The following is a 99,268-nucleotide window of genomic DNA, read 5'->3' as shown; positions in this document are numbered from 1 at the left end:
CACCAATCTGACCACACTGTCTCTCGACAGCAATAGAATTACCGACTTCAGCTTCCTCGGCTCTCTCACCAATCTGACCAGACTGAATCTCTGGGGCAATCAAATTACCGACATCAGCTTCCTCGGCTCGCTCACCAATCTGACAAGACTGTCTCTCGGCGGCAATCAAATTACCGACATCAGCTTCCTTGGCTCGTTCACTAATCTGACCGCACTGAATCTGTGCAACAATCAAATTACCGACATCAGCTCTCTCGGCTCGCTCACTAATCTGACAACACTGTATCTGGGCAGCAATCAAATTACCGACATCAGCTCTCTCGGCTCGCTCATCAATCTGATTAGACTCGATCTCAGCGAGAATCAAATTAGCGACAATCAAATTACCGACATCAGCGCCTTGCGAGCCCTCACCAATCTGACAACACTGAATCTCGACCACAATCAAATTACCGCTATGTGCGTGTTAGGCCTCCTCGCACAGAAACATCTTACTCTCTCGACTACGCCAATTGATGCTCAAAAAGCCACAGAAGCAGTCAAAGTTGCCTACGCCGCTATTGGCCTAGAAGAACCCTCCGTTATGGTTTGCAGCAGTCCCCGCGACGCTTTTCTCCAAATCTTCAACTTGCCCAAAGGCGACCATTCACCAAACTGCTCAGACGAATGGGACAGCAATAGATTGGGGGAAAAGCTAGATTGGAAATTGATATCCATGTCCCCATCGATTGTGGGAGAATTTGCAAGTCCGGGCGTGTGGGAGTATGAGATCGATCGCATGACAATCGAGCCCGAAGCAGACAGCACACTGAGTTCGCTAATAAGGGAATTGGTTCGCAGCTATCCGCGATTGGAACGAACGATGGGGAATGTTTTGCCCGCTAATTTGTTATCCCTGAGATTCCTTGAAACCCCCACCACTTTGTTTAAAGAAATCTATTTAACTGAATGGTATATCTCTTCATTAGGCATCAATCTTTCCCAAAAGGCACAAGAAATACATCACTGCCAAAACCTGATTTTCGAGCATTGCGGTTGGATATTTCCCTTTGAAAAGATTTGCGCGGTGTGCGATCGCCCCCGCCACCTGCGCTTTGACAGTCAAAACCGCTTGCACGCCGAAGGAGAACCTGCCATTGAGTTTGCGGATGGATGGAATTTTTACTATTATCACGGCGTCAAATTGCCTGAAGAATACGGCAAATTCCACCCAAATCAATGGCAATCCCAATGGCTTTTAACAGAAGAGAATGCCGAACTTCGGCGAGTGTTAATTCAAGGTATTGGTTACGATCGCATTTGTCAAGAGTTGGAAGCCAAACAAATAGATAGTTGGCAGGAATATGCACTATTACAAATAGATAATGCCGATGTCGAGCCGATTTGTTTGTTAAAAATGACTTGTCCGAGTACGGGATTCATTCACGCTTTGAGAGTTCCACCTAACCTAACATCCGCGAGGGAGGCAATCCGCTGGGTAAATTGGGATATTGATCCAGAGGAATTTTCTGTGCAGACTTGATATAATTGTGACGATGGATATCTAGAAGTAGTCAGCTACAGGGGACAAGGATTTCCCAGCTCGATCGCAGCGTTGCTGCTGCTATTTTTTGCTCAGAATACTTCGCCTCTGTTTCCCGTCGGAGTAATGACTTGTATCGATCGCGCTGACTTAGCGAATGTGGGGTCAAATCCTCGATTACGGCTGGCACTTAATTTTGCCAACAGTCGCCCTGGGCCTTACTGGTTTTGCTGGGAAGCAAAGATTGATGCGCGGACAATTGTTAGACGTGCTGCGTCCAGATTACATCCGAACAGCACGGGCTCGCAGGTTTGGCGGACGATCGAGTAATTTACATTCATGCTTTGCGGAATGCTGTTAATCCGTTGATTACGCTATTGGGGAGGCAAGCTAGTTTGTTGAGCGGTGCGTTTATTGCCGAATTTTTCTTTAATTGGCCGGGTTTGGGAAAGCTGACTCTGGAGGCGGTGAACAATCAAGATTTGTATTTAGTAATGGCGAGTTTGATGATGGGTGCGGCGATGTTGATTGTTGGGAATTTGTTGGCGGATTTGCTGCTGAAAGCTGTCGCTCCTCGGATTAAGCTGGAAGATTTGAAATAGTAGACTTAATTCAGTAATATGAGGTACGCAAGAGCGATTTGTAATAGTCAACAGTCAACAGTCAACAGTCAACTGTATTCCCATTACCCATTCCCCATTCCCGATGCCCCATTCCCCATCTAGGAGTGTTTTATGTCAGAAAAACAACCAAACGAGCCAATAAGTTTTAGCCGCTTTGCCGACTGGTGCCGGCATATTGACAGTCTGTCCAAAGAGGCAAGGTACACAGTTAAAGTGCTGTTAAAAAAGGCGGGCACTGATGACCCTGAAGCAGCGGAGCAGATACTTTCAAGCCTGACAGAACTGAATCTCTACAGCAATCGAATTACCGACATCAGCAATCAAATTACCGACATCAGCATCCTCGGCTCGCTCACCAATCTGACAACACTGAATCTCTACCACAATCAAATTACCGACATCAGCGCCTTGCGTAAGCTCACCAATCTGACAACACTGAATCTCGGCGACAATGAAATTAGCGACATCAGCTCTCTCGGTTCGCTCACCAATCTGACCACAGTGGATCTCAACGACAATAAAATTACCGACATCAGCATCCTCGGCTCGCTCACCAATCTGACCACACTGTCTCTCCGCAGCAATAAAATTACCGACATCAGCATCCTCGGCTCGCTCACCAATCTGACCACACTCAATCTGTGCAGCAATAAAATTACCGACATCAGCATCCTCGGCTCGCTCACCAATCTGACAGAACTGTATCTCGCCGCCAATCAAATTACCGACTTCAGCATCCTCGGCTCGCTCACCAATCTGACCACACTCAATCTCAACTACAATCAAATTACCGACATCAACTTCCTCGGCTCGCTCACCAATCTGACCACACTGGAGCTCGACAGCAATCAAATTACCGATATCAGCGCCTTGCGAGCGCTCACCAATCTGACAACACTGCATCTCATCTTCAATCCAATTACCGATATTTGCGTGTTAGGCGAACTCCCACAGAAACGTCTTACTCTCTCGACTACGCCAATTGATGCTCAAAAAGCCACAGAAGCAGTCAAAGTTGCCTATGCAGCTATTGGCCTAGAAGAACCCTCCGTTATGGTTTGCAGCAGTCCCCAGGACGCTTATCTCCAAATCTTCAACTTGCTCAAACGCGACCATTCACCAAACTTGTCAAACGAAGGGCATGGGAATATATTGGGGAAAAAGCTAGACAGGAAATGGATGTCTATGTCCCCATCGATTGTGAGAGACTTTACAAGTCCGGCGGTGTGGAACTATCAGTTCAATGGCATGGAGATCGAGTCCGAAGCAGACAGCACACTGAGTTCGCTAATGAGCGAATTGGTTGAGGAATATGAGCGATGGGAAGGAACGATGGACAAGGTTTTTTCCGCTCATTTGTTTGAGCTGAACTACCCTGAAACCCCCACGAGTTTGTTTAAAGAAATCTATTTGACCCAATGGTATATTTCTTCATTAGGCATCAATCTTTCCCAAAAGGCACAAGAAATACATCACTGCCAAAAGCTGCTTTTCGAGCATTGCGGTTTTATATTTCCCTTTGAAAAAATTTGCTTTGTGTGCGATCGCCCCCGGCACCTGCGCTTTGACAGTCAAAACCGCTTTCACGCGGAAGGAGAACCTGCGATCGAGTTTGCGGATGGATGGAATTTTTACTATTATCACGGTGTCGAATTGCCTGAAAAATACGGCTGCCTCCACCCAAATCAATGGCAATCCGAATGGCTTTTAAGAGAAGACAATGCCGAACTTCGGCGAGTGTTAATTCAAGGAATTGGTTACGCTCGCCTTTGTGAAGAATTGTTAGCGACAAAAATAGATATTTGGCAGGAATATGCACTATTACAAATATATAATAATGCCGAAGCAGAGCCGATTATTTTGTTAAAAATGACTTGTCCAAGTACGGGATTCATTCACGCTTTGAGAGTGCCGCCTGACCTGACATCAGCGAGGGAGGCAATTCGCTGGGTAAATTGGGATATCGATCCAGAAGAATTTTCCGTGCAGACTTGATATAATTGCGGCGATGGAGTTCTCTAAGTAGTCAGCTACACGGGACAAGGATTTCCCAGCTCGATCTCCGCAAAGCTGCTGCTATTTTTTGCTCAGAATACGAAGCCTCTGTTTTCCGTCGGAGGAATGACTTGTATCGATCGCGCAGACTTACCGAATGTGGGGTCAAATCCTCGATTACGGCTGGCACTTAATTTTGCCAACAGTCGCCCTGGGCCTTACGGGTTTTGCGGGTTTGCAAAGATTGATGCGCGGACAATTTTTGGACGTGCTGCGTCAAGATTATATCCGAACAGCGCGGGCTCGCCTGTTTGCCGGACGATCGAGTAATTTACATTCATGCTTTACCGAATGTGGGGTGAAATCCTCGATTACGGCTGGCACTTAATTTTGCCAACAGTCGCTTTGAGCCTTACTGGTTTTGCTGGGAAGCAAAGATTGATGCGGGGACAATTGTTGGACGTGCTGCGTCAAGATTATATCCGAACAGCACGGGTTCGCCGGGAAGCCGGACGATCGAGTAATTTACATTCATGCTTTGCGGAATGCTGTTAATCCGTTGATTACGCTATTGGGTTTTGAGGCAAGCTAGTTTGTTGAGCGGTGCGTTTATTGCCGAATATTTCTTTAATTGGCCGGGTTTGGGAAAGCTGACTCTGGATGCGGTGACAAATCAAGATTTGTATTTAGTGATGATGGGTGCGACCATATTGATTGTGGGGAATTTGTTGGCGGATTTGCTGCTGAAAGCTGTCGCTGCTCGGATTAAGCTGGAAGATTTGAAATAGTAGACTTAATTCAGTAATATGAGGTACGCAAGGGCGATTTGTAATAGTCAACAGTCAACAGTCAACAGTCAACAGTCAACAGTCAACAGTCAACAGTATTCCCATTACCCATGCCCTATGCCCCATGCCCCCTGACCCATCTCGGAGTGTTTTATGTCAGAAAAACAACCAAACGAGCCAATGATTTTTAGCCGCTTTGCCGACTGTTGCCGGCATATTTATAGTCTTTCAGAAGAGGCAAGGCACACAGTTAAGGTGTTGTTAAAAAAGGCTGGCACTGATGACCCTGAAGCAGCGGAGCAGATACTTTCAAGCATGACAGAACTGGATCTCAACTACTATCGAATTACCGACATCAGCGTCCTCGCCTCGCTCACCAATCTGACCACACTGGATCTGAGCAACAATCTAATTAGCGACATCAGCGTCCTCGCCTCGCTCACCAATCTGACCACACTGGATCTGAGCAACAATCTAATTAGCGACATCAGCGTCCTCGGCTCGCTCACCAATCTGACCACACTGTCTCTCCACTGCAATCGACGAATTACCGACATCAGCGTCCTCGGCTCGCTCACCAATCTGACCACACTGGATCTCCGCTTCAATCTAATTAGCGACATCAGCTTCCTCGGCTCGCTCACCAATCTGACCACACTGGATCTCCGCTTAAATCAAATTACCGACTTCAGCGTCCTCGGCTCGCTCACCAATCTGACCACACTGTCTCTCAACAGCAATGAAATTACCGACATCAGCTTCCTCGGCTCGCTCACCAATCTGACCACACTGGATCTCCGCTTAAATCAAATTACCGACATCAGCATCCTCGGCTCGCTCACCAATCTGACCACACTGTCTCTCAACAGCAATGAAATTACCGACTTCAGCTTTATCGGCTCGCTCACCAATCTGACCACACTGTCTCTTAACAGCAATCAAATTACCGACATCAGCTTCCTCGGCTCGCTCACCAATCTGACCACACTCTCGCTCAGTGGCAATCAAATTACCGACATCAGCTTCCTCGGCTCGCTCACCAATCTGACAAAACTGAATCTCAGCAACAATCAAATTACCGACTTCAGCTTTCTCGGCTCGCTAACCAATCTGACCACACTGGATCTCCGCTTCAATCAAATTACCGACTTCAGCTTCCTCGGCTCGCTAACCAATCTGACCACACTGAGTCTCTGGGGCAATCAAATTACCGACATCAGCATCCTCGGCTCGCTCACCAATCTGACCACACTCTCGCTCAGTGACAATCAAATTACCGACATCAGCATCCTCGGCTCGCTCACAAATCTGACCACACTCTCGCTCAGTGGCAATCAAATTACCGACATCAGCTCTCTCGGCTCGCTCACCAATCTGACCACACTGTCTCTTGACAACAATCAAATTACCGACATCAGCTCGCTCGGCTCGCTCACCAATCTGACCACACTGTCTCTTGACAACAATCAAATTAACGACATCAGCTCGCTCGGCTCGCTCACAAATCTGACAACACTGTCTCTTGACAACAATGAAATTACCGACATCAGCTTCCTCGGCTCGCTCACCAATCTGACAGCACTGTTTCTCAGCACCAATGGAATTACCGACATCAGCTCTCTCGGCTCGCTCATCAATCTGACCACACTCGAGCTGTGCGACAATCAAATTACCGACATCAGCGCCTTGCGTAAGCTCACCAATCTGACAGGAGTGAATCTCTACAACATTCAAATTACCGGTCTGTGCGTGTTAGGCCTCCTCGCGCAGAAACGTCTTACTCTCTCGACTAGGCCAATTGATGCTCAAAAAGCCACAGAAGCAGTCAAAGTTGCCTACGCCGCTATTGACTTAGAAGAACCTGAAGTTATTATTTGCAGCAGTCCCCGCGACGCTTATCTCCAAATCTTCAACTTACCCAAAGGCGACCATTCACCAAACTGCTCAGACGAATGGGACAGCAATAGATTGGGGGAAAAGCTAGATTGGAAATGGATCTCCGTGTCCCCATCGATTGTGGGAGAATTTGCCAGTCCGGCGGTGTGGGAGTATGAGCTCCGTAGCATGACGATCGAGTTTGAAGCCGACAGCATACTGAGTTCGCTAATGTACCAATTCGTTGACGAATATGAGCGCTTTCAACGGACTAGGCGTAGTGTTTTTAGCGATCATTTTTTATCTCGGAAATACCATGAAACCCCCACTAATTTGTTTAAAAAAATCTATTTAACTGAATTATATATCTCTTCATTAGGCGTCAATATTTCCCAAAAAGCTCAAGAAATACATCACTGCCAAAAGCAGCTTTTCGAGCATTGCGGTTGGATATTTCCCTTTGAAAAAATTTGCGCGGTGTGCGATCGCCCCCGCCACCTGCGCTTTGACAGTCAAAACCGCTTGCACGCCCAAGGAGAACCTGCCATTGAGTTTGCGGATGGATGGAATTTTTACTATTATCACGGTGTCAGATTGCCTGAAAATTACGGCAAACTTCACCCCAATCAATGGCAATCTCAATGGCTTTTAGCAGAAGAGAATGCCGAACTTCGGCGAGTGTTAATTCAAGGAATTGGTTACGATCGAATTTGTCAAGAGTTGCAAGCAAAACAAATAGATAGTTGGCAGGAATATGCACTATTACAAATAGATAACGCCGATGTCGAGCCGATTTGTTTGTTAAAAATGACTTGTCCGAGTACGGGATTCATTCACGCTTTGAGAGTTCCACCTAACCTGACATCAGCGAGGGAGGCAATTCGCTGGGTAAATTGGGATATTGATCCAGAGGAATTTTCCGTGCAGACTTAATCTATAACAACTCTCAATCATTCATGAAGATTTGTAGACGTAGTGTCCCCGTGCCTACCCCGATTGGGGCAATTTACGCACTGGCGATCGGAAACGGTTTTTTTTTGGGAATACTTAGTTATAGCACCCAAAAGCGACAAAAACCCGGTTTCTTTGGTGTTGATGCGGAATATCCTTTCCGGTAGATTAGCGATTTGTCGTCGAGGGGGCAGGTTTATGAGATTGTCGGTTTTCGGCAATTATTGTCGGTGAACCTGCCCCTACAAGACATGGCGTTTGTAATAACGGATCGGATCTATCTGAGATATTGCAGCATTCTCCATTAGCTGTAGGGGCGGGTTCGCCAGTAGGCTTAAACGTTTGCAGACAGGTTAAATAAACCCGCCCTCCCCCACGAATAATCCCCTCAAATCACTCGGACTCGATATAACTCCTATTATTCCCAGAAATGCACCTATAAAATTTCATTCACCCTCCAAACATGGCAAAACAACTAGCAATAGAAACTCGCGGGCTGACGAAACAATTCGATCGCCATATAGCCGTCAATGACATCGATTTGCAAGTAGCAGCAGGCGAAGTATGCGGACTGATAGGCCCCAACGGTGCCGGCAAAACTACTTTGCTGCGGATGTTGGCGGCGGCTGAGGAACCGACTATAGGGGAAATTTACATCAACGGCGATAGGTTATTGCGCGATCGATCGCACCCAATTCTCAAACAGCGCATCGGCTTTCTTCCCGACGACTTTCCCCTCTACGACGACTTGACTGTTTGGGATTATTTAGACTATTTTGCCCGACTCTACAACCTCCAGCAACCGCGCCGCCGAGAGCGAATCAACTCCGTGTTAGAACTCGTGCAACTAACCAACAAGCGCAACAGCTTAATTTCCACCCTTTCGCGGGGGATGAAACAGCGCCTGAGTTTGGGGAGAACTATTATCCACGAACCGCTATTGTTGTTGTTAGATGAACCCGTTTCTGGCTTAGATCCGATCGCCCGAATGCAGTTCCGCGAAATTATCAAAGTTTTGCAAGAAGCCGGCATGACCGTAGTCATATCATCTCACGTTCTCAGCGACTTAGCCGAACTTTGTAGCTGGGTGGGTATCATGGAACTCGGATATCTGGTCGAAAGCGCACCTTTACAAGAACTTTACAAACGCCTCAGCCGCCAGCAAATTTTTATGTCGGTTTTAGGAAATAAATTAGAAGCGCTAACATCGGCATTAAAAAACTTTCCGTGGGTGGAAAATTGGGCAATAATCCCGGAAACTCAACAGGTGTGCGTAGATTTTTCAGGAAGCCCGGAAGATGCCGCAAATTTATTACGCGAACTCGTCGCCGCCAACATTCCCCTAACCGAATTCCACTGCACTCAAGAAGACTTAGAAACCATCTTCCTCAAGATGGGACACCAGCAAGCATCCTAAGAAAGCTCATTTCCTGTTTCCCAGAATAAACAGTGAGTTATAACTGAGTGATTAACCATGCTCAATAAGCCTTTTATTGGCGGGAACTCCTGCCAAACCCACCATCAAACTCACTCTTTGTGGAACGGGCATCTTGCCCGTTATTGAGAATAGTTTAACAGTGAGTTATAACTGAGTCGTCACCCATTCCTAATCACCAATAACCAATGACACTCCACTTACTAGACAAAATAGGCAACTGGAATCCCCAGTTATTTCGAGAAATCAAAGGCCGCTTGAATACTGGCAATATGGCGATCGCCTCTGCCCTTTCCCTAAGCGCTCAACTGCTGCTGTTCATGTATTTCAGCGCCCAGATACCCCTTCCCCCTCCTAATGGGGAGTACACTTACCCCATCTATCACAGATTTTGCATTTTCAAAAATGCCAATTCCTATGAGAAACAGTGCGTCAGAGATGCCTTGGGCAACTTTGCCATTGACTGGCCGCAGTGGTGGCTAGAGATATTCATTTGGCTGAGCATATTGAGCGTGTTAGCTTTATTAGTAGCAGGGACTTATATGCTTGTCAGCGACTTAGACAAGGAGGAACGCCGCGGCACGCTCAACTTTATTCGCCTCAGTCCCCAGTCAGCAAAAACAATTTTTCTCGGCAAAATTCTCGGCGTCCCAATTTTACTGTATCTAGCAGCAATTCTGACAGTACCGCTGCACCTGTACAGTGGATTAGCTGCTCAAATACCCTTGAATGAAATTTTATGTTTCTACACAGCGGTTGCAGCTAGCTGTGCTTTATTTTACAGTGCTGCGATGCTATTTGGATTGACAACCAGTTGGTTGGGAGGATTTCAACCTTGGTTGGCTAGCGCTACGGCTTTTGTTGTGTTTGGGATTTCTTGGCTCCCGCTCACGCGAGCTGCTGGGGATGTCGTACATTTTTTGTCTCCCCTGGCTATCCTGAGATATCAGCTTTTTCTAGTTGATAAAACTGATTTCGATTCTTTAGTTGAAAATTTAGACAAGTTGCAATGGTTTTACTCGCCAGTGGGTACAAATATTGCGAGTGGCATTGCTTTGTCTCTCTTGGTTTGTGGTACAGGAACCTACTGGATGTGGCAGGGATGGCAGCGCCGCTTTCCCAATCCCAGCGCTACAGTTTTGAGCAAGCGGCAAAGTTATTTGCTAGTTATCTGCTGTCAGGTAATATTTTTAGGGTTTGCACTCCAATCAGACCCCCCAAACGACGGTAATCTCATCTGTTTACTTATCTTGAATTTGGTGATGTTCTTAGCTTTAATTGCAGCTTTAACATCTGACAGACAATCATTGTACGATTGGGCAAGGTATCGGAAACAAATCGTTCCCAGCAATCAGAAGCTGTGGCGACGCTACCCACTACTCGATTTAATTTGGAGCGATAAAAGTCCGGCTGTAGTTGCGATCGCGATCAATTTCCTCAGCTCAGTAATAATTTTAACACCTTGGGCGCTGTTGGAACAACCTGATATAAACGAACTTTGGGGTGTAATTCGCTGTCTGAATCTCATCCTAATTTACGCAGCCATCACCCAACTATTCCTATTTACCAAAACCCGAAATCAGGAAATTTGGGCCGTCGGGACAGTCGGCAGCGCTATCTTGTTGCCACCTGTGATCTTATCTATGCTCTTGCTTACCCCAGAAAAAGCTCCTTTTTTGTGGTTGTCTTCAACATTTTGCCTTTGGTTTTCGCCGTATCTGACAGCCGCGTCAGGAAATACCTTTTTGCTATCCATACTCAGTCAGTGGACTGTCTTGGTGTTGTTGAACTTCAAATTGCGATCGCAACTCAAACTCGCAGGGGAATCAGCTTCTAAAGCCCTGCTGAAAGCTTGAAAAAGCTGGGGAAGGGATTAAACGTGAAACTCCGATTCAGGCAGGGATTTAAACCCCTGCCTGAAAGCTTAAGTCGTCGGAAAACGACTGTTCAACTAACTTATTATGCCAATTCCGCATTTATAATCCACTTTATATTGAGCGATGGTGGTCGCCGCTACACACACAAAGCCCACCTTCGCAGGCTTTAAGATTAAAGTTGAAAAATAATTTCTGACCCTACAGATCCAAAATTATAGAGTCAGCGTATATTACTAATGAACGCAGTACAAAATTTCATAGGTTCGCACCGCTAAAAATTTCAGCTTGCCTGTTTGCAGTTGAGCTGCGATCGCCCGCCAGCTACACACCAAACTATAAAATACGGCTAAGCGATCTGTCTTTAGGAGTGGGTTTATTGGAATCGGGGGGCGGGTTTATATATCATTTTAGCTGCTTGTAATACTTTTATGGCAACCCACCCCTACAGCCGAAAATCAGAAAAACTATCCTAAAAGTGCGAATTTGTGATATTTTGACTGAGAATACCACCGCCGTTAGGCAACAGAAGTATTAAATTTAGAGGGTGATTAGAACATGGCAGAAATTAGAGACACCGCACAAGCAAACTTGCTAGCAGGAACTCCAGAAAATGACCTGATTTTTGGTTTGATGGGCAATGACACCATTGCCGGAAACTCTGGTAATGACAGCATTTATGGCGGGAAACAAAGCGATTTAATTGATGGCAATTTAGGTCAAGATTCGCTCTTTGGAGATTTAGAGAACGACACTATTAACGGCGGAGAAGGTAACGATTTTTTAGTGGGCGGAAAAGGCAGCGATTCCATATCGGGCAACTCCGGCAATGATGTTTTGTCGGGCGATCGAGATACTGATGTCCTGATAGGCGGAGACGGGGCAGACCTATTTGTTTTGAGGCGCTACGCGGAGGCTGACCCGAACCGTACCAGCGGCGGTGTTAGTTTGGCAAATGCCGACCTGATCGCCGATTTTGTACCAGGTACAGATTTAATCGGTTTGGGGGAAGGTATCAGTTTTAGCGACTTGAATATTCTGGAAGCTGGAAACGATACTGTTATTCAAGACCGAGTGACTGGAGAATTTCTCGCTACTCTCAGAGGGGTGAGGCAAAGTGCGATTAACCAGGCAACTTTCACTAATAATATTGGCAGCGTTGTTCCCAACCCCCCGCCTCCAGCGCGGACAACGGCTTATGCTTTAACTCCTGCTAATCGGATTGTCGGTTTTAGTCTTTCCAATCCGGGAAGTGTGATCTCAGATTTTCCCGTGACTGGATTGCCAGCGGGAGAAAGTTTGCTAGGAATTGATTATCGACCGGCTAACGGTTTGCTTTACGGTGTGGGTTCTAGCAATCGCTTGTATACTGTCAATCCGATGACTGGGGAAGCAAGTCCAGTCGGTAACGGGCAGTTTGCTGTTCCCCTAACTCCGGGGGCTGCGGGTTTTGATTTCAATCCGACAGTCGATCGAATTCGGTTGGTCAATGAAGGCGATCAAAACGCCCGCCTCAACCCGGATAACGGGGCACTTGTGGATTTTGACACGGTGGCGGGGGGAATTCAACTCGACGGGAATTTGGCTTATGTTGCGGGCGATCGCAATGTTGGGTCAAATCCAGCGGCTGCTGGGGCTGCGTATGTGAACAACTTTGCAGGGGCAACTTCGACAACGCTGTTTGTAATTGACAGCGATTTGGATGTTTTGGTGCGACAAGATCCGCCGAATAATGGAGGGTTGAATACGATCGGATCTTTGGGAGTTGATGCTACTAGCGTTCTCGGCTTTGATATCAGGAGTATTGGCGGGCGCGAGGTGGCAGTGGCGGCGCTGGAAGTGGGTGGCGTTTCCGGCTTGTACAATATCAATTTAAGTAGCGGTCAAGCTTCCTTTGTCGGTCAAATTGCCGACGGGAGACAGATTAACGGTTTGGCTTTGCCTTTGCCTACAGCTTACGCCTTAACTGTCAGAAATGGCGCCGAAACAATTGTCGGTTTTAACGAGGCGGCACCGCGGGCGATTCTCAGCGACGTGGCAGTTACAGGGTTGCAGCCCGGAGAAAGTTTGCTGGGAATTGATTTTCGCCCCGCTAACGGTGTGCTATACGGTGTGGGTTCTAGCAATCGCTTGTACGCGATTAATCCCGTTACTGGGCAAGCAAGTGCAGTCGGTAGCGGGCAGTTTGCTGTTCCCCTAACTCCGGGGGCTGCGGGTTTTGATTTCAATCCGACAGTCGATCGAATTCGCTTTGTCAATCAAGCCGGTCAAAACGCCCGCCTCAACCCGGATACGGGGGCAATTGTCGATGTTGACACGCTGACGGGGGGAGTTCAACTCGACGGGAATTTGGCTTATGCTGCGGGCGATCGCAATTTTGGCAATCCCGGCGCGGCTGCTGCTGCGTATGTGAATAACTTTGCAGGGGCAAATTCGACGACACTATTTGCAATTGACACCAATTTAGACATTTTGGTGCGGCAAGATCCGCCGAATAATGGGGTGTTAAATACGATCGGATCTTTGGGAATTGATGCTGGTACTGTTCTCGGCTTTGATATCAGGAGTGTTGGCGGTAACGAGACGGCTTTGGCTGCGATCGAGGTTGGCGGAGTTTCCAGCCTATACAATATCAATTTGACGACCGGTCAAGCTTCGATTGTCGGTCAAATTGGTGACGGGCGAGGGATTAAAGGATTAGCACTGACTTTGATTTAAATAGGGGAAGGAAGAAGGAAGAAGGAAGAAGGAAGAAAAATAATTAAACTTTTTTAATTTACCAATGCCCAATTCCCGATTCCCGATTCCCAATGCCCAATTTGAGTTAATCTATTATTTTGACAAACAAGATAAAATGTTATCTCAAGTTTTTTACTTGCTACGTTCCCGCAGTGACGGCAAATATCTGTCCGCGAATCCCAATCCAGATGCGGCAGTGAGTTACCTGTTGATGTTTCGCGAAGACTATGACGCTTTGAGCTATCTAAATGCCCACGCTGCTGATGTTGCCGATCGATTCGGAGTAGAATCGATTTCCGGTTCATCTGTGAAAACGCTGCTTGAACGTTGGGGCTTTAACGGTGTGGGGGTTGTTCAAGACCCGCTGTTACCCAATATTGAGTTTTTATTGACAAAGGATTGACAATTGACAAGATTTGCGATTAACCCGGTTTCAGGAAGAAATCGGGTTTTTTCGTCAAGTTTTGAGCCGATCGGTCGATCGAGCTTGTACACTTCTGTGCCCCATATCTAGTGCAAATTGTCAAATATATTAACCTTTTACCCTAAATCTGAATCCTGTTGTATATTCGTAGTTTGATATATTCCGACACGTCAGTACACAACCTATGGTTCGAGAATTAGAGCGATCGAGTGCCAGCGAGAAACGCAACCTGTCCGATTTCCCCGAAACAGCACCCGCAGCCAATCCAGTATTTTTTAGGACTTACAGCCGCCGTACCGAGACAGGGCGGGAGACTTGGGCCGAAGTGTGCGATCGAACAGTCAAGGGGCTGCAAAAGCTGGGAAACCTCAGCCCCGAAGAAACACAACTGCTGCACCGGATGCAAAACGAGCTCAAAACCCTCGCTTCAGGCCGCTGGCTGTGGGTAGGTGGCAGCAAATGGATCGAGCAACCAGAGAATTTTTCCGGCGCATATAATTGTTCCTCAACAAATATTATCGACTGGCGTTCCTTTGGTTTGTTGATGGATTTGGCAATGATGGGCTGCGGCACTGGGGCAGTCTTGGAACCACAATATATCAACCAACTGCCGCCGATCCGCAACCGTTTAACCCTAACCATGCAAGGCGAAATCGGCTCTACACCCGCCCAGTCGCGCCGTCAAGAAACAGAAGTAAAAATAGCCGAAAAAACCGCCACTATTTATGTCGGAGATTCTCGCCAAGGTTGGGTACAATCCTATCAAACTTTGCTGGAATTATCCACAGATGAAAGATTTGCAGGAGAAGTTCAAGTTTTCATCGATTTGAGCGACGTTCGCCCGGTGGGAGAACCTTTAAAAGGTTTTGGCGGAGTAGCAAATCCGGTGAAGTTGCCCGACCTTTATCAGCGCTGCGCCGCAATTTTGAATAAAGCTTTAGGGCGGCAGTTAAATTCAGTTGAATGCTGCGTGCTGATAGATGAAGCGGCGGTCACGATCGTCGCAGGAAATATTAGAAGATCTGCCGGAATGCGTCAGTTTTCTTTTGATGACGAATTGGGGGCAAATGCTAAAAATAATTTGTGGCAACAAGATGAAAGCGGCAACTGGAGAATAGATCCAGAACGCGATGCCCTTCGGATGGCCAACCATACGCGAGTTTTCCATACCAAACCTACACTAGAAGAATGTATTGATGCTGTCCGCAAACAGTATTACAGCGGCGAAGGCGCGATTCAATGGGCCGGGGAAGCTGTAGCTCGATCTAACGTTGATTTACTTTCAACACCGAGTCTTAGAAGTGAGTTTTTGAAAGCTTACAACGAAGGAAAAGCTAAAGAGTGGTTGCAGGAACGCCATCCTAATATGACTGCTGGCGAGTTAGAGCATCGGTTAGTCCGTGTGGGCTTAAACCCGTGTGGTAAGTAATTTTGCCTCACGTAAAAAACCTCGCAAAATCGGAGAAGACTGAGATGTTAACTCCGAGGTAAGTAAGGGAATTAAAAATCCTTTACCACCGTAGAGCGTACCGGGTGAACCTTCTTTGTTGAAGAATATAATCCTGGCAAGAGTGCGGGGCATTTACAACTAAAGTAGATGAAAAAGTACGCCGAGCTACAGGGAAAATGGAATCTGTAGAACTAGAGGATAAAAAGCCTTTAGGGTAACATAACTGGAAATCATCGGCTCTAACTTCCACTGCGTTTCAGGTGAAACGATGTTAATTACTCGTGATGGAATGCACCGCATTCAGGAGGTTGTCGGACAAGCTGTAGAAGTGTGGAATGGCCAGCGTTGGAGCAAAGTTGTACCGATGCTGACGGGGCAAAATCGTCAACTTTATCGCGTCTCTTTTGGTGATGGCACTTATTTAGATGTCACAGAAAAACATCGTTTTTTTGTGAAAGACCGCTTTGGCAACCAGTATGAAGAATTAACCACAGGGGCCCTCGCGGAACTCCTAAAAATCACCAAGTACAGCCTACACACTGAACCCTTCCAAATCTCTTATCGAGATGGCAAATTTGTAGAACCCATTTGGGCTTACACATTAGGTCAATTGGTGGCTGATGGTTCCCTTTGTCAGTCGAATGGCAAGCCACAATTACAACTGCGTCTGTACGGAGCTAAAAGCGACCAAGAGTTAGCTATTGCGGGCAAAACTAGCGGTAAAAAACGCTATTACACAGAATCCAAAAATGTTCCATGCTTGCTTTACGTGGGATTCCAAAAGGAGTTTGAGCCAGAACAGGTTCGCTCGCTCAAAAATACGGCCGCAGCTTTTGATGAAATTGCATCCTGGGATCGAGAATCCATTCTGAATTTCATTGCTGGTTTAGCAGATGCTGATGGTTCCATTGTTCCTAGTGGTGGCATTCGGATTTATTTGTCCGACTATGACCGCGCTTATCGAGTTTATTTACTATTGACTAAGTGTGGGATTCGTTCTTCCGTTAATCTCTTAGCAACTGCGGGAACTACTACTAACTTAGGCACTCGTAACCGTGACTTGTGGTATCTACAAATTACTGATTGTGCAGCGATTCCTTGTCAACGCTTGGATACCTCACGGGGTCATCAACCGAAAGCGAAAGGTAAATATCAGGTAATCCACTCCGTAGAAGTTTTACCGGGAAACCATGATACCTTCTGTTTCAACGAGCCAGAATTCCATAAAGGGGTGTTTGGTGGCACTCTAACTGGAAACTGCAATTTGGCTGAGGTTCACCTCAATCAACTTGACCCTTACAATTTCAAAGAACAGGAGGAAGCTTTCAGGGCCGCGGCTCTATCTGTGGCGGTACTTCTCAATCACAAATTTCTTGAACCCCGCTATCAATACAGCCGCGAACTAGACCCGATTGTCGGCGTATCTTTCACGGGATTGTTCGATTTCTTCGTTCATGCTTTTGGCGTTGAGTGGCTGCGCTGGTGGGTGGAAGGCCGCCCGCAAACTCCGCAAGGAATCGCTTTTAAACAGCGGGAAGAAGAGTATTTGAGTGGTTGGCGCGAGATTGTCAATCGCGTAGTATGGGATTATTGCGATCGCCATTCCTTAAAACGCCCAAATCGCTGCACAACGGTTCAACCATCGGGTACTAAATCTCTGCTGACAGGTGCTTCCCCCGGCTGGCATCCGCCGAAAGCCCAGCGTTTCATTCGCCGAATCACTTTCGGCAAAAACGACCCCGTAGCCCTCGCCTGCATCGACTACGGATACAACGTGATTCCGTCTCAATCTGACAAAGATGAAAACGGCAATTTGCTGAACAATCCCTTCGATGAACGCTGTACAGAATGGCTGGTAGAAATACCTGTTGCGGTAAGTTGGGCTGACTTGCCCGGTGCTGATGAAATTGACATTAACAAATTCTCAGCGGCGGCACAAATGGACTTTTATATGCAAGTGCAAAAGTTCTATGTCAGACATAACACTTCGGCCACGATTGAACTGCGCGAAAATGAAGTTGAAAGTTTGGGCACTCGGATTTATGAAGCGATTCGCGATGATGAAGGCTACATTTCCGCAGCGCTTTTGGCTCGGTTTGATGCTCTTGAAACTTTCCCGCGTCTGCCCTTTGAACCGATAAGCAAGGAAATTTACACCAAGATGGTGGAAGAGACTTTAGCGCGTCGCCAAATAGATGTTTTTCATGCGGCACTAAGTCGCTATGACTTAGGTGAAATGATGGATTCGGGGCCGGCGGGCTGCGATTCCGATAAGTGTTTGATGCCGGAGACTAAATAGATTTAGCGATCGGCTTAAATATGAGAAATCCCCAAAGCCAGGGGATTTCTTTTTTTGAGTTGCACAAAAATTCTAAAGCCTTGATTGAGGCTGTTCTGGAGAAGAGGCGATCGCTGTTTGGCAGTGAGACGGGCGATCGCTTTTCAGGGGTGAGAGTGCGATCGCTCTTACAGCCAAAATTGTTGATCCCCAAAAAAAACAATCTGACTCCCTCCCCGTGTCCGGGAAGGGGTTCTTTGAGAATTACCGATCGGATTTTCTGTAGCAAGTGTCAGCTTGCTGCGACTCCAGCAGGTCGGGGTTAAATATCACCGCGAATTTCCCGCCAGGAACCAAGCGACCGAGAATCTCTAGATGACCGTCCGCATCCGATCGAGTGCGGAACTGACCAACTGTCAACCGCTGCATTTTGGGCAGCAAACGAACCAGCACCCAAGGGTAAAGTCGTTCTTTGTAAGGCATAATTAACTTGTCTCCATTACGTATGGGAGCCAGAGCCAGTGCTGATAGGTTGGTAGCCGGGACGCACTGGCTTTCTGACGAATGTGATGTTCTCCTCTCATACTACGGACAATTTGTGGTTAAGTCAACTTAACCCTACGAATTCTGAATTTGGATAGTTAATGAGTAGTGTGGGGGAAAAACTCAAACAGCGACGCCAATCGCTTTCTTTGACGCAGCAGCAAGTTGCGGATGAATTGGGCGTGAGTGTAACCACTGTGAAAAATTGGGAAGCGGGTAGACATATTCCAAAGCTGTATCTCGAACAGACGAAAGCATTGTGCGACCTCCTGAAGCTTTCCTTAGACGATTTGGTAGATTAACCAAGGAAACTAGGCAATAGCAAAAGTAACTGCGATCGCACCTATTCCATATCTAATCAAAAAGTGCGATCGTCTCTTCTCTTCCCCTCTTAAAAAAGAATGCCACTATTGTGCAGCGGCGATTGATTGAGAAAAGTGCAAGATCCGGACTTACGCATGACCTCCGGATATGGTGTGGGCGCTCCTCCGGTGGTTGCCCCTACATCATAACTGCGGGTGTTGTACAATTAGGTAGTTCCTAGAAATTAACACATTTCTCTCTATGTAAAATCTCTATTTAAAAACATCTTTCGTCTTTTAAAGCATCAATGTTGCGGTCAAATAAACGGCGGCGTGCAAACCTAAAATTCCCCAATTCAAAGCCAAGTTTTGCCAAGTCGGTTCGTAGACTGCGCTCTTATCGAATTACTGCGGTAAGATTGTGCGATCGGGCAATCTTACCGCACTTTTCTCAACCGTTCACATAATAATCCCGCGTTCCCTTCGCATTCATCGCTTCTCCGAGTCGATTTAACCCGTACACGTAAGCAGCAGTTCTCATGGAAACTGACAATTCCTGAGATTTTTTCCAAATTGCCTCAGTTTCTTCAACCATTTTATGCTTCAACCGCTGATTGACTTCCTCCAGCGTCCAATAAAGTCCGCTGCGGTTTTGCACCCACTCAAAATAACTAACAGTTACGCCTCCGGCATTGACTAAAATATCAGGAATTACCTGAATTCCCCTCGCTTCTAAAATCAAATCAGCAGCAGAATCAATCGGCCCGTTAGCTACTTCAAAAATAAACTTAGCCTTAACATCATTAACATTGGCTTCTGTTATTTGATTCTCCAAAGCTGCTGGAACCAGCACGTCTACATCTAATGCTAAAAGTTGCTCATTTGTCAAGATTTCGTGTTCGATAATATTGCAAACAGAACCTTCACAGTAAAGAGCTTTGATACCTTTGTTAGAGTCTTTAAAACCTCGAATACTGGGGATGTCCAGCCCTTGTTTAGCATAAATTCCCCCTTGGGAATCGCTGACAGCAACAACTTTGTAACCGGCTTTCCAGAGCAGTTCTGCTATTTCTGCACCTGCATTACCAAAACCTTGTACTGCTACAGTTGTATCTTGAGGATTTAGCTCAAATTTGGGTAGAAGAGTTTGTACTACAAAAAAAGCACCCATTGCTGTTGCCGTATCTCTGCCCAAGCTGCCACCAATTGTCACTGGTTTACCAGTCACCACCGCTGGAGAAAGCTGCCGCTTAATAATATTGTATTGATCCATCATCCAACCCATAATCATGGGGTTGGTGTAGACATCCGGCGCGGGAATATCCACATCGGGGCCGATGAAATCTGCGATCGCATCGACATAGCCTCGGCTCAAGCGTTCCAATTCCAGTTTGGACAATTCCTTGGGATTGAGAGTAATTCCGCCCTTGGCCCCTCCAAAAGGCAAGTTCAAAACTGCACATTTAAAAGTCATCCAAAATGCTAAGGATTGCACTTCATCAAGGGATACTCCCGGATGATACCGCACTCCTCCTTTAGACGGGCCTCTGGTATTGTCGTAGCGCACCCGATAACCTTGGAAAATTCGCAGGGAACCGTCGTCCATCCGCACGGGTATCGATACAATTAAACTGGATTTGGGGTGTTTCAGCCGTTCGATCGTATCCTCGGAAAGGGACACATATTTTAAGGCTCGTTCTAATCGGCGGCTGGCATCGGCAAATAATGATTCAGACATAATAAGACTAAGGAAGAGGTTCGAGGGAATAAGGAAAGCACGACACGGATTTTGACACGGATACACGGATTAATTATTTAGTGTCCGTCAGATTTTGAAGTCAGAGGGAAGAAGGAAGAATAGCTGACATCTTAATTTTAAGTATCTCGGCTGAGCTACTGGTTTTCCTATACATTTTAATTTAATCACAATCCAGGTTGAATTCTGTCAACTGTCAACGGTCAACTGTTCACAAACTGCCTTGTGTCGATCGACTTTTCGAGCAGTGCCAAGCAGCTATTAAGCAGATACACTTACAATAGAGGGTGATATTTAAGCTCAAGCAGCAATTTGAGTTCGATCGCTCAAATCACTGGCAGCCATCAGGGGAATTAAATTCTGAAATAGATCGAGGCTTTAGCTGACGTTAGAAACTGAATTATTATTATGGTTGGACTCCTAGCCGCACTCTCTGCGTCTGCGGCAGGGGGTATGAGAATTGCCCTGCCCCTGCTGTTAATTGGTTTGTTGCGGATTGACAAACTTTGGTCGGAAATACCTCTATTGTCGGGGGTTCCCCCCCAAGTGGCTATCACCATCTTGGTGAGTTGGTCGCTGTTAGAGTTATTTGCTTCTAAAACCTTTGTGGGACAGCGGGTACTGCAAATTGTGCAAATTATTTTCAGTCCCATTGTAGGAGCAATTATGGGAATTGCGATCGCTCAGGTAAGTTCGATCGAGGAAATTATTGCTCACCCTTGGATGCTTTGGATAATTGGTATTGTCGGAGGTTTGTTGGCTTTAGTGCTGCAACTGGTACAAGCAGGATGGTTTTACCGGCTGCAGGGTTTGCCGATTTGGGTGATTTTCCTCCAAGATGTTCTGTGCATTTCCTTGGTTTTGTTTGCCTTTGACGCCCCGCGGCAGGGAGGATTAGTGGCTATGATCCTGCTGTGGCTGGCAATCCGCAGTTCTAAAGAGTGGTATCGATGGTACCGAAGTCAGGGAATACCGGGCGATAGGGGAAATCCCCGCCGTCGCAAGCGCGATCCTGATTAATTAGTGATTAGTTATTGGTGATTAGTTATTGGTGATTAGTCATATCGTTTACGGTTGTTTCGGATTGATTTAACCGCAGAGGGCGCAGAGGGCGCTGAGGAAGAGAAGAGAGAGATGAATAATTCCGATCGCAACGGATTTGATATCATCAGGCATTTGTAACAACGGTCAACAGTCAACAGTCAATTGTCAACTGTCAACTGTCAACTGTCAATTTAAACTGAGATATTGCACCATTCTCGCTTAACAGGCTTTTCGGCCTGTTCCACAAGAAAATTCACTCTTTGTGGAACAGGCCGAAAAGCCTGTTCATAAAAAGCTTATTGAGAATGGTGCAACATTTGAGTTTAAAGCAATCCGATCGAGTGTAGCGGGCCCTGACCCGTAATTAACTCCAGCAATAGTGCCACAAAACCAATCATCGCCACACGACCGTTCCAGACTTCCGCCCCAGTGGTCAAACCCCACTCCCACTGCTCTTGAGGGTACATTTTCACTTTTTTGGAAGGGCGTATAACATCGGAGAATTTAACGCTGGGAGATTCGATCGACTCGATGACTAAATCAGCCAAGGCTTCAATAAACACCGGATGAGTATTCAGTGCGGGCACTCGGTAGAAATTTTTAATCCCCGATTCTTCTGCTAATTCTCGATACTCCATGTCAATTTCTTGCAGAGTCTCGATGTGTTCGGAAACGAAACTAATCGGAACTACCAACAAATCTTGGACTCCATTTTCTGCCAATTCGGTAATGGCGTCTTCGGTGTAAGGCTTGAGCCATTCCACCGGGCCAACCCGACTTTGATAAGCTAGAGTGTGTTCGTTCGATCGATCCAAATGTTCCATAATCAGCCGAGTGCAATCTTCAATCTCGCGCTGATAGGGGTCTCCCGCCTCTTCTACATAGCTGAGGGGGACGCCGTGGGCGCTGAAAAAGATGTGCACGCGATCGGGATTCGGATTGTGGTCTAGTTGTTGGGCTATCAATTCCGACATTGCCTGAATGTAACCAGGCCGCTGATACCAAGAAGGAATCGCGGTATATTGTATATCCTTGAGGGCAGGATCTTTGCCCCACATTTCTTCTAGCTGCCGGAAGCTAGAACCGCTGGTGCTGATGGAAAATTGAGGATACAGCGGCAAAATTGTCAAATGTTCGATGCGATCGCGCTTAATTTTGGCGATCGCCTCTTCGGTAAAAGGATGCCAGTAGCGCATCCCCACGTATACTCGAGCATCTTGTCCCTTGGACTGCAATCGTTCTTGCAGGGCTAGGGCTTGTTCCTCGGTAATTCGCCGCAAAGGAGAGCCGCCACCGATTTGGCGGTAGTTTTCCTGGGATTTTTGAAAGCGCAGGGTCGAAATCAACCAGGCGAGCGGTTTTTGCATCCACGGAAACGGAATGCGAATGATTTCCGGGTCAGCAAACAAGTTGAACAGGAAAGGACGGACATCCTCGATTTGATCTGGCCCGCCCAAGTTTAATAGCAATACTCCCACACGACCCATAGCGGTTACAGCTCTCCCATCGTCTCAGTTCTGTTACTTATCTTTATCATATAATTTAATAATATCTTAAGTCGATAGCAAGGTATACATAATTTTGACTATAGCAACAATTTTTAGAGATTTAAGTTATCGGTATCAGTGTCTCTAGGATTGCGATCGCACCTCTGGCTGCTTTGAGCGTAGGCGGCCATCCTCGTTTGGGTCACAACGGCCCACGAAAAATGTACCATCAGCCAATTATTATTTAGAAGATTTTGCCGACTGTCAGTTTGACAGGAGTGCACAGCAGCGTTGCGATGCACGAAATGCAATGGGCGCAATGGCGACAAATCTTTCAGGAAGTATACCGCGTGCTTAAGCCCGGTGGTCTATTCATTTTGGTAGATATTCATCGACCCACAAATTCGGTATTTAGGCCAGGGTTGGCTGTATTTTTGTGGTTGTTGGAGACTGAAACTGACTTGGGGAGTTTGTTGATAGAGGGGGGATGGCGATCGTACAATTCCGAAGTAACTCCACAACCCAAACTTTATGCTGGCGGCAGCATTGAAGTAATCCAAGTTCAAAAGTCATTAGTCAGCAGTTATTAGTCATTAGTCAGCAGTCATTAGTCATTAGTAAGGAACCCGCCAATTAGTGACTAATAACTGCTGACTTCTTACTTTTAAAATCAAGAATGTCTACTCATCGCTAATTCTTCATGACTAATGACTAATGACTAATGACTAATGACTAATGACTAATGACTAATGACTAAACAAACTTTTTCGCTTCTGCCAAAGCCGCCTCAAACTTGAGCAATACATCCTTTTCTGTGTGAATAGCTTTCTCTTGTTCCAGCAGCGGGCGGCCAAAGCGAAAAATGCCGTCCTGTTCTACGTGGTCTACATAAGGTAGCGTTTCTGGATGCGGCAAAAATTTTCTGCCGATTGGGTACGGCGTGTGGAAAGAAAAACTAAAATCGGGAAACTTGTCGCTCTTGATTTCTAGGTAGTAAAGGGAGTAATAATCTTTGGTTTCGCAGTACACACATTCGCGGCACTTATTTACAAGTTTGCGGTTCTGATAGAAAAAATCCCACTTATCCCAAAAGTAGCCATCTTTCATCATTTCCTGGTGGTCGTCGCACAGTTCGAGATATAATTTGTCAGAATCCGCCGGACGGTAGAAGTAAAGCATGGCGTAGGGCATTTCAATCAGTAACTTGACTGCTTGATTTTTTCGCTGATACCATTCCTGCTGGTGAGTTTCGTAGACTTCCTTATATTTAATTGCTTTAAAGCTGTTGAGCTGATTTTCTTTGGCCCAGCGCGACGCCCAAACAGTCCAGTAAGCAAGCTGGAAGGTTGCTGAAATTTCCGCCGAACCTTGTTCTTTCCAGTCGGCAATTATTTTTTCCCACTCGGAACTAAAAGCTAGTCGTGATTGTTGGTTTTCTTCAGGCTTTTCTGTATTGATTGGGGTGGGTATTTCGCGATTATTTTTAATCAGCCCTTTGGGTTCTTTGCGCCAATTATTAATATCGGTTGGCGTTAGACTTAAGATGAATCTTCTGTCGTGAACGGGATATTCTAGATGGATTCCTGATTTGCGGAAAGAGCGGTATTCTAAAATAGGGAGTTTGTCTTGTTCAATCCACTGCTGGCGTTCTGCTGGCGAACACTTGAGTATTGTTTCTAATTCTACCGGATCGACGGCTAATTCACTTTTGAATGTCTCCCAAAATCTTTCTTGTTCGGCTGGATTTGCTTCCAGCAGGGATACAATTCGGTTGACGAGATGATCGGTTTGGTCTTGGCAATTTTCGGGAAGTCCTAAGAAGTCGAGGAGTTTGGTCTTGAGTATTCGTCTGGCTGAGATTAGCTCGGCTAACATGAGAAGCTCCAGTAGAGTCATGACTTGCGCCCTTGAACTGGCAAGATTTGCACAAGTCTTATATATCTTAATAGATTCTCTTGGGTTGTCGGCAATTGAAATGTCTGCGCGAGGGAAGCTATCCCCAACGCGCCTGCGGGCCCGTTGCGGTAGGGTATCGCCCAACCTCCGCCCCCTCCCTAAGCTAAAATACTCAAAACAAGGGCAAAAGACCGATCGACCTTTTGCCCTGATTGGCTAAAACTCATATGTTGCACCATTCTCAATTACTTGTTTGGGAACAGGCTTTTCGGCCTGTTCCACAATAAAATTTATATTTTGTGGAACAGGCCGAAAAGCCTGTTACTGACAATGGTGGGAGATATCAGCTAAAATCGATAATTGCGATCGGCAGTTAGATGTCAAAGCCGCCGGTACTGTCAACTTTAATCAATATTCAAGAACCAGCCCCCTTTCTATGAAGATTTGATGTAGATTGGGGCGATCGAGCCAATACTGGGTGACAACAGCTATGTTGGTTTTGCTATGGTTGTTAAGGCAAGTCGATCGGGCTGAGCACAACTCTTGCAAAACTCTACAGTCGGCTAACCAGTCCCCGCAGGTGGGCTTCGGTTTTAACTATAGATTAGTTAATCTCAAAAAACAACGTCGTTTACCACAGGATTCCGCAAGCAATCCTCAAGGAGTGAAAATCATGGTTCAGATTCAAGAAATTTCTCAAGTATCTACCCTGCACGCACCTGCTGCACCCAACGGAATAGCCGCTACAGAATTGCGGCCTTGGGGCTCATTTACGACTCTAGAAGAAGGCCCAGGATATAAAATTAAGCGGATCGAAGTTAAGTCGGGACACCGCCTCAGCCTGCAAATGCACCACCACCGCAGCGAACACTGGATTGTGGTTTCTGGTACTGCAAAAGTTACTTGTGGCGAAACTGAACAAGTTCTGTTTACCAATCAGTCTACCTACGTTCCTCAGTGCACTTCTCACCGCCTGGAAAATCCGGGAGTTATCCCCCTGGTTTTAATTGAGGTGCAGAATGGCGAATATCTCGGAGAAGATGATATTATCCGCTTTCAAGACGATTATGCTCGTAATGAAAAGGCTAAGTAACTCAAGTTGCTAAAGATATAGGGGTAAGGTGCGCTGCGGCGCACCCTACATTCTCCGGGTAAGGTGCAAGGCTAGGCGCACTCTACATTTTCAAAACTCAACATTACTTCCAAATTACCAATTACAAGTTACCAATTACTCATAATGATTCATCTGAGCAAAACAGCAGCAACAGAAGTAACGCGCCTCAAGTCGAAGCATCCGAACCCCAATGCTTTATTTCGTCTGGGCGTGGAATCGAGTGGCTGCTCCGGTTTGTCTTATACAATGGCATTTGACGATGCGCCAGCCCCAGAAGACGCTGTGTGCGAGTCGGAGGGAATTTCCGTTGCGATCGACCCCCAGCACTTAAAATATCTCAATGAGCTGACCTTGGATTATTCAGAAGACTTGATGGGCGGAGGTTTCCGATTTCACAATCCCAATGCCGCCCAAAGCTGTAGCTGCGGCAACTCCTTTTCGGCTAAGGAATAATCAATATGATGACACTCAAAGACTTAGAAAAAGTCCAAAAAACCTTCAAAGAAGCCGGTCAAGACTATCAAGTTGAACTAGAAAGCGGGAAGATTATCATTGTGGGCCCGTCAGACATTGTATCTAGTGAAATTGGCATTCGCTTGAGTGCCTTTCTCTTCGTTTGGGTGAATCCCCGCCGTTTGGGTCGAGTTTTTGACTCCGCAGGCGGCTTTATTTTACCTGATGCTAACCTTACAGCACCTGATGTTTCTTTTGTCCGAGCCGCACGTCTCAGGCAAAGTCCCCGTTATTTTGGAGAATTAGTCCCCGACTTGGTAGTAGAAATTAAATCACAGAGCGATCGCATTAAACCGCTAGAAAAAAAGATTCATAATTTCCTAGAACTCGGAGCGCAAGTAGGAATTTTGATCGATCCAGATGAAGAAACTGTAACAGTTTATCGTCAGGAAGGTGAACCAATTGTGTTAGGAAATCAAGATATTTTGACTGTCCCCGAACTTTTCCCTGGTTGGGAATTGCCAATTGCTGAACTGTGGCCGCCAATTTTTACTGAAGCAGAAACTCAAACTGAAGCCTAATAAAGTTTATGCAGGTTTTACATAGCCAGAAATGCGAAAAGCCTCTCTTCTCTTCCTCTGTGTCCTCTGCGCTCTCTGCGGTTAAATAATTCCTATGCAACCGTAAACGATATCAGTGCAATGGAAAAGCTTTCAATCAAGCTGGTGTACCGAGAATAGTCCACTGCATTAACTGCTGCCACTCTGGAGATTGAGCTAATAAATCTGCATCGAATTCATTTCCCGCATCCTGGGAAAACTCGGCGAAAGCTTCCGCCCAATTAATTACTGTTTCCACAGGCAAATAAGGCGTATAATTCCAAGAACGCTGCAAAAACTCTATCATCTCAACAGAATGACCGGTGCGGTACAAATACCAAGCAATCCAAACTAAGGTACTGTACTTGATGTGCTTTTCCAACAAACGTATTTTATCCGGCAACTCGGGGCGGGCAAAAAAATTGTCCATCACTGCGGCGAGGGATTTAGCCTGGGGTAAACCTTTGTACATGGCGCTTTGTTCGTGCTGGCGGTAGCAAACAGTTACTTGTTGCAACCACTCTGCTTCGCATCCCATTAAGGCTAAACGCAGCACTAAATCTGTATCTTCCGCCGGGGGAAATCGAGGATCAAATCCGCCGGCGCGCTCTAACCACTGACGGCGAAATACCATCGCGCTGGGTAACACGGGTTTCCACCGCAGCCACATTTCTAAGTCTAATTTAGGAACATTTTGCCAGGGTTTGACATCTTTTAGCGGTTCGCCTATACTATTAACTAGACGCCAACCGCTGTGGACGATTCCTAGATGTGGTTTCGCTGCAAATACAGCCATTTGTGCTGCTAATTTGTCGGGAAAAAAGTAGTCGTCAGCATCGAGAAAGGCGATAAATTCTCCTCGCGCTAGCTCGATGCCGTGATTTCTGGCGATCGAAACTCCTTGATTTTGTTGGTAAATGTAGCGAATTCGATCGCCATATTTCTCTAAAACTAACTTGGTATCGTCGCGGGAGCCGTCGTCTACGACAATAATTTCCCAGTTAGCATAGGTTTGGTGCAGAACGCTATCTACGGCTTGGCCGACGTAAGCAGCACAGTTGTAAGCCGGAATTACTACGCTCACCTGCGGGGTGCGATCGCTCATAATTAATATCAAGTTTTAGGGATTATACCATTTTAGATTTTAGATTTTAGATTTTAGATTTTAGATTTTAGATTTTAGATTTTAGATTTTAGATTTTAGATTAAAAAACTGGAAATGACTGATGAGCGTCTGGCTTGGAAGTTGCCTACAGTTGCAGTCTTTTTTTGAACTGGTTGCAACTGGTATTAGAATCAATAGGCGCTGGGCAAGTTTACGGAAATCAGGGCTTGGAAATCAAGAAAAACCATGCAACAGCCCCTAGAAGATTTATTGGTAAAATCCGGTGGCGTCTTTATTTTACAATACTTATCGGGTGCCCCGGAGGCTCACACACCCGATAAATGACGGTTTATCAGCATAATTTGGGTTCAAGAATTGGCCAGGGTAAGTTGTCGTGAATGGAGTAAATCTTGGGGGCGAATTGCTGAAGGGTGGCGATCGCCTTTTACCTTCAAATACTTGTCAGCTATTTGTAAAACCTGTTCGGGATTGGGCGGCTTGCTCAAAAAATCGGAAGCACCTGTCAATTTCGCTCGCGTGCGGTCAATTATACTGTCTTGACCGGTCAAAAACACGATCGGAGTTTCCCGAAAAGCCGATGTTTTTCGCAAAAAATTGCACAAAGCAAAGCCACTTGTCTTCGGCATCACCACGTCCATAAAAATTAAAGCAGGCTTCTGTTTGGAGATGATGCCCACTCCCTGCATGGGGTCTTGAATTTTTAGGACTCGATACCCCGCCGGCAATAAAATTTGCTCTAAAAATTCGCATACTGTGGGACTGTCATCGATACAAGCAATCAAAGGGCGACCCGGCCCTGCGATCGCCGCGGCAAGGCGCCACTGTTCTATAGGCGACGGCAAGTCTGGGACTGTTCGGAAATTTACTAAACCCTGCTTGATGTAATTAACTAAAGCGCGAGTTGCCACTGTCACGCACTGCTTTTTCTTAAATGCAATATCCCAAAGAGTATTCTCGCCGTTGAATACGTTAGCTAATGCGATCAAAGAATTAGAACTAAATCGATTTTCCTGTAAATGGGCCGACGCTTTTAAAAGCGGTGCTTGTTCTGGATCTACCAGCCACAAACCCATTGCTTTCCACTTCTGCCAAATTTCTTCTGTACAACACAGAACTTTCTCTACTTCTGTTAAAGACAGCAGCAAAGAAGAGGTAATTGTAGAAAAATATTTCTGGGACGGACGCCACTCCCGGCGCAAACCCGATTGACCGATCAGAGCAAATAACACTTCCGAAAGGCTGGTGTGGACGATCGCCCTAGCTTGTTCCAGACTCATTTCGCTGGCTGCTATCCCTCGCTGAAGCAGTTGATATTCCCACAGTTCTCCAGCATCGAGGTCTCTGAGATCCACTTGAAAGTTTCGACAGTGTTGCCCGATCGCCCTGTACCAGCGCCTCGCTCTGTGCGATCCTCCTGTGCCATAAACCAAACTACCCCGAAAAAAGTAAAGTTGCCACTGTTGTTCCCCTTGCTCTAACACCAGTTTCCCCGTTGCTTGTTTCTGGCTGAGTACAGCCAGAGTATGGGACAACATTTTGTATCCGATTGCGGTAGCAGACATATCAACTCGCATCCCCTGTACTCTGTTTGTACCATTATAGAGCTGCTGAGTTTTGAAAGATAACAGTAATATTACTGAATTTGGGTTAAAAAACACCACTAATTGTGCGAATTTAACCTTCGTAGGGAGTGATTCCCCTCGGTAGTTTTAGCCATGAGGATGCAACGCCTATTTGCACTATTAACTAATAACTAAAATACTATTTTTGACTAATAACTAATCGCCCTCGCTCTCTGTGGGAGGTACTGGATCGTAACCCCCTGGATGAAAAGGATGACATCGCAAAATCCGCTTAACTGCCAACGAGCTGCCGCGGGCCGGCCCAAATCTTTCTATTGCTTCGATCGCGTATTGCGAACAAGTTGGTTGAAACCTACAGGCGTTAGGCAGGTAAGGAGAAATCCCCATTTTGTAGCCTCGGATTAATCCTAGCAGCAATATTTTCACAACTTTTACCTCAGCGATTGATTAGATTAATAGGCCAATCTCGTCCGGTACCGCTGTAAGCTAGGTGAATCTAGGGGATTCCCAGCGGTTAGAGTTCCGCCAACTTTTCCTGTACCAATTATACCTATTTTCATTTTTATTTTAGATACTTAAAGCACAATTTGAGGAGATAATATGGTACTTGTCTCTGAGTTCGCTACTTGACCGATACCTAAAAAATTACCGTCTCGATCGTAAACCTGCAAGGGATAGGGAGGTTGGGGTATTGGGTTGCTACTTTCCTCCTCCGATCCGATCGGCGTTTCGGGAATCGGGAGGCGCTGTCCTTGAAACCAGCGTTTGGTATATTCAGGGGAAAGGACGATCGCCCCTAAATGTCCCAAAACCGCCGATGGCAAAATCGGGCAGAATTTATTCTCCTGCAATTGCAGTTCCAATTCTTCAAAACTGAGACTTTCCTCGATCGAAAAACCGCTACTTTCGGTGCGAGTCAAACAAGCCAAAGTACCGCCTGCATTCAACAGTGCACCCAAATCCCGCGCGATGGCCCGAATGTAAGTACCCGCCCCGCAGGCGATCGACAAATCCAATTCAGGAAAATCCCCCGGCCGCCAATCCAAGATTTCCAGCCGAAAAACCTCGACATTCCTAGCAGCAACTTCCACAGTTTCGCCTTTTCTAGCTAACTCATAAAGGCGTTTTCCTCCCACCTGAACCGCACTAAAACTCGGCGGAAATTGCTCGATTTTTCCTAGGAATTTTGGGAGTGCAGCTTGCACTTTTTCCAAACTCAACTCCCGCACCGGTCGAGAATGGATAATTTCTCCTTCTAAATCGTCAGTAGCAGTAGTTAAGCCAAATCGAATCGTGCCTCGGTAAGCTTTATTGTGTTGGAGAAATTGCAGCAGTCTGGTTGCTTTGCCCAGGGCGATCGGCAAAACGCCCGTCACAGCAGGATCGAGGGTTCCTCCGTGTCCGACTCGCTTGAGTTTCAATAGCCGGCGCACTCGCCCCACGCAGTCGTGAGAAGTCATGCCGGCAGGTTTGTTGAGATTGAGAAAACCGTCAGTAGTCATTAGTCAGTAGTCAGTAGTCAGTAGTGATGAGTCAGTAGTCAGTAGTCATTAGTCAGTTGTTATTTGTTATTTATTATTGGTTATTTGTCATACCAAATCCTGCTTAAATAACTTTCTCTATCTTAGTCTGCGAAGGCAGACTTCGTTTGTGTAGTTTGAGGTCAAAAGCGGTTTCAAGCACCGAGTCTCATAAAATGGTTAGCCAACCCGGATTTTGTATCAGTCAACAGTCAACAGTCAACAGTCAACAGTCAACCGTCAACCGTCAACAGTCAACCGTCAACAATTCCCAATTAAAAAATAAAGTCCGCCTGAGTGATAGAAGCGCGGGAAACTCCGAATAAAGTAGCGAGAGTTTCCTTGGTGTTTGTAAGCTGAATAATTGTACTCGGCGAAGTTCCGGCCCCAGCGGAAATGGTGAGTTCGGCAAAAGTAAGGCCGGCAGCCAAGCGAATTTGATCCGTACCATCAGTAAAATCTGTAATCACATCCCCGTCTGCCAAACGCCCGATCGCAAAAGTATCATTCCCGGCGCCACCAGTTAAAGTATCTCGGCCGCGATCGCCCGATAAACAGTCATTGCCGATGCCACCAAACAGCGAGTCATCGCCGGCACCCCCAAAAAGCGAGTCATCGCCCGCGCCTCCCAACAAAGTATCGGTGTCTTGGTTGCCAAACAGCAAATCATTACCCTCGTCGCCCAGCATTGAGTCAGAACCTTTGCCGCCGTAGAAAGTATCGCCGCCGGCGCCGCCCAAAACGCTGTCGCGGCCTGCACCGCCGAACAGCAAATCATTGCCAACGTCGCCCAGCAGTGAGTCATCGCCGTCGCCACCGTAGAGGGAATCGTCTCCGGCTAAGCCCAAAATGCTGTCAGGGCCACCCAAACCAAATATCAAGTTAGCCCCCGCAGTACCTCTGAGGGAGTCGGGGCCGCTGGTGCCGCGAGTGCCGCCAGGTGCCCCTCCGGGACTGGTACCGCCAGGTGCCCCTCCGGGACTGGTACCGCCGCTGGGGGTTGGGGTTGTGACGGGAATTGGTCGAATTGGCACTGCTGGTGGCATGATTCTGAAGATGGGTAGAAATTTGCCATTCTAACTTAACTTAAAAGCGGAAGTTATAAGCTCGCCAACCGCCGAGATGAGAAATATCGATCGCATCCGCCACAGCATAAGGTTCGCACAAAAAGCCCTGCACCGTGGAACCGTCCTCCAACACCAGCGTACCAATTCCCAAGGGCGAGGGAATTTTAGCGACAAATCCGCCGAAAGCCGCGATCGACAACTCCCAAACTTCCACCTCGATCGCGCTACCGCCCTCTATCTGACGCACCAATCCCGGCTTGCCCAGAGCAGTACCCGTCAAAGCGTACAGCTTGTAAATCGGGCTGGTACGGCAGGCGCGAACCAAAATACCTCCGAGCTCGATTAGTTGATAATTCAGCGGCTCACCGCTCAAATGAGCGCCAACCACGGCTATTTTGACTCGTTCTTCTGAGGAAGATTTGGCGGCGCTGGCGGGTTCCGGGACGGTTGGCAGCGGCAGACCGGTTGCGCCCAAAGTTCCCCCCAAGCTAGCGTGGAAAGCAGAGCCCAGGCGGCAGAGCGATAGATCGTGCCACGCAGGAGCCATCAGTGTCAATCCTGCGGGCAATCCGCTGCTTTGAAAGCCGCTGGGAACTGCGATCGCGCACAAATCGAGCAAATTCGCAAAGTTCGTGTAGCGGCCGAGATTGGTGTTGAGCGCGATCGGCTCGGCTGCAACTTCTGCGACAGTATAAATCGTACCTGTCGTCGGCACCGCTAACACATCCATTGACTGCCACTGAATTTCAGCAAGCTTGCGGAGCTCTGCCAATCGGTACGACGCGCGGTAAGCAGAGACGGCATCGTAGCGTTTGCCGCCGCTGATAATTTGGTAGACGATCGGATCGATCGCATCTGGGTGCGCGTCGAGGAAATCGCCGATCGCGGCCAACCTTTCTGCTACCCAAGGCCCGCCGTAAAGCAGTTCGGCAGCATCCGCAAAGGGTTTGAAGTCAATAGGTGCGATCGTGCAGCCCAAAGATTGCAAGCGCACGATCGCCTCTCGGTAGCGCTGTTCGGCTTCTGCATTCCCGAAAAATTCGAGTTCGCCTTGGACGGGAACTCCCACCCGCAAGCGGGATAAATCCGGCAAAACTTTGGTTTCAGGGCGACGAGAAAACGCATCCTCAGCGTCAAAACCGCTGGCTACTTGCAGCACCGAGGCCGCATCCGCACAGGTGAGAGCGAACACAGAAACGCAATCGAGCGATCGCACTGCCGGTAACAGGCCGCGAGTGCCGATCGAGCCGCAACTTGGCTTCAGCCCGACAATGTTGGTAAAAGCAGCGGGAACCCGCCCCGAGCCTGCGGTATCGGTACCCAGAGCAAAACTCACCAATCCGGCGGAGACTGCTGCGGCGGAACCGGAACTCGAGCCGCCCGGAATGTAGCGCCGATCGAACGGATTGCGACAAACTCCATAGGGCGTGCGGGTTCCCACTAATCCTGTGGCAAACTGATCCATGTTTGTTTTGCCGATCGCGATCGCACCTGCCGCGCACAGGCGCTCTACGACTGCGGACGATCGCGCTGGAGTGCGAGCAAACGCAGGACATCCCGCCGTAGTGGGAACGCCCGCCCAATCGAGATTATCTTTGATCGCAAAAGGTATTCCGTAGAGTGGCAATTGTTGCGGGTCTAGGTTTTCCAAGGCTTTGGCGCGTTCGAGGGTTTCCGCCTGCGGTGCTAAATAAATCCATACTGCCGGATCTGCATAGCGTTCGATCCGATCGTACACGCTGGCGATCGCATCTGCGGGCGCGATCGAGCCTGTGCGGTAGCGATCGAGCAGCGAATGAATGTCGAGACTGTTGCTGTAGTTAAATTTTTCCATAATGCACGGTCAGTCGATTTTAGATTTTAGATTTTAGATTTTAGATTGAAGATTTGACTTCATATCATTTCTGGAGAGATTCGGACTTGTATGATGTTAAATTTTGTAGGGGCGGGTTCACCAACAATAATTGCCCATAATCGACAATCTCATAAACCCGCCCCCGCCCATAATCGCATACAGTCTATGGCGATCGAAGTATTTCTTGAGAAATATTCAACTCTGACCTTGCGGGTTTCGTCTTTTTGTGCAACTAAACTTCGCGATTTCCCATCGCCCTGTTTAATATCCCAAAAAATTTAATTTTACAAATTCGAGAAAAACCGTTTTTTGTAACATTTTACACATTTTATCATCAAGTTTGCTGTTACGGTTTGAAACGTAGCAATCTAGTAAAATTGCACGCTACAGTATGCTTACCTTTAAAAAAGGTAAGTGAATTGCAGTAATCAACAGTCTCGGATAACTCCCTGAGTCCGCCAGGGAATGAATTCCCTGTCTAATAGCTAAAGTCCTCGCTATGAGGACTAATGAGTTTAAAATTTTTCTTAGTCCTCATAGCGAGGACTTTAGCTTTGAGACAGGGGTTTCAACCCCTGTCGGACTACGGGTTTAACGTGGAAAGTTGAAACCAATTGGCTTTTGGAGTGTCCCTACAATGGCTAGGTACCTTACCTGAAAAGTGCTGTATACAGACAAAAAACGAAAAATTTAACCGCTTCTAGGGTTCCGATTTGAATCTGTTTCTAACTCAGCTTAGAAATTTCAAGTGCTGGTCCGAGAGAAGCAGACTGGTTCTCCCCAGATTTAATTTTAGGGAAACACTAGCCAGTTACACGGCGGGATAAAAGCCCGGGAGAAACGCGATCGGTCATCAAGACTCGGTTCGTTAGCTCTCGGGCTTTATCCTTGTATATCAAGGGGGTTTGCGGAAGCTAAGGAAGCCAAAGAAGGTGCAAAAGCTCGATCGACATATTCACCTCTAACCAGCAACCAGAATATGCTATGAATATCCGATATTGCTCCCCCAAAAGAATGCGATCGCCCTTATCCTACTGCGCCATATTTTTCATCAGCTTGTTTTTCGCTGTCGGCTGCGTCAACCCGGCAATTTATATCAAAACCACCACAGAAAGCGAAGCAACTTCTTCAGTAAATGCTAACGCAGTTCGCCTCGGATTCAGCGCGTGGCCCGGCTGGTTTCCTTGGCAAATTGCCAAAGAGCAAAAGATATTTGAAGCTAACAATGTTGCTGTAGACTTAAAATGGTTTGACGGCTACTTAGAATCGATCAGCACCCTCACAGCAGGACAGATAGATGCTAACAGCCAAACCCTCGGCGATACAGTAAACTCTATATCGGGCGGTGCTGACCAAGTAATTGTTTTAGTCAACGACAACTCGACGGGAAATGACAAAGTGATTGTCGCCGAAGGCATCAATTCCCTTGCCGATTTAAAAGGTAAAAAAGTTGCAGCCGAGGAAGGTACAGTCGATCACTTTCTATTGCTGTTAGGGCTGAGAAGAGCAGGTTTATCAGTGCAAGATATTCAATTTATACCGCTGGAAACAGGCAAAGCTGCGGCAGCTTTCGTAGGAGGGCAAGTCGATGCGGTGGCAGTATTTGCGCCGTTTACCACGCAGGCATTAAAACGATCGAACAGCAAGGAACTGTTTAGTTCCAAAGATTTTCCGGGGGCGATTTCCGACCATTTGGTATTCACCCGAAAGTTTATCGGCGAACACCCCGATCGAGTGCAAGCCGTGGTCAATTCATGGTTTGCAACATTGGAATACATGAAATCAAATAAAGAGAAATCTTACGAGATTCTCGCCAACCGCGCCGGAGTTAGCGTTGAGGAATACAAAGAATATGAAAACGGCACTAAGATATTTACGATCGAGGAAAACTTGAAAGCCTTTCAACCGGGAAATGACATGACATCATTGCAGTTTGCGGCGGGCGAAATGACTAAATTTCTCGTCGATGTAAATTTAGCAAAAACCCAACCAGATATCAGCCGATTATTTGACGATCGTTTTATAAAAGCTTATTCGGAAGGTAAAAGCTAAAAGGCAGAATTTACGATTTTGCAGACACAAAAAACTTTCAACACTCTTATTTTTTAATATACCAAAAAGCTACTCAAATTACTCGCTCAACTGTTCTGCAATTAAATCATGCCACCAAATCCCGAACGCCGATCGATCCAATCCCACCTCAAGCAAAAAAGCCTAAATCCCACCGTTTTCTGGCGGATTGCGGAAGAGATACCACAACCCCTCAATATTGGGTTAACGGTAACATCGATCGCACTGCCGCTGCTGCTGTGGTGGCTAGTAACAACCTTCGCCAACGTAGACCCCAAATTTTTGCCTTCCCCCGGCAAAGTTTTAGAAGCATTTGGCCGGCTGTGGAACACTCGCGAACTTTTGAAAGACACAGTAGCGAGTTTGTGGCGGGTGGGAGTGGGCTTTCTGTTCGCCTTGGTTTTTTCCATACCAATTGGCGTGCTGATGGGCAGTTTTGCCAGTATTCGCGCCTTGCTGGAACCAATGTTCGGCTTGATGCGATATATGCCCGCACCAGCGTTCATTCCCCTGCTAATTCTCTACTTGGGAATCGGCGAAGAACCCAAAATAACGCTAATATTTATCGGCGTCTTTTTCTTCAATTCGCTGATGGTAATGGATACAGTCAAGTTTGTTCCAAAAGACTTGATAGAATCTACTTATATGTTAGGTGGGAATCGCTGGGAAATCCTAACTCAAGTTATTTTTCCCCACGTTTTGCCGGGAATTCTTGATGCTAGCCGCATCAACCTAGCTGCGGCTTGGCAATTGGTAATCGTCTCGGAATTGATTGCGGCAACCGAAGGCTTAGGTCGCCGGATCAGCGTCGCAGGTCGATTTCTCCGAACCGATGAAATTTTTGTGGGGCTGATTGTCATTGGGGCGATCGGACTGACTTTTGACTTGCTTTTTCAATATCTGCTGCGGGTTTCTTGTAAATGGTCAAGTCAGAAACAGTAAGCAGATGTTGAAGGAAGAAGGAAGAAGGAAGAAGGAAGAAGGCAGTGGTGTAAAATAAAATTGAAACCCACGCTAGATATCGTTGTTAGTCCTAAAATTTACCAATTTTGGGAAAGAAAAAATCAATTTTTTACTTACATTACAGAGGATAAACTCATGTTTCTGCAAATCAACAACCTGCACAAAAACTTTGAAACGAAAAACGGTAAATTAGTTGTCCTCAAGGACATCAATATGAGCATCAAGCAAGGCGAATTTATCTGCGCGGTAGGCGCATCGGGTTCGGGCAAATCTACTCTTTTGAGGCAGATTGCGGGATTGGACAAGCCGACAACAGGGGAAGTAAAAATTGATGGCAAGGAAGTTGTTTCGCCTGGGCCGGATCGAGGTATGGTATTTCAGCATTACACTCTTTATCCTTGGATGAACGTGCAGGAAAATGCCGAGTTTGGCCTTAAACTTCAAGGCGTTTCCAAGAAAAAGCGGCGCGAACAAGCGAGCTATTATTTGAGTGTGGTAGGATTGACGCAGTTTGCTTCGTCGCTGCCGAAGGAATTGTCGGGCGGGATGAAACAGCGGGTCGCGATCGCCCGCGCCCTCGCTTCTGAACCTAAAGTGTTATTAATGGATGAACCTTTCGGCGCATTGGATATCCACACTAAAGAATCGATGCACGAATTTATGCTCGATTTGTGGCGCCGCACTCAGATTACAATCTTTATGATTACCCACGATGTCGAAGAAGCGGTGTTTCTTTCCAATCGGATTTATGCTTTGGGCGCTCGTCCCGGTACAGTGAGAAAGGAAATGTCGATTAATTTGCCCGATCGCACTCCCAGCGTTAAACGTCACGCCAAATTCCACGATTACCGCGACGAACTCATGGATTTGATGCGGAAACACGGACAGGAAGCAGTTGCAATGGCGGCTTAAATAGAAATAGGTTTGTAGTTGCACTTTTTGCACCCGCGCCAAGAGTTTAACTGCCAACCTAAGTAAGTGGAAACTTAACATCTTGCACCATTCTCAATTACCTATTAGGAACGGGCAAGATGCCCGTTCCACAACAATAAAATTGAGTTTTGTGGAACGGGCATCTTGCCCGTTCTTGAGAATGGTGCGGGCAAGATGCCCGTTCCCCAATAAAATGGAGTTTTGTGGAACGGGCATCTTGCCCGTTCTTGAGAATGGTGCAAGATATCAGTGGAAATAAATATTACTTTGGGAGAGGGTGAGTTTTGCCACTACAAAATACTATTGTTTTATTTCGCTGACCCCCCAAATACATCAAGAGGAACTTATGGTGCAACTATCATCGATCGACCCAAACTCACAAATCGATTCAAGCCTCGTATTAATCGAAGAAACCGTACCGGGCGGCGCGTACTGGTCGGGAGTCATCAAGCGCGGAAACACCCTGCGAATCACCGATTTAGAAGGCTCTCGCGGCGTTTCCATGCTGTGCTACAACGCCGACAATGCGATCGAACGTTTCAACGCAGCAGACACCGCCAAAATTCAATTCAACGCCTTTCTCAAACAAGGCATGGCGATCTACACAGACATGGGACGCATCCTATTTTCCATCACCCAAGACACCTCCGGCTGTCACGATTTGCTAGGAGGATGCAGCAACGCCATTAGCAATGCCAAAAAATACGGCGAAGGAGACTGGAAAAACTCCCGCGACAACTTCCTCAAAGCCCTAAGTCGGTGGGGATTGGGCAAAAAAGATATCATGCCCAACCTCAACTTATTTACTCGCATTGCCGTCAAACCAGACGGCACGATGGAGTTTCGCGAAGGCTGCGAAAAACCGGGTAGTTTTATCGATTTGCGAGCAGAAATGAACGTATTGACCATTATCTCTAACTGCCCCCACATCCTGCATCCGGGTTCAACTTACGATCCAAAACCCATCCAAATTCAAATTGTGAAAACCCCCGCACCCGCACCAGACGACTTGTGCCGCACCGCCAACCCGGAAGCCGTGCGCGGCTTCATCAACACTGATGCTTTGTTCGTGCAATAGAGTCGATTCCACAACTCAACTTTGTCCGCATCAATCGGCGGTAAAAATTTCTGCAATTCCATCACAAAAAGTGAACCATGACTGCAACTACCCAACAAATCCTCGATCCAAAAACAGCAATTTATAACGAAGTTTTACCCGCCAGACATCCCTGGTCTCGCGTCATCAAAAAAGGACAGATTCTTCGGATTGTAGATTTAGGCGGAAATCAAGCAGTAGATTTTTTAGTTTACAATGCCGATGACCCTTCCGAACGCTACAGCGCCCCCGATACGATCGTCAATCAAGGCAACATCTTTGTCACTACAAACAGCCAACTCCTTTCCAATGAAGGGCGAGCCATTATGACCATAATTGCTGACTCCTGCGGGCGACACGATACCTCCGGCGGCGCCTGTAGCTGCGAAAGCAATTCGGTGCGGTTTGGGCTAGATAAAAAATACCAGCACGCCTGTGTTGAAAATTTTCTCGCCGCAATTCTTCCCTACGGTTTGGGCAAGCGAGATTTAGTCAGTAATATCAATTTCTTTATGAATGTTCCGGTTAGCGAAGATGGCACGCTTGAAATTGTTGACGGCATCTCCGATCCGGGAAGCACAGTTGATTTGCGAGCCGAAATGAACGCGCTGGTTGCTATTTCTAACTGCCCGCAAATGAACAATCCTTGCAATGCTTACAATCCTACGCCGATTCAGTTGATTGTTTGGGATGCGGTGTAAAATAGCGTGGGTACTGCCTCCGCAATCTTTTTAGGGCGGGCTAGAAGCCCACCCCACAACAAAAATTAATGTTTGTGGAACAGGCATCTTGCCTGTTCTTCAGGATAGTTTTAGGGCGGGCTAGAAGCCCACCCCACAACAAAAATTAATGTTTGTGGAACAGGCATCTTGCCTGTTCTTCAGGATAGTTTTAGGGCGGGCTAGAAGCCCACCCCACAACAAAAATTAATGTTTGTGGAACAGGCATCTTGCCTGTTCTTCAGGCTAGTACAAGATGTAACTAGATACCAATCAGCAATTCCCTAAATGTTTAACAAAGTTTTGATTGCAAATCGCGGTGAAATAGCCTGCCGAATTATCCGCACCCTCGATCGCCTCGGAATTGCTTCAGTAGCAGTATATTCTGAAGCCGACGCCCGCGCCTCGCACGTTTTTGCCGCCAGCGAAGCCGTTTGTATCGGTGCAGCCGCCGCAGCCGAGAGTTATTTGCGGTTCGATCGCATTCTCGAAGTTGCGCGCCAAACTAAAGCTCAAGCTATTCATCCGGGTTACGGCTTTTTGAGCGAAAATGCTGAATTTGCCGAAGCTTGTGCAAGCGAAAATATTGCATTTATCGGCCCGACTCCGAGTCAGTTGCGCTGCTTTGGATTGAAGCACACCGCGCGGGAAATAGCCGCTGCAAATCAAGTGCCGCTAACTCCCGGAAGCGAACTTTTAGCAAGTTTGGAGGATGCCCAAAAAGCGGCTGGGGCGATCGGCTATCCGGTGATGCTCAAAAGTACCGCAGGCGGCGGCGGCATTGGTTTGCAGGCTTGTTTTGGCGATCGAGATTTGGCAGAAGCCTTTGAAAAAGTACAGCGTTTGAGTCAAAGCAATTTTAAACAAAGCGGCGTTTTTTTAGAGAAATATATTCAAACAGCCAGACACATTGAAGTCCAAATCTTTGGAGATGGCAAAGGAAATGTCATAGCCTTGGGCGAACGAGATTGTTCGGTGCAGCGGCGCAATCAAAAAGTAATTGAAGAAACCCCCGCCCCTGCTATTACCGACGAACAGCGAAATCAGTTGTACAGTGCAGCAGTGCGGCTGGGAAAAGCCGTAAATTACCAATCCGCCGGTACTGTTGAATTTGTATTTGATGTCGATGCGAAACAGTTTTATTTTTTGGAAGTCAACACGCGCTTGCAAGTTGAACACGGCGTTACTGAAGCTGTCAACAACATCGACCTCGTTGAGTGGATGGTAAAACAGGCTTCTGGAGATTTGTTCCCCCTGGAAGAGTACCGCTATCAACCGCAGGGACACTCAATTGAGGTGCGAATTTATGCGGAAGATGCCGGCAAGAATTTTCAGCCGAGTTCCGGGTTGCTGAATCAAGTTGCGTTTCCCGAAAACGTCCGCTGCGACAGTTGGATAGAAACCGGCACGGAGGTAACTCCTTTTTACGATCCGCTGCTAGCCAAAGTAATCGTTTGCGGGGATAATCGAACGCAGGCGATCGCCCAACTCAAAGCTGCTTTAGATGCCAGTGAAATAGCGGGAATTGAAACTAATTTAGATTACCTCCGCCAGATTTTGGACGATTCCCGATTCAGCCGGGGCGAACTGAGCACGCGCTTTTTAAACTCTTTTGAATACGCACCTTTAACGATCGATGTATTGGATGGGGGAACCTACAGCAGCATTCAAGATTATCCGGGGCGGATTGGCTATTGGGATGTTGGCGTGCCGCCTTCTGGGCCGATGGATCATCTGGCATTTCGATCGGCAAATCGTTTAGTAGGAAATCCCGAATCGACAGCAGGATTGGAATTCACAGCGACAGGCCCAACTCTGCGCTTTAATGCCGATACAGTTATTAGTTTAACTGGTGCAATTATGAAGGGAACGCTAAACGGCGAATCGGTGCCGTTTTGGCGGGCCATTCCCGTAAAAGCGGGCAGCATTCTCAAGTTAAAAGCCATTGAAGGCGGCGGCTACCGCACTTATTTAGCGGTAAAGCACGGCTTTAATGTCCCCGATTATTTGGGCAGCAAATCAACGTTTGTACTGGGCAAATTTGGCGGACACGCTGGCCGCACGCTGCGTGCGGGAGATGTGCTGAAACTGAATCAAACTGCAACTCTGGAAGCGGAATTATCTTTGCCTCCCGAACTAATTCCAACTTACAGCAATAATTGGGAAATCGGTGTTTTGTACGGGCCTCACGGCGCGCCGGATTTCTTTACTGAGTCAGACATCGCCATGTTTTTCTCAACAGAATGGCGGGTGCATTACAACTCGACTCGGACGGGAATTCGGCTGATCGGCCCGAAGCCCACTTGGGCGCGTCAAGACGGCGGAGAAGCGGGTTTGCACCCGTCTAACATTCACGATAATGCTTATGCGATCGGCACGATCGACTTTACGGGCGATATGCCTGTAATTCTCGGTCTTGACGGCCCGAGTTTGGGAGGTTTTGTGTGTCCTGCTACTATTGTGCAGTCGGAATTGTGGAAAATCGGGCAACTGAAACCGGGGGACAGCATTCGCTTTCACTGTTTGAGTTTTGCGGAAGCTTTGCAGCGGGAAATAGCACAAAATAGGCAAATTGCTACTTTTAGTTTGCCTGTTTTTGGGGAAAATGCGGAGGAATTGCCCGCAGTTCCCGCTTCTCCAATTTTGCACGAAATTCCCGAATCTCTGGGACAGGTTGCTGTTACTTACCGTCAAGCTGGGGATAAATATATTCTAGTTGAATACGGCCCATTGGTGCTGGATTTAAATTTGCGTTTTCGGGCGCACGCATTGATGGAACAGTTGAAAGCAAATCCGTTGCCTGGTGTTATCGAATTAGTGCCGGGAATGCGATCGCTCCAAATTCACTTTGAGGGCCGCCAGATTTCCCAACAGCAGCTAATGCAGGCGCTGATTGCGGCGGAGGCGGAACTTCCGGCGATCGAGGATTTGGAAGTGCCGGCGCGAATTGTGCACTTGCCTTTATCTTGGGAAGATGAATCGACGCTGTTGGCCATTGAAAAATATATGCAGTCTGTGCGATCGGATGCACCTTGGTGTCCCAGTAATATTGAGTTTATTCGCCGCATAAACGGGCTTGACAGCATCGAACAAGTCAGAGAAATTGTATTTAATGCTAGCTATTTAGTGATGGGTTTGGGAGACGTTTATTTAGGCGCGCCTGTCGCAACTCCCCTCGATCCGCGCCACCGTTTGGTTACTACTAAATACAATCCCGCCCGCACTTGGACTCCTGAAAATGCAGTTGGTATTGGCGGCGCGTATTTGTGCGTTTACGGGATGGAAGGGCCCGGAGGTTATCAATTTGTCGGCCGCACGGTGCAAATGTGGAATCGGTTCAAACAAACGGCGGATTTCCAGTCTGGTAAACCTTGGCTTTTACGCTTTTTTGACCAAATCCGATTTTATCCGGTTTCTCATGAGGAATTGCACCGCTGTCGGGAAGAATTTATTGAAGGGAAGTTTAAATTAAAGGTTGAGGAAATCACTTTTAATTTGAGAGAATACAATGAGTTTTTGCATTCTATTGCGGGCAGTGCGGCTGAGTTTAAAGCGCAGCAGCAGGCCGCATTTAATGCAGAGCGCGATCGCTGGGCCGCTTCCGGGGAATTTGACGCTGAAGCTGCCGCAGAATCCTCGGCGGATGTGGGTTCGGAAACGGCGGCGGAGGTTACTTTGCCGATCGGCTGTGAGGCTGTTGTCGCTCACGTTTCGGCTAATGTTTGGCAGGTGCTGGTTAATGTGGGAGATGCGGTTGCTGAGGGCGATCGCCTGTTAATTTTGGAAGCGATGAAAATGGAAATTGCTATTACTGCTGATGTTGCCGGCACTGTCGCCCAATTGTTTTGTGAAAAGGGACAAACAGTGACAGCCGGACAAATTTTAGCGGCTGTTCAACCGAATTAATCCCTCTGTTGTCAGTTCGGGGAAAGTAGAAGCCGTTGGATAATTGGGGGATGATTTTGATTGTTTTGTGGGATGGGATATCGTAGCCAGTCAGGTGTATTTTCACTGAAGGCGAGACACCCCACAAGAATCATCATCAAATTGTGCAACCCCGGCTCATTTAATGAAGATTTAGCAGCAGTTAGGGCTTCAAAAGGGTGGGGATATATCAATCAAGCAGGCCAGTGGGCGATCGCCCCCAAGTTTCCGCTGTCGGCAGTTTTTCAGAAGGCTTAGCCGCTGTCAAGCAATGGCCAATCTGGCTTCATAAATCAAGCTGCAAAGCTAGTCATTTAGCAGGTTCGGTGCTCTGTTTAGGCTTTAAATTTGTTTAAACTCACATCTTGCACCATTCTCAATAACAGGCAAGATGCCTGTTCCACAAAGAGTAGATTTTCTTGTGGAACAGGCATCTTGCCTGTTCCTAAAAAGCTTATTGACAATGGTGCAACATCTCTGTTTAAATCTCGTTAAATTAACTCTAGCAGCCCATAATGGATCGGCAAACCATCCTGAAATACCAGCAATTCTCCCGGCTGAATTTGCGTCCAAACTTCGTTATCAGTCAGCGGAAAAGTGGCAATAACAGCCACGCGATCGTCCTCGTGGGTCAATTCCCGAAAATCGACTGTTACATCTTCGTCGATCGAGTGAGCGCTAGCAAAAGGTGCTTGTCGCACAATATAATGGAGATTAGTAGAACAGTGTGCGAACAAGTGTTCTCCATCAGAAAGTAAATAATTAAAAATTCCGTACTCTGCCAAAGTTTTAGTAATTTCCTCCAGTACCGGGTAAATATCCGTGACAGCAGGCTTGCTTTGAGGAAAAGTAGAGCGCAGCTTTTCTAATATCAAACAAAAAGCTTTTTCGCTGTCAGTTTTGCCAACCGGCTTGTAAAATCCGGCACGTTCTGGATTAAAATTTTCCAGATTTCCATTGTGAGCAAACACCCAATAGCGCCCCCAAAGTTCCCGAATAAAAGGGTGGCAGTTTTCCAAAGCAATTTCGCCTTGAGTAGCTTTGCGGATGTGAGCAATGACGTTAGTTGAATGAATGGGATAGCGGCGCACTACTTCAGCAACCGGAGAAACAATCGCAGGTTTAGAGTCTATAAAAAGGCGACATCCCAAACCTTCAAAGAAAGCAATTCCCCAACCGTCTTGATGAACGTCGGTTTTGCCCCCTCTTGCAGAAAAACCCTCAAAAGAAAAGCAAATATCTGTTGGAACATTGCAGTTCATTCCCAGTAATTGGCACATAGCTTTTAAATTTCTGGAGTTTGGATGGATGTCGCAGCTATTGGCAGCTACATACCTGCGATGATAGTATTATAGTATGAATTGATTTAGCCTAATAAAAAAAATACAATAATTTTGGATGGTCAACCATAAGACCTCTTGCACAAATAACTAGGACGGGCTCTTCGGCCCATCCCACAAGAGTTATTTTTTCTTGTGGGATGGGCCGAAGAGCCCGTCCAATAAATTTATGAAAAGGACTTTTGCAAGAGGTCTATAATGCTAATTAAATTTTAAAAAATGCGTGAAGCCAAGCTATTCCGTTCGTTAAGCCAGCCCGTTGCGGTAGGGAATCGCTCAAAATTAAATCGCGTTCCCCGGAGAACAGTCTTCATCGTTCCATTTGTCCTGCAATTTTTTTAATTAAATTCAGGTAAGATTCAATTTGGTGGGGGAAAATCTGAAAGTTGTTTGATATCCTTCAAAACTATTTGAGGCTTCCCTTTGTACTGTTCTACCTTCCCACTGACATACACATATCCCCGTCCCACACCCGCATAACGTTTCTCAATTAGCCGCTTCAAGGGAGCCATTTCATCAGTTTCAGCATCTGGTATCCACAAATCTAATTTATGATACACAGAACCAGCATAAATTAGAGCGCTGCCGCCGATCCATTTATTAATCCCAGCCTCCAAATCGCAGAAAATAGTAAGAGATTGAGCTTTCTCAGAAGCAGCTAATATTTTCGGGTAGTGCAACCTCAAAGAAAGCGCTCCTGCTGTTGCTTCCGACAACCGAAACTCTTCAACAATCGAGCCTCGCATCGACCACCAAGGCAGTAAATTAGCATAGTTGCGAGAGGGGATTTTGGCATTGATAATCGGATTCCAAATCATCAGATTGTAAGCTTTTGCTGCCGATTCTGCCTCAGTCATTTGTCGGTGATATAATCTGGAGCGGCCGTATTTGACGAAGTAGGGACTCCAGCCTTCTTCAATCAGTTTAAGATTGTAATTTTCTCCGTCTTTATGTACGTAACAGAGGAGACGCCCGTAGTTGTCGCGGTGTTTTTGTAGAGCCACTTCAACCGAATCGTCTGTATCAAATTCTATGTCAATTTGAGCAAGTCCGCCATCTGCTGTGGCGAAGTATTTTTTAGCCATTTCCGTACCTGCTTTCCCCGCCGCAGTTACAGGTTTGGAGCCTCCCGGATGACTTTCTTCTGTATCGACGCAAATCAGCCGCAGAGACTCGGTTTTGCCGTTGAGAGAAATTTTGATGCTGTCGCCATCAACTACTTTAGTTATTTGCAGGTTCGGAATTCTGGTTGCCATATTTTCAACCCTGTTGCACTTGAGATTTCATACAGGTATCGGTTGAATCATACACGAGTTCGCTATCAATAGCAACTGTAATTTTTGGTGTTTGTATTAATATTTGTCAACGGTGGCGTATTTTATCAAGTCGGGGAAAAAATCTCGAAAATCTGATTCTAATCGCTGATAGTTAGCTGTCAAATCTTCTATGCCGCTTGCCAAGTTATTTGTCCGTTTGAGTCGCGCCGACATTCTTGTAAGAGTGATGCCGATTTCGGCGATGTCCTGATAAGATGAAAGCAAGTCGCGGGCAATTATTGTTGGCAGCACCCGCTGGAGAGATTCAGGCAATATATCGCGGTTGTCTTGCAGGATTTTATAGACATGGCGAGAAAAATCTGGAAGCGGAATTTCTGAATATTCCAGCCAATTTTTAGCCAAGAAGTGGTCGTAAAACACGTCAATCAAAACTCCAGCAAACCTGCGTCTCTCGGCGCAAACAAGGCTTTTACTCGATCGCACTATTGGGTGAGAGTCCGTGTAGCTATCTACTTTGCGGTGCAAATCGATGCCTTTTCTAATTTCATCGGGATAAAGGTTGACAGCCGAACCTTTGACAAAATCTCCGAGGAGGTTGCCTATCAGGGATTCTGGCGTGCCTTTTGATAAGAATAGATGAGCCAAATAATTCATTAACTACACAACTGCATAACCTGTATGAGGTCTGACATCGGCGGGATGAAAACCTAAAACAATGGAATCCTTGGAGATTCCAGCAGCTACAAGTTCTTTCGTTACGCCGTATTCTGTCTCATCTCGCTGTACCCAAATCTTATCATCAATAATATCTATATGAACCAAACAGCCGTGAATTCGTTTGGCTTTATCCCAGCCTAAAGTAACTAGCAGGTAACAATCAGATTTTTCATCAAACACGGCTTTACAAATTATATCGCCATGAGAGTAAGGAATTTTTGTGTAAGGTTCGAGAACTGTTTTAATGGTGGTTCTAAAGTTAGCTAAAGTATCCATTTTACAATCGCCTCTTGATTTGGGTCGAATACAATCAGCTTGAGCTTTTCATCTTCAATCATTAATTGACCGATCGGTTCTTCAAATAGAGATTCATAGGTGATATCGCGAACAGCCAGATACAGCGTATGTTCTGGATAAGTTCTCTGAAGCACAGATCGATAAATAGTAAATTGTCCGATCGCCTCTCTCAAGTCCTGCATTTCTGAATCGCTGACAAAGCTTTTGACTTCCACAGCAATTTTCTGTTCTCCTCGTTCCGCTGCGAGCACCTGTTTTGCTCCCAGATCCACATACATATCTTTTTTCCCCCATTTCAGATGGAGAGGATCGTGAGTAATTATCCACCCATCATTGAGGAGAGATTTTTTAACTGTATTGTGGTAGAGGTCTAAAGCGGGCATAGAACAACACGAGCAATATAAGACTTCACGGTTATATAATAGCAAATTATGATGCAATTATCTTAAACCGCAACTACAAGGAGAAAGAATAATGGCTGTTCTAGAATGTGTAAAACCGGGTGCTAAACTCGGTCAAATTATTCTTGCCGTCGATCTGACTGTTGCCGGTGCAGTCGATCGCATTTTAGCAAAAATTCAAGACTTGGGATATGACCCAGAAATCCGCCATGTCAACTATCCGTCAGGAGTTCACGTCTTAGCAATTCTCAAAGACGAACAGCATTCTGAAGCAGTTGATGATGACTACTTGTTAGAGGATTGGCTACAGGTAAGGTCGGAAATTAACGCCGATGCCGTTCATCTGTGGCGCGGCAAATAAGCTGTTTTTGGTCGATCAATGAATCTTGGATAACAAAAGAGCGATCGCCTAACTGTAGTATGCGGGCGATCGCATCACAAATTTCTTTCAGAAGTAGTGTTGCAGCCTATTGAGAGCTATACTCACCAAATGTTGTCACATACCCCTTAACAGTAACTCCCATATCTAATTCCTCGTGATGAATAAGTAGGTTAGATAATTGGGCAATCAAAAATTCAATCTCGCGACGGTTCTCAAACTGGAGAAAAATACTGCTACCTTCACCCTTAATAATCACCGTTGGAATATCGCTGTCGTCTAACTGTGAATCAATATCTGGGATTATTTGTCTGATTTGCTCTTCAGTCCATATCTGACTCATTCCTCTATCTCCCGTTCACAAATACAGCGGTATGACTTACCACTCTTATTGAGAATGACACCGCAGAAAGTTATGTAGTTTTGCCACTTCCATTATAGCTGATATCTTGCACCATTCTCAATTACCTGTTTAGGAACGGGCAAGATGCCCGTTCCACAAAGAGTGAATTTTCTTGTGGAACGGGCATCTTGCCCGTTCTTGAGAATAGTGCAACATCTCAGTTATAGCTAACAATTAAACCAGACGAACGCAGATAAGATTATATCTGCGTTCATCCGCGTTAATTTGCCTACATCTGCGGTTAAAAAATCCCCCTACGCACCTCCCCGCAACTTATCCAAAACCGTCCGGTCTTCCAAAGTCGAAGTATCCCCAGAAACCTCTTGTCCCGCAGCTAAAGAACGCAGCAAACGCCGCATAATTTTACCGCTTCGAGTTTTCGGCAAAGCATCAGTAAATCGAATTTCGCCGGGACGGGCGATCGCCCCAATTTCCTTAACAACGTGCTGCTTCAATTCCTTAGCCAATTCATCGCTAGGTTGCTGCGAGTTGTCCAGCGTGACAAAAGCCACAATTTCCTCACCTTTAATCTCATCCGGTTTACCAACAACCGCAGCTTCCGCCACCGCTGGATGCGATACCAAAGCTGACTCGACTTCCATTGTGCCGAGTCGGTGTCCGGCCACATTAATTACATCGTCAACGCGGCCCATTACCCAGAAATAACCGTCTTTGTCCTTGTGCGCGCCGTCTCCAGCAAAGTACACGAATTCGCCATCTTTCGGGTGCAAATATTCCCAATAAGTGCGGCGAAAACGATCGGCATCGTTGTAAAGTGTCCGCATCATTCCCGGCCAAGGATGTTTCACCACTAAATAACCGCCGCTTTCGTTAGTGACTGGTTCGCCATCTTGGTCAACAACATCGACCACAATTCCGGGGAACGGTAGGGTTGCAGAACCGGGTTTTGTAGGAATTGCACCGGGCAAAGCGGTAATCATAATTCCCCCGGTTTCTGTTTGCCACCAAGTATCGACGATCGGACAATTCGACTTGCCAATTACTCGTTGATACCACATCCAAGCTTCAGGATTGATCGGTTCGCCGACGGTTCCTAACAACCGCAAAGATGACAAATTGCGCGCGTTGGGCAAGTGTTCGCCCATTTTCATAAAGGTGCGAATGGCGGTGGGTGCAGTATAGAAAACGGTGACGCCGTATTTTTCAATTACATCCCAAAAACAGCCAGGATTTGAAGGGCGAGGAGCACCTTCATACATTAAAGTTGTCGCACCGTTGGACAGCGGCCCGTAGACAATATAACTGTGTCCAGTAATCCAGCCGACATCAGCAGTACACCAGTAAACATCGGTATCTTGGAGGTCGAATATCCATTTGGTTGTCATGTGGGTATAAAGGTTATAACCACCGGTTGTATGGACGACTCCTTTCGGTTTGCCGGTACTGCCACTGGTGTAGAGTACGAACAGCATATCTTCGCTGTCCATCGGTTCGGCGGGACAATTTGCCGATGCACCTTTTTGCAAATCGTGCCACCAATGATCGCGCCCTGGTTCCATGTCAATTTTCTGTTTGGTGCGCTGAACTACGAGAACGTTGGTAACACTTGGTGTGGCATTATTTGCTAATGCTTTGTCTACTTGTGTTTTGAGGCCGACGGCGGTATCTTTGCGGAAGCCACCGTCTGCGGTGATGACGAGTTTTGCTTGGCCGTCGTTGAGTCGATCGCGCAAAGCTTCTGCACTAAAACCGCCAAAAACAACGCTGTGTACTGCACCGATTCTGGCGCAGGCTAGCATGGCGATCGCAGCTTCGGGAATCATGGGCATATAAATGCCGACGCGATCGCCCTTTTGGACTCCCAATTGTTTGATGACGTTCGCCATTTGGCAGACTTCGCGGTGGAGTTGCGCGTAGGTGAGGGTGCGCGAGTCTCCGGGTTCGCCTTCCCAAATCAGGGCGGCTTTATTTTTGCGCCAAGTGGTTAAGTGGCGATCGAGACAATTGTAGGAAATGTTAATTTTGCCATTGACAAACCATTTAGCAACAGGCGGTTGCCAGTCGAGCACGGTATCCCAGTTTTGGAACCAGTGCAATTCTTGGGTGGCGAGTTCTGCCCAGAAGGCTTGGGGGTCAGCTTTGGCTTTGTCGTAGAGGGCTTGGTACTCTTCTAGGCTTTTGATGTGAGCTTTTTGGGAGAATTCAGCGGGCGGCTGAAATAGGCGTTTTTCATGCAGAATTGATTCGATGGTATCTTGCGACATTGCTTTTAACTTTAACTTCGGTTAGTCTTTTTAACTATTGTTTGCATAAGTTGGAGCAAAAGTATGTTTATTTTCCTTAAGACTTTGGGGAAATTTGTAAATGTTGGGACTGTATTAGAAATTAGGGTAGCGGTAAATGCTCAATTTTATCTTGGTACTCATCATCAAACGATTCTTCATAAATCAAAATCAGTTCGTCAATATTTTGACCAATACTCAGCTTGGAATTTAGGATGAATATTCCAGGAATATGGCGATTTTGTTCTAGATGATCTGTTAAATGAACTGGCATAGACCGACGGTTGTTGGTAACAAGAATGAAATTGTGGATTTCGCACCAAATAAGAATTTCTGGATCGAGAGTTCCTTTGGAAGGTGCTGTTAGTTCTCCCACTGCTTGAACAACCATATCGGGATTGCGTCTGCGAATTTGATTGACATACGCAGGATCGACATTTTCATCAAAGAGATACTGGATTGGCATCAGCCTTTCTCCTTGCATCTCTTTCTGCTCTCAGTTTGCGGATTTTTTCATATACTGGACGAGGATTGCGACGTTGTTCTTCTCGCATTTTTTCTCCCCACTCCAGCCATTCGGTTATGTACTGACCGACTGCTTCTTTGTTGTGCAGGTAGTACAAAATGGTCGCATAAACTTGTTCCAGGGTGAGCGATGTATAAATGTTAGCGATTTCTTCGGCAGTTCGAGCGCGAAACAGGTATTCATAGAGAATGGTTTCGATGCCAATGCGAGAACCTTTGAGCCGAATATCATCTGGTCTGAGGAAGTTAAAGTAGTCTTCTAGTTGCGTGGTTTGGTGGTTGGCTTCATGAGATTGCTTCTCTTTATTGATTTCTGTTACTTCGGGAACCAGCACAATTACTTCTGCTCGGCTGTTGCGATATAACTTGAGCGGTTCACCAACGCACAATTGTCCTCGATCGTCGATCGTTGCCATCACTTTAATTGCTTTCATACAATCTACCCGATTTACAGGAGCGATATCTAGTATGATTATATCATAACAAATCCGATGGTAATGCTTTTATAATTGACATTAACAGCCGATCGCACTAAAGCCATGACACAAAATTTGGAAGCAAGCCAACTCTCGCTAAATGACGTTCGCCGCCTTCTCAAACTCCAAGAGTTAGAAGGAGAGGGCTTCAGTGATTTTTTCTCTCTGGAACTGCTGACAGAATCAGAACAGCAGGAACTATTAAAACTTAGAACTGACTTTCGACGCTACTTATCCGCAGGAAAAGTTTCAGAAGAACTCGTTAAGTTTTTAGTGCTTTCACCTTTGATGAGATTAACAGGATTTTTTGATATTCCGATCGTGCTGACAATGGAGGATAGTATACCCATTGAGGTTAAGGATGGAGATACTTTAATTAAGGGGCGGTTGGATATTTTAGCAGTAAATCAGCCGGATGCGGAGATAGGGGCGGCGCAGTTTTGGATTTTGGTAGTGGAGGCGAAAAATAGTGCGATCGCCCCTTTGGCCGGTTTACCACAATTGCTGACTTATGCTTATAAGAGTTTGCAGCAGCAATCGTCCGTTTGGGGATTGACTACGAATGGCGAAAGTTATCGGTTTGTGCGGGTGACGCGGGGGAATCCTTGCACTTATCAGATTTTACCAGAATTGAATTTGATTGACAGAGAGCGAGCGCTCTTGTTGGCGCAAGTTTTGAAAGCGATTTGCAAGTTACAGAACGTGCAGTTGCAGTTGGCGTAAACAGGAACGATCTAACATTTTATTGCACCATATAATATGGTTAACTGGATAAGCCGATCGCACTAAAGCCATGACCCAAAATTTAGAAGCAAGCCAACTCTCGCTAAATGACGTTCGCCGCCTTCTCAAACTGGAAAGACAAACAGGAGGAGGTTTTACTGATTTTTTCTCTCTGGAACCTCTGACGGATTTTGAACAGCAGGAATTATTGCAAATCAGCAATGACTTTTGGCGCTATCTAGAAGTGGGAAAGGTTTCTGAAGAATTGGTTAAGTTTTTGTCACTTTCACCGTTAATGAGATTAACGGGATTTTTTAAAGTTCCTGTGGTGCTGACAATGGAAGATAGCATCCCGATCGAGGTTGAGGATGGGGATACTTTAATTAAAGGGCGGTTGGATATCTTAGCCGTAAATCAGCCGGAGGCAGAGCTCGCGGCGGCACAGTTTTGGATTTTGGTAGTCGAGGCGAAAAATAGTGCGATCGATCCTTGGGCCGGTTTGCCGCAATTGCTGACTTATGCTTATAAAAGTTTGCAGCAGCAATCGTCTGTTTGGGGATTGACGACGAATGGACGTAACTATCAGTTTGTGTATCTGACGCGGGGCAATCCTTGCACTTATCAGATTTTACCGGAATTGAATTTGATTGACCGAGAGCGATCGCTCTTGTTGGCGCAAGTGTTGAAAGCTATTTGCAAGTTGCAGAATGTGCAGTTGCAGTTGGCTTAATCTCTGCGGTTAAAATCTGTGCTTACCCGTACTGCCGAGACAGATATTCTGTACCAGTTTAGTCCTAATCGCCCTCTATCGTCGATGCCAACTGTTGTTAACTTCTGTTGGGAACTGGTGGAACATTTAGAAATCAAGATTTGTTAAAAAAATGTAAGAGCTAGTGACAGAATACAAATTATTCTATACAATGATCAACGGTTAAACCCTGCAACTGAAGGTAAAAAAGTGTCTGAACTTAGACAAAATTTAATTACCAGAGATTGGGTAATCATCGCCACCGAACGGGCGACAAGACCGGATCAATTCGCTAACAAAAAAAAGTGCCAAATAGTAGTGCCACCGCACCGCGCCGATTGCCCGTTTTGCGTGGGAAATGAAGAAGACGGAACCTTAGAAACTTGCCGTTTGGGCGATTCCCTACGGGATAGCTTCGCTTCACGCACTGGCTGGAAAGTCAGGGCAATTCGCAACAAATATCCCGCCCTCTCCCCGACAGCAGAATGGATGAGGATATCATCGGGAATTCACCGCACGATGGCGGGAATCGGCGTTCACGAAGTAATTGTCGAACATCCGCGACACGATTTGACAACAGCTTTGTTGAGTGTTGAAGAAGTTGCAAACATACTTTTAGTATACCGCCAGCGCTATGTAGAAATTAGAAAAAATCCCCACATTGAAACAATTATTATCTTCAAAAATCACGGGGAAACTGCCGGAACTTCTCTCGAACACCCCCACTCGCAGATAGCAGCGACGCCCGTTGTACCCAGCCAATTTCGCAGCCGCATCGACGAAGCTATTAGATATTTTGACGACACCGGAGAATGTCTGTTTTGTCGGACTTTGGAAGATGAATTAGCGGCGAAGGAAAGAGTGATTTGTGAGAGTGAACATTTTGTGGCTTTTATCCCTTACGCTGCACTTTCACCCTTTCACACTTGGATTTTTCCGCGTCGGCATTCCTCTTCGTTTGATGAAATTACTGATGCGGAAATTACCGATCTTGCTGATACTTTGAAAACTGTACTGGCTAAGCTTTATTACGGATTGAACAATCCCGATTACAACTATAATATTCGATCGGTGCCGATCGCCGAAGGGGGAACAAAATACTTTCACTGGTATATCGCCATTATTCCCAGAGTCACCAAGCAAGCTGGGTTTGAGTTGGGCAGCGGGATGTTTATCAATACTGCTTTGCCCGAAGAAAGTGCGGCTTTTTTGCGATCGATCGAAATTCCTAGCGACAGTAATTTCCCCCCCATCTAAAGTATCCTACATCACAATAGGTCAAGTTTACTTAAACTGGGGGTGGAAATGCACCCAGCTATTCTGAGTTGCGAGTCTGCGTTGAGGGAGGAAATTGATATTATTTGAGATTTGAGATTAAAGAATTGGGCATAACGCATGATCTAATGGTTTAGATCACCGGCATAAAGTTGGATTCTTTTTTAAACTGCTATAACTTACGCTCTCAAGTTAGGAACGTACAAATACTTATGGATTTTACCAAACTCACAATAAACTTTCGACATATTGCCAGCCGTCGTCGCTAAAAGTAGCTCTCAACATATCTCTAATTTTGGCATCGATCGATAATATTCCCTCACCCGATTCAACATTCTCGCCGATTTCGCAACTGTCTTCAGACATATGTTCTTGGATGAGGGCCAGAGTATCGGCGAAATTAGCCAGAAAATAATGTTCGTGCACCCACGCTGTCGGATCTGGTATTGCTGCATTCCCAAAAGCTCGATCGACTAAATCTTTTTTGGCAACATCGTCAGTCTGGTTTTTCATGTTGAGATCGATTTAGGTAGAACTGGTAACTTTTCCATTTTAAGCTTAATTGTCAACACGATCGCGATCCCGATCGACCACAGCAGTGACAAATTTGTGTAGTTTGTGCGATCGCGATCCTAATTTTTTGGTCGATCGCGTGTTATTATGCTCGCTCACACTCCGTGACCAATAATTTTCACCTCTGGTAAAATACACTTGGGCATCATTCCGTGAACTCCTTTTTGAGGATTGTTGACAGCCTGCGTAATCCGAAAATTTACCGCGAGGGAACAGAAAACATAAGCATCTTCCTCTTGGAAACCTGCAAACTTTTGCAGCCAATAAACCGTCTGTTTTACCGCCATCTCAAACGCTTCATCTAATGTTCTACCAAATCCCATAATCACAATATGAGTGGGCGTTTCCGCAAACGGAAATATCAGAAATAAATCCTTGCGTAAAATGATTTGAATAGTCCCCTTCATCGAAGTTTCAATGGCCGTACCGTCAACTTCACCATCTCCTTGTGCCGAATGTCCGTCGCCAATGGACAGTAAACCGCCCCGCATAAAAACCGGTAAAAATAACCGCGTTCCTGGTTGGAGTTCCTGATTGTCCATATTGCCGCCGTAGCGCTCTGGAGGAATAGAAGAACGGTTGATTTCTGCATTGGCAACGCCGATAATTCCAAAAAAAGGATGCAGGGGAATCCCAAGGCGGCTACCTGGGGGAAATTCAGCAATGTTTTGCTCTAAATCTAGCGGAATAAACCGCAATTTAGGGTCGGGAAAATACTCCGGTAAAGCTCCCCATCCCGCGCGAATTGCATTAAATCCTACTGGTAAACTGGGGTAAACATCCTCAATGTGAATTTCTAAAACGTCTCCTGGTTCGGCGTTGTTAACATAAATCGGGCCTGTCAGCAAGTGGGGCCCCGGCCCAACTTTGCGGTTGGGAGGCAAATTCTGACAAATATCTAAAAATTCGGGGGTGAGAAATTCCGGCGGCGCTTTGTCAGCAACATAATATCCTGAATAGGTTTCGATATCGATGCGATCGCCCGAATCGACAGTTAAAGCAGGTTCGAGCTTCGGAGAAAAACCGCCCAAGTGTACGGTTTTGCAGTTAGCTTTGAGAAGGTGGCGAGTCATGGGATTTTAGATTTTAGATTTTAGATTTTAGATTGAAGGAAGGGTGTTAAGAATGTTATATCGCAAGTCTCAATTATTTTTGATAATTTTTTTTATGAACCGCAGAGGGCGCAGAGGGCGCAGAGAAAGAGAATGGAGAGATTGGAAGATGTGAAAAAATAGTTGAGGTTTGTTAGATGTGAGATATTCTACTAATTTCTTAACTTGTTGATAACCTGGGTAGTTTAAAATTTAAAGTGGGTGTCGCGGGTTTATATGTATTGGGGTGGGGAGTTCTGTTTGGCTGGTGCAACCCGCCCTTACAAACTAATGACTAATGAATTATGTTAACACCATTGCCCAACCAAGTAGGAAATCCCAAAGGTTATTCTCGCAATCCCTGGTTTTTTGCTGTTTTGATTTTGATTGTCCTCTTGCTAGGTTTCCTTATGCAATCTTATCTTAACAAACCTCAGCTTTTAACCGATCCGTTTTTGCAAGTCCCAACAGCAAACTCGGTGCGAGTTGTCTGGTTTACCGAGTTTCCTGGTACTCGCAATACTGTTGCTTACGGCGAAAATTTGAATCAAGTTGTGACGGCAAATACTACCAAGCTAAGCCGCACTCGCGAAGACAAAGACTCGCGCATTTCCGATGAAATGAAACAAAGCATCATTGACAGCAATCCAATTGTCCGCGACATCTGGCGCCACGAAGCAGAAGTCTCCAATTTAATGCCCGGTGCTCGCATTCCTTATCGAGTCACCAGCCAAAGGAAAGACGGCGCATCTGTCAGCAGCAAAGTTTTCACTCTTTCTCCGACACCAGCAGCAGGAATGCCGCTCAAAATTCTCCTCACTTCCGACCATCAATTGATGCCTATGACAGCAGCAAATCTCCAGAAAGTAGCCGAAACAATGGGGAGAGTTGACGCGGTTTTTATGGCAGGGGATTTAATTAATATACCCGATCGCGCTTCCGAATGGTTTGACGACTACCGAGGCCGCGCCTTCTTTCCCGCTCTGCAAGGTCGCGCATTTTCCGAACTGGACAAAAACGGCATCAAAACCGTTTACAGCGGCGGCGAACTGATCCAACACGCGCCTTTATTTCCCGCCATTGGCAATCACGAAATCATGGGCAGGTTTGCAACCAACAGCAAACTCGATGACCAATTTAACGATCCTTTTCCCCGCGCCGCTGCCGAGAAAATATACGCTCAACGTGCTGCCTCTTTGAATCCCAATAATGACCCTTCAGTGCGGGAAATATGGCTGAAAAACAATAGTTTTAATAGCGATACCTATGACGAAATTTTCAATTTACCTGGAGGCAAAAATTACTATGCTGTGACTTTTGGGGACGTGCGGTTAGTGACTTTGTACGTGGCGAATATCTGGCGGACTCCGAATTTAGATCCGCGTGCCAGAGGCAGGTATCGGGAACGAGACGCAGATTTTAATAATCCCGAAAAATGGGGATACGGACAGCATATTTTTGAGCCGATTGTCAAGGGCAGCGCTCAATATAATTGGCTGCAACAAGAGTTAAAGAGTTCGGAATTCCAGCAGGCAAAATATAAAATTGTGATGTTTCACTACCCGCCGCATTCTCTGGGTGACAATATTGTACCTGCTTATACCGATCCAGTGCAAATAGTCGATCGCGCTCTCGATGGCGAGATTAAAATGGTGCGTTACGAGTATCCGAAACAGCAAGATTATCTGATTCGGGATGTAGTGCCGCTACTAGAAACAGCGGGGGTGCAGTTGGTATTTTACGGACATTCGCACTTGTGGAATCGGTTTGTAAGTTCCAGCGGAATGCACTTTTTGGAGAGTTCTAATGTGGGCAACAGTTACGGTGCTTTTGTGGGGGAAAAGCGCCGATTTGTGCCGCCGGCATATCGGGAAGATTACAGCGCTATTGGAGACCCGAACGGATTGGAACCTGTGGTGCCGACTGTTGCGCCTTTGTTGGCAGAAGACGGGCGGCCGCTGCCATATATTGATAGTAATGATATTACGGCTTTTACTATTTTTGATACGGGGGAGGGTACGGTTAGCAGCTACTATTTTGATACGCGGAAACCGGAGTCGGAAGTGGTGAAGTTTGATGAGTTTAAGTGCGAAAGGTAAGGGCACGGTATTGCTGTGTCCCTAGAGATATCTGAGTGAACAGAGATGTTGCACTATTCTCAATTACCTGTTTAGCAACGGGCAAGATGCCCGTTCCACAAGAAAATTGAGTTTTGTGGAACAGGCATCTTGCCTGTTCTTGAAAATGGTGCAAGATGTAAAATTAAACTGAGATGTTGCACTATTCTTAATTACCTGTTTAGGAACGGGCATCTTGCCCGTTCCACAAGAAAGAAATTCATTCTTTGTGGAACAGGCATCTTGCCTGTTCTTAACAATGGTGCAAGATGTAAGATTAAACCTTTCTCAATTAGCTGTTTAGCAACGGGCAAGATGCCCGTTCCACCAAACTCAATTTTCTTGTGGAACAGGCATCTTGCCTGTTCTGAACAAAGGTGCAAGATGTAAGATTAAACCTTGTCTTTCGCAGGCGGAACCAAACCTGTTTTATTCAAACCCGCATCAATCTGCCTGAGCAATTTAAAATCGTCTTCGGGTAAGGAATTAACAGGCGAGTGTTTTTCCAGAAACGAGAATGCTTGCCGAAATTCACGCGGCCGGGAGTCGATCGCACCATCGAAGTGACAAGGTACAATTTTTTCAAAGTCCCAACTCGCCACTTGATCCACCCAATCGAGAGTTTCCCTCGGCGCGCGGTTGAGAATCAAAGTCTGCAAAATCGGCGCGACAAACAACCGCCCCCCTCCCCGCAAAGCCTCAAAAGATCGCTCCCAATGTGTTTTCCACTTGAACGGATACAACCCGAAATAAGCTTTTCTAGAGCGTTCTGGCGCTTTGCGTGCGCTGGCAAATACCTCCGACCACGGCGGCACTTCCAGCACGCTAGGCGTAAAATACATGGCAAATAAGGCGATTCTCTGCCACCCTTTGCGCCGATTTTCGTGGGTGTCTGCCACCGTGTCCGAGGCGCTGTCTTTGGCGTGAAACAGCAGCGGGTACGAGTCGAGTTGGACGATCGCGGGCGGATTTTCGGGAATGGAAACTATGGAATCTGTTAACATCAGTGTGCGCGATCGTCTGTGAAATAACGCAACTTCAGCAAATCTGCCCAAACCGAGGTCGAGGGGGCCGAGAATTGCCCAGTCAAATTGATCGGCTAACGGCGTGTTGCTGCTGTCAAAGGGCAGTACAGAGGTGCGTTTCGCGGGCAAACCCAGCCAACTCAGCGGCAAATTCACCGGGAAACTCCACTGCTGCGGGGCGACAAACACCTGCGCTTCGGGAAAACACCTCGCAAAGGGGCCGACAAAAACTTTGTGCTCGATGCCCGAAACCGTTGTCAGCAGGATGTACTTAACCTCGCCGTGCTCTGCTACTAACTCTTTTACCAAGCGGATGCACTCAGGAGTCGGTGCAACGGGGGCGTATACGAGAAGGCCTTCGGGTTCTAGTTTAATTACCGTCATCCGAATCGGGACGACTACGTAGAAAATGCCTTGTAGTTGGTCAAAAGTCCAGATTGTATCCTTGACTATTTCCTTGCGGATGGTGCGCCGCTTGCTGTAGGGATAGAGGGGGACAACTGGCCAAAAGGCCCAAGAATAGTCCCTAGAATCAATCTCTTCTGATGTTGGTATGCCTTCGCCCTCTGCCACTGGTGCGACTCCTTGCCGATTTTTTTGTACGTGCGTGCGATCGAACTGTTTTTATCTTATTTCACTCCTGTTGCGCGGATTCGAGGAGTTGAAAAGGGGTTTCACCAGGCCTGGGTGCGAGAACTATTAAACTGATATCTTGCACCATTTTCAGCAACAGGCTGTCCGGCCTGTTCCACAAGAAAATTTATATTTTGTGGAACAGGCATCTTGCCTGTTCATAAAAGGCTAATTGATAATGGTGCAACATATGAGTTAAACCAACTGTTCCGGATCGATGCCTAACTCCCGCAACCGCGCCGCTAGTCTTTCCTCTCGCTGTTGAGATTCTGTGAGTTGCTGTTGAGATTCTGTCAGTTGCTGTTGAGCTTCAATTACTTGCTGTTGAGCTTCTATCAGTTGCCGTTCCGCCGCCGTCGCCCTTTCCCCCGGACTTAAAATCAACCCTCCTTGGGCCGTAAACCACCGCAACCACAACCGATTCATACTCTTATAAGTGCCTTGCCACCAACCTAAACTCAACTGCAATTCAGGAATAAATAACTGCCCATCAATTAATTCTGCCGGTTCATAGTGGCCTCCTACAAGATGAAAAGCTCGCAATTCATCCGTGTAGCGACTGAAAATAAAATAGTAAGGAATCCGCAAAATTTGTTCATAAACTTGCCACTTAGTCGGCGGTTCCCCAGCTTGCTGAACAGTCCGCCCTAAATCTTCATCTTCAGTGCCCGGCGATAGCAATTCCACCACCACAAACGGATTTACCCGTTCTTGCCACACTACATAACTCAAACGCATATCGCGCCCTTGATAAAGCCTTGGCACACCCACCGCAGCAAACCAATCCGGGCGTTTATGCCAGCGCGGTTGTGTTGCATCGTAATACAAATTTAGGTCGCTGGCTGTAAAGACTTGTTCCGCATCCCATCCCGGCGGCAAAAACGTGAATTCCAAGAGTTGCGGCTGATCTAAATGAAATGTATCTGGCAAACCGGGCTCCTTTGGGTCTTCGCTAGGTAAATCATACATTGTTGGCAAACTCTGCCGGGGGTCAAGAGGCGGTTCAGCTTGAGCAGGCGGGTAAGTCGGGAGTGTCATAATAAATTCTGAGGTTGCTTATCCTGATATGATTATAACCTTGTGAGAATGTCTTGCATTTCCAAAGAATTCCCATTAACTCTCAATCTCAAATCTCAAATCAAAACTCCAAAATCGATATGACTCAAAACTACCGCATCACTCTTTTACCAGGAGACGGCATCGGCCCTGAAATTATCGCTGTGGCGGTAGATGTCCTGAAACTTGTCGGTCAACAATTGGACATCGGCTTTGAATTTCAAGAAGCTTTAATGGGCGGCGCTGCTATTGATGCAACAGGCAATCCGCTGCCAGAAGAAACACTCTTAAAATGCCGCCACTGCGATGCAGTATTGTTAGCAGCAATTGGCGGTTACAAGTGGGATAATTTGCCCCGCGAACAGCGCCCGGAGACTGGATTATTAGGACTGCGCGCCGGATTGGGATTGTTTGCCAATTTGCGGCCTGCGACTATTTTACCGCAATTGGTTGATGCTTCTAGTTTGAAACGGGAAGTTGTCGAAGGCGTGGATATTATGGTCATCCGCGAACTCACAGGCGGCATTTATTTCGGCAAACCGAAAGGTATTTTTGAGACGGAAACAGGGGAAAAACGCGGCGTTAATACGATGGCTTACACCGAGTCGGAAATTGACAGAATCGGGCGAGTGGCTTTTGAGACGGCCAGGAAGCGGGGGAAAAGGCTGTGTTCCGTTGATAAAGCGAATGTTTTGGATGTTTCGCAACTGTGGCGCGATCGTATTATTGCCCTTTCTTCAGAATACCCTGATGTCGAACTTTCTCACCTCTATGTTGACAACGCAGCAATGCAGTTAATTCGCTGGCCGAAACAGTTCGATACTATTGTCACCGGCAATTTATTCGGCGACATTCTTTCCGATGCTGCGGCGATGCTAACTGGTAGCATTGGGATGCTGCCTTCTGCTAGTTTGGGAGCAAGCGGGCCGGGAGTTTTTGAACCCGTGCACGGTTCCGCACCAGACATCGCCGGACAAGATAAAGCAAATCCCATCGCCCAAGTTTTGAGTGCGGCAATGATGCTACGTTACGCCTTAAATCAGCCGGAAGCTGCTAATAAAATTGAGCAAGCAGTTGTCGAAGTTTTGGATCGAGGTTATCGCACTGGTGATATCATGTCGGAAGGCATGAAACTCGTCGGGTGTCGGGCAATGGGCGATGCTTTAATTGAAGTTCTGCAAGGTTGATCGAATGGCCTTGTAGGGGCGGGTTTTACCAATAATATTCGATGCACGCGCACAATCTCATAAACCCGCCCCCACACAACTAATAACCTTTGATTGAAGTTTTGTAAAGTCGATCGCATAGCGTGGTAGGGGCGGGTTTTACGAATAATATATAACGATTACCAACAATCTAGATAAACCCGCCCCCACCCCACCAATAATCCACATCAACCTGAAATTTGTATTGAATGTTAAGATGTAGGTGATGATTGTTTGTTGGGTTGGGCGGGTTTATGAGATTTTTTGTTTTAGGCAATTATGGTTGGTAAAACCCGCCCCTACAGGAATTGGGTTTTAATGTTCCGCAGTACATTGAGGGCGGGTTTATGAGATTATTTATTTTTGGCGATTATGGTTGGTAAAACCCGCCCCTACAGCAATTGGGGTTTAATGTTCCGCAGTACATTGAGGGCGGGTTTATAAGATTATTAATTTTTGGCGATTATGGTTGGTAAAACCCGCCCCTACAGGAATTGGGGTTTAATGTTCGGCTGTCAAAAGCTTGAATTGCTCGGTATCAATGCGACTTGCTCGATACAAAACTTCAGCAATTTCCGAAAGCGCTAACACAGAATGGGCGCGATAACCGTTGGCCTGCATCTTATCTTTGACTCCCTGTTCGTGGTCGATTAATACCACAATATCTTCCACATTCAAGCCAGCCGATTTTAACTTAGCCGCGCCTTCCATCACGCTTTTGCCACTAATCAAAATGTCATCGACTACGACAATCGTTTCTCCTGCCTGAAAATGCCCCTCAATTAACTTACCTGCACCGTAAGTTTTCACCTCCTTGCGCGGGAAAATCATCGGGCGTTCCATCCGCAATGCTAAACCGGTTGCTGTGGGTAAAGAACCGTAGGGAATTCCCGCAATGCGATCGAATTTTAAATCCTTGAGAATGTCTGCATAAGCGCTGACAATTTGATGGAAGATTTGGGGAATTGAGATAATTTTCCGCAAGTCGATGTAATATGGAAATACGGCTCCCGATGCTTGTACGTGGTCGCCAAAAACTACGCAGCCGATGTCATAAAGTTGCAAGATTAAATCCCGGTGAGGTTCCGGTTGCAAAAAGCAAACATCGGGCAGCCACAATTCGCAAGTGGGACTACCTTCGATCGCCCGCAGCCTCAGTTTATTAATACTATCCCGCAAGTTCTCAATTTTTTGGCGCGGCTCTTTCTCCGCTAATAAACTTGGGGGGACTGGCAGCAATAAATCTTCACCATTCTTGCTTAAACCGGCCGCCAGCAGTTGTGCGAGGTCGTTTTCTTCTGTGAGGTCATTTTCTTCGGCGATGTCTCCTTCGACTAAAATTAGGCGTTCAGGAGCCTCTTTGCGGATGCGGGCTAACATATCCGGCATTACTCCTACTTCTAAACCGAGTTTTTCGGGAGTTCCCCAAGTTTGAGAGAGTCGGACTAATTGCAAGTACAAAGGGTTGTCTGGCGTCGGGTATTCTTGCACATCCGCCGCTGACGGGTTGGCGGTGCCACAGAGGACAAAAACAGTTTTTCCAGCGTATAACAAAAAAGGCGCTACTTGGTCGAATCCGGGATAGGGACTTAAAGTAATAGCGTCAACTCGCCAGTCTTGAAATACAATTTTGGCAAACACTGTGCTGGTATTTAAATCGCAGTGTTTGGCATCTAAAATTACTGGCAGGTGAGGGGGAATAATTGTTAAAATTTCTTGCAGCAATGCCCAACCGGGAATACCGAGAGATTGGTAAAAACCGAGGGTGATTTTGCAGGCACAGATTAAATCGGCTGTTTGGTCGATCGCACTTTTTAGCTTTGACAACAAATCAGTTACAAAAGTTTGAGTCTCTTCCCCAGTCATGGAAACCTGCGGGGGCAAGGTTTCCGGGTCGGGGTCGAGGGCTAAATAGAGCAAACTTTGATTGGTTTCAACAGCCGCTAACAGTTTATCGAAAAAGTTGGTTCGATCGCTCATAGTGTGTTATGGAGGTAAGGGGAATTTAAAAAATTGCAGGTCAAAGTGGGATTGGTGTTGTGCCGGAAGAAACCGATCCCCGTTGAAATTGAAATTAAGAATCTTTTAAAATTGTAGAATGTAAAGAGCAGGAAATCTGTAACTTTGGGAGCAGTTTCATGGGGAATGATTTTCGGGTTAGCTACACCAGTGATTGCACCTAAGCCGCAGCAAGTCAATTAGTTGTGGTAAACTAACCAGTGTCCGGGCGGCGATTTTATCGGCATTTCCCTGCGGCAGGCGAGTTTAGCAAATGCCAATTTCCAAGGGGCAAATTTGAGCGGGGCTGCTTGGCGGCAAGCTAATTTACAAGCCGCTAATTTGACTCAAGCTAATTTAACCAGAGCCCGTTTGAGGGGTCTAATCTAAAAAATCCTACCGTTGGAGGTATTATTTTGGTTGACCGAGAATTTCTTGATGGTACAAGCCCCCGCATTTATCCGTGGAATCAATCGAAAATCCTCAAGCCCCGGCATTTATCCGTGGGGTCGCCTCTAAAATCTAAAATCTAAAATCTAAAATCTAAAATCGATTGACGGTAGTATTAAATAGAAACAGAATCTAAAGCAATGCCCGCCTTATATTAGGGATAGTAATAAATGATCGGTACGATCGACTTTACGATTTGGGACGAGTTGCTGCAACGCTACGTTGACGATTTCGGCCGCGTCAATTATCGGGGCTGGAAAGCTGAGGGGGCGGATGTTTTGAGGGCGTGGCTGGAAAGTTTGGCCGATGTGGATTTGGCGGATGGTACTGATGCGGATGCGCGGCTGGCGTTGTGGCTGAATGCGTACAATGCGATCGCAATTTCTCAAGTTCTGGAAGTATATCCGATCGCGTCGATCCGTCCCAAAGTTTTGGGAATTCCCAACTGGCTGAGTTTTTTGGATTTTTTCACTCGTTCAAATACGATTATTGGCGGCAAAAAGTACAGTCTCAATCAAATCGAACACGCAATTTTGCGGCCGGAATTTGCGGAACCGCGCATCCATTTTGCATTAGTTTGCGCTTCAGTCGGGTGCCCGCTGCTGCGCCGGGGGGCTTATTTCCCCGAGTCGGTACGGACTCAACTAGAAGCGGATGCCAGCCGTTTTATTCACAATCCTGATAAGGTGCGATATGATGCCGAGAAAAAGACGCTTTATTTGAGCAAGATTTTTAAGTGGTACGGCGAGGATTTTGTGAAGGCGGCGGGTTCGGTGGCTGACTATGTGGGCGGTTATTTGGGGCCGGAGGTGGCTGTGGGTGATGGATGGGCGATCGTTTTTTTGCCTTACGACTGGAATTTAAATCGGGTTGATGGATAAAATTTGCGCCTAGGGGTAGGTGTTTTTTTTGTGGGGTGGTTTTTTTTCGGTTGTATCGCTTGTTCTGTAAGGATTTGAGCCACTTTTGGAAAAAATAGGTTCCCAAAAACGCTGTAATGCTTGCTGTGATGGGTTTTGAGTGCTGTTGAAAAACTTGCCTATTGACAGGTCGATCTTGAAATGGTACTTTTAATATGTACAGACGCAAACGAACCTTGAAAACTAAATACAGTAACAGTTTCAGAAACCAACTGTTGCAATCAACCTAAATCCCTATCAGGGATTGAAACAGTCCAGCGATAGCCGTCAAAAGTCCGCCCAACTGAGTGTTGCAATCAACCTAAATCCCTATCAGGGATTGAAACAGATGCCATCAGTTCAGTCAAGGTGAGGCAGTTGCAATGTTGCAATCAACCTAAATCCCTATCAGGGATTGAAACTACCTGAAAGCGAACTTGAAACTGAAACTAATGAGTTGCAATCAACCTAAATCCCTATCAGGGATTGAAACATTTTGACACGGATATTTCGGTCAGCCATGACCAACTCGTTGCAATCAACCTAAATCCCTATCAGGGATTGAAACATAAACAAGTTACAGTTAGGAGTAACTTGGGCCAGTTGCAATCAACCTAAATCCCTATCAGGGATTGAAACGATCGAAAGTTTATTAGCTTTGTTTGCCTCCTCGTTGCAATCAACCTAAATCCCTATCAGGGATTGAAACCAACGGTTTGAGGTACGAGATGGCGTACCTCGCCTAAGTTGCAATCAACCTAAATCCCTATCAGGGATTGAAACAGCCATTGGAGCAAGTTGTCGGTTTAAAACTTAGTTGCAATCAACCTAAATCCCTATCAGGGATTGAAACTAGACTTGGAATTTACCACAAAGAAGTTTGTTGGTTGCAATCAACCTAAATCCCTATCAGGGATTGAAACTTTTGACTCTGTAGCTATCATATAGGCTACCCGCTGTTGCAATCAACCTAAATCCCTATCAGGGATTGAAACAAGCCTTTTCTCTTCTTTTGCATACTCTACTCTTGTTGCAATCAACCTAAATCCCTATCAGGGATTGAAACATTCACCACACGCAACATTATGACTATGTGCATTCGTTGCAATCAACCTAAATCCCTATCAGGGATTGAAACAACCCTGACGGCAGCAAAAGCAAGACTTCGATAAGTTGCAATCAACCTAAATCCCTATCAGGGATTGAAACATGCCCTATCCGACGATTGAAGAATACCCATATTTGTTGCAATCAACCTAAATCCCTATCAGGGATTGAAACTGAATAAATTGTTCAAATAGGGTGTTGACAACTATAAGTTGCAATCAACCTAAATCCCTATCAGGGATTGAAACGCAAAATAGCCAGCAATTGCACCCGCTGCAAGGTTGCAATCAACCTAAATCCCTATCAGGGATTGAAACCCACTACTTGAACAGTTAGAACTGGGCGGTACAAGTTGCAATCAACCTAAATCCCTATCAGGGATTGAAACGCCGAAATCCGGCAGGCCTGCACACTCCGACTCCGGTTGCAATCAACCTAAATCCCTATCAGGGATTGAAACTGACCTAATGCCGCAAAAGCTCTACGAGAAATTGTTGCAATCAACCTAAATCCCTATCAGGGATTGAAATATGATATTTTAGTGTTTAACCCAAACATTTTGAGAATCCGATTTTATGGCTCTAATCAAATGTTCAGAGTGTGACGGTAAGGTTGCCTCAACTGCTACTAACTGCCCTCACTGCGGTGCCCCTGTTGGTGGTAAGCGCGCTACTCAAATCGAGGGTGCTAATGCTTTGATTTTGCTCGGTTCGTGCGTTGTGGGTTTGTTTTTAGGTGTTTTTCTGTCTCGGTTTGCCAGTGAAGACCAAATCAACTTGCGGGTAGCCTTGGGCTTTGCCGGCTTGATAGCTCCCCCTGCCGCCGCGCTGGTGTGGTCGTCGCGACGGCAAAAGTAAGATTTATGCCGATCGCCGTTGCAATCAACCTAAATCCCTATCGGGGATTGAAACTTTCGGAAGTATTCAGGAGAGGAGGAGACAGGAGGAAAGAGGGTATTCTTCTCCTGACTCCTGACTCCTGACTCCTTCTTCGCCGCAATCAACCTAAATCCCTATCAGGGATTGAAACATGGCCTCAATCAGGTTGAGGGTGGAGATTTTCACTAATCGGTAGGTGGTTAGATGAATGCTAACCAATTAGCTATCGATCCGCCCTTAAACCTCTCCACTCAAAATCTGTTGAACCGTCAAACTTAGCTGTGGAAACATCGGAGATACGATCGCCTCTCCATCCCGAAATACCCCAACCTCAACATATTGCCCATTCTCAAGCCGCAAAACCGTCACAACTTGTTCAATTGGATCGATAACCCAATACTCTGCGATGCCCCGCGCTGCGTACTGAGCTCGTTTGCGCTCGTAATCCCGATCCCTGCCCACTCTACCCGGACTCACTACCTCCACAACAAACCGAGGAGGCAGCATATCGAAAGTGATAGTTAGCCTGGTTGCTGTCAGCGGAATGTGTTCAGGTTCCAGAATTATCAAATCGGGGTAGCGGTTGGCCGCATCTCCCGATCGCAAAACGGCAACTTGAACCTCGCAATTATGCGTTTTAATCAGCCTGAGTGGCACTAGCCCGCTGCTAGCAAAATAGAAAAATAGATAGTTAGCAATGAAATTATTAGGTTCAGATTCTGGTGGCAAAGCTATTAACTCCCCATCAATTAACTCATAGCGTTGACCCGTATCATTTGAGTAATTAAGGTACTCGTCAAAAGTTAATTTTTTAGATTGAGCTTGTACCATAATTTTACATTCCTTTATTTATTCGTTTCTTTCTGCTGGGAGTTTGTTTATATATAGCAATCCTAAATGATTTGCGTAATTATTGTAGGGGCAATCCCCCCGTGGTTGCCCCGATAGATAGGGGGTAGGCACGGGGGCACTACCCCTACAAATTTATCTGAATGATTTAGGATTGCTATAGAAACGGTTTCAACAGCGGAAGGATATCAATCAAATCTGCTGTGCAAGTTCAGCAGGTGTCCCAGCCTCCATCGACAATCGACTCACAAGTGACATATTAAAAACTATCACAGTTCAAATCCTCTGGAATATTAAAAATGATTTCAGATAAATTTCGGCGCGAGTTGCGAGATCAAGCCAAACTCTGGCAAGCAGAAGGACTCATCGACACTTCATTCTACCAACAACTTTCGGAACGCTACCAATTCAACACACTGGAAACCGCCTCCCGAAACCGATTCCTCAGCATTCTGATGAGTCTCGGCGGCATTCTCCTCGGTATAGGAGTCATCACCTTTGTAGCCGCAAACTGGCAAGTTTGGTCGCGCGAAGTGAGAGTTGCACTGCTGCTAAGTCTTTTCGTAGCAGTCAATGCAGCAGGTTTCTATCTGTGGCGAATTCCCCCATCCCGAAGCCAAAACTCCCCTCCCAATCTGCCCGCAACAAAAGGGCGAAACAAACTCCTAGGTGAAGGATTGTTGCTATTAGGAGCTCTGATTTTAGGAGCAAATATGGCATTGATGGCGCAAATGTTCCACATTGGCGGTTCTTCCTACGGACTTTACCTTGCTTGGGGAATCGGCGTGCTCGGAATGGCTTACAGTTTGCGGTTGACTTCCTTGGGCGTTTTGTCCGCACTTTTAATCGGTTTGGGCTATTGGCTTGCCGTGTTAGATTGGTCTTCCAAAGTCGAGTTTTCTTGGCTGGAAGTTTTGGTGCGGCAAATGCCGATCGCAGCCAGTATAATGTTTGTGCCGCTGGCTTATTGGTGTCGATCGCGTGCTATTTTTGCCATAGGTGCGATCGCGATAATTTTCTCCCTACAAGTTTCTATCGTCCAAGGGTTAAATCCAACCTGGGCTGCTGCAATTTTTTGTGCTTTACCGCCCGCTTTGCTGTGGGGATACGACGATGCAATCTGGCCGAAGGTACGCAGCAGGCTGTTTCAACCTACCGCCCGCAGTTTAGCACTGCTGTTTCTCGCCAGTTTGTTTTATGTTCTTTCTTTCCACTGGTTGTGGCAAGATTCGCCGAATCCTGGCCAAACGGAGCCCGATTGGGTTTTGCTGGCAAATATGGCTGTTTTGGGCGGTTTCACAGTGTTTGAGTGGCTGCGTTTGGGACGTTTGGAACTCCGGCGGCCCCAACAAAAAGCAGTGGATTTGACTACAAGTGCGATCGGCATTTTAATCCTCACCAGCGCCTTAATACCGCTTATTCACCTCAATTTTACTCCCCTTCCTCAATTAGCGACTTTTCTGTTCAATGTTTCCTTATTTTTGCTCGCTGTCGGCTTAATCCGAGAAGGTTTAGCTTTAGGCAACCGCCGGACTTTTTGGGGAGGCATGGTATTAATCACCCTGCAAATTATCAGCAGAGTCTTTGAATATAACACAGGATTGTTGCTCAAATCATTTGTATTTGTTTTGTGCGGAATTGGCGTAATTGCTGCGGGTTTGTGGTTCGAGCGCCACTTCGCAAAAATACCCGCTGAATAGGAGCATTCTACTATAGTGCGATCGTCCCCCTTGCACTGCACTCGGAAGATGATTATCCCGATTCAAAGCTCAACGATATTATTCTGCGAACCAATTCCCAATTCCCAATATGAACACCGAAAATCCAGATTTAACACATCCAAGTTCCGAAATAGCAGATACCAGCCCTAATCCCCCATCATTCACCCTTCCCCCCGCTGCGAAACGCCTCCCCGCGTGGCGGCTGTGGGTTCCTTTGCTGCTGCAAATCGGACTAATTGCCGCCGTACCCGCCACCGCCGTTTACACTTTTATTACTGGCAAAACAGTTGTCCTGCAAACAGCACCAGTAGACCCTTACGACTTTTTGCGCGGATATTACCAAGTTTTGAGCTATGATATTTCCGATCGCACAAATCTGCAAAAACTCCCCGGCTGGAAAGATTTACCGGGCGAAGAAATATATTGCCCGCCCGGAGTTGCTTGTCCACAAAATACGCACAGTGTCAAGCCAAAAACCAGTTTTTATGTAATCTTAGAAGCGCCAAAAGCGGCGACTAATCCCGGCCGCCCCCAAGCTTGGAAACCCGTCCGCGTCAGTCTCAAAAATCCCGTTAATTTGCCCGCCAATCAAATCGCAATTAAGGGCAAATATAACGGTTGGCAGATGGAATACGGCTTAGAAACTTATTATATGCCAGAGGATGAAAGGGAAAAAGTCAATCAGGACATTAGCGAAGCTCAAAGGAACCAGCGACAATCTTTTTTGGTAGAAGTAAAGGTTGACAAAACAGGCCATGCTGTGCCTGTGAGTTTGTGGGTGCGCGATCGCAATTATCGATTTTAGCTGATATCTCGCACCATTGTCAGCAACAGGCAAGATGCCTGTTCCACAAAATATAAATTTTCTTGTGGAACAGGCATCTTGCCTGTTCCTAAACAAGTAATTGAGAACGGTGCAACATATCAGTTTTAGCCAATTTAGCCAAAAGGTCGATCGACTTGTTGCAATTTTTCAGCAAGATTCATCGCGGATGAGAAGGCAAAATGCTGATGAATAATGTCACCCAGACGCTGAGGATACAGTCGCACTAACAGTGCGATAAACTCATTTCTCAAGAACAGGCCTCTTGCCTGTTCCACAGAGAGTAAATTTTGTGGGCTGGGCATCTTGCCCGCCCTTGAAAAGCTTACTAACAAGGGTGCAAGATGTGAGTTGGTATCGGAATTACTCATCTCTCTTCTCTTCCTCTGCGCTCTCTGCGGCCTCTGCGGTTAAATAATTCAAAATATATAATTGATCGTCTAGTTGCCAACAAGCTGTTTTTCACTTATTTATGAACAGGCAAGATGCCTGTTCCACAAGAAAATTCACTCTTTGTGGAACAGGCATCTTGCCTGTTGCTGACAATGGTGCAACATCTCAGGTTTAACTATTTTTTTACTCGGATCGAATAAGCTGGGATTTTTTGGTAGCTCTACCCAATTGAGTAGATCCACATATAATACATGATACTAGAGCGATCGCCATCCCACGCTCTACTCTAGATAAACATCTTTTCGCCACTTTGACAGGAGCATCAAAATGAACAGCAACGGACTGCCACAAAAGCAAGGTCTGTACGATCCGCAGTTCGAGCACGACGCTTGCGGAGTCGGATTCATCGTACAGATGAAGGGTAACAAATCCCACGAAATTGTCGAGCAGGCACTGACAATCCTATTGAACCTCGACCACCGAGGCGCGTGCGGCTGCGAACCCAACACCGGAGACGGGGCGGGGATTTTGATGCAGGTACCCCACAAGTTTCTCAAAAAAGTAACGGCGGGCCTAAACATCGAACTTCCCGAAGCCGGCGAGTACGGCGTTGGCGCGATTTACTCGTCGCCAAATCAAACTGAACGCGAAAACGGCAAACGCATTTTTGAGGAAATCGCCGCCGAAGAAGGCCAGGAAGTTCTGGGCTGGCGCGATGTTCCCACCGATAACTCGTCCCTGGGCGACACCGCCAAATCTAGCGAACCCTTCATGCAGCAAGTGTTCCTCCGGCGCGCCGCAGGTATTGACGAGGCGGCTTTCGAGCGGAAACTGTACGTCATCCGCAAACGGGCTCACAACGCCATCCGCAGAACTAACACAGACCCCTACTGGTACAATTCCACTCTCTCGTGCCGGACGATCGTCTACAAGGGTATGTTAATGCCGGTGCAAGTGGGAGATTACTATCCCGACCTGCACGACCCCGACATGGAAAGCGCTCTAGCCCTGGTTCACTCGCGCTTCAGCACGAATACTTTTCCGAGTTGGGAACGATCGCACCCTTACCGCTACATCGCCCACAACGGCGAAATTAACACGATGCGCGGCAACATTAACTGGATGCACGCGCGGCAATCGCTGTTCGAGTCGGAACTATTCGGCGATGACTTAAAGAAAATCCCCAATTTAATCAATATCGAAGGCAGCGACTCGACGATTTTTGACAATGCTTTGGAATTGCTGAATTTGGCTGGGCGTTCTTTGCCGCACGCCGTAATGATGATGATTCCCGAACCTTGGACAGCCCACGAGTCCATGAGTGACGAGAAAAAGGCTTTCTACGAATACCATTCTTGCTTGATGGAACCTTGGGACGGCCCAGCTTCGATCGCATTTACCGATGGTACATCGATCGGGGCCGTGCTCGATCGCAACGGTTTGCGCCCTTCCCGCTACTGCGTTACCAAAGACGACTTGGTAATTATGGCATCGGAAGCGGGAGTTTTGCCGATCGCCCCAGAACGAATTGTATCAAAAGGTCGCTTGCAACCGGGGCGGATGTTCCTAGTAAATACCGAGGAAGGCCGCATCGTTTCTGACGAGGAAATTAAAACCAAAATCGCCACAGAACACCCGTACCGCGAGTGGATCGACCAGCACATGGTCGAAATCGCCAAACTGAAAGATGCGCCGGCATTGCCAGAATCGCATCCCGAAACATTATTGCAGCGGCAAATGGCCTTTGGCTACACCTTTGAAGAACTGCGGTTGCTGTTAGCGCCGATGGCGAAAGATGGCGTGGAAGCTGTCGGTGCGATGGGTGCCGATACGCCGCTGGCGGTGCTTTCCAACCGGCCAAAACTGCTTTATGAATACTTCCAGCAGTTGTTTGCTCAAGTTACCAATCCGCCAATTGATTCTATCCGCGAAGAAATTGTAACTTCTGCCGAAACTACGATCGGCGCTGAACGCAATTTGCTCAAACCAGAACCCGAAAGCTGTCATTTGATTGAACTGAAAACGCCAATTCTCAGCAATGAAGAATTAGCTAAGCTCCAACACGTAAATGAGGGCAATTTCAAGTCCGTCACCGTGCCGATTTTGTTTGACCCCAAAAGCGGGGTAAAAGGTCTTGAACAAGCCTTAGAAGACGTTTTTGCGGCAGCAGACAGCGCGATCGCCTCCGGGGTGAATATCATCATTTTGAGCGATCGGGGTATCAATTCCGACAAAGCTGCAATTCCGGCGCTGCTGGCAGTTGCGGGCCTGCACCACCACTTGATCCGTAAAGGTACGCGCACGCGGGCGGGACTCGTGCTCGAATCCGGCGAACCGCGCGAAGTGCATCACTTTGCGACACTTATTGGATATGGTTGCGGCGCGATTAATCCGTATTTGGCCTTTGAGACGATCGCCGATTCGATCCGCGAAGGATTGCTGCTAAATGTCGAGTACAAAACAGCTTGCAAAAACTACGTCAAAGCCGCAACTAAAGGTGTGACGAAAGTTGCCTCGAAAATTGGGATTTCCACAATTCAAAGTTATCGCGGCGCGCAGATTTTTGAGGCGATCGGCTTAAACAAATCCGTAGTCGATAAATACTTTGCTTGGACGGCATCGCGGATTGAAGGCGTAGACCTCGAAGTCATCGCCCGAGAAGCTATTTTGCGCCATACTCACGCATTCCCAGACCGCCCAGCCAGCGGACATACTCTCGATGTTGGCGGCGAATATCAGTGGCGGAAAGAAGGCGAGGCGCATTTGTTTAGCCCGCAGACAATTCACGCGCTGCAAAAGTCGGTGCGCGAGGGCAGTTATACGCTTTTCAAACAGTATTCTGGGCTGGTAAACGAACAAAACCAGCAGCATTTTACCTTGCGCGGTTTGTTGCAATTCAAACAGCGGGAATCGATACCCATTGAGGAAGTTGAGCCGATCGAATCTATTCTCAAACGCTTTAAAACTGGGGCGATGAGTTATGGTTCGATTTCTAAAGAAGCGCACGAATCGCTAGCAGTAGCGATGAACCGCATTGGTGGCAAATCGAACACCGGTGAAGGTGGCGAAGATCCCGATCGCTACACTTGGACGAACGATCGCGGCGACTCGAAAAACAGCGCGATCAAACAAGTTGCTTCCGGGCGTTTCGGCGTTACCAGCTTGTACCTTTCCCAAGCGCGGGAACTGCAAATCAAGATGGCGCAAGGCGCGAAACCCGGTGAAGGCGGACAGTTGCCAGGTAAAAAAGTATACCCGTGGATTGCCAAGGTACGGAACTCGACTCCGGGTGTGGGTTTGATTTCGCCTCCTCCTCACCACGACATTTATTCGATCGAAGATTTGGCCGAATTGATTCACGACTTGAAAAATTCCAACCGGGAAGCGCGGATTAGCGTCAAACTCGTGTCGGAAGTTGGAGTCGGGACGATCGCGGCGGGTGTTGCGAAAGCCCACGCCGATGTCGTGTTGATTTCCGGCTACGACGGCGGTACCGGCGCTTCGCCGCAAACTTCGATCAAACACGCCGGATTACCTTGGGAATTGGGACTGGCGGAAACTCATCAGACTTTGGTTCTCAACAATCTCCGCAGCCGGATTGTCGTGGAAACTGACGGTCAAATGAAAACCGGCCGCGATGTAGTAATTGCTGCCTTGCTTGGCGCTGAGGAATTCGGTTTTGCGACCGCGCCGCTGGTGACATTGGGCTGCATCATGATGCGCGTTTGCCACCTGAACACTTGCCCGGTGGGCGTAGCGACCCAAGACCCGCTGCTGCGGAAAAACTTTACCGGCGACCCCGAGCACACGGTAAACTTTATGACTTTCATCGCGCAGGAAGTCCGGGAAATTATGGCGCAGTTGGGCTTCCGCACGCTGAATGAAATGGTTGGCCGCACTGATGTTTTGGAACCTCAGCAAGCGGTGGAACACTGGAAGGCTAAGGGTTTGGATTTCTCGAAAATCCTTTATCAGCCGGAGGTTGGGGCGGATGTCGGGCGCTATTGTCAGATGGCGCAGGATCATGGTTTGGAAAAGTCTCTCGACATGAGTGTACTGCTGGATTTGTGCAAAGGTGCGATCGAAAACGGTGAAAAAGTCCACGCCAAGCTACCGATTACCAATGTCAACCGCGTTGTCGGCACAATTCTCGGCAACGAAATCACCAAACGCCACTGGGAAGGTTTGCCGGATGACACGGTGCACCTGCACTTCCAAGGCAGCGCTGGACAAAGCTTTGGGGCTTTTGTGCCCAAGGGAGTCACCCTGGAGCTCGAAGGCGAAGCTAACGACTATTTGGGCAAGGGGCTCAGCGGCGGCAAAATCATCCTGTATCCGTCGCCAGCTTCTACCTTTGTCGCGGAAGAAAACGTGATTGTCGGTAACGTAGTGCTTTACGGCGCGACATCCGGCGAGGTTTTCATCCGAGGGATGGCGGGCGAACGTTTTGGGGTGCGTAACTCCGGCGTTAATGCAGTAGTTGAAGGTGTGGGCGATCACGGTTGCGAGTACATGACTGGCGGCAAAGTTGTAGTTTTGGGTGAAACCGGGCGCAATTTTGCAGCGGGTATGAGTGGCGGTGTTGCTTACATTTTGGATGAAGCGGGGGATTTTGCTACTCGCTGCAATATGTCGATGGTGGATTTGGAAAAATTGGAGGATGTTGAGGAAATTAGCGATTTGCGGCAGTTAATTCAGACTCACTTTGATTTGACTGGAAGTGCGAAGGCATCGAAGGTTCTGGCAAATTGGGACTCGATGGTGCCGGTGTTTGTGAAGGTGATGCCGAGGGATTATAAGCGGGTGTTGCAGGCTATTGAAAGGGCGATCGCATCGGGTTTAAGCGGTGATGATGCGCTGACGGCTGCATTTGAAGAAAATGCTCGCGATGTCGCTCGGATTGGCGGTAGCTAGGGTTCTGCGGTAGAATTCTACTCATGTAGCAAGGGTCTTTCTTGTTTGTAGCGAAGTCTAGATCCCCCCTAACCCCCCTTAATAAGGGGGGGACAAGAAATCTTCTCAAAGTCCCTCTTCTTAAGGGGGATTTAGGGGGATCTAGAAGGGGACAAGAGCGTTCTTTCAAAGTCCCCCTTCTTAAGGGGGATTTAGGGGGATCTAGACTTTGCCTAAAAGCGACATTTATTGTGAATTTCAGTCTTAAGTTGTCACCAATTGGCTCTGTTTGGGAACGAGTAACGAGCATGAAAGTAGGTAAACTATGAGTGCAGCAATATTAAGGACAAAACAGTACGTTGAAGAAAAAGATGGTTGCTACCGCATCCTTGGGAAGCGCGTTTCTTTAGATTCAATTGTCTATGCTTTCCTGGCCGGACAATCCCCAGAAAGTATCGTTCAATCATTCCCTGTGCTGACGCTAGAAGAAGTTTATGGTGGGATTTCTTTTTATCTTGCTAACCGCACAGCCATTGATGCTTATTTATTCGAGGGAGAACAACTATTTGAAACCTTGAGACAGCAAGCAAGGGAAAATAACTCGTTACTTTATCAAAAACTATATAGCGATCGCACCAGCCAGTTATGAAGATTCGCTTTCAAGCAGATGCAGATTTAAACCAAGCGATTGTGACGGGTATTGTGAGACGCGAACCCACTCTTGATTTTCAAACATCAAACGTATCAAATTTAATTGGTTTGACTGATTTGGAAGTATTGAATTTTGTAGCCCAAGACGGTAGAGTTCTCGTTTCTCACGACAAAAGAACCATGCCAAGATACTTTGCTGAATTTACTGCCACTCAAACCAGTTCAGGAGTGATTATTGTGTTACAAAGTTTCCCAATAGGCGAAGCAATAAACCATCTAATCAAGATATGGCAAACATCTGAAGCCGAAGACTGGCTTAATCGTATTGCATATTTACCTCTATAAAGTCTGCTAGGTCGCCGTTGATAAATTGCAGGTACAATTTAAGTAGTTTAATCATCCTCACCGAGATTTTGGTGACAAACCTGGTTTCTGAACCCCCATGCGCTCGCCTAAAATTATTAGATGATTAAGCAAAAATGAAGATTGTTGAACAGACTCAAACCCGTTTGCAACTAGAGGCTAAACCATTCACTGCTTGGTTTTTTGCATCGGCACAATTGATTGCTGGTCTTGCTTTTGCTTATGCCTATATAAGCACTATGCCTAACAACAGCAACCAAGCAGCCCTAGCATCAATAGTTTTCCTCGGATTTAGTGTATTGACTTTTCTAAGAAGTAGTATCGCTTCTATTACATTTGATCGGACAGTCAATCAACTTTTGTTAGTTCGACGAGGTATTTTCTGGAGTAATCGACAATAATTTCCGATTTCAGAAATTTCAACGGTTAGCTTAGTAGGTGCGGGTGGACTAAATAGGGATAAATTTTGGGACATTGTAGTTAGTCTCAGGCAAGGAAGAAATACGATTTTCTTGGCAGATTCAAGTACAGATAAAGATAATTTGATAAGGATAACAGAAGCTATTAATTTATTTTTGAATAGCTAAAACATGAGATATCATTTAGCTGTACAATGCTCAAACTCGTTTGTTACCTCTGTGGTTGAAACCGCTCATACTTTTAGCTCTAAATTTATGAACTTATTTCCAAAGAGATTGCCTTTTCGTAATTGGAGCGATAACTTCTTTTTCACCGAAGAGCATGATTCCATAAAAGTTTAGCTCGCCGTAAGCAACTGCCTGCGTTTTTTCCAATTGCTCCTTGTACGTATCTCCTGTCATGGTTTCTAGAAAATCCACGAAATGAAGATTGTGTTCGCGCACTTTGTCACGAATTTTGCGAATTTCGTTTGAAGTTCCACGCAGAACGATGAGAGACAAAGCAGATATGCTGCTATGGACAATCTCATTTCGATCGGGGAAGTCAATAAAGCTCATCTTTTCTCTAATCTCTTCGCTTGCTGAAGCTACTAAACCAGCCCCCATATGGGCAACAGCATTCATTGCAGTGCCTGGTTCCAGCGTCTTGTTTAAAACAGCAACTATTTTGTACTTAGCGGCATTATGTTCTACTGACATCGCTTTCAAACCAACCTTTGGGTACTTAACGACTTAAACCTAACTCAGAAATTCTACCACGCTACCTGGAAGTTATTTGCGATTTAATTGAGCGCGAGCGCAACCATCGACAACCGATCGCAATTGAACTCACCCCCGAATTGCTGTCAACCCACCCGTGCGATATAATGTTGTTACTAGATTGTAAAATAGCAATCAAAAAAAAGGGATAATTATGACCGTCGAACAAGCCATTTTGGAAAATGTGAAGGTCTTATCGCCAGACCAACAACAAGAAGTCTTAGCTTTCATCAAATTCTTGCAGTCCGATAAATGGGAAGATATCTATAAAGGACGCTTCAAAGAACTGCAACAAAAACTTCGTCAAAACACTGATATCGATCCCGATGATGACCCCACTGAAACTGTCATCGAAGGGATTCAGCAAGGCTTTCATGAAGCAATTACCGGACAAACTCTCCCTTTGTCTCAACTGTGGGACGGAATCGATGACAACTGATCCAAATTGAAGTCACCCCCCGATTTCAACGAGATTTACGAACTTTAGCCAAACGCTATCGCAACATTCGCAACGACATTCAGCCTGTAATCGAACAACTTCAAGCGGGGGAACTTCCGGGTTCGCGCATTCCGGGAATGGAGTACGAAATTTTCAAAGTCAGAATTAAAAACAGCGACATTCAAAAAGGCAAAAGCGCTGGCTACCGTGCTATTTATTACCTCAAAACTAGCGATTCGATCGTTTTGGTGACTATCTATTCTAAATCAGACCTATCAGACATCGCCGCCGAAACAGTTCGAGAAATTCTAGGCCAATACGAGCAAAAATTTCCCGAATCAGAAGAATTATGAACTATCAACTTTATTCAGATGTCATTTTACTGTGCAACCTTCCAGAAGAAGGACTTTATGCCGGCGATATCGGTACGGTTGTAGAACAGCATCACGTTGAAGGACTAGAAACAGGTTATAGCGTTGAGTTTTTCGATCTGTTGGGAAACACTGTAGCAGTTGCGACACTACCTGGAAGTTATTTGCGATCGCCCACAAGTGCAGACAGACCTACAGTTAGACTGGTTAATAGTTTTGCTGCGTAAGTAGAGGAAATAGTACAATCGCGATGATGACCCCAAGTCGAGGAAGGCGATCGTCTAAAAATAGTGGCGATCGACTCAAATTGTCCCAACTGAGAGTAAAATTGAACATCTACTTTCCATAGAGCAACGTCGCTTTGAGCCAGATTCAAATCTTAAACTTACAAAGCCTTAGCCAGGGACTCCCTGCGATTACACCTGCCTTTGGAGCCGCGATCGCAGAAGCAGGTGCGATTTGTCTAACCGATGAAGCTCACCAACCAGGAGTAACACTTAAAGTTGAGGGAGAATTTTCTGCCACATTCCAGTTAGATTGGCAGCCAGTCACCGAGCAAACCCGACGATGTTGGAATGACGAAGAATATACTACCGAGCAGGCTGCTTATGGAATCGCATTCCTGTTAATTTTGCAATTAACAAATCTCACAGTCATTGAACGCTCTCGCAAAGGAACTGGATTTGACTATTGGTTAGGAAGTCAAAATTCAGCTACGACACTGCCATTTGAGCGAATGGCTCGGCTAGAGGTTTCTGGAATTCGCAAAGGCAATCAAAGTCAAATCAATACTAGAGTCAAGCTGAAAACTGAACAAACCCGCGCCTCAGACGCACAAGGCTTGCCAGCGTATATCATTGTAGTAGAGTTTAGCCGACCGATTTCTATTATTAGCGCCAAGCAAAATCTTGAAGGAACCGTACTCCAATGAGCCAGATTCAATCGCTCCACAAACAAGCAATGGATTTAGCCGAAGCAGCGGCAGTCGCCCGCTTAAGAGGTGCGTTGGAGTTGGCTGCACAATTGACGCGCCAAGCCCTTGAACAAGAAACTCAGGCCGCAGCCTTAATCGCTAGCGCCCTTGATGCTGAACCCACTCGTTCTGTGCTTCACCGCAGCGCAGCATCTTTAGCGATTGAATGTGGCGAATTACGAATGGCAGAACGTCTAATTGCAACTGCGTTATCTGGCAATCCCCCGGCAGAGATTGCTGAAGAGCTCAAAGATTTATTCATCCAGATTAACTTGAGCCAATATCTGAAACGTCAAGGAATCCACATCGACATTAAGGAACTGCGAGGACTGGTAAATCAATAGCACTCGTCGAGGGACTAGAAACAGGTTATGGCCTTGAGTTCTTCGATTTGTTGGGAAACATTGTAGCAGTTGCGACGCTACCTGGAAGTTATTTGCGATCGCCCACAAGTGCAGACAGACCTACAGTTAGACTTGTTAACTGATATCATGTATAGAATTAGGGAAATCAACAAGCAAAATGATTCAATCCATACCGAAAATATCCATTAAACCTGGATACCGTCCCCAGTCGGATGATAAAACTCCTGAAGCTGATGCAATTGATTTTTACCTACTGCGGCAACTCACCAATTCCCAACGGTGGCAAATGGGAGCAAAATTAAATCGTTGGGCAAAAACTGTTAGCTTGCGCGGAATGAAAAAAGCTTGTCCCTCAACCTACAAAGAGCGATTTGCTCGATCGATATTAGGTAGCAAGTGGTTGCCAATTTTAACCCCCACCAGTGAGCCCTCTATGTGGACGCAAGACCCCAGCGAAATTGCTAGACTGTTGCACCCAATTTTTGAAACATTAGGTGTCTCTTATTATATTACAGGAGGCGTTGCCGCTTCTGTCTATGGCGACCCGAGAACAACACGCGATTTAGATTTAGTAATTGAATTGCTCCGGGACAATATATTTCAATTAGTTGAAGCACTAGAAACGGCTGGTTTTTACTGCCCTCCGGGTTCGGTAAAAGATATTCAAGACGGTAGAGGGATGGTGTTGAGCGTCACTCACATGACTTTAGTATTGAACGCTGATATTGTGCTGAATTCTAACACTGAATTCGATCGCTCAAAAATGGCAAGACGACGATTAGAAGCGCTTGACGAAGCTGGTGTAGAACAATTTTGGGTGGCTTCTCCTGAAGATATTGTGTTGGCCAAACTGCTCTGGCGGCAACAGTCTCAGTCTCAAAAACAATGGCATGATGTTTTGGGAATTCTGAAAGTCCAATCTGAGAATTTGGATCGGGATTACTTAACAGAGTGGGCCCAACAATTGGGGTTGATTGATGATTTGAACCTAGCTTTGACTGAATCAGGGATTTGAGGCGAGCGCAATTCGCGCAGTGCGATGGGAAAAAAGGTCGATCGATAGTAGAGAAAATAGTGCAATGGATAAACTAATCGAGTATCCCAAAGTAATCAAACGTATTTTGACCGAGTATGTAGAATTGTGCCGCTACCCTCAAGCAGACATCCAGACATTCTTGATTACCGACGAACAAAACGGTCATTTATTCTCCTATTCTTCAATCTAAAATCTAAAATCTAAAATCTAAAATCGATGGGCTGTTTACGTTCGGATTCGCGATCGCAAATTCTGGATCGAGGAAGACTGGACAGAAGATGGGATTGCAACGGATTTGGTGCGTGCAGGGGTTGCCAAGGAAGATATTGTGTTGGCATTTCACGAGCCTGGGATGCGGCAATACACCGATTTTGCAGTAGCTTCTTAGCACTTCATGAAACTTTATTCAGATGTCATCTTGCTGTGCAACCTTCCAGAAGAAAGACTTTATGCCGGCGATATCGGTACAGTTGTAGAACAGCATCACGTTGAGGGACTAGAAACAGGGTATAGCGTTGAGTTTTTCGATCTGTTGGGAAACACTGTAGCAGTTGCCACGCTACCTGGAAGTTATTTGCGATCGCCCACAAGTGCAGACATACCTACAGTCATGATATTGTCCGAAGGCGATCGCCCCTAAAATATTTACAAAACTAAATCTGGTATGCGCTCTATATCTAGCTGTTAGAATAGATAAACCTGAGCGTTAAAATCGCAAATGTATGACAGCGTTCCTACACACTATGCAATGGAATATCTAACTTTTAGAGAAGCCGAGCGAGAGGACATACAGGCGATCGTCAATATTCACAATTCTCATGCCCGCGGTCAAAATAAGTCGATCGAGCGCGGCTTTTTGCTAACACAAATTACTGAAGATGAGATTGTCCAAAGCTTAAATAATTCATGCAGATATTTTGTTGCCACTAAAACCGATGGGGAAATTGTGGGATTTGTGGCTATATCACAACCCAAAATATCTGATGAAATCTTGGATAAAATTATCTGGAAAGATGAGGTTTTTAAGAAAAGAGGCACCAGCGATCGGCATTTTTATCTCGAAAGAGTAGCAACAAAGTTAGATTGGATGGGTAGAGGTGTTGCTCAATTTATGTATAAAAAAATTTATCAACTTTTTCCTAATTCATTTATTTCGCTGTTTATTGTTACCCAGCCAATAGCTAATGCTCGTTCCCTAATGTTTCACCAAAAACAGGGATTTGAACAAATAGGAACTTTGCAAATTGATCTATTTCTGGATTTAGAAAATTATGAATGTATTGTGATGTTTAAAGAAACTTGAATTTATCAGGAGTGAGTCTCCCAGCAGAAGCCGACCTCCATCCAGCGGGAGCATCTCAGTTTTGTAAAAAGCATTTTTTTTATTGTAGTGCGAGCGTCCCCGCTCGCGTATTGTACAATACGCGAGCGGGGACGCTCGCACTGTAAATGCAAAACTGAGATGCTCCCAATCCAGCCTAACAGGAATTACCCGAAGCGAGGGAACTGTTATCTCCGCGAATTGCCATCTCAAATAAGCTCGCTCTACCTCCCTTGGCGGTTGTGATACTTCCCCTCCCTCCCTGCAGGAAAAATATTTTTCCCCAAACAAAAAGCGCCCCTATTTCTAGGAGCGCTTTTTGTCAATCGATAGCTAAAACTTAGCCGTTGATAGAAGGAGCAACCAAAGCTACTGGGGTGACTTCACTAGCAGCCAAGTCGAGAGGGAAGTTGTGAGCATTGCGCTCGTGCATTACTTCCATACCCAAGTTAGCGCGGTTGATCACATCAGCCCAAGTATTGATAACACGACCTTGCGAGTCGATAATCGATTGGTTGAAGTTGAAACCGTTCAAGTTGAAAGCCATCGTGGAGATACCCAAAGCGGTAAACCAGATACCGACAACTGGCCATGCACCTAACAAGAAGTGCAAAGAACGGCTGTTGTTGAAAGAAGCGTATTGGAAAATCAAACGACCGAAGTAGCCGTGGGCTGCAACGATGTTGTAGGTTTCTTCTTCTTGACCGAATTTGTAACCGTAGTTTTGCGATTCGGTTTCGGTTGTTTCACGAACCAAGGAAGATGTTACCAAGGAACCGTGCATGGCGGAGAACAAAGAACCACCGAAGACACCAGCAACTCCCAACATGTGGAACGGGTGCATCAGGATGTTGTGCTCGGCTTGGAACACGATCATGAAGTTGAATGTACCGGAGATACCCAAAGGCATACCGTCAGAGAACGAACCTTGTCCAATTGGGTAGATCAAGAATACTGCGGTGGCTGCTGCAACAGGTGCAGAGTAAGCGACGCAGATCCAAGGACGCATACCTAAGCGGTAGGACAGTTCCCATTCACGACCCATGTAGCAAAATACACCGATCAGGAAGTGGAAAATTACCAATTGGTAAGGGCCGCCGTTGTACAACCACTCATCGAGGGAAGCTGCTTCCCAGATTGGGTAGAAGTGAAGACCGATCGCGTTAGATGAAGGAACAACAGCACCTGTGATGATGTTGTTACCGTACATCAAGGAACCTGCTACTGGTTCGCGGATGCCGTCGATGTCCACTGGAGGGGCAGCGATGAAGGCGATGATGTAGCAAATGGTGGCGCTGAGCAAGGTAGGAATCATCAAGACTCCGAACCAACCTACATATATGCGGTTGTCGGTGCTTGTGACCCACTCACAAAAGCGTTCCCAGACGTTGGCGCTTTCGCGCTGCTGTAAGGTTGTTGTCATGGTTTTATGATTGCTGTATTTGGTTGTCAATGTTCGGATGATGTTTCTATTATTAACGGTATTGTTAACGTTTGTAAAGGGGTGTAGCGACAGTTAAACTGATGACTGTGATTAGGAAAGCTGATGAAAGGAGAGAGAGGGGCGATCGTCCCCGCGCGACAAGATATGCCAGCCAGCAGACGCGGCGCACCTCAACCCTAACGAACGGGAGCGCTCGGAGGTGGAGAAGGTAGAGGAACAGGAGCGAGGACAGGTGGAGAGACTGGCCTGCGAGCAGGTGGAGAAATCCTGAACTGCTGGAGTTGCTGCGGGGTGAGCGATCGCAAAATTCTCAGTCCCAGAGTGTCTCTGGAGATGCTTAAAGCGTAGGATGGCTCCAAATACGGGCGGAAATTGGATTTATTGTTCAAATAGCATTCCATGAAAGCTAGGCTGAGTCCGCTGAGGTAGCGGCGGGCTAAAGCTGGTTCGGGCCCGATCGCCTGTGGTGGTGGCAGAAAGAGGCTTTGAGGGGATTCCTCGATCGTTGAGAAGTGAGTCCCGTTGTTCATCAGTACGAGATATTTGTTGGGCGATGTCAGCCAAGTGAACGGTTGAATTTGTTCGAGCAAAGCGGGGGCGACGGTATCGGCGCTGCCTGCGATTAGCATGACTGGGATTTGGATTTTGCTGAGGTTTGTTTCTCCGAGAATGCTGCTGACGATCGGGTTGATGGCGATCGCAGCTTTGATGCGCGGGTCGCCTAAATTGTACTGGTTGCGCTCTAGGCCGCGGGCGCGGCACTGCAACAGTAGGGAGAGGTTCCAAGTATCGTTTTCGAGTCCGCAATCTTTGTCTAGCTGTGCAAAATTAATCCCCGCCCCAGCTAATGCTAAAGCCGTATAGCCCCCGAAAGACTGGCCGATGACGCCGACTCGCTGCAAGTCGAGCTGCCCTTGATAGGCAGGATCGGTTGTAGAAAGTTTGGTTAAATAATCGAGCAGGTCTTTGATGTCGAGGGGGCGGTTGACAAATTCTCCTGGTTCTGCTACTTGATTGGCTCTGCCTGTTACTAAGTCTTGGATTTGTTGGGCGTTGCTGCCGGGGTGTTCGGGGACGGCGACGGCAAAGCCGTAGGAGGCTAGGTGTTTTGCTAAATATTGAAAGGAAAGGCGATCGGAACCTAAACCGTGGGAAATTACTACTACTGGGGCAGGTTGCGGGCTCCGCTGCGGCAGGTAAATGTCCATATCAAACGTGCGATCCTCTTCGAGGGCTTCGCTAACGCGATTGGGACTCGTCAAAGTTACCGATGATTTTTTCCAAGTATAGGGGCCCGGTAGCTGGGGCTGCAGCATGGCGGCGGGCGGTATGGCGGGTTCAGAGGCTGCTTGTGCTTCGGACAATTGAGCGACTCCGGCGATCGTCTGATTGGAACGGTTAATCAGCGATGTCAGCTCGTTAGCGATACCCAAGGCGCGGGCGATGTCAATCCTGATGCCATAGGTGGGGAATTTCCGCAGCACGTTGAGAATTGTCAGGCCTTCGGGATCTGAGGCTGCTAAAATCAGGGCGGCTCGGATGGCATAAAATCCAGGCTGCCGAGCTTTGGTTTGAATTACTCGGCCCAAGCGTCTCAGCAGCACTTCTCCTTGAGGCGTGTAAAGGAATTGGGCGATCGTCACGGGGCTGATTTCAGCTTCCGCTTGCAGGGCGCTGCGAATCTCAGCTAGCTGAGACTCTTTGAGGTACTGAGCGAAGCCGTCCAAGTTTGAGTCTATTTTGCCTTCTTTGGCGAAAAGTGCCAGGGATTCGATGGGAACTGATTCTTCTAGCGGCCCGTAAGTTACGTAAATTCGCTCGGCACCCATTGCCGGTGCGGCGGTGCAAACAGCCGTGAATGCAAACAATCCTAGGTATTTTGGGGCGATCGACCGCCGAGAGCGAAGGGCAGCAGTGGAGAGGCTCGAAAACAGACAGTTCATAACTTTCACACCTAGGACTTCTAATAATTAGTCGGTGAAATGATGTAAATTGTTTCGTCAACATTTAATGCCGAAAAATCGATCTGTTGGTTGGGATGCTTCGGAAATTAGGTTATCTTGGGAAGCATAGCCAAAAGAGCAATTTTCTGACCTGACAAGACTAGCTGAAATTTAAAATTCAACACCGAGGGGTCAAACCTACTGGAATGCCCATTGATTATTTTTTCAGCAAGGCCAAGATATTTTCGATCGAGTTTGTAACTACAGCCTGAGTGAGAGAATTTATGATGTTCAATGCAACTGCTATCCTGATTGACGCTTTTGTGCAAGAGTTGCAGGCCGGCTACCGTCGCACCTACGGCAAGTACAAGCCTGACTACCCTGAAATTATCGCCTGGGCTGGGACTATGGCTCTGGAAAATATCGCTAATTGCGATGCTCTCTACCACAATGTGGAACACACAATGCTCGTGGCTTTGGTGGGACAAGAGATTCTCCGGGGCAAGCATATTCGCGAAGGTGGAGTGTCGCCGGAAGATTGGCTGCACTACCTGATCTCGCTGCTGTGTCACGATATCGGCTACGTCAAAGGTGTTTGCCGCCAAGACCAAGAAGCTGTGGGACTATATGCTACGGGTATTGACGGGGGCATGGTTTCTGTGCCGATCGGGGCAACTTCTGCCAGTTTAACTCCTTATCATGTCGATCGAGGAAAACTCGTAATTGACGAACGCTTCGGGGGCCACACATTAATTGATGCCGAACAAATCAAGCGCAATATTGAATTGACACGCTTCCCAGTTCCTGCTAGCGAAACTCATCAAGACAGAAACAATTATTCTGGACTCGCTAGGGCCGCCGATTTGATCGGTCAGTTGAGCGATCCCAATTACCTGCGAAAAATAAGTGCCCTGTTCTACGAATTTGAGGAAGTCGGCACTAATAAAATCTTGGGCTACAAGTCTCCGGGAGATTTGCGGCAAAATTACGCCAAGTTTTATTGGAATGGAGTTTTTCCCTATATTCCTGCTGCTTTGAACTACTTGGAATTGACCCAGGGAGGCAAACAAATTATTGCCAACCTCTACGCCAATGTATTTCAGGTAGAACACGCTGAACCGCTCGCTTTCACCAAGCCAAACGCTCAAGAGTTCACCAAATCCCGCCCCAATAGCACCTTGAACGGCGAAAAAGATGGTGATAATCTTCAACCTTCCATGTCGGGGGAAAATAAGAAATTTACAGAGTTTCCCGACTTGAATTTGTGAGGATTTACGCCCATAAATTTGCAGCTATAAAGGCGATTCAATGGATTTTAAAATTGAGAATTCGGCGTGATAGGTTTGGCGCAACGTTCAGCGTTCAATCAGTCGAAGGATTTGAAATTTACTCCAGAGATGAATCTGGGAGGTAGAACAAGAGTCTAAAATTTTGGCCGACTGGCAACTCCTGTCGGAAAGTAAGTATCCGTTTTTGGTCAGGGTGACAATTAGGATAAGTTTTGATGTTCTAGTTGCTGGATCTTTGTTTTTAGCTCAAATTGAGATCGAGCATCTCAAATCTAAAATCGGTCTGGCAGCATAGAGGTTGCTTGCTCGTTTTTTTTGAGCTAAAATGGAGAGTTATAATCAAAAATCTAACATCGAAAATCTAAAACCTTAAATCGATATGGCAGCAGAGATTCAGCAGCAAATTCAACAGTTGAGGCACCAGCTACAGGAAGCTAGCTATGCTTATTATGTTCTCGATGCGCCGATTATGCCAGATGAGGTGTACGATCGACTTTATCGCCAGTTGCAAGAATTAGAATCAGATTATCCTGAATTAATTACTGCGGAAAGTCCGACTCAGCGGGTGGGAGAACAGCCTGCTACTCAATTTTTTAGTGTCAAACACAATATTCCTCTCTACAGTTTGGAAAATGCTTTTAATTTTGAGGAATTTGCTAAATGGCAGGAACGCTGGCAAAGGGTAGCACCTCCCCTAACCCCCGGTATTGATGGAAATGCACCCCCCCTAACCCCCCCTTATCAAGGGGGGGGACAAGATGGAAATGCACCCCCACTAACCCCCGTTCAAGAAGGAAATGCACCCCCCCTAACCCCCCCTTATCAAGGGGGGGGACAAGATGGAATAACATCTTCCATTAGCAATCAGGAAAACAGGGAAATTACTCCCCCCCTTAGCAAGGGGGGGTTGGGGGGGGTTTCCTATGTTTGCGAGTTAAAAATTGACGGTTCTGCTTTAGCGTTAACCTATGAAAATGGGGTGTTAGTTCGCGGTGCGACGCGGGGAGACGGCATTACAGGAGAGGAAATTACTCAAAATGTCAAAACTATTAGATCGATTCCTTTAAAGCTCAATTTAGATAATCCGCCGCCTGTTGTGGAAGTGCGGGGAGAAGCTTTTTTGTCTTTAGCTGTGTTTGAGGAAATTAATCGGGAACGGGAAAAAGCGGGGGAACAATTGTTTGCTAATCCTCGCAATGCTGCGGCGGGTACGCTGCGGCAGTTGGATTCTAAAATTGTGGCTCAGCGACGGTTGGATTTCTTTGCTTATACTTTACATTTTGATGAACCTGTAGGGGCGGTGCCACCGCCCCTCCCCACTGTAGGGGCGGTGCCCCCGTGCCCGCCCCTCCCCACCGATGAGGGCAACCACGGGGGGATTGCCCCTACAGAGAATGAAACAGCGTTTGGAAATAAGGGGAAAACGCAGTGGGATTCGTTGGAATTGTTGCGAAGAATGGGGTTTAAGGTGAATCCCCATCGCAAAATTTGCTATTCTTTGGATGAGGTTCGGGAGTATTACGAATATTGGGATACTGAACGGCGGAATTTGCCTTACATGACGGATGGGGTTGTTGTTAAGATTAATTCGGTTTTGCTGCAAAAACAATTGGGTTTTACTCAGAGGTTTCCGCGTTGGGCGATCGCCCTGAAGTATCCCGCGGCGGAAGTCCCTACAATAGTAGAAGCTGTCACCGTACAAGTAGGGAGAACCGGGGCTCTAACTCCTGTAGCGGAACTCAAACCGGTGCAGTTGGCGGGGACGACGGTTTCGCGGGCTTCTCTCCATAATAGCGATCGACTTTCGGATCTCAACCTGCACATTGGCGATACTGTGATTGTCAGAAAAGCTGGGGAAATTATACCAGAAGTTGTGCGAGTTTTGCCGGAACTTCGCCCCCAAAATGCTCAACTTTTCCAAATGCCTAGTTGCTGTCCCGAATGCGAACAGCCTGTGGTTCGGGAAAAGGGGGAGGCCGTTACTCGCTGCATCAATACATCTTGTCCAGCAATTTTGAGGGGTTCGCTGATTCATTTTTGCAGCCGGGATGCTCTGGATATTAACGGTGTTGGGGAAAAGTTGGTGCAGCAAATGGTTGATAGCAATCTGGTGCATTCTGCGGCGGATTTGTACGATTTGACTGCGGAAAGATTGATGAGTTTGGAACGCATGGGTAAGAAGTTGGCAGAAAAGTTGGTAAGTGCGATCGCCCAATCCAAAAATCAACCTTATTCGCGCGTACTTTACGGCTTGGGCATCCGCCACGTCGGCAGCGTGAATGCTCAATTGCTAACAGAAAGGTTTGCAAATGTGGATGAGTTAGCAGGGGTATCGGCGGCATCGATTGAGGGCGTTTACGGCATCGGGCCGGAAATTGCTCAAGCTGTTTATCAGTGGTTTCGAGTTCCGGCTAATCAAAGTTTAATTGCACGGTTGAAAACTGCGGGCTTGCAATTACAGTCAGAAGTTAAAAATCCCAATTTAGCCAGCACAAATTTACAACTTGCAGGCAAAAGCTTTGTGCTTACCGGAACTTTGCCCACTTTGAAACGAGATGAAGCTAAAGATTTGATTCAAAAAGCAGGAGGTAAAGTCACAAGTTCTGTGAGTGCTAAAACTGATTATGTGGTTGTGGGAGAAGATGCGGGTTCTAAGTTGGAAAAGGCTCAATCTTTGGGAATCGAACTACTTTCGGAATTAGAGTTATTAGAACTGCTATCGAAACCATAAATGATTGGTGACAGTCAATATCTCTCTCTTTGCTCTTTCTCTGCGCCCTCTGCGCCCTCTGCGGTTCAAAAAAAAGCTGATTCACTTGGGCCGTTTTCAAAGAACATCGCCAGCAATTCTATTGCCCTAGATGCAAAATATCCGATCCTCTTCGAGGGCTCTGCTAACGCGAATTGGGCAATACCTCAAAAGGCATAGAAATCGCGTTAGCGAAGCCCGCCCCTACGGGGGCTACGCCAACGAAGCGGATCGCACTTGGTGGATATACATACTTCCCCGGTGGTGCTGCGCCAATCGGTTGTCGGTACAGGCTAGTTTTGCTAAAATTTGATAAAGTTTGCAATAGCGATCGCAACTGCCAGATTAGCCAAGTCCCAGCAATCACAGGAGATACATTATGTCGGAAATTCCAGCAGAACAAACACAAACAAACTTGACAACTCCAGAAATAACTACCGAAAGCTCAATTTCTGGGGTGGAAAACGTGAAAAATAGTTTGGGAAACGTCCTAAATAGTTGGAAGTTGAAAGCAGGATTAGCCGTTGCTGTACTGTTTGCAGTGTCGCTGTTTGCATTCTACTGGCAGCATAACATTGCAGTCGTAGGTATGAAGAGTTGGGCGGCGCGATCGGGAGCTAACCCGATCGAATGTATGGTAAGAGATACTAATAACGACGAGTATGTCAGTTGCAGCGCCCTCCTCGATCAGCAAATTGTCCCTCTTGAGTGCAGTTCGAGTTTGTTCAATATCGGCTGTCGAGTCAATTACGGAACTGCCGCACCAAATCCGAGAGCAGTCAACCCTAGATAGAGCATCTGGGGGTTAGAGATGATTGTTTAACGAACAGATTTGCTACTTAAAATAGGGGACTTACAAAAAAAATCTCACCGTGAAAATACTCCAGCAATAAAGAGCGAAAAACTCTTGTTTTTCTCGTTGTAAATTAGCAGGTAATGAAAGTTACCTGCTATTGCCATAAGGTAATCTGTGATAGAGAATGTGCGGCAGTAAATTAATCTGAAGATTTCACCTTTAGCATGGGTATCAAGCATCATCAGCTACTATAATAGATCAGTGCGCTCGCCGATAATGCTTGCTGACTATCTTTAATAAGATTTCCTTCTATCATGGAAACCTAAAAATGATTCAGATTAACGGCTACGAGATTCTCAATCAGATTTACGAAAGTAATAACTCAATAGTATATAGAGGCATCCGACAACAGGATAATCTACCTGTTATCCTGAAAATGCTCAAACAAGATTATCCGACTCCTGCTCAACTCACCCACTATCGACAAGAATATGAAATTACGCGCAATCTTAATCTAAAAGGGGTTATCAAAGCTTATAGTTTGGAAGAGTATCAGAGAACGCTAGTTATAATTTTTGAAGATTTTGGTGGCAATTCTTTCAAGAAATTGATCGACAACTCTGAACAAAAGCAAGCCATTACCTCTTTAAACCAATTCCTCGATATTGCCATTCAAGCAGCCGAGATTTTGGCTCAGATTCATGCAGCCAATGTCATTCACAAAGATATTAACCCAGCTAATCTTGTCTGGCATTCAGAAACCAAACAACTCAAAATTATTGATTTTGGCATTTCCACTCAATTTAACCGGGAAAATCCCACTCTCAAAAATCCCAATGTTTTAGAAGGAACTTTAGCTTATATTTCCCCCGAACAAACGGGAAGAATGAATCGTTCCCTCGATTACCGCACCGATTTTTATTCCCTTGGTGTCACTTACTATGAATTACTCACAGGAAAATTACCTTTTGAAACCAATGATGCCCTAGAATTAGTACATTGTCATATCGCTAAAGTACCTCCATCTCCCCATCAAATTAATCCAGAAATACCTAAAGCTATCTCTGATATCGTAATGAAACTGATGGCAAAAACCGCTGAGGAGCGATACCAAAGTGCGTTTGGAATCAGAAATGATTTAGCCGAATGTTGGCAGCAATTAGAAACCACAGGAAATATATTAGAATTTACCTTGGGGATTCAAGACATTTCCGAACATTTTCAAATACCGCAAAAACTCTATGGAAGAGAGGCAGAAGTAGAAGCACTATTAACAGCTTTTGAGCGAGTAGCAACCCCCCCTGAATTCGCCCTTAGTAATGGGCGACTAGGAGGGGTTGAAATGATGCTAGTGGCGGGTTATTCTGGCATTGGGAAATCATCCCTAGTAGCTGAAATTCACAAACCCAATACCCGACTCCGGGGCTATTTCACCGAGGGCAAATTTGACCAATTTCAAAAGAGTATTCCTTACTCGGCTGTAGTCAACGCCTTTAAGGGATTAGTGCGACAATTATTAACGGAAAGTGAAGCACAAATCGAGCAATGGCGAGAAAAACTCGCCAGTGCCTTTGGTATCAATGGTCAAGTTATTATTGATGTAATTCCCGAAGTAGAACTAATTGTCGGTCAACAGCCACCCGTGCCAGAATTAGGAGCAAGCGAGTCACAAAATCGCTTTAATATTGTCTTTGGTAACTTCATTCGAGCCTTTTGCACAAAAGAGCATCCCTTAGTCATATTTCTGGATGATTTGCAGTGGGCCGACTCCGCCACGCTCAAGTTAATTGAACTGATGATGACCGATACAGATATGCAATATCTGTTTTTAATTGGAGCTTATCGGGATAATGAAGTTAGCCCTAGTCATCCCTTGATAATAACGCTGGATGGATTGCTCAAAGAAGGAGCCACTATTAATTATATTACCTTAGCACCTTTAGCCTTAGAAAATATTAGTCAAATCATCGCTGACACATTATACAGCGATACTAATTCCGTAAAACCATTGGCAGAATTAGTGATGAGGAAAACCGGAGGAAATCCATTTTTTGTTAATCAATTCCTGAAAACTCTGCACGCAGAGAACTTGATTAAATTTGATTTACAGCAACATATTTGGCAGTGGAATATTGCCCAAATTGAGGCACAAAATATTACCGATAATGTGGTAGAATTAATGACCGGAAACTTGAAGAAACTGCCGGAACTTACTCAGAAACTTTTATGTTTAGCCTCTTGCATCGGGGCTTCTTTCTACTTAACTACTCTGGCTATCGTCACTGAAAAACCTAAAGAGGTAATTTTTTCTGACTTGGTGGTGGCAGTGCAGAATGGATTTATTTTACCAACATCAGAGTTAGATGAAAATCTCTTAATTCAAGATTATAAATTTCTGCATGACCGAGTACAACAAGCGTCTTATGCTCTGATTGATGAGGATCAAAAAAAGGCAGTGCATCGGCAAATTGGACGGCTTTTACTAGCAAGTGTATCGGCAGAAGAATTACCAGAAAAAATATTTGAAATTGTCGATCATTTAAACTTAGCTTGGGAATTGATAACGGATGAATCGGAACGGGTAGAATTAGCAAGATTGAACTTAGAGGCGGGGAAAAAAGCCAAAGCTTCCACAGCTTATGCGGCTGCTTTAGAGCAATACTTTACTACGGGAATAGAGATGTTGCCGGGAGATGCTTGGGAAAAGCATTACGATCTGACTTTTAGTTTATATCGAGAACGGTCGGAATGCGAATATCTCTGCGGTAATTTTGAAAAGGCAGAAGAGTTATTTGACTTAATATTAACGCAAGTTAAATCTAATGTAGAAACAGCAGAAATTCAGAATATTCGTTTAGTTCTCTATGATAATACAGGCAAATTTGTAGAAGCCGTTGGTATTGGATCTGAAGCTTTAAAATCCTTGGGATTAACTTTGCCGACAACCGACAAGTCAGAAATTTTGTCTGCCCTTGATGTAGAGTTAGATTTATACAGAAAAAATCTGGAAAACATCAAAATTCCTGAGCTAATTGATGCCCCAGAAATGAGCAATCCAGAGATTAGAGCTTGTATGAATCTCTTAATGAATGTTACGGGTCCAGCTTATTTTGTAGATCAAGATTTATTGGCTTTAATTTCATTAAAAATGGTCAATCTTTCTCTGGAAAATGGCAATTCTGAGGCATCGGCTCATGGATATGCTTTTTGGGGATTTTTGGCAGGTGCAAGATTAGTTGACTATGAAGTGGGTTATGAATTTGGTCTATTGTCGATGAAACTTAACGAGCAATTTCATAATGTGAATTTGGCTTGTAAAGTTTTTAATATGTTTGGTGGTTTGATTAATCCTTGGCGAAGCCATCTGAAAAAAGGGATTCCGTTTCTTCGGAAAGGCTATCTCGCAGGGGTAGAAACTGGAGATGTTTATGTTAGCTACAATTCTTACCACTTAATTCTGCAAAGAGTTCTCAGTGCTGAGAATTTTGATAGCATTCTTGAAGAATCTAACAAACATCTGGAATTTCTTAAGAAAATCAAAAATAATGTCTTTGCTGGTATTCAGCAATTACATCGGCATTTCATTTTAAATTTACAGGGATTAACCCTGGATAAGTTTTCTTTTAGCGATAAGTATTTTGATGAATTGCAGTGCCTCCAGATGTGGGAGGAAAAAATTTTTATGCCTGGAATAGCACCTTATAACATCTTTAAAGCTCAAATTTTATTTTTCTATGGTGATTATGAAAACGCTTTAGAATATATTAAAAAAAGCGATGAAATTATCGTTTTTCTTTCAGGTATACCCAGTCAAGGCGAACATTATCTTTACTATCCTCTAATTTTAACGGCTCTTTATCCCACTGCTACCGATGCACAGCAGCAGGAATATGGGGAAATTATTAAAGCCTGTCAGCAAAAGATGAAAATTTGGGCAGATAATTGTCCTGAAAACTTCCTGCACAAATACCTGTTGGTGGAGGCGGAAATCGCTCGCATTTCTGGTAAAGAAATAGAAGCACTAGATTTGTACGATCGCGCGATCGCTTCAGCCCATGAAAATCAGTATATTCAGAATGAAGCTTTAGGTAATGAATTGGCAGCCCAGTTCTGGTTAGGGAAAGGCAAAGAGGAAATTGCCAAGCTTTACATGAGAAAAGCTCACTATGGCTACCAACTTTGGGGGGCTAAGCGTAAAGTAGAGGATTTGGAGCAGAAATATCCGCAGTTGCTACCCAAGGTATCTGCCAAGAAACAAACTGATTTGCAGACTACTGGTACTGCCACAGCTTCTTCAACAATGGGAGGAAGTTCAGATCTAGATTTTGCTACAGTGATCAAGGCTTCCCAAGTTTTGGCTGGTGAAATTGCCCTCGACAAATTGTTAGCGAAATTAATGACAATTTTACTGGAAAATGGCGGAGCACAAAAAGGCTTTCTGATTTTATCAAATAATGGAACCTTAACCATTGAAGCTACAGGTGAAGCCGATCGAGAGCAAGTACAAGTTTCGCAATCTCTTGCTGTTGAAGGCAGCGAAAGTCTGCCAGTCGGGATGCTTCAATATGTTGCCAGAACTCAGGAAGATGTGGTTTTATCAAACGCTACAAATAATGGAGTTTTTACCAAGGAACCCTATATTATAAAAAATCAGCCTAAGTCAGTCTTATGCGCTCCTATTATTAATCAAGGTAAACTGATCGGCATTCTGTATCTAGAAAATAATCTGACTACGGGAGCTTTTACGCGCGATCGTCTAGAAATTCTCAAAGTCCTCTCTTCTCAAGCTGCAATTTCCATTGAAAATGCCCTGCTATATCGCACTTTAGAAGATAAAGTTCAAGAACGCACGGCTCAACTAGCTGAAGCGAATCAAGAAATTAGCACCCTGAATCAGAAACTCAAAGCCGAAAATGTCCGCATGAGTGCAGAACTCGATATTGTCAAACAACTGCAACAAATGGTGTTGCCAAAACAGTCAGAACTCGAAGCAATTGAAGGCTTAGAAATAGCTGGTTTTATGGAACCAGCAGACGAAGTTGGGGGCGATTACTACGACGTATTGCAACAGGATGGTCAAGTCAAGATTAGCATTGGTGATGTCACGGGACATGGTTTAGAAAGTGGCGTGTTGATGATTATGGCACAAACGGCTGTCAGGACGCTTCAGAAAATGAACGAAACAGATCCAGTGAAGTTTTTGGATATCCTCAACCAAACTCTTTATGATAATCTCCAGCGCATGGACTCGCCGAGAAATATGTCTCTAGCTATCTTAGAATATGCCGGAGGTGTCCTGAAATTAAGCGGACAACATGAGGAAATGATTGTGGTGCGCGCTGATGGAAAATTGGAGTGCATAGATACGATAGATTTAGGCTTTCCCATTGGCTTAGTAGAAGAGATTGGCGAGTTTATTGCTCAAACAGAAGTGCAGTTAAATCCTGGGGATGTGGTGGTGCTTTATACTGATGGAATTCCTGAAGCTTTCGATATTAATAAAGCGCAGTACGGATTAAAGATGTTGTGGCAAGTTGTGGTTGAAAATCGTCAGCGCTGTGCCCAAGGAATTCGGGAAGCTGTGATTGATGATGTGCGGCAGTATATTGGCACTCAGAAGGTTTTTGATGATATTACTTTGGTGGTGATGAAACAGAAATAGAACTTTTTTCTCGCGAGTTGGGCGGTTGAAACCGCTACTACACAACTAAAGCCCGACTGCGCGGATTACAGAATAATATCATGTCCGAGCGATTGACCATAATATCCCGGCCGGGCGGGTTTTTGAGATTGTCAATTATTGGCAGATATTGGCAGGTTTACCCGCCCCTACCTGATTTCGGGCGAAGCGAAGCGGAGGGAATCGACCGGACATAATATAAACGGGATATTTCAACCGGATTTGGTATAAAATAGGGCAGCTTACCAAGGGCTTCCGATCATGGTGAAACTACTCCAATAGTAAGGATGAGAAAAATTTTGGTTTCCTTGTTGTAAATGAGCAGGTAAATTTAACTTGCCGCCTGTTGTTACTAGCTGTCCGTTTTCCAGCCGCACTTTACCGGACATTATTGCTTGTTGAGCCAGTTGCAAAGCTTCTGCCTTAGTTGTGGTTCCTCGCAACTGGTGGTAAAATTCGCTCATCAGCCCCAAAGTGCCTCCATCGTCAACATACCACAAACTCCCTAAAGCAGATTTGGCGCCGGATTTTACTGCTAAACCTCCAAAACCTAACTCTGCTTCCCGATCGCCCACAGCAGTTCTACAAGCACTCAATACTAACAAGTCTACCTGCGGATTGCGCCAATTCAAACTCTCCATGCGATCGAGCTGCAATTTGGAATTCCACATTTGAATGTAGGAATTGCTCGCTTTTCCCGGTTTGAATTCAGCGTGAGTTGCTAGGTGAACGATCCGAAATCCTCCCTTGGTGTGTTCCGACGTGAGATTATCTAAAGTGAAAGCAGAATTGAGGAAAGATGGGCTGTGCCACTGAGCGGAAATCGCCTGCAGTTCGATCGGCACGCTGGGCAAGGGCTGTTGGTCAACAAATTCTGACCTTCCCATTGCTAGCACTGTGGCGTCTCTAACGGCTTTATAATCGGTATTAGTCGAACTAAAACTCGGAATTAGGCTGAAACTGTATTTTTCCATCAAGAAGCCTTTACCGTCGTGCAAAGCCGCAAAGGGCAGGCTTCGCAATCCCGGATCCACTGACAGTAACAAAGTTTGAATTCCTAAGTTTTGTAAGTCTTTTTCTAGGGGTGCGATCGCCCATTTATATAGTTGCTGGGCGGAGGCTAGATAAGTTGTAGTATCGCGTTTTGCGGGATTGGTGATTTCAGCGCGAAACTCCTGGACAGTGGGGAAAAGAGCTGCTCTGTTGGCTTCGGGGACGCTGTAGTGAATCGGCCACCCGGCGGGAGGAACTAAAATTAGTTCCAATCGATCTTCTCGCGAGACCATGTAGATAATACCAGACCGCTTGCCGGTTTGCTGTTCGATATTTTGTAAAGTTTGTTGGGATGTCGAAATCAAGGTTTTTTCCTCTAGGAGGTTGGCTTCTACCCCCAGGTATTCTGCAAATTCTTGATTCCTCATTTCTTCGATTCCCCAGACTGTTTTCTGTATGTCGTTACCTTGAAAAAGTCGATCGGGAGACGGGGCGTATCCCAGAACTAAATTAGAAGTAGGGTTAACTGTTGGTGCTTGTTGGGATGCGAGTGAAGAGGCTACGATGCCAGCGGGTAATTGACTGGTGATACTTGGATCGATGGTTAAAATTCGATGATCGACAGCAGCAACACCGAGATTGTCTAGCGATCGAATTTCGGGGCGTTTAAAGTCTTGTTCATCGGAGGTTGACGGTTCGGGTGTGGGTGTATCGGCGGCTGTGGGCGATTTTGGTGCTGTCACAGGTGCGGGCACTTGTATTTCCGTAGGATCGATCGGAGTGGGAGTGACAACTGCAGTCGGAGTTGGAGTGACACTCGGAGTGGGAGTGGGAGTGACACTCGGAGTGGGAGTGACACTTGGAGTGGGAGTTGGGGTGACACTTGGAGTGGGAGTGGGAGTGACACTCGGAGTTGGAGTGACACTTGGAGTGGGAGTTGGAGTGACACTTGGAGTGGGAGTTGGAGTTACTACCGGAGTTGGAGTGACACTTGGAGTGGGAGTTGGAGTTACTAGCGGAGTTGGAGTGACACTTGGAGTGGGAGTTGGAGTTACTAGCGGAGTTGGAGTGACAACTGCAGTCGGAGTTGGAGTGACACTTGGAGTGGGAGTTGGAGTGACACTTGGAGTGGGAGTTGGAGTTACTACCGGAGTTGGA

At 46.2% G+C, this 99,268-nt stretch carries 81 protein-coding genes, 10 pseudogenes, 1 CRISPR repeat array and 1 riboswitch; of the genes and pseudogenes, 58 read left to right on the top strand and 33 right to left on the bottom strand.

The window, feature by feature from the left end; translation table 11 throughout:
• Nucleotides 1-7: 7 nt before the first annotated feature.
• The 16 genes and pseudogenes from QT992_RS33510 to nrdJ (QT992_RS01425) all read left to right on the top strand — a co-directional run.
• Nucleotides 8-415, top strand: a pseudogene (locus tag QT992_RS33510) (leucine-rich repeat domain-containing protein); the annotation flags it as partial.
• A 609-nt stretch (nucleotides 416-1,024) separates the two neighbouring features.
• A pseudogene (locus QT992_RS33505) lies at nucleotides 1,025-1,522 on the top strand (DUF6745 domain-containing protein); the annotation flags it as partial.
• 12 nt (nucleotides 1,523-1,534) lie between these two features.
• Nucleotides 1,535-2,124 (top strand): annotated as a pseudogene (locus tag QT992_RS01480) (ABC transporter permease); the annotation flags it as partial.
• 132 nt (nucleotides 2,125-2,256) lie between these two features.
• A pseudogene (locus QT992_RS33500) lies at nucleotides 2,257-3,066 on the top strand (leucine-rich repeat domain-containing protein); the annotation flags it as partial.
• Nucleotides 3,067-3,627: 561 nt separating this feature from the next.
• A pseudogene (locus tag QT992_RS33495) lies at nucleotides 3,628-4,140 on the top strand (DUF6745 domain-containing protein); the annotation flags it as partial.
• A 27-nt stretch (nucleotides 4,141-4,167) separates the two neighbouring features.
• A pseudogene (locus tag QT992_RS33490) lies at nucleotides 4,168-4,293 on the top strand (ABC transporter permease); the annotation flags it as partial.
• A gap of 4 nt (nucleotides 4,294-4,297) precedes the next feature.
• Nucleotides 4,298-4,528 (top strand): hypothetical protein, encoded by a 231-nt coding sequence (locus tag QT992_RS33485; RefSeq protein WP_445305290.1) that lies wholly within the window; start codon nucleotides 4,298-4,300, stop codon nucleotides 4,526-4,528.
• Nucleotides 4,498-4,928: pseudogene (locus QT992_RS01465) on the top strand (ABC transporter permease); the annotation flags it as partial. The gene QT992_RS33485 and the pseudogene QT992_RS01465, both read left to right, overlap by 31 nt.
• A 153-nt stretch (nucleotides 4,929-5,081) precedes the next feature.
• A pseudogene (locus QT992_RS01460) lies at nucleotides 5,082-6,659 on the top strand (leucine-rich repeat domain-containing protein); the annotation flags it as partial.
• A gap of 507 nt (nucleotides 6,660-7,166) precedes the next feature.
• A pseudogene (locus QT992_RS33480) lies at nucleotides 7,167-7,736 on the top strand (DUF6745 domain-containing protein); the annotation flags it as partial.
• A 481-nt stretch (nucleotides 7,737-8,217) separates the two neighbouring features.
• Nucleotides 8,218-9,171, top strand: a complete 954-nt coding sequence (locus QT992_RS01450) for an ABC transporter ATP-binding protein (RefSeq protein ID WP_333137860.1) — start codon at nucleotides 8,218-8,220, stop codon at nucleotides 9,169-9,171.
• A 206-nt stretch (nucleotides 9,172-9,377) separates the two neighbouring features.
• Complete coding sequence (locus QT992_RS01445; protein ID WP_333336113.1) at nucleotides 9,378-11,045, top strand: hypothetical protein; 1,668 nt, start codon at nucleotides 9,378-9,380, stop codon at nucleotides 11,043-11,045.
• Between the two features lie 576 nt (nucleotides 11,046-11,621).
• Entirely contained in the window at nucleotides 11,622-13,781 is a 2,160-nt protein-coding gene (locus QT992_RS01440) for a DUF4394 domain-containing protein (protein WP_333376387.1), read from the top strand.
• 64 nt (nucleotides 13,782-13,845) lie between these two features.
• Entirely contained in the window at nucleotides 13,846-14,205 is a 360-nt protein-coding gene (locus QT992_RS01435; protein WP_445305786.1) for a hypothetical protein, read from the top strand.
• 205 nt (nucleotides 14,206-14,410) lie between these two features.
• Nucleotides 14,411-15,655, top strand: coding sequence for a ribonucleoside-triphosphate reductase, adenosylcobalamin-dependent (gene nrdJ, locus QT992_RS01430; protein WP_333376385.1), 1,245 nt, complete (start codon nucleotides 14,411-14,413; stop codon nucleotides 15,653-15,655).
• Nucleotides 15,656-15,944: 289 nt separating this feature from the next.
• Nucleotides 15,945-17,975 (top strand): ribonucleoside-triphosphate reductase, adenosylcobalamin-dependent, encoded by a 2,031-nt coding sequence (gene nrdJ / locus QT992_RS01425; RefSeq protein WP_333376382.1) that lies wholly within the window; start codon nucleotides 15,945-15,947, stop codon nucleotides 17,973-17,975.
• On the opposite strand, the gene QT992_RS01420 is transcribed toward nrdJ (QT992_RS01425), so the two are convergent.
• Together QT992_RS01420 and QT992_RS01415 are read right to left on the bottom strand one after the other, a co-directional pair.
• Nucleotides 17,968-18,243 carry a hypothetical protein gene (locus tag QT992_RS01420; RefSeq protein ID WP_333376380.1) on the bottom strand — a complete coding sequence of 92 codons (276 nt, stop codon included), beginning with the start codon at nucleotides 18,241-18,243 and terminating at the stop codon, nucleotides 17,968-17,970. The two genes, nrdJ (QT992_RS01425) and QT992_RS01420, sit on opposite strands and share 8 nt — an antisense overlap.
• A complete protein-coding gene (locus QT992_RS01415) occupies nucleotides 18,219-18,437 on the bottom strand; it encodes a hypothetical protein (RefSeq protein ID WP_333376378.1) in 219 nt (72 codons plus the stop codon). Before QT992_RS01415 ends, QT992_RS01420 begins: the two co-directional genes overlap by 25 nt.
• Nucleotides 18,438-18,598: 161 nt before the next feature.
• Between QT992_RS01415 and QT992_RS01410 the strand changes: the two genes are divergently transcribed.
• A complete protein-coding gene (locus QT992_RS01410; protein ID WP_333287255.1) occupies nucleotides 18,599-18,799 on the top strand; it encodes a helix-turn-helix transcriptional regulator in 201 nt (66 codons plus the stop codon).
• Nucleotides 18,800-19,250: 451 nt separating this feature from the next.
• Here the strand turns inward: QT992_RS01410 and QT992_RS01405 are convergent, their stop codons facing one another.
• A complete protein-coding gene (locus QT992_RS01405; protein ID WP_333305422.1) occupies nucleotides 19,251-20,537 on the bottom strand; it encodes a Glu/Leu/Phe/Val dehydrogenase in 1,287 nt (428 codons plus the stop codon).
• A gap of 426 nt (nucleotides 20,538-20,963) precedes the next feature.
• Between QT992_RS01405 and QT992_RS01400 the strand changes: the two genes are divergently transcribed.
• Nucleotides 20,964-21,575, top strand: coding sequence for a DUF4126 domain-containing protein (locus QT992_RS01400; RefSeq protein WP_333315100.1), 612 nt, complete (start codon nucleotides 20,964-20,966; stop codon nucleotides 21,573-21,575).
• Between the two features lie 347 nt (nucleotides 21,576-21,922).
• Here QT992_RS01400 and hemH read toward each other — a convergent pair whose 3' ends face one another.
• Entirely contained in the window at nucleotides 21,923-23,086 is a 1,164-nt protein-coding gene (gene hemH, locus QT992_RS01395; protein ID WP_333315099.1) for a ferrochelatase, read from the bottom strand.
• A gap of 278 nt (nucleotides 23,087-23,364) precedes the next feature.
• Between hemH and QT992_RS01390 the strand changes: the two genes are divergently transcribed.
• Nucleotides 23,365-23,676 carry a class I SAM-dependent methyltransferase gene (locus QT992_RS01390; RefSeq protein ID WP_333336130.1) on the top strand — a complete coding sequence of 104 codons (312 nt, stop codon included), beginning with the start codon at nucleotides 23,365-23,367 and terminating at the stop codon, nucleotides 23,674-23,676.
• Nucleotides 23,677-23,839: 163 nt separating this feature from the next.
• Here the strand turns inward: QT992_RS01390 and QT992_RS01385 are convergent, their stop codons facing one another.
• Nucleotides 23,840-24,961 (bottom strand): hypothetical protein, encoded by a 1,122-nt coding sequence (locus QT992_RS01385; RefSeq protein ID WP_333336133.1) that lies wholly within the window; start codon nucleotides 24,959-24,961, stop codon nucleotides 23,840-23,842.
• 694 nt (nucleotides 24,962-25,655) lie between these two features.
• Between QT992_RS01385 and QT992_RS01380 the strand changes: the two genes are divergently transcribed.
• From QT992_RS01380 to QT992_RS01370, 3 genes are all read left to right on the top strand, one after another.
• Entirely contained in the window at nucleotides 25,656-26,075 is a 420-nt protein-coding gene (locus QT992_RS01380; protein WP_190693399.1) for a phosphomannose isomerase type II C-terminal cupin domain, read from the top strand.
• A gap of 144 nt (nucleotides 26,076-26,219) precedes the next feature.
• Nucleotides 26,220-26,549, top strand: a complete 330-nt coding sequence (locus tag QT992_RS01375; RefSeq protein ID WP_333070615.1) for an iron-sulfur cluster assembly accessory protein — start codon at nucleotides 26,220-26,222, stop codon at nucleotides 26,547-26,549.
• A gap of 8 nt (nucleotides 26,550-26,557) precedes the next feature.
• Complete coding sequence (locus tag QT992_RS01370) at nucleotides 26,558-27,130, top strand: Uma2 family endonuclease (protein ID WP_333288921.1); 573 nt, start codon at nucleotides 26,558-26,560, stop codon at nucleotides 27,128-27,130.
• Nucleotides 27,131-27,266: 136 nt separating this feature from the next.
• On the opposite strand, the gene QT992_RS01365 is transcribed toward QT992_RS01370, so the two are convergent.
• From QT992_RS01365 to atzF, 6 genes are all read right to left on the bottom strand, one after another.
• Nucleotides 27,267-28,253 (bottom strand): glycosyltransferase, encoded by a 987-nt coding sequence (locus tag QT992_RS01365; protein WP_333315094.1) that lies wholly within the window; start codon nucleotides 28,251-28,253, stop codon nucleotides 27,267-27,269.
• A gap of 368 nt (nucleotides 28,254-28,621) precedes the next feature.
• Nucleotides 28,622-29,836 (bottom strand): response regulator, encoded by a 1,215-nt coding sequence (locus QT992_RS01360; RefSeq protein WP_333336137.1) that lies wholly within the window; start codon nucleotides 29,834-29,836, stop codon nucleotides 28,622-28,624.
• A gap of 216 nt (nucleotides 29,837-30,052) precedes the next feature.
• Entirely contained in the window at nucleotides 30,053-30,283 is a 231-nt protein-coding gene (gene yidD / locus QT992_RS01355) for a membrane protein insertion efficiency factor YidD (RefSeq protein WP_333315091.1), read from the bottom strand.
• Nucleotides 30,284-30,432: 149 nt separating this feature from the next.
• Complete coding sequence (gene truB / locus QT992_RS01350) at nucleotides 30,433-31,359, bottom strand: tRNA pseudouridine(55) synthase TruB (RefSeq protein ID WP_333336140.1); 927 nt, start codon at nucleotides 31,357-31,359, stop codon at nucleotides 30,433-30,435.
• Between the two features lie 293 nt (nucleotides 31,360-31,652).
• Complete coding sequence (locus QT992_RS01345) at nucleotides 31,653-32,423, bottom strand: calcium-binding protein (protein ID WP_333336144.1); 771 nt, start codon at nucleotides 32,421-32,423, stop codon at nucleotides 31,653-31,655.
• Nucleotides 32,424-32,463: 40 nt separating this feature from the next.
• Entirely contained in the window at nucleotides 32,464-34,278 is a 1,815-nt protein-coding gene (gene atzF / locus QT992_RS01340) for an allophanate hydrolase (protein ID WP_333336147.1), read from the bottom strand.
• A 710-nt stretch (nucleotides 34,279-34,988) separates the two neighbouring features.
• Nucleotides 34,989-35,139, top strand: a riboswitch (guanidine-I (ykkC/yxkD leader).
• A gap of 144 nt (nucleotides 35,140-35,283) precedes the next feature.
• Here atzF and QT992_RS01335 point away from each other — a divergent pair.
• From QT992_RS01335 to QT992_RS01325, 3 genes are all read left to right on the top strand, one after another.
• Nucleotides 35,284-36,351, top strand: a complete 1,068-nt coding sequence (locus QT992_RS01335) for an ABC transporter substrate-binding protein (protein ID WP_333336150.1) — start codon at nucleotides 35,284-35,286, stop codon at nucleotides 36,349-36,351.
• Nucleotides 36,352-36,459: 108 nt separating this feature from the next.
• Complete coding sequence (locus tag QT992_RS01330; protein ID WP_333336154.1) at nucleotides 36,460-37,311, top strand: ABC transporter permease; 852 nt, start codon at nucleotides 36,460-36,462, stop codon at nucleotides 37,309-37,311.
• A gap of 156 nt (nucleotides 37,312-37,467) precedes the next feature.
• Nucleotides 37,468-38,244 carry an ABC transporter ATP-binding protein gene (locus QT992_RS01325; protein ID WP_015175425.1) on the top strand — a complete coding sequence of 259 codons (777 nt, stop codon included), beginning with the start codon at nucleotides 37,468-37,470 and terminating at the stop codon, nucleotides 38,242-38,244.
• Between the two features lie 93 nt (nucleotides 38,245-38,337).
• Here QT992_RS01325 and QT992_RS01320 read toward each other — a convergent pair whose 3' ends face one another.
• Nucleotides 38,338-38,481, bottom strand: coding sequence for a hypothetical protein (locus QT992_RS01320; protein WP_333318730.1), 144 nt, complete (start codon nucleotides 38,479-38,481; stop codon nucleotides 38,338-38,340).
• Nucleotides 38,482-38,611: 130 nt separating this feature from the next.
• Between QT992_RS01320 and QT992_RS01315 the strand changes: the two genes are divergently transcribed.
• From QT992_RS01315 to QT992_RS01300, 4 genes are all read left to right on the top strand, one after another.
• Nucleotides 38,612-39,343, top strand: a complete 732-nt coding sequence (locus QT992_RS01315; protein ID WP_333336157.1) for an urea amidolyase associated protein UAAP1 — start codon at nucleotides 38,612-38,614, stop codon at nucleotides 39,341-39,343.
• A 77-nt stretch (nucleotides 39,344-39,420) separates the two neighbouring features.
• Nucleotides 39,421-40,062 carry an urea amidolyase associated protein UAAP2 gene (locus QT992_RS01310; RefSeq protein WP_333336160.1) on the top strand — a complete coding sequence of 214 codons (642 nt, stop codon included), beginning with the start codon at nucleotides 39,421-39,423 and terminating at the stop codon, nucleotides 40,060-40,062.
• A 306-nt stretch (nucleotides 40,063-40,368) separates the two neighbouring features.
• Complete coding sequence (gene uca, locus QT992_RS01305) at nucleotides 40,369-43,986, top strand: urea carboxylase (protein WP_333336163.1); 3,618 nt, start codon at nucleotides 40,369-40,371, stop codon at nucleotides 43,984-43,986.
• Between the two features lie 72 nt (nucleotides 43,987-44,058).
• The gene (locus QT992_RS01300; RefSeq protein ID WP_333336166.1) at nucleotides 44,059-44,262 is read left to right on the top strand and encodes a WG repeat-containing protein; all 204 of its coding nucleotides are present in this window, start codon (nucleotides 44,059-44,061) and stop codon (nucleotides 44,260-44,262) included.
• A 233-nt stretch (nucleotides 44,263-44,495) separates the two neighbouring features.
• Here the strand turns inward: QT992_RS01300 and QT992_RS01295 are convergent, their stop codons facing one another.
• From QT992_RS01295 to QT992_RS01275, 5 genes are all read right to left on the bottom strand, one after another.
• Entirely contained in the window at nucleotides 44,496-45,284 is a 789-nt protein-coding gene (locus QT992_RS01295) for a class II glutamine amidotransferase (RefSeq protein WP_333318737.1), read from the bottom strand.
• A gap of 419 nt (nucleotides 45,285-45,703) precedes the next feature.
• Nucleotides 45,704-46,600, bottom strand: a complete 897-nt coding sequence (locus QT992_RS01290) for a thermonuclease family protein (RefSeq protein ID WP_333318739.1) — start codon at nucleotides 46,598-46,600, stop codon at nucleotides 45,704-45,706.
• A gap of 96 nt (nucleotides 46,601-46,696) precedes the next feature.
• The gene (locus tag QT992_RS01285) at nucleotides 46,697-47,275 is read right to left on the bottom strand and encodes an ACP phosphodiesterase (RefSeq protein ID WP_333376376.1); all 579 of its coding nucleotides are present in this window, start codon (nucleotides 47,273-47,275) and stop codon (nucleotides 46,697-46,699) included.
• A gap of 3 nt (nucleotides 47,276-47,278) precedes the next feature.
• A complete protein-coding gene (locus QT992_RS01280) occupies nucleotides 47,279-47,614 on the bottom strand; it encodes a XisI protein (protein ID WP_190740648.1) in 336 nt (111 codons plus the stop codon).
• Entirely contained in the window at nucleotides 47,602-48,018 is a 417-nt protein-coding gene (locus tag QT992_RS01275; RefSeq protein WP_333053641.1) for an element excision factor XisH family protein, read from the bottom strand. Before QT992_RS01275 ends, QT992_RS01280 begins: the two co-directional genes overlap by 13 nt.
• A gap of 91 nt (nucleotides 48,019-48,109) precedes the next feature.
• Between QT992_RS01275 and QT992_RS01270 the strand changes: the two genes are divergently transcribed.
• Nucleotides 48,110-48,397 (top strand): hypothetical protein, encoded by a 288-nt coding sequence (locus tag QT992_RS01270; protein ID WP_096828764.1) that lies wholly within the window; start codon nucleotides 48,110-48,112, stop codon nucleotides 48,395-48,397.
• Between the two features lie 106 nt (nucleotides 48,398-48,503).
• On the opposite strand, the gene QT992_RS01265 is transcribed toward QT992_RS01270, so the two are convergent.
• The 4 genes from QT992_RS01265 to QT992_RS01250 all read right to left on the bottom strand — a co-directional run bounded on the left by QT992_RS01265 (nucleotide 48,504) and on the right by QT992_RS01250 (nucleotide 52,020).
• Nucleotides 48,504-48,758: a hypothetical protein gene (locus QT992_RS01265; protein ID WP_333318743.1), complete on the bottom strand. Its 255-nt coding sequence runs from the start codon at nucleotides 48,756-48,758 to the stop codon at nucleotides 48,504-48,506.
• A gap of 314 nt (nucleotides 48,759-49,072) precedes the next feature.
• Nucleotides 49,073-51,043: an acetate--CoA ligase gene (gene acs / locus QT992_RS01260; protein ID WP_333376374.1), complete on the bottom strand. Its 1,971-nt coding sequence runs from the start codon at nucleotides 51,041-51,043 to the stop codon at nucleotides 49,073-49,075.
• A gap of 121 nt (nucleotides 51,044-51,164) precedes the next feature.
• The gene (locus QT992_RS01255) at nucleotides 51,165-51,527 is read right to left on the bottom strand and encodes a DUF5615 family PIN-like protein (protein ID WP_333318746.1); all 363 of its coding nucleotides are present in this window, start codon (nucleotides 51,525-51,527) and stop codon (nucleotides 51,165-51,167) included.
• Entirely contained in the window at nucleotides 51,505-52,020 is a 516-nt protein-coding gene (locus tag QT992_RS01250; RefSeq protein ID WP_445251144.1) for a DUF433 domain-containing protein, read from the bottom strand. Before QT992_RS01250 ends, QT992_RS01255 begins: the two co-directional genes overlap by 23 nt.
• Before the next feature lie 105 nt (nucleotides 52,021-52,125).
• Here QT992_RS01250 and QT992_RS01245 point away from each other — a divergent pair, with 105 nt between their 5' ends.
• The 3 genes from QT992_RS01245 to galT all read left to right on the top strand — a co-directional run bounded on the left by QT992_RS01245 (nucleotide 52,126) and on the right by galT (nucleotide 54,790).
• Nucleotides 52,126-52,785, top strand: a complete 660-nt coding sequence (locus QT992_RS01245; RefSeq protein ID WP_333318748.1) for a restriction endonuclease subunit R — start codon at nucleotides 52,126-52,128, stop codon at nucleotides 52,783-52,785.
• A gap of 70 nt (nucleotides 52,786-52,855) precedes the next feature.
• A complete protein-coding gene (locus QT992_RS01240; RefSeq protein WP_333336186.1) occupies nucleotides 52,856-53,515 on the top strand; it encodes a restriction endonuclease subunit R in 660 nt (219 codons plus the stop codon).
• 228 nt (nucleotides 53,516-53,743) lie between these two features.
• Nucleotides 53,744-54,790 carry a galactose-1-phosphate uridylyltransferase gene (gene galT / locus QT992_RS01235; RefSeq protein ID WP_333318752.1) on the top strand — a complete coding sequence of 349 codons (1,047 nt, stop codon included), beginning with the start codon at nucleotides 53,744-53,746 and terminating at the stop codon, nucleotides 54,788-54,790.
• Between the two features lie 246 nt (nucleotides 54,791-55,036).
• Here the strand turns inward: galT and QT992_RS01230 are convergent, their stop codons facing one another.
• Together QT992_RS01230 and QT992_RS01225 are read right to left on the bottom strand one after the other, a co-directional pair.
• Entirely contained in the window at nucleotides 55,037-55,321 is a 285-nt protein-coding gene (locus tag QT992_RS01230) for a hypothetical protein (protein WP_333376371.1), read from the bottom strand.
• A 155-nt stretch (nucleotides 55,322-55,476) separates the two neighbouring features.
• Nucleotides 55,477-56,454, bottom strand: coding sequence for an acetamidase/formamidase family protein (locus tag QT992_RS01225; protein ID WP_333376369.1), 978 nt, complete (start codon nucleotides 56,452-56,454; stop codon nucleotides 55,477-55,479).
• A gap of 323 nt (nucleotides 56,455-56,777) precedes the next feature.
• Between QT992_RS01225 and QT992_RS01220 the strand changes: the two genes are divergently transcribed.
• Nucleotides 56,778-58,571 (top strand): metallophosphoesterase, encoded by a 1,794-nt coding sequence (locus tag QT992_RS01220; protein WP_333336195.1) that lies wholly within the window; start codon nucleotides 56,778-56,780, stop codon nucleotides 58,569-58,571.
• Nucleotides 58,572-58,981: 410 nt separating this feature from the next.
• Here QT992_RS01220 and QT992_RS01215 read toward each other — a convergent pair whose 3' ends face one another.
• A complete protein-coding gene (locus QT992_RS01215; RefSeq protein ID WP_333318759.1) occupies nucleotides 58,982-60,187 on the bottom strand; it encodes a DUF4336 domain-containing protein in 1,206 nt (401 codons plus the stop codon).
• Between the two features lie 255 nt (nucleotides 60,188-60,442).
• Complete coding sequence (locus QT992_RS01210) at nucleotides 60,443-61,285, bottom strand: Uma2 family endonuclease (protein ID WP_333336198.1); 843 nt, start codon at nucleotides 61,283-61,285, stop codon at nucleotides 60,443-60,445.
• A 119-nt stretch (nucleotides 61,286-61,404) separates the two neighbouring features.
• Here QT992_RS01210 and leuB point away from each other — a divergent pair, with 119 nt between their 5' ends.
• Nucleotides 61,405-62,490, top strand: coding sequence for a 3-isopropylmalate dehydrogenase (leuB, locus tag QT992_RS01205; RefSeq protein WP_333336202.1), 1,086 nt, complete (start codon nucleotides 61,405-61,407; stop codon nucleotides 62,488-62,490).
• Nucleotides 62,491-63,009: 519 nt separating this feature from the next.
• Here the strand turns inward: leuB and QT992_RS01200 are convergent.
• Complete coding sequence (locus QT992_RS01200; RefSeq protein ID WP_333336205.1) at nucleotides 63,010-64,488, bottom strand: bifunctional orotidine-5'-phosphate decarboxylase/orotate phosphoribosyltransferase; 1,479 nt, start codon at nucleotides 64,486-64,488, stop codon at nucleotides 63,010-63,012.
• Between the two features lie 258 nt (nucleotides 64,489-64,746).
• Here QT992_RS01200 and QT992_RS33475 point away from each other — a divergent pair, with 258 nt between their 5' ends.
• From QT992_RS33475 to QT992_RS01190, 3 genes are all read left to right on the top strand, one after another.
• Nucleotides 64,747-64,896 (top strand): pentapeptide repeat-containing protein, encoded by a 150-nt coding sequence (locus tag QT992_RS33475; RefSeq protein ID WP_445305789.1) that lies wholly within the window; start codon nucleotides 64,747-64,749, stop codon nucleotides 64,894-64,896.
• A 230-nt stretch (nucleotides 64,897-65,126) separates the two neighbouring features.
• Complete coding sequence (locus tag QT992_RS01195; RefSeq protein ID WP_333376367.1) at nucleotides 65,127-65,837, top strand: DUF547 domain-containing protein; 711 nt, start codon at nucleotides 65,127-65,129, stop codon at nucleotides 65,835-65,837.
• A gap of 253 nt (nucleotides 65,838-66,090) precedes the next feature.
• Nucleotides 66,091-67,492: a CRISPR direct-repeat array (repeat unit 37 nt; unit sequence GTTGCAATCAACCTAAATCCCTATCAGGGATTGAAAC).
• 45 nt (nucleotides 67,493-67,537) lie between these two features.
• Nucleotides 67,538-67,819, top strand: a complete 282-nt coding sequence (locus QT992_RS01190) for a hypothetical protein (RefSeq protein ID WP_333376365.1) — start codon at nucleotides 67,538-67,540, stop codon at nucleotides 67,817-67,819.
• A 258-nt stretch (nucleotides 67,820-68,077) separates the two neighbouring features.
• On the opposite strand, the gene QT992_RS01185 is transcribed toward QT992_RS01190, so the two are convergent.
• Nucleotides 68,078-68,671: a Uma2 family endonuclease gene (locus QT992_RS01185; protein ID WP_333376363.1), complete on the bottom strand. Its 594-nt coding sequence runs from the start codon at nucleotides 68,669-68,671 to the stop codon at nucleotides 68,078-68,080.
• A gap of 317 nt (nucleotides 68,672-68,988) precedes the next feature.
• On the opposite strand from QT992_RS01185, the gene QT992_RS01180 reads away from it, so the two are divergent.
• A complete protein-coding gene (locus QT992_RS01180; protein WP_333336224.1) occupies nucleotides 68,989-70,389 on the top strand; it encodes a DUF2157 domain-containing protein in 1,401 nt (466 codons plus the stop codon).
• A 109-nt stretch (nucleotides 70,390-70,498) separates the two neighbouring features.
• Complete coding sequence (locus QT992_RS01175; protein WP_333336227.1) at nucleotides 70,499-71,215, top strand: GDYXXLXY domain-containing protein; 717 nt, start codon at nucleotides 70,499-70,501, stop codon at nucleotides 71,213-71,215.
• Between the two features lie 134 nt (nucleotides 71,216-71,349).
• Here the strand turns inward: QT992_RS01175 and QT992_RS01170 are convergent, their stop codons facing one another.
• The gene (locus QT992_RS01170; RefSeq protein ID WP_333318775.1) at nucleotides 71,350-71,538 is read right to left on the bottom strand and encodes a hypothetical protein; all 189 of its coding nucleotides are present in this window, start codon (nucleotides 71,536-71,538) and stop codon (nucleotides 71,350-71,352) included.
• Nucleotides 71,539-71,953: 415 nt separating this feature from the next.
• Here QT992_RS01170 and gltB point away from each other — a divergent pair, with 415 nt between their 5' ends.
• From gltB to QT992_RS01150, 4 genes are all read left to right on the top strand, one after another.
• A complete protein-coding gene (gene gltB / locus QT992_RS01165; protein WP_333376362.1) occupies nucleotides 71,954-76,540 on the top strand; it encodes a glutamate synthase large subunit in 4,587 nt (1,528 codons plus the stop codon).
• 304 nt (nucleotides 76,541-76,844) lie between these two features.
• On the top strand, nucleotides 76,845-77,168 hold the full coding sequence (locus tag QT992_RS01160) for a DUF433 domain-containing protein (protein WP_333376360.1): 324 nt from the start codon (nucleotides 76,845-76,847) through the stop codon (nucleotides 77,166-77,168).
• Nucleotides 77,165-77,515, top strand: a complete 351-nt coding sequence (locus QT992_RS01155) for a DUF5615 family PIN-like protein (protein ID WP_333376358.1) — start codon at nucleotides 77,165-77,167, stop codon at nucleotides 77,513-77,515. The genes QT992_RS01160 and QT992_RS01155 overlap by 4 nt, the downstream gene beginning before the upstream one ends.
• A 134-nt stretch (nucleotides 77,516-77,649) precedes the next feature.
• Entirely contained in the window at nucleotides 77,650-77,934 is a 285-nt protein-coding gene (locus tag QT992_RS01150) for a hypothetical protein (RefSeq protein ID WP_333336239.1), read from the top strand.
• A gap of 279 nt (nucleotides 77,935-78,213) precedes the next feature.
• Here the strand turns inward: QT992_RS01150 and QT992_RS01145 are convergent, their stop codons facing one another.
• Nucleotides 78,214-78,651 carry a DUF2000 domain-containing protein gene (locus QT992_RS01145; RefSeq protein WP_333318798.1) on the bottom strand — a complete coding sequence of 146 codons (438 nt, stop codon included), beginning with the start codon at nucleotides 78,649-78,651 and terminating at the stop codon, nucleotides 78,214-78,216.
• Nucleotides 78,652-78,865: 214 nt separating this feature from the next.
• Between QT992_RS01145 and QT992_RS01140 the strand changes: the two genes are divergently transcribed.
• The 10 genes and pseudogenes from QT992_RS01140 (at nucleotide 78,866) to QT992_RS01095 (ending at nucleotide 83,198) form a co-directional block, all read left to right on the top strand.
• On the top strand, nucleotides 78,866-79,150 hold the full coding sequence (locus QT992_RS01140) for a hypothetical protein (protein WP_333318786.1): 285 nt from the start codon (nucleotides 78,866-78,868) through the stop codon (nucleotides 79,148-79,150).
• Nucleotides 79,147-79,503: a type II toxin-antitoxin system RelE/ParE family toxin gene (locus tag QT992_RS01135; protein WP_333376411.1), complete on the top strand. Its 357-nt coding sequence runs from the start codon at nucleotides 79,147-79,149 to the stop codon at nucleotides 79,501-79,503. The genes QT992_RS01140 and QT992_RS01135 overlap by 4 nt, the downstream gene beginning before the upstream one ends.
• The gene (locus tag QT992_RS01130) at nucleotides 79,500-79,748 is read left to right on the top strand and encodes a DUF4926 domain-containing protein (RefSeq protein WP_333242969.1); all 249 of its coding nucleotides are present in this window, start codon (nucleotides 79,500-79,502) and stop codon (nucleotides 79,746-79,748) included. Before QT992_RS01135 ends, QT992_RS01130 begins: the two co-directional genes overlap by 4 nt.
• Nucleotides 79,749-79,882: 134 nt before the next feature.
• Entirely contained in the window at nucleotides 79,883-80,452 is a 570-nt protein-coding gene (locus tag QT992_RS01125; protein WP_333318788.1) for a hypothetical protein, read from the top strand.
• Nucleotides 80,449-80,838 (top strand): hypothetical protein, encoded by a 390-nt coding sequence (locus QT992_RS01120; protein WP_333318790.1) that lies wholly within the window; start codon nucleotides 80,449-80,451, stop codon nucleotides 80,836-80,838. Before QT992_RS01125 ends, QT992_RS01120 begins: the two co-directional genes overlap by 4 nt.
• A gap of 178 nt (nucleotides 80,839-81,016) precedes the next feature.
• Nucleotides 81,017-81,874: a hypothetical protein gene (locus QT992_RS01115; protein ID WP_333336244.1), complete on the top strand. Its 858-nt coding sequence runs from the start codon at nucleotides 81,017-81,019 to the stop codon at nucleotides 81,872-81,874.
• Between the two features lie 64 nt (nucleotides 81,875-81,938).
• Nucleotides 81,939-82,085 (top strand): hypothetical protein, encoded by a 147-nt coding sequence (locus tag QT992_RS01110; RefSeq protein WP_333336247.1) that lies wholly within the window; start codon nucleotides 81,939-81,941, stop codon nucleotides 82,083-82,085.
• 42 nt (nucleotides 82,086-82,127) lie between these two features.
• Nucleotides 82,128-82,283 (top strand): annotated as a pseudogene (locus QT992_RS01105) (element excision factor XisI family protein); the annotation flags it as partial.
• Nucleotides 82,284-82,289: 6 nt separating this feature from the next.
• Nucleotides 82,290-82,535, top strand: coding sequence for a DUF4926 domain-containing protein (locus QT992_RS01100; RefSeq protein WP_333336250.1), 246 nt, complete (start codon nucleotides 82,290-82,292; stop codon nucleotides 82,533-82,535).
• A gap of 78 nt (nucleotides 82,536-82,613) precedes the next feature.
• Nucleotides 82,614-83,198: a GNAT family N-acetyltransferase gene (locus QT992_RS01095; protein ID WP_333318796.1), complete on the top strand. Its 585-nt coding sequence runs from the start codon at nucleotides 82,614-82,616 to the stop codon at nucleotides 83,196-83,198.
• A gap of 358 nt (nucleotides 83,199-83,556) precedes the next feature.
• Here the strand turns inward: QT992_RS01095 and psbA are convergent, their stop codons facing one another.
• Both psbA and QT992_RS01085 read right to left on the bottom strand, forming a co-directional pair.
• A complete protein-coding gene (gene psbA / locus QT992_RS01090) occupies nucleotides 83,557-84,639 on the bottom strand; it encodes a photosystem II q(b) protein (protein WP_333070606.1) in 1,083 nt (360 codons plus the stop codon).
• A 197-nt stretch (nucleotides 84,640-84,836) separates the two neighbouring features.
• Entirely contained in the window at nucleotides 84,837-86,603 is a 1,767-nt protein-coding gene (locus QT992_RS01085) for an alpha/beta hydrolase (protein WP_333318403.1), read from the bottom strand.
• A gap of 287 nt (nucleotides 86,604-86,890) precedes the next feature.
• On the opposite strand from QT992_RS01085, the gene QT992_RS01080 reads away from it, so the two are divergent.
• Nucleotides 86,891-87,871: an Npun_R2479 family HD domain-containing metalloprotein gene (locus QT992_RS01080; RefSeq protein ID WP_333337083.1), complete on the top strand. Its 981-nt coding sequence runs from the start codon at nucleotides 86,891-86,893 to the stop codon at nucleotides 87,869-87,871.
• Nucleotides 87,872-88,271: 400 nt separating this feature from the next.
• Nucleotides 88,272-90,623 (top strand): NAD-dependent DNA ligase LigA, encoded by a 2,352-nt coding sequence (ligA, locus tag QT992_RS01075; protein ID WP_333337056.1) that lies wholly within the window; start codon nucleotides 88,272-88,274, stop codon nucleotides 90,621-90,623.
• 163 nt (nucleotides 90,624-90,786) lie between these two features.
• Here ligA and QT992_RS01070 read toward each other — a convergent pair whose 3' ends face one another.
• Nucleotides 90,787-91,008, bottom strand: a complete 222-nt coding sequence (locus QT992_RS01070; RefSeq protein ID WP_333318395.1) for a hypothetical protein — start codon at nucleotides 91,006-91,008, stop codon at nucleotides 90,787-90,789.
• 12 nt (nucleotides 91,009-91,020) lie between these two features.
• Here QT992_RS01070 and QT992_RS01065 point away from each other — a divergent pair, with 12 nt between their 5' ends.
• Complete coding sequence (locus QT992_RS01065; RefSeq protein ID WP_333318393.1) at nucleotides 91,021-91,434, top strand: hypothetical protein; 414 nt, start codon at nucleotides 91,021-91,023, stop codon at nucleotides 91,432-91,434.
• A 331-nt stretch (nucleotides 91,435-91,765) separates the two neighbouring features.
• Nucleotides 91,766-97,099, top strand: coding sequence for an AAA family ATPase (locus tag QT992_RS01060; protein ID WP_333337058.1), 5,334 nt, complete (start codon nucleotides 91,766-91,768; stop codon nucleotides 97,097-97,099).
• A gap of 260 nt (nucleotides 97,100-97,359) precedes the next feature.
• Here QT992_RS01060 and QT992_RS01055 read toward each other — a convergent pair.
• Nucleotides 97,360-99,268, bottom strand: a 1,909-nt coding sequence (locus tag QT992_RS01055) for a CHAT domain-containing protein (protein ID WP_333376355.1), incomplete at its 5' end; no start/stop codon positions are given.

The sequence above is a fragment of the Microcoleus sp. T3_D1 genome, from assembly GCF_036700405.1.
Taxonomy (GTDB): Bacteria; Cyanobacteriota; Cyanobacteriia; order Cyanobacteriales; family Microcoleaceae; genus Microcoleus.
This window is presented reverse-complemented; position numbering and strand designations above follow the sequence as displayed.

What these genes read in the sequence shown, in the direction of transcription:
- QT992_RS33485 (WP_445305290.1), top strand. Translation starts at nt 4,298, where the DNA reads ATGTGGGGTCAAATCCTCGATTACGGCTGGCACTTAATTTTGCCAACA.
- QT992_RS01450 (WP_333137860.1), top strand. Translation starts at nt 8,218, where the DNA reads ATGGCAAAACAACTAGCAATAGAAACTCGCGGGCTGACGAAACAATTC.
- QT992_RS01445 (WP_333336113.1), top strand. Translation starts at nt 9,378, where the DNA reads ATGACACTCCACTTACTAGACAAAATAGGCAACTGGAATCCCCAGTTA.
- QT992_RS01440 (WP_333376387.1), top strand. Translation starts at nt 11,622, where the DNA reads ATGGCAGAAATTAGAGACACCGCACAAGCAAACTTGCTAGCAGGAACT.
- QT992_RS01435 (WP_445305786.1), top strand. Translation starts at nt 13,846, where the DNA reads ATGCCCAATTCCCGATTCCCGATTCCCAATGCCCAATTTGAGTTAATC.
- nrdJ (WP_333376385.1), top strand. Translation starts at nt 14,411, where the DNA reads ATGGTTCGAGAATTAGAGCGATCGAGTGCCAGCGAGAAACGCAACCTG.
- nrdJ (WP_333376382.1), top strand. Translation starts at nt 15,945, where the DNA reads ATGTTAATTACTCGTGATGGAATGCACCGCATTCAGGAGGTTGTCGGA.
- QT992_RS01415 (WP_333376378.1), bottom strand. Translation starts at nt 18,437, where the DNA reads ATGCCTTACAAAGAACGACTTTACCCTTGGGTGCTGGTTCGTTTGCTG.
- QT992_RS01410 (WP_333287255.1), top strand. Translation starts at nt 18,599, where the DNA reads ATGAGTAGTGTGGGGGAAAAACTCAAACAGCGACGCCAATCGCTTTCT.
- QT992_RS01405 (WP_333305422.1), bottom strand. Translation starts at nt 20,537, where the DNA reads ATGTCTGAATCATTATTTGCCGATGCCAGCCGCCGATTAGAACGAGCC.
- QT992_RS01400 (WP_333315100.1), top strand. Translation starts at nt 20,964, where the DNA reads ATGGTTGGACTCCTAGCCGCACTCTCTGCGTCTGCGGCAGGGGGTATG.
- hemH (WP_333315099.1), bottom strand. Translation starts at nt 23,086, where the DNA reads ATGGGTCGTGTGGGAGTATTGCTATTAAACTTGGGCGGGCCAGATCAA.
- QT992_RS01385 (WP_333336133.1), bottom strand. Translation starts at nt 24,961, where the DNA reads ATGTTAGCCGAGCTAATCTCAGCCAGACGAATACTCAAGACCAAACTC.
- QT992_RS01380 (WP_190693399.1), top strand. Translation starts at nt 25,656, where the DNA reads ATGGTTCAGATTCAAGAAATTTCTCAAGTATCTACCCTGCACGCACCT.
- QT992_RS01375 (WP_333070615.1), top strand. Translation starts at nt 26,220, where the DNA reads ATGATTCATCTGAGCAAAACAGCAGCAACAGAAGTAACGCGCCTCAAG.
- QT992_RS01370 (WP_333288921.1), top strand. Translation starts at nt 26,558, where the DNA reads ATGACACTCAAAGACTTAGAAAAAGTCCAAAAAACCTTCAAAGAAGCC.
- QT992_RS01365 (WP_333315094.1), bottom strand. Translation starts at nt 28,253, where the DNA reads ATGAGCGATCGCACCCCGCAGGTGAGCGTAGTAATTCCGGCTTACAAC.
- QT992_RS01360 (WP_333336137.1), bottom strand. Translation starts at nt 29,836, where the DNA reads ATGTCTGCTACCGCAATCGGATACAAAATGTTGTCCCATACTCTGGCT.
- truB (WP_333336140.1), bottom strand. Translation starts at nt 31,359, where the DNA reads ATGACTACTGACGGTTTTCTCAATCTCAACAAACCTGCCGGCATGACT.
- QT992_RS01345 (WP_333336144.1), bottom strand. Translation starts at nt 32,423, where the DNA reads ATGCCACCAGCAGTGCCAATTCGACCAATTCCCGTCACAACCCCAACC.
- atzF (WP_333336147.1), bottom strand. Translation starts at nt 34,278, where the DNA reads ATGGAAAAATTTAACTACAGCAACAGTCTCGACATTCATTCGCTGCTC.
- QT992_RS01335 (WP_333336150.1), top strand. Translation starts at nt 35,284, where the DNA reads ATGAATATCCGATATTGCTCCCCCAAAAGAATGCGATCGCCCTTATCC.
- QT992_RS01330 (WP_333336154.1), top strand. Translation starts at nt 36,460, where the DNA reads ATGCCACCAAATCCCGAACGCCGATCGATCCAATCCCACCTCAAGCAA.
- QT992_RS01325 (WP_015175425.1), top strand. Translation starts at nt 37,468, where the DNA reads ATGTTTCTGCAAATCAACAACCTGCACAAAAACTTTGAAACGAAAAAC.
- QT992_RS01320 (WP_333318730.1), bottom strand. Translation starts at nt 38,481, where the DNA reads ATGCCCGTTCCACAAAACTCCATTTTATTGGGGAACGGGCATCTTGCC.
- QT992_RS01315 (WP_333336157.1), top strand. Translation starts at nt 38,612, where the DNA reads ATGGTGCAACTATCATCGATCGACCCAAACTCACAAATCGATTCAAGC.
- QT992_RS01310 (WP_333336160.1), top strand. Translation starts at nt 39,421, where the DNA reads ATGACTGCAACTACCCAACAAATCCTCGATCCAAAAACAGCAATTTAT.
- uca (WP_333336163.1), top strand. Translation starts at nt 40,369, where the DNA reads ATGTTTAACAAAGTTTTGATTGCAAATCGCGGTGAAATAGCCTGCCGA.
- QT992_RS01300 (WP_333336166.1), top strand. Translation starts at nt 44,059, where the DNA reads ATGGGATATCGTAGCCAGTCAGGTGTATTTTCACTGAAGGCGAGACAC.
- QT992_RS01295 (WP_333318737.1), bottom strand. Translation starts at nt 45,284, where the DNA reads ATGTGCCAATTACTGGGAATGAACTGCAATGTTCCAACAGATATTTGC.
- QT992_RS01290 (WP_333318739.1), bottom strand. Translation starts at nt 46,600, where the DNA reads ATGGCAACCAGAATTCCGAACCTGCAAATAACTAAAGTAGTTGATGGC.
- QT992_RS01285 (WP_333376376.1), bottom strand. Translation starts at nt 47,275, where the DNA reads ATGAATTATTTGGCTCATCTATTCTTATCAAAAGGCACGCCAGAATCC.
- QT992_RS01280 (WP_190740648.1), bottom strand. Translation starts at nt 47,614, where the DNA reads ATGGATACTTTAGCTAACTTTAGAACCACCATTAAAACAGTTCTCGAA.
- QT992_RS01275 (WP_333053641.1), bottom strand. Translation starts at nt 48,018, where the DNA reads ATGCCCGCTTTAGACCTCTACCACAATACAGTTAAAAAATCTCTCCTC.
- QT992_RS01270 (WP_096828764.1), top strand. Translation starts at nt 48,110, where the DNA reads ATGGCTGTTCTAGAATGTGTAAAACCGGGTGCTAAACTCGGTCAAATT.
- QT992_RS01265 (WP_333318743.1), bottom strand. Translation starts at nt 48,758, where the DNA reads ATGAGTCAGATATGGACTGAAGAGCAAATCAGACAAATAATCCCAGAT.
- acs (WP_333376374.1), bottom strand. Translation starts at nt 51,043, where the DNA reads ATGTCGCAAGATACCATCGAATCAATTCTGCATGAAAAACGCCTATTT.
- QT992_RS01255 (WP_333318746.1), bottom strand. Translation starts at nt 51,527, where the DNA reads ATGCCAATCCAGTATCTCTTTGATGAAAATGTCGATCCTGCGTATGTC.
- QT992_RS01250 (WP_445251144.1), bottom strand. Translation starts at nt 52,020, where the DNA reads ATGAAAGCAATTAAAGTGATGGCAACGATCGACGATCGAGGACAATTG.
- QT992_RS01245 (WP_333318748.1), top strand. Translation starts at nt 52,126, where the DNA reads ATGACACAAAATTTGGAAGCAAGCCAACTCTCGCTAAATGACGTTCGC.
- QT992_RS01240 (WP_333336186.1), top strand. Translation starts at nt 52,856, where the DNA reads ATGACCCAAAATTTAGAAGCAAGCCAACTCTCGCTAAATGACGTTCGC.
- QT992_RS01230 (WP_333376371.1), bottom strand. Translation starts at nt 55,321, where the DNA reads ATGAAAAACCAGACTGACGATGTTGCCAAAAAAGATTTAGTCGATCGA.
- QT992_RS01225 (WP_333376369.1), bottom strand. Translation starts at nt 56,454, where the DNA reads ATGACTCGCCACCTTCTCAAAGCTAACTGCAAAACCGTACACTTGGGC.
- QT992_RS01220 (WP_333336195.1), top strand. Translation starts at nt 56,778, where the DNA reads ATGTTAACACCATTGCCCAACCAAGTAGGAAATCCCAAAGGTTATTCT.
- QT992_RS01210 (WP_333336198.1), bottom strand. Translation starts at nt 61,285, where the DNA reads ATGACACTCCCGACTTACCCGCCTGCTCAAGCTGAACCGCCTCTTGAC.
- leuB (WP_333336202.1), top strand. Translation starts at nt 61,405, where the DNA reads ATGACTCAAAACTACCGCATCACTCTTTTACCAGGAGACGGCATCGGC.
- QT992_RS01200 (WP_333336205.1), bottom strand. Translation starts at nt 64,488, where the DNA reads ATGAGCGATCGAACCAACTTTTTCGATAAACTGTTAGCGGCTGTTGAA.
- QT992_RS01195 (WP_333376367.1), top strand. Translation starts at nt 65,127, where the DNA reads ATGATCGGTACGATCGACTTTACGATTTGGGACGAGTTGCTGCAACGC.
- QT992_RS01190 (WP_333376365.1), top strand. Translation starts at nt 67,538, where the DNA reads ATGGCTCTAATCAAATGTTCAGAGTGTGACGGTAAGGTTGCCTCAACT.
- QT992_RS01185 (WP_333376363.1), bottom strand. Translation starts at nt 68,671, where the DNA reads ATGGTACAAGCTCAATCTAAAAAATTAACTTTTGACGAGTACCTTAAT.
- QT992_RS01180 (WP_333336224.1), top strand. Translation starts at nt 68,989, where the DNA reads ATGATTTCAGATAAATTTCGGCGCGAGTTGCGAGATCAAGCCAAACTC.
- QT992_RS01175 (WP_333336227.1), top strand. Translation starts at nt 70,499, where the DNA reads ATGAACACCGAAAATCCAGATTTAACACATCCAAGTTCCGAAATAGCA.
- QT992_RS01170 (WP_333318775.1), bottom strand. Translation starts at nt 71,538, where the DNA reads ATGCCCAGCCCACAAAATTTACTCTCTGTGGAACAGGCAAGAGGCCTG.
- gltB (WP_333376362.1), top strand. Translation starts at nt 71,954, where the DNA reads ATGAACAGCAACGGACTGCCACAAAAGCAAGGTCTGTACGATCCGCAG.
- QT992_RS01160 (WP_333376360.1), top strand. Translation starts at nt 76,845, where the DNA reads ATGAGTGCAGCAATATTAAGGACAAAACAGTACGTTGAAGAAAAAGAT.
- QT992_RS01155 (WP_333376358.1), top strand. Translation starts at nt 77,165, where the DNA reads ATGAAGATTCGCTTTCAAGCAGATGCAGATTTAAACCAAGCGATTGTG.
- QT992_RS01150 (WP_333336239.1), top strand. Translation starts at nt 77,650, where the DNA reads ATGAAGATTGTTGAACAGACTCAAACCCGTTTGCAACTAGAGGCTAAA.
- QT992_RS01145 (WP_333318798.1), bottom strand. Translation starts at nt 78,651, where the DNA reads ATGTCAGTAGAACATAATGCCGCTAAGTACAAAATAGTTGCTGTTTTA.
- QT992_RS01140 (WP_333318786.1), top strand. Translation starts at nt 78,866, where the DNA reads ATGACCGTCGAACAAGCCATTTTGGAAAATGTGAAGGTCTTATCGCCA.
- QT992_RS01130 (WP_333242969.1), top strand. Translation starts at nt 79,500, where the DNA reads ATGAACTATCAACTTTATTCAGATGTCATTTTACTGTGCAACCTTCCA.
- QT992_RS01120 (WP_333318790.1), top strand. Translation starts at nt 80,449, where the DNA reads ATGAGCCAGATTCAATCGCTCCACAAACAAGCAATGGATTTAGCCGAA.
- QT992_RS01115 (WP_333336244.1), top strand. Translation starts at nt 81,017, where the DNA reads ATGATTCAATCCATACCGAAAATATCCATTAAACCTGGATACCGTCCC.
- QT992_RS01110 (WP_333336247.1), top strand. Translation starts at nt 81,939, where the DNA reads ATGGATAAACTAATCGAGTATCCCAAAGTAATCAAACGTATTTTGACC.
- QT992_RS01100 (WP_333336250.1), top strand. Translation starts at nt 82,290, where the DNA reads ATGAAACTTTATTCAGATGTCATCTTGCTGTGCAACCTTCCAGAAGAA.
- QT992_RS01095 (WP_333318796.1), top strand. Translation starts at nt 82,614, where the DNA reads ATGTATGACAGCGTTCCTACACACTATGCAATGGAATATCTAACTTTT.
- psbA (WP_333070606.1), bottom strand. Translation starts at nt 84,639, where the DNA reads ATGACAACAACCTTACAGCAGCGCGAAAGCGCCAACGTCTGGGAACGC.
- QT992_RS01085 (WP_333318403.1), bottom strand. Translation starts at nt 86,603, where the DNA reads ATGAACTGTCTGTTTTCGAGCCTCTCCACTGCTGCCCTTCGCTCTCGG.
- QT992_RS01080 (WP_333337083.1), top strand. Translation starts at nt 86,891, where the DNA reads ATGTTCAATGCAACTGCTATCCTGATTGACGCTTTTGTGCAAGAGTTG.
- ligA (WP_333337056.1), top strand. Translation starts at nt 88,272, where the DNA reads ATGGCAGCAGAGATTCAGCAGCAAATTCAACAGTTGAGGCACCAGCTA.
- QT992_RS01065 (WP_333318393.1), top strand. Translation starts at nt 91,021, where the DNA reads ATGTCGGAAATTCCAGCAGAACAAACACAAACAAACTTGACAACTCCA.
- QT992_RS01060 (WP_333337058.1), top strand. Translation starts at nt 91,766, where the DNA reads ATGATTCAGATTAACGGCTACGAGATTCTCAATCAGATTTACGAAAGT.